Origin of the sequence: Pseudomonas sp. NPDC090755 (assembly GCF_044769005.1) — a bacterium.
GTDB lineage: Bacteria > Pseudomonadota > Gammaproteobacteria > Pseudomonadales > Pseudomonadaceae > Aquipseudomonas.
Genome location: NZ_JBIVXC010000001.1, coordinates 684943 through 799157, shown reverse-complemented (window position 1 = coordinate 799157; position 114215 = coordinate 684943). Strand labels below are relative to the sequence as shown.

The 114215-nt window shown below is 63.9% G+C and carries 101 protein-coding genes (1 of these 101 running past the window's edge); 58 read left to right on the top strand and 43 right to left on the bottom strand.

Annotated features, from left to right (window positions below; translation table 11 throughout):
• Positions 1-698, bottom strand: the 5' portion of a protein-coding gene (locus tag ACIQUS_RS03630; RefSeq protein ID WP_403042959.1) for a PA4780 family RIO1-like protein kinase. The gene continues 196 nt to the left of window position 1, outside the view; the window shows 698 of its 894 coding nt (coding positions 1-698); its start codon is at positions 696-698; its stop codon lies beyond the left edge, outside the window.
• Between the two features lie 247 nt (positions 699-945).
• Positions 946-1734: an AraC family transcriptional regulator gene (locus tag ACIQUS_RS03625; protein WP_403042957.1), complete on the bottom strand. Its 789-nt coding sequence runs from the start codon at positions 1732-1734 to the stop codon at positions 946-948.
• Between the two features lie 87 nt (positions 1735-1821).
• Here ACIQUS_RS03625 and ACIQUS_RS03620 point away from each other — a divergent pair, with 87 nt between their 5' ends.
• Positions 1822-2841 (top strand): bile acid:sodium symporter family protein, encoded by a 1020-nt coding sequence (locus tag ACIQUS_RS03620; protein WP_403042955.1) that lies wholly within the window; start codon positions 1822-1824, stop codon positions 2839-2841.
• On the opposite strand, the gene ACIQUS_RS03615 is transcribed toward ACIQUS_RS03620, so the two are convergent.
• Positions 2828-4105: an acetyl-CoA C-acetyltransferase gene (locus ACIQUS_RS03615; protein WP_403042953.1), complete on the bottom strand. Its 1278-nt coding sequence runs from the start codon at positions 4103-4105 to the stop codon at positions 2828-2830. The genes ACIQUS_RS03620 and ACIQUS_RS03615 overlap by 14 nt on opposite strands.
• Before the next feature lie 118 nt (positions 4106-4223).
• Here ACIQUS_RS03615 and ACIQUS_RS03610 point away from each other — a divergent pair, with 118 nt between their 5' ends.
• The 7 genes from ACIQUS_RS03610 (at position 4224) to ACIQUS_RS03580 (ending at position 10847) form a co-directional block, all read left to right on the top strand.
• Positions 4224-5576 carry a 3-oxoacyl-ACP reductase gene (locus ACIQUS_RS03610; RefSeq protein WP_403042951.1) on the top strand — a complete coding sequence of 451 codons (1353 nt, stop codon included), beginning with the start codon at positions 4224-4226 and terminating at the stop codon, positions 5574-5576.
• A gap of 2 nt (positions 5577-5578) precedes the next feature.
• A complete protein-coding gene (locus ACIQUS_RS03605; RefSeq protein WP_403042949.1) occupies positions 5579-6433 on the top strand; it encodes a MaoC family dehydratase in 855 nt (284 codons plus the stop codon).
• 60 nt (positions 6434-6493) lie between these two features.
• The gene (locus ACIQUS_RS03600) at positions 6494-6799 is read left to right on the top strand and encodes a MazG-like family protein (protein WP_285863606.1); all 306 of its coding nucleotides are present in this window, start codon (positions 6494-6496) and stop codon (positions 6797-6799) included.
• Positions 6796-7545 carry a methyltransferase domain-containing protein gene (locus tag ACIQUS_RS03595; protein ID WP_403042946.1) on the top strand — a complete coding sequence of 250 codons (750 nt, stop codon included), beginning with the start codon at positions 6796-6798 and terminating at the stop codon, positions 7543-7545. The genes ACIQUS_RS03600 and ACIQUS_RS03595 overlap by 4 nt, the downstream gene beginning before the upstream one ends.
• 18 nt (positions 7546-7563) lie before the next feature.
• The gene (locus ACIQUS_RS03590) at positions 7564-8211 is read left to right on the top strand and encodes a DUF4136 domain-containing protein (RefSeq protein WP_403042943.1); all 648 of its coding nucleotides are present in this window, start codon (positions 7564-7566) and stop codon (positions 8209-8211) included.
• Between the two features lie 19 nt (positions 8212-8230).
• The gene (locus tag ACIQUS_RS03585) at positions 8231-8791 is read left to right on the top strand and encodes a DUF4136 domain-containing protein (protein WP_403042941.1); all 561 of its coding nucleotides are present in this window, start codon (positions 8231-8233) and stop codon (positions 8789-8791) included.
• A gap of 103 nt (positions 8792-8894) precedes the next feature.
• Complete coding sequence (locus tag ACIQUS_RS03580) at positions 8895-10847, top strand: pilus assembly protein TadG-related protein (RefSeq protein ID WP_403042939.1); 1953 nt, start codon at positions 8895-8897, stop codon at positions 10845-10847.
• Here ACIQUS_RS03580 and ACIQUS_RS03575 read toward each other — a convergent pair.
• Positions 10832-13522, bottom strand: coding sequence for an ATP-binding protein (locus ACIQUS_RS03575; RefSeq protein WP_403042936.1), 2691 nt, complete (start codon positions 13520-13522; stop codon positions 10832-10834). The genes ACIQUS_RS03580 and ACIQUS_RS03575 overlap by 16 nt on opposite strands.
• Complete coding sequence (locus ACIQUS_RS03570; protein ID WP_403042933.1) at positions 13519-13962, bottom strand: TadE/TadG family type IV pilus assembly protein; 444 nt, start codon at positions 13960-13962, stop codon at positions 13519-13521. Before ACIQUS_RS03570 ends, ACIQUS_RS03575 begins: the two co-directional genes overlap by 4 nt.
• Before the next feature lie 74 nt (positions 13963-14036).
• Here ACIQUS_RS03570 and ACIQUS_RS03565 point away from each other — a divergent pair, with 74 nt between their 5' ends.
• On the top strand, positions 14037-14507 hold the full coding sequence (locus ACIQUS_RS03565; protein WP_403042930.1) for a prepilin peptidase: 471 nt from the start codon (positions 14037-14039) through the stop codon (positions 14505-14507).
• A 135-nt stretch (positions 14508-14642) separates the two neighbouring features.
• Complete coding sequence (locus ACIQUS_RS03560; protein WP_403042928.1) at positions 14643-15422, top strand: response regulator transcription factor; 780 nt, start codon at positions 14643-14645, stop codon at positions 15420-15422.
• A 25-nt stretch (positions 15423-15447) separates the two neighbouring features.
• On the opposite strand, the gene ACIQUS_RS03555 is transcribed toward ACIQUS_RS03560, so the two are convergent.
• The 8 genes from ACIQUS_RS03555 to cpaB are packed head-to-tail and all read right to left on the bottom strand — an operon-like array spanning position 15448 to position 22916.
• Positions 15448-15711 (bottom strand): DUF3613 domain-containing protein, encoded by a 264-nt coding sequence (locus ACIQUS_RS03555; protein WP_403042926.1) that lies wholly within the window; start codon positions 15709-15711, stop codon positions 15448-15450.
• Between the two features lie 7 nt (positions 15712-15718).
• Positions 15719-16447 carry a hypothetical protein gene (locus ACIQUS_RS03550; protein ID WP_403042923.1) on the bottom strand — a complete coding sequence of 243 codons (729 nt, stop codon included), beginning with the start codon at positions 16445-16447 and terminating at the stop codon, positions 15719-15721.
• A 14-nt stretch (positions 16448-16461) separates the two neighbouring features.
• On the bottom strand, positions 16462-17349 hold the full coding sequence (locus ACIQUS_RS03545) for a type II secretion system F family protein (RefSeq protein ID WP_403042921.1): 888 nt from the start codon (positions 17347-17349) through the stop codon (positions 16462-16464).
• 1 nt (position 17350) lies between these two features.
• On the bottom strand, positions 17351-18232 hold the full coding sequence (locus ACIQUS_RS03540; protein WP_403042918.1) for a type II secretion system F family protein: 882 nt from the start codon (positions 18230-18232) through the stop codon (positions 17351-17353).
• Positions 18229-19500, bottom strand: coding sequence for a CpaF family protein (locus tag ACIQUS_RS03535; RefSeq protein WP_403042915.1), 1272 nt, complete (start codon positions 19498-19500; stop codon positions 18229-18231). The genes ACIQUS_RS03540 and ACIQUS_RS03535 overlap by 4 nt, the downstream gene beginning before the upstream one ends.
• Positions 19497-20690: a pilus assembly protein gene (locus tag ACIQUS_RS03530; RefSeq protein WP_403042911.1), complete on the bottom strand. Its 1194-nt coding sequence runs from the start codon at positions 20688-20690 to the stop codon at positions 19497-19499. The genes ACIQUS_RS03535 and ACIQUS_RS03530 overlap by 4 nt, the downstream gene beginning before the upstream one ends.
• Entirely contained in the window at positions 20687-21967 is a 1281-nt protein-coding gene (locus tag ACIQUS_RS03525; RefSeq protein ID WP_403042908.1) for a type II and III secretion system protein family protein, read from the bottom strand. Before ACIQUS_RS03525 ends, ACIQUS_RS03530 begins: the two co-directional genes overlap by 4 nt.
• Positions 21968-21986: 19 nt before the next feature.
• A complete protein-coding gene (gene cpaB / locus ACIQUS_RS03520; protein WP_403042906.1) occupies positions 21987-22916 on the bottom strand; it encodes a Flp pilus assembly protein CpaB in 930 nt (309 codons plus the stop codon).
• 299 nt (positions 22917-23215) lie between these two features.
• On the opposite strand from cpaB, the gene ACIQUS_RS03515 reads away from it, so the two are divergent.
• Both ACIQUS_RS03515 and ACIQUS_RS03510 read left to right on the top strand, forming a co-directional pair.
• On the top strand, positions 23216-23449 hold the full coding sequence (locus ACIQUS_RS03515; RefSeq protein ID WP_403042904.1) for a Flp family type IVb pilin: 234 nt from the start codon (positions 23216-23218) through the stop codon (positions 23447-23449).
• 64 nt (positions 23450-23513) lie between these two features.
• Entirely contained in the window at positions 23514-23921 is a 408-nt protein-coding gene (locus tag ACIQUS_RS03510) for a response regulator (protein WP_403042902.1), read from the top strand.
• Positions 23922-23966: 45 nt separating this feature from the next.
• Here the strand turns inward: ACIQUS_RS03510 and ACIQUS_RS03505 are convergent, their stop codons facing one another.
• Together ACIQUS_RS03505 and pbpC are read right to left on the bottom strand one after the other, a co-directional pair.
• Entirely contained in the window at positions 23967-25634 is a 1668-nt protein-coding gene (locus ACIQUS_RS03505; protein ID WP_403042899.1) for a ShlB/FhaC/HecB family hemolysin secretion/activation protein, read from the bottom strand.
• Between the two features lie 104 nt (positions 25635-25738).
• Positions 25739-28063 (bottom strand): peptidoglycan glycosyltransferase PbpC, encoded by a 2325-nt coding sequence (gene pbpC / locus ACIQUS_RS03500; protein WP_403042896.1) that lies wholly within the window; start codon positions 28061-28063, stop codon positions 25739-25741.
• A gap of 134 nt (positions 28064-28197) precedes the next feature.
• Here pbpC and ACIQUS_RS03495 point away from each other — a divergent pair, with 134 nt between their 5' ends.
• Positions 28198-28491: a hypothetical protein gene (locus tag ACIQUS_RS03495; protein WP_403042894.1), complete on the top strand. Its 294-nt coding sequence runs from the start codon at positions 28198-28200 to the stop codon at positions 28489-28491.
• 54 nt (positions 28492-28545) lie between these two features.
• On the opposite strand, the gene ACIQUS_RS03490 is transcribed toward ACIQUS_RS03495, so the two are convergent.
• A complete protein-coding gene (locus ACIQUS_RS03490) occupies positions 28546-33450 on the bottom strand; it encodes an alpha-2-macroglobulin family protein (protein ID WP_403042891.1) in 4905 nt (1634 codons plus the stop codon).
• 145 nt (positions 33451-33595) lie between these two features.
• Here ACIQUS_RS03490 and ACIQUS_RS03485 point away from each other — a divergent pair, with 145 nt between their 5' ends.
• Positions 33596-34939 carry an MATE family efflux transporter gene (locus ACIQUS_RS03485; protein WP_403042888.1) on the top strand — a complete coding sequence of 448 codons (1344 nt, stop codon included), beginning with the start codon at positions 33596-33598 and terminating at the stop codon, positions 34937-34939.
• A gap of 59 nt (positions 34940-34998) precedes the next feature.
• Here the strand turns inward: ACIQUS_RS03485 and speA are convergent, their stop codons facing one another.
• The 4 genes from speA to ACIQUS_RS03465 all read right to left on the bottom strand — a co-directional run bounded on the left by speA (position 34999) and on the right by ACIQUS_RS03465 (position 39242).
• Positions 34999-36912, bottom strand: a complete 1914-nt coding sequence (speA, locus tag ACIQUS_RS03480; RefSeq protein ID WP_403042886.1) for an arginine decarboxylase — start codon at positions 36910-36912, stop codon at positions 34999-35001.
• Between the two features lie 153 nt (positions 36913-37065).
• Positions 37066-37437 carry a translation initiation factor Sui1 gene (locus ACIQUS_RS03475; protein ID WP_285863581.1) on the bottom strand — a complete coding sequence of 124 codons (372 nt, stop codon included), beginning with the start codon at positions 37435-37437 and terminating at the stop codon, positions 37066-37068.
• Between the two features lie 194 nt (positions 37438-37631).
• On the bottom strand, positions 37632-38168 hold the full coding sequence (locus ACIQUS_RS03470) for an NUDIX hydrolase (protein ID WP_403042884.1): 537 nt from the start codon (positions 38166-38168) through the stop codon (positions 37632-37634).
• Between the two features lie 3 nt (positions 38169-38171).
• Positions 38172-39242, bottom strand: coding sequence for a DUF2333 family protein (locus ACIQUS_RS03465; RefSeq protein ID WP_403042881.1), 1071 nt, complete (start codon positions 39240-39242; stop codon positions 38172-38174).
• Between the two features lie 279 nt (positions 39243-39521).
• Here ACIQUS_RS03465 and ACIQUS_RS03460 point away from each other — a divergent pair, with 279 nt between their 5' ends.
• The 6 genes from ACIQUS_RS03460 (at position 39522) to accC (ending at position 47685) form a co-directional block, all read left to right on the top strand.
• Positions 39522-41135, top strand: a complete 1614-nt coding sequence (locus ACIQUS_RS03460; RefSeq protein ID WP_403042878.1) for a diguanylate cyclase — start codon at positions 39522-39524, stop codon at positions 41133-41135.
• Between the two features lie 110 nt (positions 41136-41245).
• Positions 41246-43207 (top strand): methyl-accepting chemotaxis protein, encoded by a 1962-nt coding sequence (locus tag ACIQUS_RS03455; protein WP_403042875.1) that lies wholly within the window; start codon positions 41246-41248, stop codon positions 43205-43207.
• Between the two features lie 143 nt (positions 43208-43350).
• Positions 43351-45129: a protein-disulfide reductase DsbD gene (locus tag ACIQUS_RS03450; protein WP_403042872.1), complete on the top strand. Its 1779-nt coding sequence runs from the start codon at positions 43351-43353 to the stop codon at positions 45127-45129.
• A 173-nt stretch (positions 45130-45302) separates the two neighbouring features.
• Positions 45303-45755, top strand: coding sequence for a type II 3-dehydroquinate dehydratase (aroQ, locus tag ACIQUS_RS03445; RefSeq protein ID WP_285863575.1), 453 nt, complete (start codon positions 45303-45305; stop codon positions 45753-45755).
• A gap of 98 nt (positions 45756-45853) precedes the next feature.
• Positions 45854-46312 (top strand): acetyl-CoA carboxylase biotin carboxyl carrier protein, encoded by a 459-nt coding sequence (gene accB / locus ACIQUS_RS03440; protein WP_403042869.1) that lies wholly within the window; start codon positions 45854-45856, stop codon positions 46310-46312.
• A 17-nt stretch (positions 46313-46329) separates the two neighbouring features.
• Positions 46330-47685: an acetyl-CoA carboxylase biotin carboxylase subunit gene (accC, locus tag ACIQUS_RS03435; protein ID WP_403042866.1), complete on the top strand. Its 1356-nt coding sequence runs from the start codon at positions 46330-46332 to the stop codon at positions 47683-47685.
• A gap of 108 nt (positions 47686-47793) precedes the next feature.
• On the opposite strand, the gene ACIQUS_RS03430 is transcribed toward accC, so the two are convergent.
• Positions 47794-51702, bottom strand: a complete 3909-nt coding sequence (locus ACIQUS_RS03430) for a hypothetical protein (RefSeq protein ID WP_403042863.1) — start codon at positions 51700-51702, stop codon at positions 47794-47796.
• Positions 51703-51881: 179 nt separating this feature from the next.
• On the opposite strand from ACIQUS_RS03430, the gene prmA reads away from it, so the two are divergent.
• The 8 genes from prmA to ACIQUS_RS03390 all read left to right on the top strand — a co-directional run bounded on the left by prmA (position 51882) and on the right by ACIQUS_RS03390 (position 62219).
• Positions 51882-52760, top strand: coding sequence for a 50S ribosomal protein L11 methyltransferase (prmA, locus tag ACIQUS_RS03425; RefSeq protein WP_403042860.1), 879 nt, complete (start codon positions 51882-51884; stop codon positions 52758-52760).
• A gap of 40 nt (positions 52761-52800) precedes the next feature.
• Positions 52801-54069 (top strand): DUF3426 domain-containing protein, encoded by a 1269-nt coding sequence (locus ACIQUS_RS03420; RefSeq protein WP_403042857.1) that lies wholly within the window; start codon positions 52801-52803, stop codon positions 54067-54069.
• A 156-nt stretch (positions 54070-54225) separates the two neighbouring features.
• On the top strand, positions 54226-55239 hold the full coding sequence (gene dusB, locus ACIQUS_RS03415) for a tRNA dihydrouridine synthase DusB (protein WP_403042854.1): 1014 nt from the start codon (positions 54226-54228) through the stop codon (positions 55237-55239).
• The gene (fis, locus tag ACIQUS_RS03410) at positions 55236-55556 is read left to right on the top strand and encodes a DNA-binding transcriptional regulator Fis (protein ID WP_008368706.1); all 321 of its coding nucleotides are present in this window, start codon (positions 55236-55238) and stop codon (positions 55554-55556) included. The genes dusB and fis overlap by 4 nt, the downstream gene beginning before the upstream one ends.
• Before the next feature lie 79 nt (positions 55557-55635).
• Positions 55636-57243 carry a bifunctional phosphoribosylaminoimidazolecarboxamide formyltransferase/IMP cyclohydrolase gene (gene purH / locus ACIQUS_RS03405; protein ID WP_403042850.1) on the top strand — a complete coding sequence of 536 codons (1608 nt, stop codon included), beginning with the start codon at positions 55636-55638 and terminating at the stop codon, positions 57241-57243.
• A gap of 121 nt (positions 57244-57364) precedes the next feature.
• Complete coding sequence (gene purD, locus ACIQUS_RS03400; RefSeq protein ID WP_403042847.1) at positions 57365-58660, top strand: phosphoribosylamine--glycine ligase; 1296 nt, start codon at positions 57365-57367, stop codon at positions 58658-58660.
• Between the two features lie 135 nt (positions 58661-58795).
• Positions 58796-61567 (top strand): response regulator, encoded by a 2772-nt coding sequence (locus ACIQUS_RS03395; protein ID WP_403042844.1) that lies wholly within the window; start codon positions 58796-58798, stop codon positions 61565-61567.
• A gap of 55 nt (positions 61568-61622) precedes the next feature.
• Positions 61623-62219: a MarC family protein gene (locus tag ACIQUS_RS03390; protein WP_403042841.1), complete on the top strand. Its 597-nt coding sequence runs from the start codon at positions 61623-61625 to the stop codon at positions 62217-62219.
• Here the strand turns inward: ACIQUS_RS03390 and ACIQUS_RS03385 are convergent.
• The 7 genes from ACIQUS_RS03385 to cobG all read right to left on the bottom strand — a co-directional run bounded on the left by ACIQUS_RS03385 (position 62216) and on the right by cobG (position 68763).
• The gene (locus ACIQUS_RS03385; protein WP_403042839.1) at positions 62216-62839 is read right to left on the bottom strand and encodes a hypothetical protein; all 624 of its coding nucleotides are present in this window, start codon (positions 62837-62839) and stop codon (positions 62216-62218) included. The two genes, ACIQUS_RS03390 and ACIQUS_RS03385, sit on opposite strands and share 4 nt — an antisense overlap.
• Positions 62832-63521 (bottom strand): hypothetical protein, encoded by a 690-nt coding sequence (locus ACIQUS_RS03380; protein ID WP_403042837.1) that lies wholly within the window; start codon positions 63519-63521, stop codon positions 62832-62834. The genes ACIQUS_RS03385 and ACIQUS_RS03380 overlap by 8 nt, the downstream gene beginning before the upstream one ends.
• 64 nt (positions 63522-63585) lie before the next feature.
• Positions 63586-64275: a hypothetical protein gene (locus tag ACIQUS_RS03375; protein WP_403042835.1), complete on the bottom strand. Its 690-nt coding sequence runs from the start codon at positions 64273-64275 to the stop codon at positions 63586-63588.
• Between the two features lie 103 nt (positions 64276-64378).
• Positions 64379-66079 (bottom strand): precorrin-3B C(17)-methyltransferase, encoded by a 1701-nt coding sequence (gene cobJ, locus ACIQUS_RS03370; protein ID WP_403042832.1) that lies wholly within the window; start codon positions 66077-66079, stop codon positions 64379-64381.
• Positions 66079-66810, bottom strand: coding sequence for a precorrin-2 C(20)-methyltransferase (locus ACIQUS_RS03365; protein ID WP_403043050.1), 732 nt, complete (start codon positions 66808-66810; stop codon positions 66079-66081). Before ACIQUS_RS03365 ends, cobJ begins: the two co-directional genes overlap by 1 nt.
• Positions 66810-67436 (bottom strand): precorrin-8X methylmutase, encoded by a 627-nt coding sequence (locus ACIQUS_RS03360; RefSeq protein WP_285863560.1) that lies wholly within the window; start codon positions 67434-67436, stop codon positions 66810-66812. The genes ACIQUS_RS03365 and ACIQUS_RS03360 overlap by 1 nt, the downstream gene beginning before the upstream one ends.
• Positions 67429-68763 carry a precorrin-3B synthase gene (gene cobG, locus ACIQUS_RS03355; protein WP_403042828.1) on the bottom strand — a complete coding sequence of 445 codons (1335 nt, stop codon included), beginning with the start codon at positions 68761-68763 and terminating at the stop codon, positions 67429-67431. Before cobG ends, ACIQUS_RS03360 begins: the two co-directional genes overlap by 8 nt.
• A 117-nt stretch (positions 68764-68880) precedes the next feature.
• Here cobG and cbiE point away from each other — a divergent pair, with 117 nt between their 5' ends.
• The 10 genes from cbiE (at position 68881) to ACIQUS_RS03305 (ending at position 78390) form a co-directional block, all read left to right on the top strand.
• Positions 68881-70092, top strand: a complete 1212-nt coding sequence (gene cbiE / locus ACIQUS_RS03350; protein ID WP_403042826.1) for a precorrin-6y C5,15-methyltransferase (decarboxylating) subunit CbiE — start codon at positions 68881-68883, stop codon at positions 70090-70092.
• The gene (locus tag ACIQUS_RS03345) at positions 70085-71182 is read left to right on the top strand and encodes a cobalt-precorrin-5B (C(1))-methyltransferase (protein WP_403042823.1); all 1098 of its coding nucleotides are present in this window, start codon (positions 70085-70087) and stop codon (positions 71180-71182) included. Before cbiE ends, ACIQUS_RS03345 begins: the two co-directional genes overlap by 8 nt.
• Positions 71179-71895 carry a cobalt-precorrin-6A reductase gene (locus ACIQUS_RS03340; protein ID WP_403042821.1) on the top strand — a complete coding sequence of 239 codons (717 nt, stop codon included), beginning with the start codon at positions 71179-71181 and terminating at the stop codon, positions 71893-71895. Before ACIQUS_RS03345 ends, ACIQUS_RS03340 begins: the two co-directional genes overlap by 4 nt.
• 144 nt (positions 71896-72039) lie before the next feature.
• Entirely contained in the window at positions 72040-72477 is a 438-nt protein-coding gene (locus ACIQUS_RS03335; RefSeq protein ID WP_403042818.1) for an NfeD family protein, read from the top strand.
• A gap of 23 nt (positions 72478-72500) precedes the next feature.
• Positions 72501-73358, top strand: a complete 858-nt coding sequence (locus ACIQUS_RS03330; RefSeq protein ID WP_403042816.1) for an SPFH domain-containing protein — start codon at positions 72501-72503, stop codon at positions 73356-73358.
• A 100-nt stretch (positions 73359-73458) separates the two neighbouring features.
• Entirely contained in the window at positions 73459-73851 is a 393-nt protein-coding gene (locus tag ACIQUS_RS03325; protein WP_403042813.1) for a DUF2946 domain-containing protein, read from the top strand.
• A gap of 47 nt (positions 73852-73898) precedes the next feature.
• The gene (locus ACIQUS_RS03320; protein WP_403042810.1) at positions 73899-74369 is read left to right on the top strand and encodes a copper chaperone PCu(A)C; all 471 of its coding nucleotides are present in this window, start codon (positions 73899-73901) and stop codon (positions 74367-74369) included.
• A 19-nt stretch (positions 74370-74388) separates the two neighbouring features.
• Positions 74389-74811, top strand: a complete 423-nt coding sequence (locus ACIQUS_RS03315) for a DUF2946 domain-containing protein (protein WP_403042807.1) — start codon at positions 74389-74391, stop codon at positions 74809-74811.
• Between the two features lie 80 nt (positions 74812-74891).
• Positions 74892-76958 carry a TonB-dependent copper receptor gene (locus ACIQUS_RS03310; RefSeq protein WP_403042805.1) on the top strand — a complete coding sequence of 689 codons (2067 nt, stop codon included), beginning with the start codon at positions 74892-74894 and terminating at the stop codon, positions 76956-76958.
• A gap of 58 nt (positions 76959-77016) precedes the next feature.
• Positions 77017-78390: a PepSY-associated TM helix domain-containing protein gene (locus ACIQUS_RS03305; protein ID WP_403042802.1), complete on the top strand. Its 1374-nt coding sequence runs from the start codon at positions 77017-77019 to the stop codon at positions 78388-78390.
• A 115-nt stretch (positions 78391-78505) separates the two neighbouring features.
• On the opposite strand, the gene ACIQUS_RS03300 is transcribed toward ACIQUS_RS03305, so the two are convergent.
• Both ACIQUS_RS03300 and ACIQUS_RS03295 read right to left on the bottom strand, forming a co-directional pair.
• On the bottom strand, positions 78506-79588 hold the full coding sequence (locus ACIQUS_RS03300; RefSeq protein WP_403042799.1) for a hypothetical protein: 1083 nt from the start codon (positions 79586-79588) through the stop codon (positions 78506-78508).
• A 10-nt stretch (positions 79589-79598) separates the two neighbouring features.
• The gene (locus ACIQUS_RS03295; protein WP_403042797.1) at positions 79599-81053 is read right to left on the bottom strand and encodes a hypothetical protein; all 1455 of its coding nucleotides are present in this window, start codon (positions 81051-81053) and stop codon (positions 79599-79601) included.
• Between the two features lie 307 nt (positions 81054-81360).
• Here ACIQUS_RS03295 and ACIQUS_RS03290 point away from each other — a divergent pair, with 307 nt between their 5' ends.
• The 11 genes from ACIQUS_RS03290 to ACIQUS_RS03240 all read left to right on the top strand — a co-directional run bounded on the left by ACIQUS_RS03290 (position 81361) and on the right by ACIQUS_RS03240 (position 92528).
• Entirely contained in the window at positions 81361-82149 is a 789-nt protein-coding gene (locus tag ACIQUS_RS03290; protein ID WP_403042795.1) for an ABC transporter ATP-binding protein, read from the top strand.
• Positions 82146-83093, top strand: a complete 948-nt coding sequence (locus ACIQUS_RS03285; RefSeq protein ID WP_403042792.1) for an ABC transporter substrate-binding protein — start codon at positions 82146-82148, stop codon at positions 83091-83093. The genes ACIQUS_RS03290 and ACIQUS_RS03285 overlap by 4 nt, the downstream gene beginning before the upstream one ends.
• Positions 83090-84100 (top strand): FecCD family ABC transporter permease, encoded by a 1011-nt coding sequence (locus ACIQUS_RS03280; protein ID WP_403042789.1) that lies wholly within the window; start codon positions 83090-83092, stop codon positions 84098-84100. The genes ACIQUS_RS03285 and ACIQUS_RS03280 overlap by 4 nt, the downstream gene beginning before the upstream one ends.
• A 109-nt stretch (positions 84101-84209) precedes the next feature.
• Entirely contained in the window at positions 84210-85625 is a 1416-nt protein-coding gene (cycA, locus tag ACIQUS_RS03275; protein ID WP_403042787.1) for a D-serine/D-alanine/glycine transporter, read from the top strand.
• Between the two features lie 204 nt (positions 85626-85829).
• Positions 85830-87095: an urea ABC transporter substrate-binding protein gene (gene urtA, locus ACIQUS_RS03270; RefSeq protein WP_403042784.1), complete on the top strand. Its 1266-nt coding sequence runs from the start codon at positions 85830-85832 to the stop codon at positions 87093-87095.
• Positions 87096-87198: 103 nt separating this feature from the next.
• Positions 87199-88698, top strand: a complete 1500-nt coding sequence (urtB, locus tag ACIQUS_RS03265; protein ID WP_403042781.1) for an urea ABC transporter permease subunit UrtB — start codon at positions 87199-87201, stop codon at positions 88696-88698.
• Complete coding sequence (urtC, locus tag ACIQUS_RS03260) at positions 88698-89777, top strand: urea ABC transporter permease subunit UrtC (RefSeq protein ID WP_403042778.1); 1080 nt, start codon at positions 88698-88700, stop codon at positions 89775-89777. The genes urtB and urtC overlap by 1 nt, the downstream gene beginning before the upstream one ends.
• 35 nt (positions 89778-89812) lie before the next feature.
• Positions 89813-90634, top strand: coding sequence for an urea ABC transporter ATP-binding protein UrtD (gene urtD, locus ACIQUS_RS03255; protein WP_403043047.1), 822 nt, complete (start codon positions 89813-89815; stop codon positions 90632-90634).
• Between the two features lie 100 nt (positions 90635-90734).
• Complete coding sequence (gene urtE, locus ACIQUS_RS03250; protein WP_403042776.1) at positions 90735-91433, top strand: urea ABC transporter ATP-binding subunit UrtE; 699 nt, start codon at positions 90735-90737, stop codon at positions 91431-91433.
• Positions 91434-91469: 36 nt separating this feature from the next.
• A complete protein-coding gene (locus ACIQUS_RS03245) occupies positions 91470-92000 on the top strand; it encodes a GNAT family N-acetyltransferase (protein ID WP_403042774.1) in 531 nt (176 codons plus the stop codon).
• A gap of 6 nt (positions 92001-92006) precedes the next feature.
• A complete protein-coding gene (locus tag ACIQUS_RS03240) occupies positions 92007-92528 on the top strand; it encodes a GNAT family N-acetyltransferase (protein WP_403042771.1) in 522 nt (173 codons plus the stop codon).
• A gap of 69 nt (positions 92529-92597) precedes the next feature.
• On the opposite strand, the gene ACIQUS_RS03235 is transcribed toward ACIQUS_RS03240, so the two are convergent.
• Together ACIQUS_RS03235 and cbpA are read right to left on the bottom strand one after the other, a co-directional pair.
• Positions 92598-92903, bottom strand: coding sequence for a chaperone modulator CbpM (locus ACIQUS_RS03235; RefSeq protein ID WP_403042768.1), 306 nt, complete (start codon positions 92901-92903; stop codon positions 92598-92600).
• Positions 92904-92905: 2 nt separating this feature from the next.
• Positions 92906-93853, bottom strand: coding sequence for a curved DNA-binding protein (cbpA, locus tag ACIQUS_RS03230; protein WP_403042764.1), 948 nt, complete (start codon positions 93851-93853; stop codon positions 92906-92908).
• 158 nt (positions 93854-94011) lie between these two features.
• Between cbpA and ACIQUS_RS03225 the strand changes: the two genes are divergently transcribed.
• Complete coding sequence (locus ACIQUS_RS03225) at positions 94012-95277, top strand: Hsp70 family protein (protein WP_403042759.1); 1266 nt, start codon at positions 94012-94014, stop codon at positions 95275-95277.
• A gap of 79 nt (positions 95278-95356) precedes the next feature.
• On the opposite strand, the gene ACIQUS_RS03220 is transcribed toward ACIQUS_RS03225, so the two are convergent.
• From ACIQUS_RS03220 to ACIQUS_RS03210, 3 genes are all read right to left on the bottom strand, one after another.
• Complete coding sequence (locus tag ACIQUS_RS03220) at positions 95357-96364, bottom strand: AI-2E family transporter (RefSeq protein ID WP_403042757.1); 1008 nt, start codon at positions 96362-96364, stop codon at positions 95357-95359.
• 113 nt (positions 96365-96477) lie between these two features.
• Positions 96478-96759 carry a PsiF family protein gene (locus tag ACIQUS_RS03215; RefSeq protein WP_403042755.1) on the bottom strand — a complete coding sequence of 94 codons (282 nt, stop codon included), beginning with the start codon at positions 96757-96759 and terminating at the stop codon, positions 96478-96480.
• A 62-nt stretch (positions 96760-96821) separates the two neighbouring features.
• A complete protein-coding gene (locus ACIQUS_RS03210) occupies positions 96822-97613 on the bottom strand; it encodes an AraC family transcriptional regulator (RefSeq protein ID WP_403042753.1) in 792 nt (263 codons plus the stop codon).
• A gap of 99 nt (positions 97614-97712) precedes the next feature.
• Here ACIQUS_RS03210 and ACIQUS_RS03205 point away from each other — a divergent pair, with 99 nt between their 5' ends.
• Positions 97713-98609: a DMT family transporter gene (locus ACIQUS_RS03205; RefSeq protein ID WP_403042750.1), complete on the top strand. Its 897-nt coding sequence runs from the start codon at positions 97713-97715 to the stop codon at positions 98607-98609.
• Here ACIQUS_RS03205 and ACIQUS_RS03200 read toward each other — a convergent pair.
• Positions 98590-99480, bottom strand: a complete 891-nt coding sequence (locus tag ACIQUS_RS03200; protein ID WP_403042747.1) for an alpha/beta fold hydrolase — start codon at positions 99478-99480, stop codon at positions 98590-98592. The two genes, ACIQUS_RS03205 and ACIQUS_RS03200, sit on opposite strands and share 20 nt — an antisense overlap.
• A 121-nt stretch (positions 99481-99601) precedes the next feature.
• On the opposite strand from ACIQUS_RS03200, the gene osmE reads away from it, so the two are divergent.
• On the top strand, positions 99602-99955 hold the full coding sequence (osmE, locus tag ACIQUS_RS03195; RefSeq protein WP_403042744.1) for an osmotically-inducible lipoprotein OsmE: 354 nt from the start codon (positions 99602-99604) through the stop codon (positions 99953-99955).
• Between the two features lie 99 nt (positions 99956-100054).
• Here the strand turns inward: osmE and ACIQUS_RS03190 are convergent, their stop codons facing one another.
• On the bottom strand, positions 100055-102115 hold the full coding sequence (locus tag ACIQUS_RS03190) for an AsmA family protein (protein ID WP_403042742.1): 2061 nt from the start codon (positions 102113-102115) through the stop codon (positions 100055-100057).
• 44 nt (positions 102116-102159) lie between these two features.
• Here ACIQUS_RS03190 and ACIQUS_RS03185 point away from each other — a divergent pair, with 44 nt between their 5' ends.
• The 4 genes from ACIQUS_RS03185 to ACIQUS_RS03170 all read left to right on the top strand — a co-directional run bounded on the left by ACIQUS_RS03185 (position 102160) and on the right by ACIQUS_RS03170 (position 104980).
• A complete protein-coding gene (locus ACIQUS_RS03185) occupies positions 102160-102327 on the top strand; it encodes a hypothetical protein (RefSeq protein WP_403042739.1) in 168 nt (55 codons plus the stop codon).
• Between the two features lie 126 nt (positions 102328-102453).
• A complete protein-coding gene (locus ACIQUS_RS03180; protein WP_403042736.1) occupies positions 102454-102978 on the top strand; it encodes a phage infection protein in 525 nt (174 codons plus the stop codon).
• 134 nt (positions 102979-103112) lie between these two features.
• Positions 103113-103742: a TetR family transcriptional regulator gene (locus tag ACIQUS_RS03175; RefSeq protein WP_403042733.1), complete on the top strand. Its 630-nt coding sequence runs from the start codon at positions 103113-103115 to the stop codon at positions 103740-103742.
• A gap of 128 nt (positions 103743-103870) precedes the next feature.
• A complete protein-coding gene (locus tag ACIQUS_RS03170; RefSeq protein WP_403042730.1) occupies positions 103871-104980 on the top strand; it encodes an AGE family epimerase/isomerase in 1110 nt (369 codons plus the stop codon).
• Positions 104981-105059: 79 nt separating this feature from the next.
• On the opposite strand, the gene ACIQUS_RS03165 is transcribed toward ACIQUS_RS03170, so the two are convergent.
• The 6 genes from ACIQUS_RS03165 to ACIQUS_RS03140 form a co-directional block, all read right to left on the bottom strand.
• Complete coding sequence (locus ACIQUS_RS03165) at positions 105060-105827, bottom strand: SDR family oxidoreductase (protein ID WP_403042728.1); 768 nt, start codon at positions 105825-105827, stop codon at positions 105060-105062.
• Positions 105828-106500: 673 nt separating this feature from the next.
• On the bottom strand, positions 106501-107217 hold the full coding sequence (locus tag ACIQUS_RS03160; RefSeq protein WP_403042725.1) for an ABC transporter ATP-binding protein: 717 nt from the start codon (positions 107215-107217) through the stop codon (positions 106501-106503).
• Positions 107214-108089 carry an ABC transporter ATP-binding protein gene (locus ACIQUS_RS03155; RefSeq protein WP_403042723.1) on the bottom strand — a complete coding sequence of 292 codons (876 nt, stop codon included), beginning with the start codon at positions 108087-108089 and terminating at the stop codon, positions 107214-107216. The genes ACIQUS_RS03160 and ACIQUS_RS03155 overlap by 4 nt, the downstream gene beginning before the upstream one ends.
• Positions 108086-109369 (bottom strand): high-affinity branched-chain amino acid ABC transporter permease LivM, encoded by a 1284-nt coding sequence (gene livM / locus ACIQUS_RS03150; protein ID WP_403042720.1) that lies wholly within the window; start codon positions 109367-109369, stop codon positions 108086-108088. The genes ACIQUS_RS03155 and livM overlap by 4 nt, the downstream gene beginning before the upstream one ends.
• Before the next feature lie 2 nt (positions 109370-109371).
• Positions 109372-110286 carry an ABC transporter permease subunit gene (locus ACIQUS_RS03145; protein WP_285863375.1) on the bottom strand — a complete coding sequence of 305 codons (915 nt, stop codon included), beginning with the start codon at positions 110284-110286 and terminating at the stop codon, positions 109372-109374.
• Between the two features lie 160 nt (positions 110287-110446).
• Positions 110447-111583 (bottom strand): branched-chain amino acid ABC transporter substrate-binding protein, encoded by a 1137-nt coding sequence (locus ACIQUS_RS03140; RefSeq protein WP_285863374.1) that lies wholly within the window; start codon positions 111581-111583, stop codon positions 110447-110449.
• A gap of 470 nt (positions 111584-112053) precedes the next feature.
• Between ACIQUS_RS03140 and pncB the strand changes: the two genes are divergently transcribed.
• Together pncB and nadE are read left to right on the top strand one after the other, a co-directional pair.
• Positions 112054-113256: a nicotinate phosphoribosyltransferase gene (pncB, locus tag ACIQUS_RS03135; RefSeq protein ID WP_403042715.1), complete on the top strand. Its 1203-nt coding sequence runs from the start codon at positions 112054-112056 to the stop codon at positions 113254-113256.
• A 3-nt stretch (positions 113257-113259) separates the two neighbouring features.
• Positions 113260-114087, top strand: coding sequence for an ammonia-dependent NAD(+) synthetase (nadE, locus tag ACIQUS_RS03130; protein WP_403042712.1), 828 nt, complete (start codon positions 113260-113262; stop codon positions 114085-114087).
• The last annotated feature ends 128 nt before the right edge of the window (positions 114088-114215 follow it).

Sequence of the window (114215 nt, the reverse complement as noted above, 5' to 3'; positions counted from 1 at the left end):
TACAGGGCCCACATTTCCCGGGCATAGCGGGTCTGCTTGAGCTCCGGGGCAAAACGCCCGAAATAGGCGGCCATGTTGCCGACATCGCGCTCGAGCATGCTGAAGGCATGGTTGTTGCCCGCCGCATCCACCGCCTGGGGCAGGTCGATGATCACCGGGCCTTCCGGGCCCAGCAGCACGTTGAACTCCGACAGGTCGCCGTGTACCAGCCCGGCGCAGAGCATCAGCACGATCTGGCGGATCACGAAGGCGTGATACTCGCGTGCCTGTTCGGGTTCCAGGTGCACGTCGTTGAGCCGTGGCGCGGCATCGCCGTACTCGTCGGCCACCAGTTCCATGAGCAGCACGCCGTCGAGAAAGTCGTAGGGTCTGGGCACCCGTACGCCGGCATTGGCCAGGCGGAACAGCGCGGCCACCTCGGCGTTCTGCCAGGCATCCTCGGCTTCCTTGCGCCCGTACCGCGAGCCCTTGGCCATGGCCCGGGCCTGGCGGCTGTTACGCACCTTGCGCCCTTCCTGGTACTCGGCGGCCTGGCGGAAGCTGCGTTTGTTGGCTTCCTTGTAGACCTTGGCGCACCTGAGTTCCCGACCGCAGCGCACCACGTACACGGCGGCCTCCTTGCCACTCATCAAGGGCCGCAGTACCTCGTCGACCAGTCCATCTTCAACCAGTGGTTCAATGCGTTTTGGAGTCTTCATCGGCTTCTGTCGGGGGTCCTGTTCTGCCAGACACGTGATTTTTTTTGGTCACCGGTGCAACACCGGCTGTTCGCTGTAGCAAGACCGCACTGCGTTGTAACGGCAAACCGCCCGACTTGCCATTCTTTTTCTGCACATAAGCGACAGAGTGGTCACTGCGGGCAGTCTTTCCCAATGAATACGGGGCGTTTACCGCACTGAGACTTTATTTCCAGATCCGACGGGCGCTGGCGCCTGCGCAGCGCACCTAAAGGCGCAATTCGCCCGGGGTGAAGCCGAACAGGCCCTTGAAGGCGGCGATGTAGGCCGAGGTGGAATCATAGCCGCAGCCCAGCGCGGCCTCGGTGACACTGCGGCCGGCCTCCAGGGCGGTCAGTGACGACAGCAGGCGCATGCGCTGGCGCCAGCCACGAAAGCTCAGGCCGGTTTCGCGCTGGAACAGGCGCATCAGGGTCTTTTCCGAGGTATTGAGGCGCTGCGCCCACTGGCCGAGGGTCTGGCCCTGCTCCGGGTTGGCGAGCAGTTCGTTGCACAATCCGAGCAAGCGCGGATGCTGGGGCAACGGCAGGGAGAAGCCCACCTGCGGCAAGGCCTGCAACTGGTCGAGCAGAACCTCGACCAGCCGCGCTTCAGCGCTGTCTCCCTCGGGATAGTCCACCGGCAACAGGCAGAACTGCTTGATCAGCTCGCGGGCCAGCGGTGTCACCTCCAGCACCCTGCAGTGCCCCGGCGCCCAGTTGGCTCGTTCGCGGCGCACATACAGGCTGCGCATCTCGGCCTGCATCGAGGTCACCACCTCATGTTCGACCCCGGCGGGAATCCATACCCCCCACTGCGGGGGCGCAAAGTAACTGCCCTCGGCGGTGTACACCCCGAGCACGCCGCTGATGGCGTAGGAAAACTGCACCCAGTCGTGCTGGTGACGCGGCGTCCACGAGCCTGCGCCCAGGCTCTCGGCACGGGCATACAACGGGCGGGGCAAGCGCTCCAGCACAGGAATCGAACGGGGTGAAGGCTGTTGTCCGTTAGTCGGCATCACTTGGCCTTATATCGCAAGACGGCAATCATGGGCGCAGCGTAGCCTGCGGACTCAATGATTACAAAATGATTCGAAGGCCCGCCCATGCAAGTGCTCAAACACCTCAAACGCGTGGTAACCGACTGGTTCCTCTGCGGCATGTTCCTCGCCACCTTCCTGGCCTGGCTGTTTCCCGGCGTTGGCCGCAGTGGCGGGGCAATGCATGCCGAATACGTCATCAACATCGGTGTGTTCCTGGTGTTCTTCCTGCACGGCATCAACCTGTCCAGCGAGCAGATCCGCCACGGTCTGAAGAACGGCCGCCTGCACCTGATGGTCCAGGGCTTCACCTTCGTGGTCTTCCCGCTGCTCTGGTGGCTGGCCAACCGCGTGCTGGGCAGCCAGTTGCCGGCCTTGCTGATGCTGGGTTTCTTCTACCTGTGCGCCCTGCCCTCGACCATCTCCTCGTCCGTGGCCCTGACCGGCAGCGCAGGCGGCAATGTACCGGCGGCGATCCTCAATGCCAGCCTGTCCAGCGTGCTCGGTATCTTCATCACCCCCTGGCTGGTCAGCCTGGTGGTCGGCACCGGCAGCGCAGGCATCGACCTGGGCGCCACCCTGCTCGACCTCTGCGCCCTGCTGTTGCTGCCGCTGGTACTCGGTCAGTTGCTGCGGCCCTGGTTTGGACGCTTCTTTGCCCGGCACAAGCGCTACACCAACATCCTGGACAAGCTGGTGATCCTGTTGCTGGTCTATGCCGCGTTCTGCAACTCGATGGTCTCGGGCATGTGGCAGCAGCAAGGTAGCGCGGTACTGCTCACCGCCCTGCTGGGCTGCGCGCTGTTGCTGGCGTTGATTCTCTGGCTGACCACCCGCAGCGCGCGGCTCCTGGGCTTGAGCCCGGCCGACGAAGTGGCGGCAGTGTTCTGCGCCAGCAAGAAGTCCCTGGCGGCCGGGGCGCCGATGGCCGTGCTGATCTTCGGTGCCCATCCGGGGCTGGGCCTGATCCTGCTACCGATCATGATCTACCATCCGCTGCAATTGATCGTCTGCTCGATCATGGCCGAGCACTACGCCAATCGCCCGGCCGGGGGCGCTCAAGGCGCGGTGGTCAACGCTCGATGATCGCGGTCACGCCCTGACCGCCGGCGGCGCAGATGGAAATCAGGCCGCGGCCCTTGCCCGCCGTGGCCAGCAGCTTGGCCATATTGGCCAGGATGCGCCCACCGGTCGCCGCAAACGGGTGCCCGGCGGCCAGCGAACTGCCCTTGACGTTGAGCTTGCTGCGATCGATCGCGCCCAGGGGCGCATCCAGCCCCAACCGCTGCCGGCAGTAGTCGGGATCTTCCCAGGCCTTGAGGGTGCACAACACCTGGGCGGCGAAGGCTTCGTGAATCTCGTAGTAGTCGAAGTCCTGCAGCCTAAGGCCATTGCGTGCCAGCAAGCGCGGTACGGCATAGGCCGGCGCCATCAGCAGGCCTTCCTTGCCTTTGACGAAATCCACCGCGGCATTTTCGCCATCGACCAGATAAGCCAGCACCGGCAGGTTGTTCGCCCGGGCCCAGTCTTCGCTGCCCAGCAGCACCACCGAGGCGCCATCGGTCAGGGGTGTTGAGTTGCCTGCGGTCAGTGTGCTTTTGTCACTGCGTTCGAACACCGGCTTGAGGCTGGCGAGCTTTTCCAGGGTCAGATCGGCGCGCAGGTTGTTGTCGCGGGTCAAGCCCAGGAACGGTGTCAGCAGATCGTCATGCCAGCCTTCGGCATAGGCTGCCGCCATATGCTGGTGACTGAGCAGGGCCAGTTCATCCTGGGCCTGGCGGGGAATCTGCCAGGTCTGCGCCATCAACTCGCAATGCTGGCCCATGGAAAGGCCGGTGCGCGGCTCGCCATTGCGAGGCAGCTCCGGTTTCAGGTGCCCCGGGCGCAGCTTGAGGAAGGTCTTGAGTTTGTCGACGGTGTTCTTGCCGCGATTGGCTTGCAGCAGGATGCGGCGCAGGCCTTCGTTGACCGCGATGGGTGCATCGGAGGTGGTGTCGACGCCGCCGGCAATGCCGCTGTCGATCTGCCCCAGGGCGATCTTGTTGGCCACCTGCAGGGCTGTCTCCAGCCCCGTGCCGCAGGCCTGCTGCAAGTCATAGGCCGGGGTTTGCGCCGACAATCGTGAACCGAGCACGCACTCGCGGGTCAGGTTCATGTCGCGCGAATGCTTGAGCACCGCCCCGGCTGCCACCTCGCCCAGTTGCAGGCCGTGCAGGCCGAAGCGTTCGATCAGCCCTTCGAGGGCAGCGGTGAGCATCGCCTGGTTGCTGGCCGTGGCGTAGGCGCCGTTGGAGCGGGCGAAGGGAATCCGATTGCCGCCAATGATCGCGACCCGGCGCAGTGAGCGCATGCGTAACGTCCTCTTTTTACAAAACGGTCGGCTACAGCGTAGGTGTTTTTTCAGGGTTCGAACGACCAACGGCCAAAGATGGTCCACACTTTGAAGCTTATTTCAGGGAGAACCGCACATGAGCGACCGCTATATCGACTTCGCCAACTCCGACCTCGGTCGCCGCCTGGTCGGCGCTGTCGGCCTGCCGAGTCCAGCTCGCCTGGAGCGCTGGGAGGCCGGTCGCCTGCGGCCGGTCGAAGGCGCCCTGCTGCTGGGCGGTGGGCCGCTGGCGAACAAGATCGAAGCCTTTGCCAAGCGCCTGACCGATGATCTCTACAGCTTTGCCAGCCCCGACCTGAGCGCGACCGAATGGGTCGCAGGCCTTGGGCCCAAGCTCAAGGCGGTGGTTTTCGATGCCAGCGAACTGGACGACAGCGACAAGCTCAAGCAACTGCGCGAATTCTTCCAGCCATTGCTGCGCAGCCTCGCACCCAGCGCCCATGTGGTGATCCTCGGACGCGCCCCGGAGCAGATCGACGATCCGATGGCGCGCGTCACCCAGCGCGCCCTGGAAGGCTTCAGTCGCTCACTGGCCAAGGAGTTGCGTGCCGGTGGCACCCTGCAACTGCTGTACGTCAGTGATGCCGCCGAAGATCAGCTTGAGGGCGCACTGCGCTTTTTCCTCTCGCCCAAGAGCGCCTTTATCTCCGGCCAGGTCCTGCGCCTGGAGGCCTGCGCCAGCAACGTACAGGACTGGACCCGGCCACTGGCCGGACGCCGCGCCCTGGTTACCGGCGCCGCCCGCGGCATCGGCGCGGCCATCGCCGAAACCCTGGCCCGCGACGGTGCCGAGGTGGTGCTGCTGGATGTCCCCCAGGCCAAGGCCGACCTCGAAGCCCTGGCCGCACGCCTGGGTGCGCACAGCCTGGCCCTGGACATCTGCGCCGCCGACGCCCCGGCGCAGTTGATCGAAGGGCTGCCAGACGGTGTCGACATCGTCGTGCACAACGCCGGCATCACCCGTGACAAGACCCTGGCCAACATGACGCCGGAATACTGGGACTCGGTGCTGGCGGTCAACCTCAAGGCGCCCCAGTTGCTGACCCAGGCCCTGTTCGACAGCGGCACCCTGCACGACAATGCGCGCATCGTGCTGCTGGCCTCGATCAGCGGCATCGCCGGCAACCGCGGCCAGGCCAACTATGCGGCCAGCAAGGCCGGGTTGATCGGCCTGGCCCAGGCCTGGGCGCCGAAGCTGGCCGAGCGCGGCAGCAGTATCAACGCAGTCGCCCCCGGCTTCATCGAGACCCGCATGACCGCCGCCATCCCATTCGCCCTGCGCGAAGCGGGTCGGCGCATGAGCTCCCTGGGCCAGGGCGGCCTGCCCCAGGATGTGGCCGAGGCGGTCGCCTGGCTGGCGCAACCCGGCACCGGCGCGGTCAACGGCCAGGTGCTGCGGGTGTGTGGCCAGGCCGTGATGGGGGCTTGAACATGACGCGTCAGTGGCGAGATCTCGACAACACTGCGGCGCTGTCCGGGCTGTACCTGCGCGCCGCACGCAAACGCAAGATCAGCGGCAACACCCTGCCCGACACCGGGCTGCGCTGCTACCTGGACGTCGAGCCGAAACGGCTCGAGGCCTATCGCAAGCTGTGCCATTTCAGTGACGACGGCCGCCTGCCGCCGACCTTTCCCCATGTCATGGCCTTCGCCCTGCAACTGCAACTGCTGACCGACGCGCAGTTTCCCTTTCCACTGGTGGGGCTGGTGCACCTGCACAACAGCATCCGCGTGATCCGTCCCCTGGGTGGCATCAGTCGCCTGCGCTTCAGCGTGCATGTGGAAAACCTGCAACCTCATGAAAAAGGCGCCACCTGCGATTTGATCACCCAGGCCGAAGACGGCCTGGGGCCGCTCTGGTTCGAGACCAGCCGCATGCTCTGCCGTGGCCTTAAGCTTGAGGGCGAGCCGCCTGCCAGCGTCGAGCCGGATGCGCTGCCCCTGAGCGAACTGACCCGCTGGTACGCCGACAGCGACATCGGACGGCGCTATGCGAAAATCTGCGGCGACTACAACCCGATCCACCTGAGCGCCAGCAGTGCCAAGCTGTTTGGCTTCCCCACCGCCATCGCCCATGGCATGTGGAGCAAGGCCATGGCCCTGGCGGCGTTGCGCGGGCACCTGCCGGCCAGCGGCTACGAGATCGCGGTGGACTTTCTCAAGCCCGTGCGCCTGCCCAGCGAGGTGATCCTCGACGCCAGCCCCACGGCCGCCAGTGGTCAATTGCAGCTGCAGGGCCATGGCGACCTGCAACACATGCGCGGGGCCTGGCGGATGCTGGACTGAAGTGCAGGCTTGCGTTGCGCGGGCGGGCGCCTGAAGCTATGCAGCTTGAGGAGAGCCTTGATGAACCTGCACGAACTGACCCAACGCCTGCACCGGATCCGCGACACCAACGACTGGCGCGGCTTTCACAGCCCGAAGAACCTGGCCATGGCCGCCAGCGTGGAAATGGCCGAGCTGGTGGAAATCTTCCAGTGGTTGAGCGAGGACCAGTCGCGCCAGCTGTCGCCCGAGCAACTGGAGCATGCCGGCCAGGAGGTCGGCGATGTAGTGCTGTACCTGTTGCTGCTGTGCAGCGAACTGGGCCTGGACATGGAACAGGTGGTGCGCAGCAAACTGGCCGACAGCGAAAGGCGCTTCGCCCGATGAACGACCGTCATTTCGATGCCCTGGCGACCCGGTTTGCCGAGAAGATCTACGGCGGCGCCAAAGGCGCCATCCGCCTCGCAGTGCTTCAGGCGGACCTCGCCGAAGCCCTGCCCGACCGGCCCCTGCGCGTGCTGGACATCGGCGCGGGCCTGGGCCACATGTCCCTGTGGCTGGCCCAGCGCGGTCACCAGCTGACCCTGGCCGAACCCGCCGAACCCATGCTCGACGGTGCCCGCGCGCGCTTTGCCGAAGCCGGCCAGCACGCCACCTTCATCCAGGCCCCCTGGCAGGACCTGCTGGGCCAATTGACCGAGCCCTACGACCTGGTGCTGTGCCACGCCGTGCTGGAATGGCTGGCCGAACCGGAAACTATCCTGCCGGTGCTGCACCAGCTGACCCGTAGCGACGGCCTGCTGTCACTGGCGTTCTACAACCGTGACGCTCTGGTCTATCGCAACCTGCTCAAGGGCCATTTCCGCAAACTTCGGCGCAACGACATGGCCGGTGAAAAGCAGAGCCTGACCCCTCAAAAACCACTTGATCCGCGCACGCTCAAGGCGCAACTTGAAAGCCTGTGGCAGGTCGAAACAGAGAGTGGTGTGCGGGTGTTCCACGACTACATGCCCAGCGAATTCCAGAGCAAGGCCGAGTTGCTCGACCTGCTGGAAATGGAGCTGGCTCATCGGCGTCATCCGGCGTTTGCCGGGCTGGGGCGCTACCTGCACTGGATCTGTCGGCCGCGCTGACATCTGCCGGAGGGTGACATGCCGTACCGTTTGACCCTGGGCGCACTGTGCCTGGCCCTGGCCGGCTGCCAGAGCCCCAACCCGTATGTCGCCAGCGCCCGCCCCATGCCACCGCCCCCACCCCAGGCCGCCAGCACCTTCGATGCCAGCGCCTACCCGGCCGCGCCGCGCGATTTCGGGCGTTATCGCAGCTGGGCCTGGCGCGACGGGCAGTTGCCGGCCGGCACCGTCCTGGCCGATCCTGCCCAACTGGCCGAGGCGGTCAGCAGTGCCCTGGACCAGCGTGGCCTGCGCCCGGCACGCAATGGCCAGGGCGATCTGCTGGTGAGCGCCAACCTGCGTATGGAACGCCGCCTGCGCCAGGTGCGGGAAGACTACTACCCCTACAGCGCCTATCCATACGGTGCCTACCCATACGCCGGCTATGGCGGGTACGGCAGCTACGGCCGTTACGGCAATGGCTACGGGGTCTACGGCAGCGTGCCGCTGGTACGCACCTATGAAGTCGAGGTGATGGTGGTCGACCTTGACCTGTATGACGCCAACGATGGCCAGGTGGTCTGGAGCACCAGCGCCGAGACTGCCAGCCAGGGCTCGCGCAGCGAACGCGACGATGCCTTGCGCCAATCCCTGAACAAGGCCCTCGACGGCTATCCTCCCAGTTAAAGGCAATTGGAGATCCATCATGTTGCGCCGTTTCGCTTTACTCTCATCAATGGTGCTGCTTGGCGCTTGCTCGAGCGGCAATGTGTCCCAGGACTTCGATGCCAGCCGCGACTTTGCCGCCTACCGCAGTTGGGTCTGGCAGGAGCCGGCGCTGCAATACCGCCCCGACGATCCACGGATCAAGAGCGACCTGACCGAACAGCGCATCCGCCAGGCCGTAGCCGGCCAGCTCGACCAGCGTGGCCTGCGCCCCGCCCAGGGCAGCAGCCAGGGTGACTTGAAGGTGCAGACCTACCTGATCGTCGAGAACCGCCAGCAACAGATCACCACCAACTACGGCGGCGCCTGGGGCGGCTACTGGGGTAACTACTGGGGGGGGCCGATGTACAACGAGACCCGCAGCGTCGACTACAAGGTCGCCACCATCCAGGTCGACATGTTCGACAGCCACGACGGCAAGCTGGTGTGGCGCGGCAGTGCCGAGCAGATCATGAACAACTACCCGCCAAGCCCCGAGGAGCGCAACAGCGCCATCCAGAACACCGTGGCCAAGGTCCTGGCCAACTACCCGCCGCGCTGAGTCGGCACTGGTCGGTCGCCATGCAGGCGACTGGCCATCATCCTGACTACACTGCAGAGCACAACTGCTGCCCCGCGCGGCCTCGGCCGGCAAAGGAGTGCGTGTGTCCCCTCGTTTTCCCGCACGGCAACGCGGCGCCATCGGCCTGGTCGCGGCCCTGACCCTGGGCATGGGACTGCTGTTCGTGTTGATGGTGGTCGACAGCAGCCGGCTGTTCCTGGAACAGCGCAAACTCCAGCGGATTGCCGACATGGCGGCGCTGGAAGCCGCCGGGCAGCTCGCCGTGTGCAGCGGTACAGGGCCCCAGGCCGCCGCCCTGGCCCGGGCCAGCGCTATGCGCAATGGTTTCGAACTTGCCAATGGACAAGCCCTGGACACTACCTGCGGCAGCCTGCAGACCGGCGCCAACAGCCTGCGCAGCTACAGCGTCGATGCCACGCGCCACGAAGCCATCCGGGTGGTCGCCAGCACGAGCGTGGCGACCAGCGTGGCCGCCGGCGTACTGGCCCTGGCACGCGGCAACCCTGTGCCCGACTTCACGCGTCTGAGCGCCAGCGCCGTGGCCGCCACGCCCAAGCCCCCCCAGGCGATGCTACGCATCCGCAGCACCGCCGCCACCCTGGACTCGCGGCAATCACCGTTTTTCAACACCCTGGTCGACCCGCTCGGTGGCCATGTCCAGCTGGACCTGCTGGGCTGGCAAGGGCTGGCCAATACCCGGATCGACCTGCTCAGCTACCTTGACCAGCTGGCGATCGATATAGGCGTCAGCGCGGGCAATTATCAGCAGTTGCTCAATGCCGGAGCCACCGCGACCCAACTGGTCCAGGCCGCCGTCAAGGTCCTGCAGCGAGGCGGCGCCACAGCCGAAGTGGTGACCAATCTGGGCAAGGTTGCCGCCAACACCGACAATTCCCGCCCGCTCCAGCTGGGCAGCATTCTCAACCTGCAAAGTGGCACCACCCAGGCCGGGCTCGATGCCGGCCTGCAGGTACTGGACCTGGTGCAGAGCGTGATCCTGCTGTCCACCAAGGAGAACGCCGCAATCGTGGAAATGCCGATCAGCCTGTTGGGGCTGGTCAACGGCAAGGTGCGCCTGAAAGTGATCGAGCCCCAGCAGCTATCGGCCATCGGCAATCCGCAAACCGACACCATCCGCGTGCAAACGGCCCAGGTACGGGCGTTGATCTCACTGGATCTGCCGGTGCTGACCACGGTGGCCGGGCTGGTCAATGCCGTGCTCGATCTTGCCTCGCCCCTGACCAATGTCCTCAACAACCTGCTCAGCCTGAACGTGGTGGGCACCCTGCAATCGTTGACCTGTGCCCTGGGCATTCCTTGCAAGGTCACCGACATCCGCCTGCTGCCGGGCACGGTCAGCGTGGATGTCGGCATCAACGTGGCCAGAGCGAGCAGTGAAGTCAGCGACTACAGCTGCACCCCCGAGAAAACCCTGACGGCCCGCACCCAGAGCGCAGCCGTGGATGTCGCCATCGGCCAGTTCAAGCACCCGGAGGATTTCTTCAGCAAGGGCATTGGCGAGGTCACGCCGTTGCCACTGATCGACATCGGCACCAACGTCTGCAGCCGTGTGCTGTTCCTGCCGCCCCTCTGCGGCACCCGGGTGGCGTTCGCCGGTGGCGGCATCGGGGTGAAAGTCAATGCACCGCTGGTGGGCAGCAACTCGACCGACCCGGCCAGTGACCTGCGCTTCGCACCGCCAGGCCACACGCCACCTGACATCGGGCAGCCACCGGCGTACTTGAGCACGTCGGCCAGCAACATCATCGCCAGCCTCAACGGCACCATCGACGGCATCGAGATTCAAGCCTACAAGCCCGTCAGCGGCAACGTCCTCGGCGCCGTGGTGACCCAGGTCGCCGGGTTGCTGAATGACGTTGCAGCTATTCTCAAACCGCTGATCAAGGGCCTGCTCAGCCCGCTGGTCGACCCGCTGGTCAACGTCCTGCTCAAGACCCTGGGCATCGACCTGCTCAACGTCGAGGTCGGTGCCAACCTGACCTGCTCCAGCAGCCGCGCTCAGTTGGTGCAGTAGGTCGGCAGCTCGATGCAGAAGCGCGCGCCCTCGGCGGCGTTTTCGACACTCAGGCAACCGCCCATGGCGTCGATGATGCCGTAGCTCACCGAGAGTCCCAGCCCGGTGCCGACGCCCACCGGCTTGGTGGTGAAGAACGGCTCGAAGATGCGTTCCAGCAAGCGCGGCTCGATCCCGCCGCCATTGTCCTCGACCAGCAGGCGCACCTGGCGCTCGCTGGTTTCCATTCGCAGGGCGATCCAGGGTTGCAGTTGGCGATCCTGCTCCCGGCGTGCCAGCAAGGCATCGCGGGCATTGACCACCAGGTTGATCAGCACCTGCTCAAGCTGGTCCTGGTGGCCACTGACCGTCGGCCCCTGCGCCGGGGGCTCGACTCGCAGTTCGACGCCCTTGCCGCGCAAGCCCTCGGCCAGCAGCGACAGGGCGCCCTCGACCGCCTGCCAGGGGACGAAGGGATGCTGCTCGACCTCCGAGCGCCGGCCAAACACCCGCATATGATCGACCACGCGGGAGGCGCGCAATACCTGGGCGTCGATGCGCTTGAGCTTGTCTTGCAGGTAGTCCACCTGCACCTCCCCGTTCTCCAGGCGCTTGAGCGCGTTGACCACGGCCATGCGCATGACGTTCAGCGGCTGGTTGATCTCATGGGCGAGCCCGGTGGCCATCTCGCCGAGGGTGGCCATCTTCGCGCTTTGCAACAACTGCTGGCGGGTACGCCGGACCTGGGTGTTGTCGCGACCCACCGCCTGGATTTCCAGCAAGCGGCCATCGGCGTCGAACAGGCCGCGATCGGACCACACCCACCAGGCGTGCTCGCGCCCGGGCAGTTCCAGGCAGATTTCCGCAGTGCTCACCGGCTGCTCCGGGGTCAACCCGGCCAGCCGCTCGAGGAAGGCTTCGCGCTGGCTCTCGGACATCCACTGCCCCAGGTCGATGCCCGCCAATTGCACTGCCGTGCACTCCAGGTAATCGGCCAGGGGCTGGTTGCCGAATACCAGGGTCAGGTCGGGGGTGTAACGACAGATCATCGCCGGCGAATCCTCCACCAGCACCCGATAGCGCTCCTCGCTTTTGCGCACCCGTTCGGCGGCCTCGGTGGCCTCGCTGACATCCAGCCAGATCCCCACCACCTCCACCGGCAACCCCAGGTCGTCGCGCAACAGGCGTGCCTCGTCGAGCACCCAGTGATACCCGCCCTGGCGATCCCGCAGCCGGTAGCGACTGCGTACCTGGCCTTCACGCAACAGGGTGCGGGTACGCGCCAGCCACAGGGCCTGGTCCTCGGGGTGGACCCATTGACCAGGCTGCGCGTCACCCGAAGGCTCCCAGCCGAGCATCGGTTGCAGGCTGGCACTGAAGAATTCGGGCTGTAGCGCTCCGTCGAGGTAGCGCTGGATATAGATCACCGCCGGCGAGCTGGCGATCAGGTTTTCCAGGCGAGCCTGGGCCGCCCCCGCCTGCAGCTGCTGGGCCTTGATGTCGCTGATGTCGAGCATGAAGCCTTGCAGCCGGCGCTGCTGCCCGCTGCCGCGCACTTGCCCGCACAGGCGATACCAGCGTGGATTGGCCTCGAAGTGGTTATCGAGCAGACGCACGCTCAGGTGCAAGGCGCAGCCGTCGCGCTGCAACTCACCCAGGGCCAGTTGCGCTGCCTCCCGGTCAGCCGGGTGCACACGACTCAACCACTGGCTGATGGTCAACTGCGCCGGCATGCCCAGGCTCGCGGCTAGCCCCGGGTCCATGCGCAGGCTCTGTTCGCTCAGGCGCCACTGCCACCAGCCGGCGCCCAGTTGCAGTTGCAGGCTGTCCAGGCGATCGTTCTGTTGTTGCAGTTCGAAGGCCGCCAGGCGGCCGATCAGTGGCTCGACGTAAGCGGCCAACACTTGCAGCGCATCCTGGGGGGCAAGTGCTTCAGCGGGGTCGATGACGATCAGCCAGGCTTGTACCACCTGGCCCTGGGCATACGGCAGCAGGTAGGTCGGGCCATGGGCAAACAGCTGCTGCAGCCCTGGATGAGCTGTGCTGCACAGGACCTGGCCGGGAGCCTGCTGGTCCAGCAACGGCCCCAGTGCCGCGTCGTCCGGCCAGGGCAGCGAGTCATTGTCACTGGCGTAGGTTTGCCAGCCTTCCCTGCCCTGCAACAACAACCGCGCAGCGCTGGCTCGCCAGTGACGGACCATCCACTGCAACTGCTCCTGCGCCACCAGTCCCAGGCGTTCGATGCTGCAATCGCGCAAGGCACTTGCCAGGTGGCAGCTCAAGTGGCGCTGGCGTTCGGCGTTCAACGATTGCTGGCGCTGCTGCAACAGGTCGCCAATGTCGAACAACTGCAGCAGCCAACTGCCGGACTGGGGCTGAAGCCAGCCACGCGTGTACAGGGTGCCACCGCCGGCGGCCTTGAAATCCAGGTCCAGGGGTTGGGCCTGCCAATCCATCGGCTCGCCTTCGAGCGCCAGCAGGCTGTAGGGTTGCACATAGTCCTGCAGCCGGGCATCGGCCTGCTCCGGCAACGCCAGCGCCGCGCGCAAGGGACCGGCCAGGCGCAGCACCCGGGCATTGTCGTCGAGCCACAGTTGCAAGCCCACCAACGCAATGCCTGGCGTCGGCTCGACAGGCTGCTCAGGAGGCGCCGAGCGCCCGCGCCAGCGCTCGAACAGGCCTGGTCCGGCACTCACAGCTGCAGACTCGCGCTGGCCTTGAGGCTTGCGGGCAAGCGTGGCACCTCACCGATCACCGGCAGGTCGATCACCGGCAACACCGAGGTCAGCTTGGCTTTGGAGTAGTCGATGTTCACCGTCAGCAGGTTGCCGGGCGTGAGGGTGATGCTGGCGTCGCTGGCGAGCTGGAAGTTCAGGGAGCCGGGCATCCACGCCAGCTGCTCGCCCAGTACTTTCCTGGCCATCTGGTCGATGTCATGGCGGTAGCTGGCGCTGGCCGGGTCCAGGGCCACACAGCGGCGCACCGCCTCGCTGCTGGCCTGGTTGAACGATTGCAGCATGAGCATCGGCAGACCGTAACTGACCACCCCGTAGAACACTGCGAAAAAGATCACGAATACCGCAACGAACTCCAGCGCGGCTGCGCCTTTTTGCCGTTTGACCAAGCTTGCTTTCATGATCGCGTCTACCCTGACAGTGACACCTGACAGACAGCATAGAATCATTCACCACAAAGGGATGCCTTTCGCCAATGCAAAGCATGGTCCTTCTGTTGTGGCTTGCCTTGTGCGCCGAACAAGATATACGTGAACGCCAGATCGCCAACACCCTGACCCTCGGTGCGGCAACCTGTGCGCTGGTCTACCTGTTCATGACCGGGCACACCTGGATCGGTGCCGATGCCAGCGAGGGCGGCTGGGCACTGGCCATCGTCATGCTCCTGACCCTGCCCGGCTACATGCTGGGACGCTTCGGTGCCGGCGACGTGAAACTGCTTGGCGCCCTGGCCCTGGCCACCGACCGCATGTACGTGCTGGGCACCTTCATCGGTGCCGGCATCGCGGTGCTGATCTGGATCTCCTGCCGGCGCCGGTTGTGGACGCTGCTGAGCCAGAAGGTCAGGAACCGCCTCAAGCAGCTCACCGATGAGTCATCGAACAAACAGCCCTTTGCCCCGTTCATACTGGCCGGCTTCCTGCTGGCCGCGGTGTGGATCCACTAATCGGTCAGATACCTGGTGCGCCTGGGTGGCCTTGTACAGAGTCGCGATGTGCGACTACTTTCAAGAGTGTCTGCGGCCTGCGACAAGGGCCACCCAGGCTCCGGGAGAGAGGGGCGCACCAGCAGGGAGTAGCGCGTGAACAAATCCTTCAGCGAGGTAAAGGTGCTGGTGGTCGATGACCAGCCAGTGATCGTCGAAGAAGTCTGTGAATTTCTCCAGGGCAGCGGCTATCGCTGCGTACCGTGCCAGTCCGCCACCCAGGCCATCGAATGCTTTGCGGCGGACCCGGCCATTGGCGTGGTGCTGTGCGACCTGCACATGCCGCAGTGCGATGGCCTGGAGCTGTTCAAGTCGCTGAAAGTGGTCGCCGGCACCCAGCGCATTTTCGAAGCCATCATGCTCACCGGCCGCGCCGACAAGCAGGATGTGATCAAGGCCCTGCGTGCAGGCTTTGCCGATTACTACCAGAAACCCGTCGACCTCAACGAACTGCTCGAAGGCGTGCAACGCCAGGAAGCCGCCGTGCTGGAACAGCAGAAAAGCCAGCAATACCTGGGTAACCTCAACCAGAAGCTCCAGGACCTGGCCGACTCTATCGACGACCTCTACCAGGACCTGGACAAGGCCCGCGGCCTGGGCACCCACCGGCGGGCCACGGACGTCGAGGATGCGGACAACGAGAGCATCCCGTCCCTATTCGACAAGCTGTCGCCGCGCCAGCTGGAGGTGGCGCGCCTGGTCAGCAAGGGCAAGACCAACTACCAGATCGCCTGCGAGCTGGGCATCACCGAAAACACGGTCAAACTCTACGTGTCCCAGGTGCTGCGCCTGACCCACATGCACAACCGCACTCAACTGGCCCTGGCCCTGGCACCGGGCAGCTCGCCCCTGCACCTGCGGCAAACGGCGCACTAGCGGCGCCGTATCTGCCGACCCACCGCTATTTGTCGGACGAGTTGACCTGCTCCCAGCGGTAGAAGTCCGGGATCTCGTACTTGTAGCTGTCCAGCCAGCGCTGCATGCTCTGCTCGCGCTCCTTGGGCGTGGCGGTCTGCGGGATCTTCGACGCCTCCAGGTTGCGCGCCTGCAGTTGCAGCCAGGCTTCGGTAGCCTGTTGCGCCTTCGACGACGGCCCCGCCTCGATGGCCGGGGATGCCAAGGGTAGTGCACTCAAGGCAAGCAGTAACAGGCTGGCTGGCTTCATGTTGACCTCAGGGTTGCCCGAAGGAAGGAGTCGGTTCCTGAACCGCTGCGACCTGGTCGGCACGGCTCGGCGCGGACTTGCCAGGCGTCTTCAGCTGTTCGGCGCGGCGCTTGGCGTCGTTGAACTGGGTCGGGCTCAGGTTCAGGCGCGAAACGAGATCGGCCGCCTGCTCCCATTTGTCCTGGTACAGCATCAGGCTGACCAGATTGACCGCCGCCAGGGTATTGTTCTGTTTGAGCTCGATCGCGGTCAGGAACTCGAAACGCGCCTGCTCGACATTACCGAGGTTCAGGTAGACCACCCCCAGGTCGTTGCGCACTTTCTCGTCAGTCGGCGTCAAGCGAACCGCGCGCAACAGGTGACGCTGGGCCTGGAGATTGTCACCACGGGCGGCAAACAACTGGCCCAGGCCATGCTCGCCTTCGGCGGCCAGGCAGCCACCGAGCAGGCTGCGGTACAAGGGTTCGGCCTCGCTGCGCCCCAGCAGGCGCAATACCTTGGCCTTGCGCAGGCGCACCTGGGCCATGTCGGCCGGCAAGACCTCCAGGTGCGCCAGGGCGGCGTGGGGGCGCCCCTCGCCGAGCATCTCGTCGGCCATGCTCAAGGCCAGCTCCTGGCTGGAATCGGGTTTGGCACAGCTGGCGTTGCCACCGGGCAGCGCCAGCCAGGGCGCTGTGCCATCGCTGGCACAACCGCCCAGCAACACCAGGCTCATGACCACCATGACTGCTTTCATCCGTACCACTCCCTTCATGAGCCCAGGGCCTTGGCCAATGCCGTGAAGCCGGGGCCGGCCAGCACGATCAGCAAGGCGGGAAACAGAAACACCATCATCACCATCGACATCTTCCCCGACATCTTCGACACCCGTTCCTGCATCCGTGTCAGACGCCGGTCATCCAGCAACTGCTTGAGCGCCAGCAATGACTTCATCGCCCCGCCGCCCTGGGTAAGCAGTTGCTGGAGGATCGTGCAGGTGTCGCTGAACTCGTCCACGGCCAGCAACTGCGCAGTCTTCTCAAGCTCCGGCGCCAGGGCAAGGCCCGAGTCGACCCGTTGCAGGATCAGGCGCAACTCTTCGCTGAGCACCGGCAGCAGTTGCCGCGACTCCTGGCTCAGCACCCGCAGGCCCTGCTCCACCGCCAGGCCCGATTCGAAGAGGATGCGCAGCAAGGGGATGAAGGTCGAGACTTCGCGAGCGATCTGTTGCTGACGACGGGCAGCGGCAAGGGCCAGCAAGCGCTTGGGCAGCAGGTAGCCGATACCCAGGGCGCACAGCGGCACCACCAGCCAGGCGTTCTGGCTGTCGGCATAGACGGTTTGCTCCAGCACCAGGCCAAAGCCCAGGGCCAGCAACGGCACCCCGACCTGGCAGGCGGCGAACAACGCCCGCTGGCGACTGCGCCGCCAACCCAGCCGATCGAGCAACTGCCGGGTTTCACTGTCCAGGTTCAGCGAGCGTTGGGCCAGGCGACTGCTGCCCACCTGCTGCACCCAGTTGCCCAGGCGATCATCCCGGCCCAGCTGCCCTTGCAGACGCTGGGCCACCAGGCGCTCCCGACGGCGCTGGCGCAGCAATTGACCGAGCAACAGCACGAAGGCGGCAAAGAACAACACAGCGCTGAGCATCAAGGCCATTTCACAGACTCCGCAACATGCGCCACAGCGCCAGGCAACCGACCACCTGCAATCCGAAGGCGGCCAGCAGGAGGAACTGGCCATTGCCGTCCTGCCACATGGTCAGCAGGTACTTGGGGTTGCTGCTCAGGAAGTAGCCGGCCATGCCTACCGGCAGCAGGCCCAGGACCAGGGCCGTCATGCGTGTTTCACCGGTCATGGCGCGCAACTGGCGGGCGCCCTGTTCGCGCTCGCGAATCAGCTTGATCAGGTTGTCCAGCAATTCGCTGGCGTTGCCGCCGTAGCGCTGGTTGATCCGCAGGCCCAGGGCGAACATCCGCAGCTCGTCCTGGTCGTACAACTCGGCCAGGTCGTGCATGGCATCGTCCAGATCGACGCCCATCTGCACGTTGCGCCGCACCCGCAGCATGGCGCCATGCAAGGGCTCCCGGCAGACGTCGATGGCGCCCAGTACCGCATCGCTCAGGGTGCGACCGGCCTTGAGGCTGCGCATGGCATGGTCGAGCAGCACCGGCAACTGCTCGATCATGCGTTGCAGGCGGCGCTGGTAGCGCCACCCCAGGTACAGGCGAAACAGCAAGGGACCGGCGAGCCAGCATCCCAGCCCGGGCAGCCAGCCGGCCGCAAGCCCGACCACCAGCGCCAACAGGCTCCAGATCACACCACCTGACAGCAGGCGATCATTGCGCCGCTCAAGGCCTGCGCGTTGCAGCAGGCGGTCAAGCCAGTCGCGACGGTTCGGGGATGCGCTCGAGGCATCTTGCACCTGGCCGAGACGCTGCAGGATGCGCTCGTTTCCCGACTTGCGCAGGCCGCTGTAGAACAGCCGCGCCGACACTGCCAACAGTGCCAGGCAGGTCAGCCCCAGCAGCACCGGCATCATGGCCGCGGCTCCGACGAGTCGCGGCGCAGCTTGTCCCCCGCCGGGTTCGGTGACTCGTGGTAAAAGCCGTCGCCCGAACGTCGATCGAGGCGGAACAAGGTGTTGGTGACATACACATCGTCACGCACCCCGACCACTTCCAGCACTTCACTGACACAGCGGCGACCATCAGCCAGGCGGGTCAGTTGGATCACCACATCGAGGGCGGCGCAGATCATCTGCCGCAAGGTCTTCTCGGCGACCTGGCGGCCGGTCAGGCCGACCAGGGTCTCCAGGCGCAGCAGGGCATCCTGGGCGGTGTTGGCGTGCACGGTGCTCATGGAACCGTCGTGCCCGGTGTTCATGGCCGTGAGCACATCGAGCACTTCCACGCCGCGGATCTCGCCGAGCAGGATACGGTCCGGGCGCATGCGCAAGGCGTTGCGGATCAGCTCGCTGGCCTTGATCTCGCCATGGCCCTCGGCATTGGGCGGTCGGGTTTCCAGGCGCACCACGTGGGGGTGGTCCAGGTGCAGTTCGGCAACATCCTCGATGGTCACCAGGCGCTCATGGGGCGCGATCAACTGGCTGAGGATGTTCAGCAAGGTGGTCTTGCCGGTACCGGTGCCGCCACTGACCAAAATGTTGCAGCGCCTGGCCACGGCCAGTTGCAGGAAGTCGAGGATGTCGTGGTCGATGGTGCGGGTGGCCAGCAGGTCGGCGCTCTTGAGCATGTCCTTGCGAAACTTGCGGATCGACAGGCAGGGGCCATCCAGCGCCACCGGCGGGATGATCGCATTTACCCGGCTGCCATCGGGCATACGCGCATCGACCATGGGCGATGACTCGTCCAGGCGCCGCCCCAGGGGCGCGAGGATGCGCTGCATGACCCGCTCCACATGGTGCGCATCGATAAAGCGCAGGTCGGTCTGTTGCAACAACCCGGCCCGTTCGACGAACACCCGGTGCGGCCCGTTGACCAGGATCTCGGTGACGCTGCTGTCGCGCAGCAGGACCTCAAGCGGGCCGAAGCCGGTCAGTTCGTCGACGATTTCTTCGGCCAGGCGCTCCATCTCGTAGCGCGACAAGGCCAGGTGCAGGCGGGCGATATAGTCGCCCACCTGCTCCACCACGAACTGCGCCAGCGCCGGGCGCGACCCCTCCAGCAGGTTGCGCCCGCTGTCCTCGATGGCATCGATGATGTGCCGGTGCAACGCGCGCTTGAGCCCTTGGGGGTCGTTACCCAGGTTGTGTCGCGGGCCGCCGAACAGCTCGTCGGCGCTGTTCATTTGTGCCCCCAGAGACGGTGCAGCCAGGTGCCGCCGTCAGTCTTGTGGTGCTCCGAGCGCCGGGCCAGGGTCTCGCCCAGGGTCTTGAGGTGATGGGTGAGGTTATCCCGCGGGGCCAGTTCGAACAGGGACAGGCCCTGGTTCTTGGCGTTCAGGCGTACCTCCGGGCTGTAGGGCAGCACCACCAGCAACGGCAGGCCGTAACGTTTGCTCAAGGCGTCGGCGTCCGGCGCCACGCCTTTGAGGTACCGATCGACCAGCAGGCTGGCGTGCTCCAGTTTCATGCCCTTCTCCCGCCACTGGGTCAGCACCTCCAGGTTGCGCCGGCAGTCCAGGACATTCTGGTCGGTGTACCAGATCAGCTTGTCGCAATGACTGACAAAGGTGCGCAAGGCTTCGCTGTCGGCCTGCCCGGTGAGGTTCACGACGATGTGCTGGAAGTGCTGGCGCAAGGCGCTGAGCAGCATGTACAGCTCGGCGGCGCTGGTACGCTCGAGCGCTTCGTCAGCGGCAGCATAGGCCAGCAGGCGCAGGCCCGAGCTTTCACGGGTGAAGGCACTGTCGATCAGGGTGTTGTCCAGACGGCGCAGGTGACGCAGGGCATCGCCGAAATGAAAGGACGCCTCCAGGCCCAGCAGCGCCAGGCTGTCGCCACGGGGCAGGCCCAGATCGAGCAGCAAGGTTTGCTGGCCACTGGTCTGTACCACCCGTGCCAGGTGGGTGGTGAGCAAGGCCCCATCGGCCGCGCACTGAGCGCCGTACAACACGGTCAAGCCACCGAGGTTGGGGTTGCTGGTAACCGGCGGCAGGCGCTTGCTCAGGCGCCGTACCAGGCCCGCCACTTCACTGGAGCGCGAACCGTAGGCGACGAAGTCACGAGCACCGGCGCGCATGGCACTGAGCACCAATTGGTTGTCCATGCCGTCGCCCAGGGCGACGATGGCCAGCATCGGCTTGGCCTCCAGCACCCCTTCGATCAGCGCACACTGGTTGACCAGGTGGTCGCGGTCCAGGCCGACGAACACCAGGCTGGCGAAGGTGACGTCGACCAGCGCCAGCAACTCGTCGAGGCTGGCGCCGGTGCCGGCACCGACCACCTGCCCCAAGGGCGCCAGGGCACCCTGCAACCATTGCAGGTCGGCGTCGTTGCGGGTGATGGCAAGAAACGTCTGGCTCAGGTTTTCGCTCATTGAGATAACCCGCTGCGACCTTCGAAGTCGCCGTTTTCCAGGAAGAACAACCGTCCCCAGCTCGGGTCGTAGGTACGCAGCCCCTCACCCGGCAAGGACGGCAGTTGGGCATTGGCCGCCAGGGGCTGGACCAGATGCGGCGTGACGATCATCAACAGCTCGGTTTCATCGCGCTGCAACGCCGACTGACGAAACAGCGCACCGAGGATCGGGATGTTGCCCAGCCCCGGGAACTTGTCCACCGCCGAGCGCGTGGTGCTGCTGATAAGGCCGCTGATCACGAAGCTCTCGCCATCGGCCAGGGAAATGCTGGTGTCGGTGCGGCGCACCGTGAGCCCCGGCACCAGGGTGCCGGCGATGTTCACCGCGTTGGTGTAGTCAAGCTCACTGACTTCCGGGGCCACCTTGAGGGTGATGCGATCACGGCTGACCACGGTCGGCGACAGCGCCAAGCGGATGCCGAACTCCTTGTATTCGATCGACACGCTGTCGCTGCCGCTGCTGGGCACCGGGATGGGAATCTCGCCACCGGCGAGGAAGCTGGCGGTCAGGCCGCTGAGCACCACCAGGCTGGGACGCGCCAGGGTGTAGGCAAAGCCGCTGTTTTCCAGGGCATTGATGGCCGCAAGAAAACGACTGCTGCCGCCGCCCCAGACGATGTTGAACACCCCGTTGTCCAACGGAACGCCAGGCCTGACATCGACATACTGACCCGGCGCGGTGCTGACGCCGGGCACGTGGTCGGGCCTGACCACCGTGCCTGGCACCGTCCCTGGCGAACTGAACAGGGCATTGTTCGAACCTTTGAAGAACAGTCGCGCACCGGCTTCCTTGAACTTGGTGCGGTTGACCTCGACGAAGCGGATATCGGCCTGTACCTGGCTGGGCAGCGTCGGGTCCTGGGAAGGCGGTACGGCGGTCTCGGCCATGTCGGCGGTGGCCACGCCCTTGACGAACAGCATGGCCTGGCGCGGCGTCTTGGCGCAGGCGGTCCAGAGCATCAGGCTGGTGGCGCCGGGGCTGAGCGCCGTAAGCAACACGGCATCGTCACCGCTGGCATCCACATCGGCGATTTTTACATCGCCCACCGCCACCCGGGTGATGGCCACCGGCGCGCGTAATTCCTGCTGCAGCCCCTGGTCGATTTCTATCACGCTGGGCAACTGCGCCAGGGCGGCGCACCCGGCACCGGCCGCCTGCGCAGCGGGCACAACAGTGCCCGTCCACAGCAACACGCACAGCAAAGACTGGTTTACCCGCACGGAACGACTGCTCATTTAAGGGCATCCTGCTTGGTCAGGGAGTAGGCTGGCTGGACTGATTACCACGGATGATCTGCATGCCACGCGGCGCAGCGACACTGGCGACGGGTTTGGCCACAGGTGTCTGGGCCAGTTGGCTGAAGCGATAGAGTTCCCGGTTGGCCCAATCCACCTCCTTTGCACTGCCTTGCGGGTCGGCCCAGTAGCGGGCCAGGCGTTGTTCTTCGGCGCTGCGCACGGCCAGGCGCAGGCTGCCGGCCTGGGCGGCGAGCAACAGGCGGCTGGCCAGGGCCTCGGGGACCGCCAGCACCACGGTACGCGCAGGTGTGCGCTGTTGTTCCTGGCGGGCTTTTTCGTCCAGCGGTGGTTCCGCCGGTTGGCCATCGTTGGCCAGGCCCAATTGCTTGCCGACGCTGAGCAGACGCAGGGCCGGCAGCACGACCTGGGCCGAGGCCTGGGGATTGCTGTTCTCTTCGCGCAGGTAGAGCATCACGTCGACATAGTCGCCCGGGCTCAACTGCCCGGCGGCGCCGATCACATCGTCAATGGCCAGCGCCAGGGCACGCTCGTGGGGTCGAATCATGCGCGCCAGCGGACCGCCGGCCTCGAAGCTGCCCTGGTCAAGCCAGGTGCCGGTGGCCAGGGTTCGCCAGCTACTGCGACCGAGTACCTGCTCGATTGTCTGGAAACTGCCGGCGGGTGCCACCTGCAGGCGCTCCACCAGCAGGTCGTCGGCGGTCAACGGGGTGTAGGGGGCAACATCGCGACGCAGCACCACCACGGGTTGGCGTGTTTCATCGCTGGCCTTGTCGACGACCTGCTGCACGACCGGGGCCTGCGGCGCAGCGACCGGAGCGGCAACAGGTTCGGTGGGCGGACGGCTCAGCACCAGTCCCCAGTAACCGGCCAGCAAGGCGCCGACCAGGAAAAAACCCGCAAGGATGATGGTAATGCGACTGCTCACGCCGGTTCTCCTACTACTACTGCGCTGTACGTCCTTCGCACCCAAAGGTAAACCGACTATTTCGCTATTTGACACTAGCGCAGCGAAGCCAAAATGCCATTACCCGTCAGAATATTTTCCGTCGCAAATCTGGCACCCCGGCAAAACAACGCCTTACTGGCGTCAACCGGGCGTTATAACTTTAGGATTAATGCTTTCTTACATTTGCCGGTTTTGTCGGGCTTGGCGATGCTGTGGTGGCAAAGGGGAATCATCGAATAAGCCCCGCCATCCGCGCCTTGCGCGCCAGGAGACATGCCATGCGTCTTTCCCGAATCCTCAAGAGCTGCAAAGAATTCTTCTACCGCAAGGACGGGGCCTCCGGCATCGAGTACGCCATTGCGGCGGCGATGGTGGCGGCGGTGCTGACGACCTTCATTACGCCGATTTCCAGTGGCGTTACCTCGGTCTTCACCAAAGTCCAGAGCTCCATGGAGAAAGCCGGCGCTACGGGCGGTACCGGTGGCACAGGGGGCACCGGTGGCGGTTCATAAGGTCGCGCGTTTCGGGCTCGCTGGACGCTCCAACCTGACTTTCGCAACGTAACAGGACTACACCATGCCGACCTCTTCCCTACGTCAACAAATTCTCCTGGTGGATGATGAAGAGGACGCCTTGCTGGAACTTGCCGAACTGCTGGAGGGCGAGGGTTTCTGCTGCCACACGGCCACCTCGGTAAAACTCGCCCTGCAACAACTCACCCGCCACCCGGACGTGGCCCTGGTGATCACTGACCTGCGCATGCCGGAGGAAAGCGGTATTTCACTGATCAAGCGCCTGCGCGAGCACACCGCCCGCCAGCACTTGCCGGTGATCGTCACCTCCGGGCATGCCGACATGGATGACTTCAGCGACCTGCTGCGCCTGCAGGTGCTGGACCTGTTCCGCAAGCCGATCTATCACACCCGCCTGCTCGAAACCCTGGACAACCTGTTTCCCAAACCGCGCCTGCACCTGGTGAACTGAGTAGCCGCTGCCGCCAGGCTGTGATCGACGGCCTGTCGGCAGCGGCTACGGCTGGAATCTGAGCGTCAGGGTGAAGCGCGGCTGGCGGTCGAGGCTGTCCAGGGCGATGTCGGACATCGGTCGGGCGGCTTCCAGTGACAGGCTGTAGTGACGGTCATCGCCCAAGCGCACGCCCAATGCCGCCGAGGACAGGCGTGAATCGCGTATTTCCAGCTCGTTGAACCAGCTGCGCGCCGCATCCACCACGCCATAGGGCTGCACCAGCTTCAGCCAGTCGCCAGCGGGTCTGAAGCTGTAATTGAGCTCATAGGCCACGCCCCAGCCCTTGTCGCCAGCGGCCTGGTCACTGGGGTAGCCGCGACCGAAGGCCTGTCCACCGAACACCGCCCGTTCACTGTCCGGCAGGCTGTCATTGCTCCAGGTCAGGGTCGCCGAGGCTACCCCCTGCCAATTGTCAAAGAAGCGGTCGCCCTGCACCCCGGACACCCGCAAGCGCAGGAAATCCAGATCGATGTCGCCATCGGTTCTCGCCCCAAGATAATCCACCCCCTGGTAGGCCCCGACACTGAGTATGCGCAGCTGCCTGGCGTCTGCTGTGCGCCAGTCGCTTTCGAACGCCAGGGCGCGCGAGTCGGTGTGGCTGCTGATGCGCATGGGAACCTCGACGCCCCGGTAATCGGTGTCGTCGCTCACCGCGTAAACGCGCGCGGCTACACTGAGCCATTCGTTGGGCGAAGCCGTCAACACCTGGCCCAGGCCGGCCGAGTAGCGGTCGCTTTCACGGCGCTGGCGCAGGTCGATGCCATTGTTCAGACGGACCTCGGCGTCGGGGTCGCTGCGATAGCGTGATGCCGACAGCGTCAGCTGGCTGCCGTTGTTGTCCAGGTACTGGGCGTAGTCCAGGCGGTAGTAGTGCTCATGATCATCGCCAGGCGGCACCAGCGCGGTAAAGCTGACCTGTTCGGCCAGCGAGGTCTGGGCATTGCTGCTCACCGCCAGCAGTGCTTCAAGGTCGTCGCGGCTGCCGTCCGCCAGGCTCAGGGCGGTGCTGAAGGGCTTGCGCGATGCCTGGACGTCCAGCCGGGCCGCACCCTCGTGGATGCCAGGCGACTGCACTCGAGCCTCGAGCGTGACACCCGGCACCTGGCTCATCAGCGAGGTGTAGCGCTCCAGGGTTTTGCGGGTCAACGGGCGCTCGCCCTTGAGCCGGGTCGTCAGTTGCTCCAGATACGCCGACGCCGGGCCGATCTCCCCCTGCACCTGGAAGTCACGGATATAGCCTTCGACCAACACCACCTGCACGCGGCCATCGGCAAAGTCCTGCGACGGCAGGTAGGCGTAGGAAAGCAGGTAGCCGTCCTGTTGATAACGCCGGGTCAGGCGACGGGTCGCCTCGTCCAGTTCGGCCAGGGTGACGTCGCGGTTGACCAGGTCCTGGTAGTTGTCACGCAGGTCACTCAAGGGGTAGACCGTACCGCCTTCGAAACGCACCTTGCGCAAGTGCACCCGGGTAGTCATCGGCAGGTATTGCGGCGGCGCTGCCGGTGTCGTTACGTACAGCGCGGGCGTGACAGGACGATAGGCATCGATCGGCAGGTTCGCTGCCGGCAGGCTGCGTTCGACGTCATTGCTGTTGAGATAGACCGGCAGGGGTTCGGCGTTCAGCACACTGGCCCAGAAAACCCCCAAGATCGCGACGGCCAATGGACGCATAGGTCGCTCCATGATCCTGAAGAGTACGAGGGAAAAACATCCGTGCCCTCGTCAGACTCAAGCGTAGGTGCTGCCCAGCACCTGTTCAAGGATCGTCAACGCCCTTATTCGCCGATCTGGAACTCGATCCGGGCGGTCTGTCCGCTCTCGTCCAGCGCGCTCAATTCAACGTTGCCTGCCTGTTCAAAACGGGCGCTCAATTGCGCCTGGCCCACCGACTCGCCCAAGGGCACGCCGTTGACGAACCACCAGCGCCGGCCACTGCCACCCAAGGCTGAAACATCAAGGCGCAGTGGCTCGCTGCTGGTGGCCGGACGGCGCAACTGATCGCCCTGGCGTACGCCGACGATGGACAGTGGCGGCGCGCTCGCCGCGACTTGCGGCGGGCACTGTGGGTCTATTTTCGGCAACCGCGCCTCACGCCTTTCCAGGCGCGGCAACCAGGGTTCCAGCGGAGCCGGCCACAAAGCGATCTCGCGGGCCTGGGCGCCGGCACAACCGGCATCGACCCGCAGGCCCCGGGCATTGACCCAGACCGTTTCACGCAAGCCGACACTCAACGGCTGGTCCGCCGCCTGCAAGGTCGGCGGCGTGGTGCCGTCCAGGGTCCAGGCAAAGCGCTGGCGACGGCAGTTGGGATCGTGGCGGGCCATGGGTTGCCCCAGCGGCCAGCAGATCGCGGCCACGCCGACATTGGCCGGCACCGCCGCCACCGGCGCCGCGATACCACGCTGGCTGTCACGGTTGCTCAGCACATCGTGCACCTGCAGCATCAGCGGTGCCGCCGAAGCCAGGCCGAATTGCCCGGGCACCGGCGTGCCGTCGGGCCGACCGATCCAGATGCCTATCAGGTAACGCGGCCCCACACCAATCGACCAGGCATCGCGAAAGCCATAGCTGGTGCCGGTCTTCCAGGCCAGCAGCGGTCGCTGCACCAGCTCGGCCGTGGGGTCACGATCCGGGCGCGCCTGCCCGCTGAGGATACGCCGGATGATCCAGGCACTGCCCGGTGACAACAGGCGCCGGTCCACCAGCGGCGCATCCGGTTGCAGGCGAATCGGCGCACTCAAACCTGCGCGTGACAACGCACCGTAGCCGGCCACCAGGTCTTCCAGGCGACTGCCGGCACCGCCCAGGATCAGCGACAGATTGGGTTCGGCCAGAGGCGGCAGGGTCAGGGGCACGCCGCCACTGCGCATCTGCGCGGCAAAGCGCTTGGGACCATAGGCTTCGAGCAGCTGCACGGCTGGCAGGTTGAGCGACAGGGCCAGGGCCGAGCTGGCCGCCACCGGCCCGCTGAAGCCCATCGAGAAATTCCCCGGCCGATAGTCGCCATAGCGCCGTGGCACATCCTGCAGCAAGGATTCGGAATGGATCAGACCGTCGTCCATGGCCATGCCATAGAGGAAGGGCTTGAGGGTCGAGCCGGGCGAACGCAGGGCAGTGATCATGTCGACATGGCCGAAGCGGCGCTCGTCGTTCAGGTCCACCGAACCCAGGTAGGCGCGCACCGCCATGCTTTGCGCCTCCACCACCAGGATCGCTGCCGAGGTCCGTTCGGGCAGGCGTGCCCGCCAGCCCAGCAAGAGGTCTTCCAGGCGACGTTGCAAGGACGCATCGAGGGTGGTGCGGATCAGCGGCGGGCTGTCTGGCCGATTCAGCCGTCGAGCCAGCAAGGGTGCCAGGGCCGGCTCCTGGCGTGGCGCCAGCAACAGCGGCTCCTCCTGCGCTTCGGCTATCCGCTGTGACGACCACACCTGGTACTCGGCCAGGCGTTGCAACACCTTGTCGCGGGCCTGCTGCGCCCGTGCCGGGTGACGGTCCGGGCGCAGGCGGCTCGGGGCCTGGGGCAACACCGCGAGCAAGGCCGCTTCGGCCGGTGTCAGGTGCTGGGGCGATTTGCCCAGGTAGGCCCAACTGGCCGCGGCCACGCCCTGCAAGGTGCCCCCGAAAGGCGCGCGATTGAGGTAGATCTCCAGGATCTGCGCTTTGGACAGGTGCCATTCCAGCTGCGCGGTGCGCCACAGCTGCTGCAGTTTGCCGGCCAGGGTGCGCGGGTGCGGATCAAGCAACCGGGCCACCTGCATCGACAGGGTACTGCCCCCGGACAACACCCGGCCGCCGCGCAGGTTCTGCCAGGCCGCCCGACCCAGTGCCAGCGGATTGACCCCGGGGTGCTGGTAGAACCAGCGATCCTCATAGGTCAGCAGCGCCTGCAGGTAGAGGGGCGAGACCTGCTCGGCGCTCACCGGATAACGCCAGACACCCTCGGCATCGGCGAAGCGCCACAACGGCGTACCATCCTCGGCCAGCACCACCCGCGCCAGGTCATCGGCGGGCAAGGGCAGCGGCCACAGGCGATCGGCGCTCCACAGCAAGGCGCACAGTAGCAGGATGACGCCTGCCACGGTGCTCAGGCGTCTGGCCATAGGGCCTCGCGGGCGCGCTAAGATGAGCATCGTACCCTCTCGTCAGGCAGAATGGCCGGGGAACCGACCCGGCCGGTACAAGGCCAAAGGCTTGGCAACGGCAGACTCGCCGTTTCGATCATCAGGAAGCAACTATGCATGTAGAAGGTTTTTTCGAGTGGCTCGGCCAGGCACTGGGAGCGCTGATCCGCTTTGTCGTCGATGCGCTGAGCGGGCTGTTCAACCTGCTGACCAACGCTGGCGGCAACTTCATCGATGGCCTGGCACGTACCCTGGGCATGGACACCTCGCTGGTCAGCATCGTTGCCCTGGTCATCGGCCTGATGCTGCTGTACTCGGCCATCCGTGCCTTCATGCGCGCGTCGATCATTGTCGGCATTATCTGGCTGTTGCTGGGTTTGTGGGTACTGAGCTGGATCATTCACTGACACTCACACCTGTAGCCGCAGCCTGACGGCAGCGGCTACAGGGCGGCAGGGCCGTCAGCGTCCCTTGATCACCAATTCTCCCACCGTCTCGCCCACAGCCTGCAGGTTTGGCCGGTACATCGACTCGACCTGCGGCGGCGGCACCCGGTAGGTGCCCGGGGTCACGGCCCGCGCCAGGTACAGCAGGTGGGTGGTGCCGTAACCCTCCAGGTTCAACGCCGCAACGTAACGGTCATCACGGAATTCCTGGTGCACCACGTTGGCGTTCTGCATCGACTCGCGCCACTGCTTGACCGCGCTGCTGGCGTTTTCCAGGCTGGCCGCGCTCTGCGCCAGGTTCTGGTTCTCCAGCTCCAGGCCCGCCGGCAACAGGTCGACCACCAGGGCATCCGGCACCCGCGAGGCGGATGTCAGCGCCAGGTGCACCAGCACCAGGTCACCGCTCTTGAGCGCGTTGAGGTCCAGGGCCTGGCCGTTCATGCCCAGGAATTCGCGGCGGATGCCCATGCCGTTGCTGCTGGCGACCGGCGCCTGGCGCGGATAACCGGACAGGGTCAGTTGCTGGTAGAGGGTATCGCCGCCCTGGTTCTGCACGCTCAACGGCGAGGCCAGTAACGGCCCTTCCAGCTTCAGCCCCGATTGCGCCGCATCCAGCTCACGCACTTCACCGGCGCTGTCCAGGCGTGCCGTCCACTTGCCCTCGGGTTTACTCAACAGGCCACGCCCGGCCAGGAACAGCGCATTGCGCTCCTGGGTCGACAGCCAGCGGTTGGCCGCCAGTTGATCGGACAGCTCGAACAACCGGGTGTCGAGGGCATCGCTGGCCAGGTCGTTCTCTTCGAGCAAGGCCAGGATCAGCGCCTGGTCACGCAGCGGGCTGCCGTAGTCGCCCAGCCATTCATCGCCCTGGCGACTGATTGCCAACCCGGCCTGCAAGGCCTGCTGGGCGCGTGGCTTGTCGCCCATCTTGTCCAGGGCGATGGCCAGTTGCACCAGCGGCAGGCCGGAACGTGCATCGCTGCGGCGTTCGAACAGGCTGCGCAGGGCGCCCAGCGGCGCCTGCTGGGTGCGGGCGAGCACCAGGGCGGCGTAGGCCTGCACGGCGAAGCGGCTGTGCTCGGCGTTGTTGCTGTAGTTGACCTCGACCAGGTTGCGCTCCTGCAGGTAACGCAGCAAACGCTCACTGGCCTTCTTCAGGGCTTCGGCCGGTACCGCGTAGCCTTGTTCGCGTGCGCGCAGGAGGAAGTCGCTGACATAGGCGGTCAGCCAGTATTCCTCTTCACTGTCCGCACTCCACAGGCCGAAGCTGCCGTTGTAACGCTGCATGCCCAGCAGGTGCTCGATGCCCATCTCGATCTTGCGCTTGCGCGCCTCGGCCGATTCACCGCTGATGCCCAAGCGCTTGAGAGTGGCGGCGTCGGCATAGAGCGACGGATACAGGCCACTGGTGGTCTGCTCCAGGCAGCCATAAGGGTAGGCTTCCAGTGCGCGGATCTGCTCGGCCAGATTCAGCGGAGGCCGGCTGGACAACGCCAGCATCGCTTCCAGGCCCGCCGGTTCGAACGCGGCCAGATCCTCGGGCGGCAAGCTCCACGGCTGATCCTTGAGCGCCACCCGGTAATGCTTGAGCATGGCCGGATAGGCCGGGCGGATGCCCAGCGTCCATTCACGGTTGAACGCGCCGACGGTTTCGCCCGGCAATTGCAGACCGGCGACCTCGACCTTGACCTTGCCTTGCCCCAGGCCGCCATCAGCCTGCACCGGTACCTGCAGGGTAACGCGCTTGCCCTGGGTCAGGTCCAGGTGCTGCTCGGCAGGACCCAGCAGGCTCAGCTGGCCCTCGGTGCTCAGGCGCACATCGAGCTTTTGCGTCTGCCCCGAGAGGTTCGACAGATCCAGCGCCAGGGTGGTGCGGTCGCCACCGGCGAGGAAGCGCGGCGCCGACAGCTCGGCAATCAGCGGCGCGGCCACCACCGTCTTGCCCTCGGCCATGCCGTAGCGCTCTTCGGTCCAGGCCTGGGCCATCAGGCGTAGTTCGCCGTTGAAATCGGGGATGTCGACCGTGGCCTCGCCCTCACCGTTCTCGTTCAGGGTCACCGGCGCGCTCTGCCGGGCGACGATGGTGACACTGGTGTCGGGCCGCTTGCCGCCCTTGGCCATGGCCGCGTCACCGCCGAAGGCCAGGCTGGCCAGGCGGCCCTGCCCGGCTTCGATCAGCTGGCCATAGATGTCCAGTTGGTCGGCGCCGTAGGCTTTGCGCCCGAACAGCCCGGTGAAAGGATCCGGGGTCGGGTAGTCGGTGATGTTGAGAATGCCCACATCCACCGCCGCCAACAGTACATGCACCTCTTTGGGTACGCTGCCGTCGGCGTTGCGCGCCTGCACCTTGACGGTCAGCGGTTGCTTGGGACGCATCATCGAAGGTGCGTCCAGGGTTACGGCCAGCTTGCGCCCGGCCCGGTCCAGCGGCAGGTGCAGCACACCGACCGCGCGCTTGGGCGTGGCATTGACCTTGCGCTCCCCAGGACGGATCACCAGGGCGCTGACATACAGGTCGTGCCGCGCCCATTTCGGGTCCAGTTGGACCGAGAAGGTCTTGCCCTCGACCGGTACGTCGATCTCCTGCCACCACAGCGGGCCGTCACTGGACTCGACCATCAGGTAGCCGTTGCCGGCTGCGGGCGGCGTGACCGTGATAGTGGCGGTGGCACCCTCGGTATAGGCGGGTTTGTCCAGGGCCAGCTTGACCTGGTCCGGTCGCACGGCACCGCCGCCGGCGTTGTCCTGGGCGCGATAGCCGGCCCAGAAACGCTCGCTGGAAACCAGCCCGGTCTGCGGATCCTCGACCTCGACCCGGTACGGCCCCCACTCGACCTGGAAGTTGAGCCGGGCAGTGGCGCCGGCCTTGATGCTGACCGTCTCTTCGCTCTGGGTCAGGAACTTCTCGTTGTAGTTGTAGCTCCAGCCATCGCTCTGCGAGTAGTTCCAGTAGTAGTCACGGCGCTCACGGATCAGGCGCACCTTGAGGTTGTCGGCGGCCAGCTTGTTGCCGTCGCGGTCGGCGACCAGCACCTCGAACTCCACGGGGCCGTCGCTGTCGGTCTCTTCGCCATCGAACAGGCCGCGCAGCCCCGGCAAGCGCTCGGCCGGCCAGACCGGCTGCTCCAGGCGCCGGGTGATCGGCCGGCCACCGGACTCCTGCAGGCTGGCCTGCACGGTCAGTTGCAGCGGCGAGCGGGCCTCGGACCATTTGCTCTCGATGTTCAGGGTAGCCTTGCCGTTGGCGTCCAGGCTGACTTCATCCAGTTCCAGGTCCTGGCTCAGCTCCCGCTCGGTGATCGAGCCGAACTGGTAGCCTGGCAACGCCGGTACCGCTTCACGCAGCGGGCGCACATAGACCTGGCCGCTGAGGCGGTTGCCCGAAGCCGGGGCGCCATAGAGGTAGCGGCCGTTGACCTCGATTTCGGCGCTTTGCTCCGGGCTCAAGGGCACATCGCTCCCCTTGAGCTCAAGGGCCAGGCGTTCGGGCAGGAAATCCTCGACGAGAAATTCATAGATCTGCTTCTTGCCGCCGCCCAGGTCGAACAGCAACTGCCAGCGCCCGGTCGGTGCCTCGCCGGCCAGTTGCAGCTGATACTGGTAGAGGCCATTGCCGCCCGGCTCCCAGACGAACTTGCGACTGATCTGTTCATCTGGTCGGCGCACTTCCACCGTCACCGGCTGCGCCGTGGTCGGACGGCCATCCTGGTCGCGCAGCAAGCCATTGAGCAACACGGTTTCGCCCGGGCGATACAGGTCGCGCGGACCGAACACAAAGAATTGCAGAGGGGTGGCCAGCGGGCCGGTGATGTCGAACTCCGCCAGGTCCAGCGCAGCGCTGTTCAGGCGCAGCATGGTGGTATGCACACCCTGGTGGGCCAACAAGGTTTCAGCCTTGGGCGGCATCGGCAACTGGGCATGGCCCTTGCCATCGGTCTTGCCCTGGGCCAGCACGCGGCCTTCGGCATCGAGCAGTTCGAGGCTGACATCGCCCAGGGCCTTGCCGCCTTCCAGTGCCTGGGTGAAGACATCGATGCGGTTGGCATAGCGGTGCGCCGATATGCCGATATCGCTGAGGGTGAACAGGGTCGCCGGTTGCGAGTAATCATAGGTGCCCGATGCACGCATGACCGCCAGGTACACCCCCGGTTCCTGCAGCGGCTTGATCCCGGCAATCGGCAGCAGCACGGTCTCGCGCGTGTTGCGCGCCGGGTTGAGGTCGAAGCGGCCGCTGTAGACCAGATCGGCCATGCCCAACGTTTCCTTGGACTGGTAGTAGTACAGGCTGCTGTTGCGACCCCAGGCGCTGAGGAAAGCCGACAGGGACTCGGGTTTGATGCGGAAGAACTCGACATCGACCTTGTCGACGTTCAGGGCGATCACCGGCAGGCCTTCGGCCAGGCGCGTGGGCAGCAGCGATCCGCGGCTGGCAAAACCGATGGTGGCCTGCATGTCGCGGGTCTCCAGGCGGCTCACCGACTCGGCGGCCAGGCGATTGCCGTTGACGGCCTGCAGCCCCGCATCGATGGTCAGCACCAGCTTGCGCTGTGGCTCCAGGTGGCGCAGACGCAACTCCATGCCGTTGTCGGACAGCTCCCAGGCGCCATCCACCTTGCCCTTGACGGTGTCGACCAGGTGCACCCGCTCGGCAAAGTTCTGCTGCGCATCCAGCGGCACCGAGAAGCTCAGGGACAGGGCACTGGCCCCCTCGACCTGGACTTCCGAGACGTCCACCACCGTCAGCTCGCGCCCGGCATAGCGCTTGGCCAGACTGGCGGCGTCTTCACGGGCGGGCCTGGCCGCCTCCTGGACCTGCGCGGGCGTGGACGCCGGCGCGGTGCCCGGCTTGTCCGGGGCAGACGAGTCGCAGGCACTGAGCAAGGCCAGCGCGCAGGCCAGCAACAATCCTTTGTTGAGCATGGGAGTAACTCTTGGGCAGCGGGTTCTGAGCTATGAACTATATATCAACGGCGCCACCCTCGAGCCGCGCTGCGTGCAAATCAGACTGCGGCGACGGGATTTGCTCCCTGTAACGGCTACAATGTCCGGCTTGCCTGGAGCCGACATGTCCCGATTGCTGACCGACTGGCGCGACCGCCTGACCCACCGCAAGGTCTGGGCCCTGGCCGCGCCGATGATTCTCTCGAATATTTCCGTGCCCCTGGTGGCCCTGGTGGACAGCGCCGTGATCGGCCACCTGCCCCATGCCCATCAACTTGGCGCCGTGGCCGTGGGCGCCAGCCTGTATACCTTCCTGGCCTGGGTGATGGGCTTTCTGCGCATGGGTTCCACCGGCTTTGCCGCCCAGGCCGCCGGGCGCGCCGATGGTGCGGCGCTGCGTCAGGTGCTGGTGCAGGGCCTGTTGCTGGCACTGCTGTTCGCCCTGCTGCTGGGCTTGCTCGCCCTGCCCTTCAGCCACCTGGCCCTGCAATGGATGCAGCCCTCGGCGGCGCTGGAGCAATCCACCCGCGACTTTTTTGAGACCCGCCTGCTCGGACTGCCGGCGGCCCTGGCCAGTTTCGCCCTGGTCGGCTGGTTCCTCGGCACCCAGAACGCCCGGGCGCCGCTGGCGATCCTGCTGACCACCAACCTGCTCAACATCGCCCTCAACCTGTGGTTCGTGCTCGGCCTGGATTGGGGGGTACTGGGTTCGGCGCGCGCCTCGGTGATTGCCGAATGGAGCGCCGCCCTGCTCGGCCTTGCCCTGACCCGCCCGGCCCTGCGCGCCTACCCCGGACACATCGCCTGGGCCCTGCTGCGACGCTGGCAAAGCTGGCGACCGCTGCTGGCGGTGAACCGCGACATCTTCATTCGCAGCCTGGCGCTGCAGGCGGTGTTCTTCCTGATCACCGTGCAGGGTGCGCGCCTGGGTGAGTCGACGGTGGCCGCCAACGCCCTGCTGCTCAATGGCCTGCTGCTGACCGCCTATGCCCTCGACGGCCTGGCCCATGCGGTCGAAGCCTTGTGCGGGCACGCCATCGGTGCGGGGGATCGCCAGGCACTGCGCCGCTCCCTGACCGTGGCCGGTGGCTGGTCGTTGCTGGCCAGCAGCGGCTTTGCCGTGCTGTTCCTGCTTGGCGGACACCTGTTCATCAACCTGCAGACCGATATCGAAAGCGTGCGCGACACGGCCTACCAGTACCTGCCGTACCTGGCGCTGTTGCCCTTGGTGGCGGTGTGGAGCTACCTGCTCGATGGCCTGTTCATCGGCGCGACGCGAGCGCGGGAGATGCGCAACGGCATGCTGGTCAGCGTGGCCCTGGCCTTGCCGGTCGCCTATGCGGCCACGGGCCTGGGCAACCATGGGTTGTGGCTGGGGTTTCTGCTGTTCATGGCGCTGCGGGGGCTGACACTGGCGCTCATGGGCTGGCGCTTGCAGCGGCGGGATGGGTGGTTTTTGCGGGGTTAAGCGCATCGCGGGGCAAGCCCGCTCCTACAGGGTAGGAGCGGGCTTGCCCCGCGATGGGATCAGCTCGACAGGTAAGACGAGCGGGTCAGCCCCAGACGCAGCGCATCGAGGAACTGGGTCTTCTCACGCGCTGTGATCTTGGCGCTGGCGCACTTGTCGCGGTAGTGAGTCATCAACTCCTCCGGCGACAGGTGCACGTAGCGCAGCATGTCCTCGATGGTGTCATGGGTCTCGATACCGGCGTGGTACACCGTGCCGTTCGGGTTCTGGTAGATGTTCACCGAGTCGGTGTCACCGAACAGGTTGTGCATGTCGCCCAGGATCTCCTGGTAGGCGCCAACCAGGAAGATACCCAGCAGGTAGTCCTCACCTTCGTTGATCCCGTGCACCGGCAGGCTGGTCTCGATGCTCTGCTCGTCGACGTACTGGTTGATCTTGCCGTCGGAGTCGCAGGTCAGGTCCTGCAGCACCGCACGGCGCATCGGTTCTTCATCCAGGCGATGCAGCGGCAGGATCGGCAGTACCTGGCCAATGGCCCAGGTGTCCGGCAGGCTCTGGAACACCGAGAAGTTGCAGATGTACTTGTCGGCCAGCTTGTCGTTGAGCTCGTCCAGCACCTGGCGGTGCGAGCGCTGGCGGGCCTTGAGCGAGTTGTGCAGGCGACGGCACAGGGCAAAGTAGCACTGCTCGGCCAGGGCCTTCTCGGCCAGGGAAATCTTGCCGTCGGCGTACTGGGCCGCCACGTCGCTCATGTAGTGGGTGGCGCGCCAGTAGGTTTCGGTGACCATCTCGATATCGGTCGGGCCCAGCAGGTCGGCCAGCCACTGCACGGTCTCGGGCAGGCTTTCCTTGTTCTCGATCACCGGCACTTCGTCGTTGTGCTTCTCGACGTCGGTCACCTGCACCACCAGCATGGCGTGGTGGGCGGTCAGCGAGCGGCCGCTCTCGGAGAAGATGTGCGGATGCGGCAGGCCCTGGGCATCGCAGAACTCCTTGAGCATGCCGACCACGACACCGGCATAGTCGTCCATGTCGTAGTTGATCGAGCTGGCGTTGCGCGAGTGGGTACCGTCGTAGTCGACGCCCAGGCCACCACCGACGTCGATGTGATCGACCGGCAGGTTCAGGGCACGCAGTTCACCGTAGTAACGAATCGCTTCCTTGAAACCGTGCTGGTAGTCGGCCAGGTTGGCGATCTGCGACCCCATGTGGAAGTGCAGCAGGCGGATGCCCTGGTCCAGGCCGGCATCGCGGAAGCGCTGTACCACCGAGATCAGTTGCGCTGCCGACAGGCCGAACTTGGACTTCTCGCCACCGGTGTCGGCCCACTTGCTCGACGCCAGCGACGACAGGCGCACGCGCAGGCCGACCTGCGGCTTGACCTTGAGGTCGGCCGCTTCTTCGATCACCAGCGCCACTTCCGACTCTTTCTCGATGACGATGAAGACGTTGTGGCCCAGCTTCTGGCCCATCAGCGCCAGACGGATGAACTCACGGTCCTTGTAGCCATTGCAGACGATGGTGCCGCCTTTCGGCGCCAGGGCCAGCACGGCCAGCAGCTCGGGCTTGGAACCGGCTTCCAGGCCGATGGACACGTTCTGGGTGGCGATGATGTTTTCCACCACCGCTTCCTGCTGGTTGACCTTGATCGGGTACAGCGCGGTGTACTTGCTCTGGTATTCCAGGCGCGCGATGTTGGCGTCGAAGGCACCGGTCAGCTGGCGCACGCGATCTTGCAGGATGTCCGGAAAGCGCACCAGCAGCGGCAGCGACAGGCCGCTCTTGCGCAGTTCATCAACCTGCTCGTACAAGTCGATCGGCGCGCTGCCCGGGCCGTTGGGTCGAACTTCGACGCGCCCGGCCTCGTTGATTGCGAAGTAACCGGCCCCCCAATGGCGAATGCCATAAACACTGCGGCTGTCCGCAACTGTCCATTGGCTGCCATCGTCTTTGCGTGTGCGTCGTACGGACATTGAAGTCCCCTATATAAAAAGTCGAAAAACACCGGCCCACAGCTGGCGGGCGCAGTGTAAAACCTGGAAATGACGATTTTCCGTGTTCAGGGATAGACCCTTCCTACGGGAACGAGTTTAGAAAGCGAATTGCAAAAAATCGCGATGCAGTCTTCAGCCGCCGGACTTTTTCGCTTTGAAGCCTTGTTTGATCAGCTCTGCCAACAACAGCTCGACATGATCGCCCTGGATTTCGATGACACCGTCTTTCAACGCGCCACCGGTGCCACAACGCCGTTTGAGCGTGCTGGCCAGGTCCTTGAGCTGTTCCAGGGGCAGCGGTACGCCGCTGATCGTCGTCACCGTCTTGCCGCCACGGCCCTTGCTTTCGCGGCGCACGCGAGCAATGCCATCGCCTTCGGGGATGATCGACTGTTTGCAGATGCAGGCATCTATGGGTTTGCTGCAGTCCGGGCAATGCCGACCTGCGTCAGTGGAGAACACCAGGCCACCGAGGGCGGCGAATGATGAGGCTTTCTTGGCCACTTTTGATCCTCGTACGGTGAGGACAAAAACTGGTCGATACCCCTGGCAGGGTCCCGACCGCGAAGCCCCACTCTGGCAGGGGCAGCGCTACTGCCGCACCAGGGTGCGGCAGCCTTAAAAGGCCGCGCAGTGTAACGATAAATTGCTCGAATGCTAAGTACAAAACTGCGCCATTTTACGCAGGATTCGCGACGTCAGCCTTGACGGTCGATATAACGCTGCAGGGCCGCCAGGGAGTCCGGGCAATAAGGCTGCTGCCGGCTGTCGGCCAGGGCCTGCTCGAGGGGCAGGAAACGGGCCTCGCTGACCTCCTCCGGCTGCAGGCGCAAAGGCCCGTCCCAGACGGCAGAAAACACGGCGCACCAGAGCCGGTTGCCGGGTTGGTCGAAGAAAAAGCGCTCGTGGAAGGTCAGTTCGACCCCGGCCACGCCCAGCTCTTCCTCCAGCTCACGGGCCGCCGAATCGGCGAAGCTTTCGTCAGCCTGGACCATGCCACCGGCGGCCACATCCCAATACCCCGGATAAATGGCCTTGCTCTCGGTGCGCCGGTGCACGCACAGCTCACCGGCCGAGTTGAACAGCAAGATGTAGGTGCCGCGCCCGATCAGGCCGCGTTCGCGCAGTTCAGCGCGCGGCAAGGCCCCCAGCGGCTGGTCGTTGTCGTCGACCCAGGCGATCAGCTCGGCATCGGAGGCGGCGCGATGGGCCGCCTCCTGCTTGGAGATGGCCACCGGTCAGCCCTGGGACAGCAGCTGGCGAAGGTCGATGACCGCAGCGTTGGCCCTGGAGATGTAGTTGGCCATGACCAGCGAGTGGTTGGCCCACATGCCGTAGCCGCTGCCGTTGAGCACCATCGGGCTCCACAGCGGCTCCTGGGAAGCCTCCAGCTCACGGATGATCTGGCGCACGCTGACGGTGGCGTTCTTCTTGGCCAAGACATCGGCGAAGTCAACTTCGATGGCGCGCAGCAAGTGCGACAGGGCCCAGGCCTGGCCGCGGGCTTCATAGAAGACGTTGTCGATCTGCAGCCACGGGGTCTCTACCACTTCCTCATCCAGCTGTGGCGCCTGCCCGGCGACCACGGTCTCGGTCTTCAGGGTGCTGTTGAGCTTGACCCGGCCAACGCTGGCCGACAGGCGCTGCGACAGCGAGCCCAGGCGGGTGGCGACGTCGCCCAGCCAGTTGTTGAGGTTGTCGGCACGGGTGTAGAACAGCGCGCCTTGCTGCTCGGAGGACAGGCGGCTCTGGTAGCGGGTCAGGGAGTTGATGCCTTCCTGGAACTCGGACTCGCTCGACGGCAGGATCCAGCTCTTGTTGTCGAAGTTGAAGCGCGGCTCGGCCTTGGCCAGGTCGGCGTCTTCGGCGGACTGCGACTGCGAACGGGCGAAGTCCTTGCGCAGGGCCCGGCTCAGGTCGCGGACCTGGACCAGCACGCCGTACTCCCAGCTGGGCATGTTGTCCATCCACAGGCCTGGCGGGAAGCGGTCGTTGGAAATGTAGCCGCCCGGCTTGGTCAGCAAGGTGCCGGCAACGGTCTTGAGGGTTTCCACGGTGGTGTAGCCAACGACCATCTGCTGGCCGGTCTTCTCGGCAGCCGCCTGGGCGTTCTGCTGGACTGGGAACAGGTCCGGCTCGGCGCTCCAGTACCAGCCCAGGCCAATGCACACCAACAGGTACAGGCCGATCAGCGTGCCCAGCGCACGGCTGAAGAACAACCCACCGAAATAGCTACGGGTGGCGGCGCTGCGAGGTTCTACCCGCTCGCGTGCCTCGGCTTTGCCTGTACGGTTTTTCCAGTCCAGCATGGCGTTGTCCTTTGTGTCACGTCGGTTCAAGGGGTTCGACCGCAACCCCCGGGCTTCGTGCCAGCGCTGTGCGGTTTTCCGTTACGCGCCGCCTGCCGGGGTCGGCAAGTATCGCTGCACTATAAATCAAGCGCGCCGGTTCGTATAAGCGACTGATGAGTCAGAAAATGAATAAAAAACTTGTACAGTAAATTGATACAAGACACTCGATTGCCCGGCAAGTGGTGCTAGCATAGAGCCATCACTCGAACTGCCTCACCCCTTACAAGTAGTCAGGACATGACCGAGCCAGAAGACCCCAATCGTGAGCGCCTCAAGCAGCACTTTGCCCAACGGGTCATCCACCAGGCTCGGCAAATACTCGAAATCTGGCAGCGCCTGCAGCGCAGCGAGTGGTCGACGGGCGACCTGGGCGAACTGAGCGAAGCCACCCTGCGCCTGCAGCGCCACGCCGAGCGCTTCGAACAACCGGAACACAGCCAGTTGGCCGAGGCCATCGGCCAGACCCTGGCGGCCGTCGAAGCCAACAGCGCACAACTGAGCAGCCACCTGATCAGCGAGCTCAACCGCCTGATGCTGCGCCTGTCGCGCACCGGCCTTCGTCAGGGCGACCAGCTCGAACAAGTGCCCCTGCCGCCCCTGCGCAAACCGGTCTATATCATGCTCCAGGACCACGAGCGGGCCGAGCGGCTGGCTCAGCAGCTGGAGTTCTTCGGTCTTGGTGTACAAGCCTTGTACAGCGCCGAAGCCTTTCGCGCCTCGATGATCGAGCGGCTGCCGTCGGCCATCGTCATGGATGTCGACTTCACCGGCCATGGCGTCGGCCTGCAACTGGCCGCCCAGGCCCAGCAGGGCCTTGAGCACCGGGTTCCGCTGCTGTTCTTCAGCCTGGATGAAACCGACACGCCTACGCGACTGGCCGCGGTTCGTGCTGGCGGCCAGGAGTTCCTCACCGGCACCCTGGAAGCCTCCAGCCTGCTGGAAAAAGTCGAACTGCTGACCAGCGTCACCCAGTACGAACCCTTCAAGGTGCTGATCATCGACGACTCCCGGGCACAGGCCATGCACACCGAGCGCCTGCTCAACAGCGCCGGTATCGTCACCCGTACCCTGACCGACCCGATCCGCACCATGGCCGAACTTGCCGACTTCCAGCCCGACCTGATCATCCTCGACATGTACATGCCTGCATGCACAGGTCCCGAGCTTGCCAAGGTGATCCGCCACAACGACCGCTACGTCAGCGTGCCGATCATCTACCTGTCGGCCGAGGACGACCTGGACAAACAGCTCGACGCCATGAGCGAAGGCGGCGACGACTTCCTGACCAAACCGATCCGCTCGCGCCACCTGATCACCACGGTGCGTAACCGGGCTGCCCGCGCGCGCAACCTGAAGGCGCGGATGGTGCGTGACAGCCTGACCGGGCTGTACAACCACACCCATATCCTGCAACTGCTCGAAGACTGCAGCTTCCGCGCCCGACGCGAAGAGCAGCCGCTGAGCTTTGCCATGCTCGACATCGATCACTTCAAGAAGGTCAACGACAGCCATGGCCACCCCATGGGCGACCGGGTGATCAAGAGCCTGGCGCTGTTTCTCAAGCAGCGCCTGCGCAAGACCGACTTCATCGGCCGCTACGGCGGTGAAGAGTTCGCCATCGTCATGCCCAACACCGATTTGCAGGCTGCGCATAAAGTGCTGGATGAAATCCGCCGGCGCTTTGCCGAGATCCACTACCCGGCCCAGCCCCGGGACCTGTCCTGCACCTTCAGCGCCGGGGTGGTGCAGCTGCAGGACGGGCTCGATGCCCTGAGCATGGCCACTGCCGCCGACGAAGCCCTGTACCGGGCCAAAGGCGCCGGGCGCAATCGCGTGCAACGGGTGGGATAATCAAGGCAAAGTGCCACTTTTTTACCGAAGCCGCCGGTTCCGTCATCACCCGGTCATAAAAACGCAATAACTTCAGGCGCTTACCGTTCGGCCGTTGGTAGACACCGTTCATGCGCCTGAAGCTGCTCACCAATTTCAACACCCTGTTGCTGGTCACCGTCTGTATCGCCCTGGGCGCCACCTTGTGGTGGTCGCAACGCGCGCTGGAACGCCCCTACCAGATGATGGAGCAGTACCTGTCCCTGTCCCGGCAGTTCCAGGACCAGGTGGCGCGCAACATCCAGGACTACCTCAGCAGTGGTGACGCCCTGCGCCATGCCACGGCGGCGCAGGCAACGGCCGACCTGCAGGAACAACTCAAGCAACTGCCCGAGGCCCTGGCCGCCAGCCTGCGCCCGAGCCTGGACAATCTGCAGCGCTTTACCGGCAACGAGCTGCTGGCAGCAGGCAAGTTGGCGGGCGATCCGCAGGCCTTGCTGCAACAGGCCGAACGCGAGCTGGGAGCCAGTCTCGACCAGTTGGCCAGCTATGCAAAAGACAGTGGCGGCGACGCTACCGAGCGTTACTCCCCAGTGCTGTTCAAGGCCGCGCTGCACCTCTCGCGCCTGTCGCTGGCCCGCGACAAACTGGTCAGCAGCGGCCGCAGCGAACTGGCCGACGAAGTACAGCGTGAACTGCAACTGATCCTCGCCCAGGCCCAGGCGCTGGATGAACTGCCGTTGCTTGGCGTCACCCGCAGCAGCGAATCCAGTGCCGATGATTTTGCCGCCCTGATGGGCCTTGAATCGCAAGGCGCCAGCACCGCCGAGGACAGCGGCATCAGCCTCAAGCGCGAACTGGGCAGCCTGCTCAACCGCTACCCGGCCGAGCTGCAGCGCACCCGCGAGCAGATCCAGCGGCGCAGCGAACTGGCTGCCAGTACCCACCAGCGCATCGACGCCGTACAACACGCCATCGCCGCCCTCGAGCCTGGCGTGCGCAGCCAGCATGCCACCCTCCAGGGCGAGGTGCGGATAATCCAGGGGCTGATGATCGGCCTGATCCTGCTGATCGCCTTGCTGATCGACACCCTGCAACGGCGCCTGGCGCGGGTGCTGACCAACCTGGCCCCGGCCCTGTCGCGCTGGGCCGAAGGCGACTTCGCCCAGCCCATTGCCCTGGGCAGGAGCAACCGTGAGATGCACGACATCCAGGAATCGCTCAACCGCCTGCGCCATTATCTGGTGGAACTGGTCGGCACCCTGCGTACCCATGCCGAACAGGTGGCCGGCAGCAGCCATGCCCTGGCCGGCATGAGCAGCGCCCTGCATGACGGCGCCGAGCGCCAGGCCGGCGATACTGCGCAGATTCGCGATGCCCTGGGCGAGCTTGAAGCGACCATCCTGCAAGTGGCGGGTGACGCCAGCCAGGCTGCCGACGCCAGCCGCGACGCCGGACGTGCGGTGGAACACGGTCAGGCGGTGATCGGCCAGAGCCTGGCCGGCCTGCGCGCCCTGGTCGATGAAGTACAGGGCAACGCGCAAATGATCGAACAACTGGCCGAAGAGTCCGCCACCATCGGTGGCGTGCTCACGGTAATCCGCTCGATTGCCGAGCAGACCAACCTGCTGGCCCTGAATGCCGCCATCGAAGCGGCCCGCGCCGGCGAGATGGGCCGAGGTTTTGCCGTGGTCGCGGAAGAAGTGCGCTCGCTGGCCCAGCGCACCACCGGTGCCACCGGCGAGATCCAGACCCTGATCGGCCGTCTGCAACAGGCTGCCCGCGAATCGGTGCAAGGCATGCGCGACCAGCTTGAGCACGCTGAGGCCACCGCCAGCCAGGCCCAGTCGGCCGACGGGGCGCTGGATGAGATCGTCACGGCGATCCAGACCATTTCCGCCACGGCGGTGCGCATTGCCGACGTCACGGCCCAGCAGAGTGGCGCTGTCAGTGAAATCCGCGATCACAGCGAGCGGATTCACGATCTGGGCGAGGACAACCTGCAGCGTATCGGTGAAGGGCGTCAGCAGGGCGAACAGTTGCTCAGGCTGGGTGGAGAGCTGAATACGGCGGTGCGGGCGTTTCGGGTCTGATCCGCCACAGGGCCCGGGCGCCCTGACTCCTTGTGGGAGCTGGCATCGCCAGCGATGGGAGCGCCGCACAGTCACTGACACCACCCCAGCACGCATCGGCCCAGTCCGCTATGATGCAGGCACTTCTGTACTGCGAGACCGCCATGCGCCGCCTGTTTTGCCTTCTGTTCCTGCTCCTGGCCTTGCCCGCCGTCGGCGCCGGCCTGCTCGACAACCGCCCCAGCGCCACCCTGGGCGCCACCTCGCTGAACAATAGCGACGACTTCCTGCCCGTGCATGAAGCCTTCAAGCTGAGCCTGGTCCACAGCGATGCAAACACCCTCAAGCTGCGCTTCGTCGCCGCCGATGGCTACTACCTCTACCGCCATCGCTTCCAGTTCCACACCGAACCCACCGATATCGCCCTGGGCAGCGCGCAGATCCCGCCGGGCGAAGCCAAGCATGACGACTTCTTCGGCGACGTCGAGGTCTACCACGGCATCCTCGACATCGAGGTACCGCGACCGGCCGGCGACCCACGTGCCTTCACCCTGCTGGTGGGCTACCAGGGCTGCGCCGACAAGGGCCTGTGCTACCCGCCGGAAACCGAGCGCCTGAGCATCGATGGCACGCAAGCAGCCCCGCCGCCAGGCTCGCCCAAAGCCTGGACCTGGAAGGAACTGCTGCTGTTCTTCCTCGCCGGTGTCGGCCTGACCTTCACGCCGTGCGTGCTGCCGATGCTGCCGATTCTCTCCGGCGTGGTCCTGCGTGGCCAGGTCGGCGGCCTGCGCGGCCTGGCCCTGTCGCTGTCCTACGTGGTGTCGATGGCCGCCTGCTTCGCCCTGCTCGGGGCCCTGATGGGGCTGTTCGGTGCCGGCATGAACCTGCAGGCGCGCCTGCAGTCGGCCTGGGTGCTGGTACCGTTTTCGCTGTTCTTCGTGCTGTTCGCCCTGGCCATGTTCGGCCTGTTCGAATTGAAGTTGCCCCACGCCGTCAGTACCCCGCTGGAACGCCTGGTTGGCCGTACCAAGGGCGGCTCGCTGATCGGCGCGGCGATCCTGGGGATCTTCTCCAGCCTGCTGGTATCGCCCTGTGTGTCGGCGCCACTGGCCGGTGCTCTGCTGTATATCAGCGCCAGCGGCGATGCCGCCGGCGGGGCGCTGAAGCTGTTCGCCCTGGGGCTGGGCATGGGCGCCCCGCTGCTGCTGGTCGCCACCGGTGGCGCGACCTGGCTGCCGAAAAGCGGGCCCTGGCTGGTCACGGTCAAGAATGCCATTGGCGTGTTGCTGCTGGGTCTGGCCATTGGCCTGCTCAGCCGCGTGTTGCCCGGGCAGGTCACACTGCTGCTGGTCGGCCTGCTGAGCGCTGGCGTGGCACTGTTCCTCGGTGCGCTGGAGCTCACCAGCAAGACCAGCCGGCAACGCCTGGCCCAACTGCTCGGCCTGTTGCTGCTGGTCTATGCCCTGGCCTGCTGGTATGGCGCCCTCAGCGGCCAGACCGACCCACTGCGCCCGCTGCCCCAGGCCGCAGTGCTCAATAGTGACACCCGTGCACCGGTCAGCACGCAGAGCGACTGGCAAACCGTGACCACCCCCGCCGCCCTCGACAGCGCCCTGGCTGCAGCCAAGGCCGCCGGACAGCCCGTGGTGCTGGACTGGTATGCCGACTGGTGCATCAGTTGCAAGGTGATCGAGCACGAAGTGCTCAACGCCCCGGCCGTCAAGGAACAGCTCAAGGACTACACACGACTGCGCTTCGACATCACCGAAAGCAACGCGCAACAACGCGCCTTGCTCGATCGCTACCAGCTGTTCGGCCCGCCTGCGCTGCTGTTCTTTGCCACGAACGGCAGCGAAAATACCGCTGCACGGGTGGTCGGCGAGACAAACGCCGGCGAATTTGCCGAACATCTGACGCGCATTCGCGCCGATCTGGGTCTATAACTTCTTCTGGCTGCGAAAAAGCCATCACCGATGACCAAAATTAATAAATTAGTCACATATCTGGCGTGAATCTCGGTCATCGTGCTGGCTATTGCCGGCAACTGGACACTGCCCGCCGGTTTACGGCATAGTCGCCGCGCAACGTTTGTGCCTAACGATAAAAGGAACCACAGATGGCAACGCTACTGGTGCTGCACGGCCCCAACCTGAACCTGCTCGGAACCCGCGAACCGGGCGTCTATGGCGCCGTGACCCTGGCCCAGATCAACCAGGATCTGGAGCAGCGCGCCCGCGCCGCCGGCCATCATTTGCAGTACCTGCAGAGCAATGCCGAGTACGAGTTGATCGATCGTATCCATGCCGCCCGCACCGAAGGCGTCGACTTCATCCTGATCAATCCGGCAGCTTTCACACACACAAGCGTCGCATTACGTGACGCATTGCTGGCGGTGAGCATCCCATTCATCGAAGTGCACCTCTCCAACGTGCACAAGCGTGAACCTTTTCGCCATCACTCCTACTTTTCCGATGTCGCTGTAGGAGTGATTTGCGGCCTGGGCGCCAGCGGTTACCGGCTGGCCCTGGAGTCCGCCCTGGAACACCTGGCTGCCAACGCGAAGCCCTGATGACGAGAACCCGGCCCGTAGGCCGGGGCTCACAAGAAACGTTTGCTAACACGTTTTTATATTTACGCCCCTGACCGAACCTTGGGAGTTGATGATTAATGGATATCCGTAAAGTCAAGAAACTGATCGAACTGCTGGAAGAGTCTGGCATCGACGAGCTGGAGATCAAGGAAGGCGAGGAATCCGTACGGATCAGCCGTCACAGCAAGGCCCCGGCCCAGCAGTACTACGCGCCGGCGCCAATTGCTGCCGCTCCGGTTGCCGCACCTGTCGCCGCTGCCGCGCCAGCTGCTGAAGCTGCACCTGCCGCTGCCAAGCTGAACGGCACCGTCGCTCGCTCGCCAATGGTCGGAACCTTCTACCGCAAGGCCTCGCCAACCTCGCCAGCCTTCGTTGAAGTCGGCCAGACCGTGAAAAAAGGCGACACCCTGTGCATCGTCGAAGCCATGAAGATGATGAACCACATCGAAGCTGAAACCAGCGGTGTGATCGAATCCATCCTGGTAGAAGACGGTCAGCCGGTTGAGTTCGACCAGCCGCTGTTCACCATCGTTTGAACCGCGGAGAGCCAACGATGTCTGCGAAGCTGGAAAAAGTCCTGATTGCCAACCGTGGGGAAATTGCCCTGCGGATCCTGCGTGCCTGCAAAGAGCTGGGCATCAAGACCGTCGCCGTACACTCCACGGCTGACCGCGAACTGATGCACCTGGGCCTGGCCGACGAGTCGGTGTGCATTGGCCCGGCCTCCTCCAAGGACTCCTACCTGCACATTCCGGCGATCATCGCCGCGGCAGAGGTGACCGGTGCTACCGCCATCCACCCAGGCTACGGCTTCCTCGCCGAGAACGCCGACTTCGCCGAACAGGTGGAGAAATCCGGTTTCGCCTTCATCGGCCCGAAAGCCGACACCATTCGCCTGATGGGCGACAAGGTTTCGGCCAAGGACGCGATGATCAAGACAGGCGTACCGACCGTTCCTGGTTCCGACGGCCCGCTGCCGGAAGATGAAGAAACCGCGCTGGCCATCGCCCGCGAGGTAGGCTACCCGGTGATCATCAAGGCCGCCGGTGGCGGTGGTGGTCGCGGCATGCGCGTGGTGCACAAGGAAGAGGACCTGATCGCCTCGGCCAAGCTGACCCGTACCGAAGCCGGTGCCGCGTTCGGCAACCCGATGGTCTACCTGGAGAAGTTCCTGACCAACCCACGTCACGTGGAAGTCCAGGTACTGTCCGATGGCCAGGGCAACGCCGTGCACCTGGGCGACCGCGACTGCTCGCTGCAGCGCCGTCACCAGAAGGTACTGGAAGAGGCACCGGCCCCGGGCATCGATGAAAAAGCCCGCCAGGAAGTCTTCAAGCGCTGCGTCGATGCCTGCATCGAGATTGGCTACCGTGGCGCCGGCACCTTCGAGTTCCTCTACGAGAACGGTCGTTTCTACTTCATCGAAATGAACACCCGTGTTCAGGTGGAGCACCCGGTTTCGGAGATGGTCACCGGTATCGACATCGTCAAGGAGATGCTCAGCATCGCCGCTGGCAACAAGCTGTCGTTCCGCCAGGAAGACGTGGTGATCCGCGGTCACTCCCTGGAGTGCCGGATCAACGCCGAAGACCCAAGGAAGTTCATCCCGAGCCCAGGCACGGTCAAGCACTTCCATGCGCCAGGTGGCAACGGCGTTCGCGTCGATTCGCACCTGTACAGCGGTTACGCGGTTCCACCGAACTACGATTCGCTGATCGGCAAGCTGATCACCTACGGCAAGGACCGTGACGAAGCCATGGCACGCATGCGCAATGCCCTGGACGAGATCGTCGTCGACGGTATCAAGACCAACATCCCGCTGCACCGCGACCTGGTGCGTGATGAAGGTTTCTGCAAAGGTGGCGTCAACATTCACTACCTGGAACACAAACTGGCTAGCCAGGAGTGATCTTGAAGTGAACAAAAAACCCCGGGCAACCGGGGTTTTTTTATTCTTCACGCAATCCCGTCAGGCAGAGACCGGTACGCACGGTACCGCCCGATTGAGACACAGGGCTCAATGAGTAGCATCTACTGACCCAGGCAACGCCTCAGCCTGGAAAATCTCAATATCACCCCGTGCTGTGCCTGGACGGTTACGACTACCCGCCTTGCTCAACCGCATCATGGGGAGCACACCACTAGCCCAGTGCCCTGCTGGCACGCTCGTTGCCCTTGCGCCCGCGTACCAACTGCGCAGCACATTTTCGGTATTGCGAAAGATATTCACAGCGCCTGTCGTCATATTGATCGACATACCGTAGTTGCATTCAAAACACAGCGTCGAATAGTAACGCCAGACCGGCGTCATCCCCAACCCTTGCAACTGCTGAAAGACGGCTGTGCCGCTGCTTCTAGAGAGCGTCGGCCAATCACTGCCAACCAGAACAGACTCGATGGCACTAGCAGGTTGATCGCCTCTAATCCTGTCCAACGTTCTGCTCAATGCATTTCTCACCAGGCCCGGCTGCGTCACGTCGACGTGCAAGAGGGCAGTCGCCCGTGTAACCGGATTGTGCAGCGCGACGCCGACACAACTTTGCAGGTTGATCGTATAGAGAAAGTTCTGACCACCTTCCACCCAATTGGCAACCAGGGCTTCGCCTTGCAGCACGGCGCGAGACAGATGTGGGCTCTGCCCGTCGGGCATTTGCCTGCGCAATTGAGCCAGGTTATCGACTTCTGCCACACCGCCCCTCAAGCCAGTGGAGTCATGGACCCACCGGCCTTTCGCGCTCAGCCGAATGGGGGGCTTGTAACCGGCATGAGGGTTACGCGCATTGACCAATCGCAAGGTATCGGAGCCGTCCTCGACTACCCGGTAATGCTTGCCAAAGCAAAGGATGAAGTGCTGCGCGGGCTGAGCGTTGCTACGATAGGTGCCGTACCACACACCGGGCTCAGTGACTTTTTCCAAGTCTTTCGGTACATCGTCCACCGCCATGCTTGGCTTGAACTTGAACCGAAGCTCCCGGCCACCGGCCAAACGCGCCGATGTCGCCTCGATCATCGTGTCCGCCCCACGCAGTACAGGCTTGAGCCCACGCCCTGCGCCAATCGCGCCAGCGATACGCGAGCCCTGAATGCCAGCAACACCGGCAACGGCGAAGAGCGCACTCCAAGTGACCTCAAGCCAGCCTCTTAACGCCGCATCCGTATTGTTTTCCCTGTGCGCTTGCGCGACCTCCTTTATTGCTTTCAACAGATAGAGACCGTCCAGCACGATCGCCAAAGGTGGAAACGCCATACACAGTGGCATCGATGCATACAAGAGCCCTTTGAACACCTGAGCCCAGACCACCTCTGTGCGCCCTAAGGTAATGTCCTCGATATCCGTGACATCATGCTCGATCATCGCATCGAACTCATCTCGCCAATCGGTGATGCGATGGCTGTCACTCAAGGCATCCAGCGCCCCCTCCCCCTTCGCACGCTGGCTCAACGGGGTGGTGGCCGAGGAGCGCGCCACCTGTTTGACACGCGCCTGAAGATAGTCGTGCAATCGCCCAACCCGCTCTCCCGACACATCCGCGCAACGCGTGAAAGTAATGTCAGCCGGTGCTTGAGGGGTGTAAAGCCAGTCTTCATCTTGCTCGTTTACCCGGCGCCGAATCACATAGACGCCCTGTACAACGTGAGTATTCAAGGTGAATCGAAATACCCCGTTGCGCGCGCTGAAGGTTCCCGGTAAGGCACCTTCTGTCGGCTTCATCGATGCCAGAGTGGCGACTTCACCGGCAAGACCGGTGTACTGCTCATTGCTCAACTCGCCTTTGGCCAATGCGTGGCGCAAATCGCGATTCAGCGTATTGAGCAGCAAATACTTGAAACTATCTCTTCGTGTGGCATAAACCGGGTCCGCAGTAGTCAAAAAGTCCGTGCGGACACGCTTCGCATACTGATCGCCTAAATAGGCGCGCCTGAAATAAACAGCGAGTTCAGCGCTGCGCACCTTGCTCAGGTCCTGCCCGACAGTGGAGCGCACACCTCGCTTGGGATTATCAATACCCGAGTTATCGTCATAGCCAAATATCGCCAAATCAACGACCGAACGACTCTTGGGTGTGGAGTCTCCAAGTTCAGGTAAAAAGTCGATGTAGATGGTTTCGGGATCGACCTCCTCTGATATTCCCTTTTCAATCAGGTAAGGTTTTATGTCGTTCTTGACCGTGCGCTTGGCGAAGTCGAAAAAGCTGTCGCTACGCGGCATGACCTGCCTGAAATGCACCTCCAGCATCTGCGCCTGATAGTTCAGATTACCCAAGATACGTCGCTCTTGCTCCGAGTGCCGGGAGTACCACCGAGGAGAGTCGGCCTGCTCCACTTCAGCAAGGCGAATGGATTGCTGCGCGTCAACCAATGCATCCAGGCACGCGCGATATCCGCTATGCAGACCTCTGGGATCGGTGTCCAGCGACCAAAGGGTGGGTTTGAGCGCGACAGCGGCGAAATGATCGGCCGCGTCTTGCCGATGCTGGAGAGGTAATTGATTGAGCACGTACTCACGACCGTCGACCCGTGCCAACCACCCTCCGATTTCGGCAACCACCGCCCTGAGCGATTGCAGGACGATCCATTCCTGCCCGTCAGGCTTCCCGGGAGCATAAAGCAACGCGCGGTCCACCACGCCCTGCTCATCCTGGGTATAGAACAGCAGCAGGCTCGAATACGTCACAGGGCTTGAGCGCATCAATACCAGACTGCTCACCGAAAACGCCCCAGCCGATGCCGCCTGCTGTCCCCCACTGCCAAACATGGCGATCCGCGCATGATCCTCTTCGGTTATACGCCCCGAAAATCGGGCAACCTGAGCACTGTGCTGCAGTTGGGTATCGAGCAAATCATAATGCGCTTGCTTGAGCGCCTTGGTGTTGAAGCTTTTCGTCAGCTCATCAGAATAATCTGCGCGAGCATCCACATTACGCAGTACTTGACCAATCAACTGTACAGACGGGCGACGATGTCGCCGGTTGGGCGCACTGGTTACAAAAAACTCTTTGTCAGTACTTGAATCCAACGTACCCAGCGCGACCCACTCTGTCAGGCTTTTGGTCGACTCGAGCATGCCAACAGGACTCTGCCATCGCAATTTTACGCGAAGAACATCCGGCACCACGGTGTAGTGAAAGTGTTCTTTGACATAATCCTGAGCACGCCTGGCCGCATAACTGTGAAGCGAGCGCAGCTCACCCAACAATAGGCTGAATGCCTCTTGGGCATCTTCCAGACGTTGCTGGCTTGCCTTGAGTGAAGCCTTACTCGCTGCGTCCAGTCCGCGCAACCATTGCGCAAGCACACCAGGCAGGACTCGATCCAAAAGCTGCTGCTCTTGCTCACTTGCCAGATTACGCAATGACAGACTGTCTTCCCAATCCTCCTGTAGTTGCTCGATCTGCATCCGCAGTTGTTCGGGCGTCTGCACACTCAAGGATGTTGCGCTGAACAGGTTGTCCACTGCAGTGAAATGCAGTTTGACCTTACGCTTGATCAATGCCGAATAAGCCGCACTTTCGTTGTCCGGTGCTGCGGCTGAAACCCAGCGCCGCCTGATGTAGCGTTTGTAAGCGCTGATGATGTGCCCGGAAACAATTTCCGCCGCCTCCATCACATTGCCAAAGGCCTGCCTGACTTCGGTAGTCTGCCATTCCCAAGTAGGCTCAGAAAGCGTGCCATCAATCATGTGCCGCAACAGCAGTTTTATGAGCGATGCCACAAACTCATCGTCGGCATCCGTTTTACCGTTGAAGGCATTCCACTCAAGCAGCAGATTATCCTCCATCAATACCAGTAAGGATTTCTGAGAACGCAAGCCCGATTCAATATGAGTGCGCCATCCAGTGAGTTTCAGCAGCAGCTGTTGAGTTGACGCGTCATCAAGTTCACTGTTGTCACGGTCTTGTCCAGCAGCTGGCGTTGAGCTATCCATTTCTCGCTTCTCCGACAGGGTTTAGAGCAGCAAACGTTAGGACTCGAGGGACTGCTGGCTGCGGTAAATATTTCTAGTGGCTCAACCGACCCCTTATCCCCAACCTCGCTGCAGTCGCGTAGACTGCTCGATGCGCAGCCTCTGGCTGCTCCTCATTGATTGACCCAAAGGTGCCCGCCATGCCCTGGCTGCAAGTACGCCTGGCCATCAGCCCGGAACAAGCTGAAACCTATGAAGATGCCCTGCTCGAAGTCGGCGCTGTCTCCGTCACCTTCATGGATGCCGAAGATCAGCCGATCTTCGAACCAGACCTCAACACCACGCCACTGTGGTCGCACACCCACCTGCTGGCACTGTTCGAAGCCGATACCGACGCCAGCGCGGTGTTCGCCCACCTGCAACTGCTGACCGGCGCCGAACTGCCCGAGCACCAGGCCGAGGTCATCGAAGACCAGGACTGGGAACGTAGCTGGATGGACAACTTCCAGCCGATGCGCTTCGGCCAGCGCCTGTGGATCGTGCCTAGCTGGCACGCCGCCCCCGAGCCTGATGCGGTCAACCTGCTGCTCGACCCGGGCCTTGCCTTCGGCACCGGCACCCACCCCACTACAGCCCTGTGCCTTGAATGGCTGGACGGCCAGGACCTGAGCGGCACGCAAGTACTCGACTTCGGGTGTGGCTCGGGCATCCTGGCCATTGCCGCCCTGCTGCTGGGCGCTCGCGAAACCGTGGGTACCGATATCGACGTGCAGGCCCTGGAAGCCTCCCGCGACAACGCCGGGCGCAACGGTATCGCCGACGAACGCTTCGCCCTGTACCTGCCCGAGCACATGCCGGCGATGCAGGCCGATGTGCTGGTGGCCAACATCCTCGCCGGCCCGCTGGTCTCACTGGCGCCACAACTGTCGACCCTGGTGCGCCCGGGTGGCCTGCTGGCACTCTCCGGGATCCTCGCCGAGCAGGGTGAAGAGGTTGCCGCGGCCTATGCCAAGGACTTCGACCTCGACCCGATCACCGTTCGTGACGGCTGGGTACGCATCAGTGGTCGCCGCCGCTAAGTGCGCCTAGAATAGTCTTCTGCATAACCCGGACCGCCGCATGACCGACAGTTTCGTCACCCAGTGCCCGCATTGCCAGACCAGCTTTCGCGTCAGCCACAATCAGTTGAGCGTGGCCCGCGGCGTCGTGCGTTGCGGTGCCTGCCTGCAGGTATTCAACGCCGCCAAGCAGCTGCTGGAGCAAAGTGCAGCGCAAAAGCCGGCCAGCGAACCTGTGAGCATCGCGCCCCCGAGCCCGGTTGAACCGGTGCCTGCCCCTGCCCATGAATGGACGGCCAGCGAGCTGGATCTCGACCAGCTGGACCTCGACCAGGAGCTGGCGCGCCTGGAGCAACGCGAGATCCAGCCGACCACCGAGTTCAAGGGCAATGCGCCGCGCGAAGAAAGCCTCAGCGCGTACCGCGACGAACCGGACAGCGACGACACACACTGGCCCGACAGCCTGTTCAGCACCCCGGTCAACGAGCGCGAACTGCTGGCCGACGAGCTCGACGAGCCCCAGCCGCCCTTGATCGACCAAGCGCCACTGGACCTTGCGCCAGCACCGGGAGAGCGCACCGAGCCGTCCCTGTCGCTGGACCCGGATGTGCTTGACGATGACCTCGACGAGCCCAGCCATCACCATCAACCGGTGGTGACGGCACTGGACGAGCCGCCTGTCGAGCGGCTCTCGGCCAAAGCGCCCGAAGACGACCTGGATGCACCGGCCCAGGATTTGGACGAGCGTCGCGAACCCGACCTGGGCCCGACGCGCGCCACCCGCAAGGAGCCACTGCTCGACCTGGTCGACGACCCCTTGCAACTTGACTGGAAGAAGCCCAAGGCCCACTGGGGCAAGCGCCTGCTGTGGATCTTCCTGGTGCTGCTGGCCGCCGCGGCGCTGGCCGGCCAATACATCTGGTATCACTTCGACGAACTGGCCCGCCAGGACCAGTATCGTCCCTGGTTCCAGCAGATCTGCCCGCAGGTCGGCTGCCAGGTGCCCTCCCGGGTCGACATTGCCCGGATCAAGAGCAGCAACCTGGTGGTACGTAGCCATCCGGACTTCAACGGCGCCCTGATCGTCGACGCGATCATCTACAATCGCGCCCCCTTCACCCAGCCGTTCCCGTTGCTGGAGCTGCGTTTTGCCGACCTCAACGGCCAGCTGATCGCCAGCCGGCGCTTCAAACCCGCCGAGTACCTCAGTGGCGAGCTGGCCGGCAAGGGTGAAATGCCGAGCCAGGTGCCAATCCACATCGCCCTGGACATCCTCGATCCCGGGCCCAAGGCGGTCAATTACAGCCTGAGCTTCCGCTCGCCGGAATAGCCCCCAAGGCGACTGCCCGACCCTCCAAACCGTCGGGCATAACGCCGCAGTTGTTCAGATTTTATCCAAATCCATCTTTATCCGGTCACCGAGAGCGGGTATCATGCCCACCCTTTTTCGAACTCTAATGATCCGGCCCCACAACAGGGAACACCTATGTCGGCGGTACGCATCGGCCCATACACACTGCAGAACGCCCTGATCCTCGCCCCGATGGCCGGGGTCACGGACCAGCCATTTCGTCAGCTCTGCCGACGAATGGGTGCAGGCCTGGTGGTGTCGGAAATGGTCAGCAGTGACATGAGTCTGTGGAACAGCCGCAAGTCGCGCCTGCGCATGATTCACGAAGGCGATCCCGAGCCACGCTCGGTACAGATCGCCGGCGGTGATGCGCAGATGCTCGCCGCGGCGGCCCGGGCCAATGTCGAGGCAGGCGCCCAGATCATCGACATCAACATGGGCTGCCCGGCAAAAAAAGTCTGCAACAAAGCCGCAGGCTCTGCTTTATTGAAAGATGAAGCCTTGGTCAGCGAAATCCTCCACGCGGTGGTCGCCGCAGTGGACGTGCCGGTCACGCTGAAGATCCGCACGGGTTGGGACAGGGCGAACAAAAACGGCCTGACGGTCGCAAAGATCGCCGAGCAGGCTGGCATTCAGGCACTGGCGGTACATGGACGCACACGTGCCGATCTCTATACCGGCGAAGCCGAGTACGACACCATCGCTGCGATCAAGCAGGCGGTGTCGATCCCGGTTTTTGCCAACGGCGACATTACGTCGCCAGAAAAGGCCCGGGCCGTGTTGAGCGCAACCGGGGCCGACGGTCTGCTGATTGGTCGGGCTGCCCAGGGGCGGCCATGGATCTTTCGCGAGGTCGAGCATTACCTGCGTACCGGCGCGTTGCTGCCGGCACCGCAACTGGACGAAGTGGAACGAATTCTGCTGGAACACCTGGGTGCGTTACACGCCTTTTACGGCGATGTGATGGGCGTGCGTATCGCCCGCAAGCATGTCGGCTGGTACCTGGCAACACTTCCGGGCGCCAGGGAGTTTCGCGCCCGTTTCAATCGTTTGGAAGATACACACGCGCAGTGCGCCGACGTTCGCAGCTTTTTCCGCGAGCGTGAACAGAGCCTTGAGACAGAGGACGGACAAGGGGTGGCCGCATGACGATGATGACCGAGACTTTAGTGAGTGGAACAACGCCCGTGAGCGACAACGTCAACCTGAAACAGCACCTGAATACGCCGAGCGAAGAGGGTCAGACCCTTCGCGGCAGTGTGGAAAAGGCGCTGCACAACTATTTCGCCCATCTGGAGGGCGCGGCCGTCACGGACGTCTACAACCTGGTGCTCTCGGAAGTCGAAGCGCCCTTGCTCGAAAGTGTGATGAACTACGTCAAGGGCAACCAGACCAAGGCCAGCGAGATGCTCGGACTCAACCGCGGCACCTTGCGCAAGAAGCTCAAGCAGTACGACTTGCTGTAACACGAATCCAATCCAGAAAAGGCGGCTCCCATTCGATGAGGTCGCCTTTTTTTGACTTCACCGCGTTATGGAATCTGAAATGACCGACCAGACTACCCGCCTGCCGATCCGCCGCGCCTTGATCAGCGTCTCCGACAAGACCGGGATCCTTGAATTCGCCCGTGAGCTGGAACAGCTCGGCGTCGAGATCCTGTCCACCGGCGGCACCTTCAAGCTGCTTCAGGACAATGGCGTTGCCGCGGTGGAAGTTGCTGACTACACCGGTTTCGCCGAAATGATGGACGGCCGGGTCAAGACCCTGCACCCGAAAATCCACGGCGGTATCCTCGGCCGTCGCGGCACCGACGACGCGATCATGGCCGAGCACGACATCAAGCCGATCGACCTGGTGGCCGTCAACCTGTACCCCTTCGAAGCGACCATCTCCAAGCCAGGCTGCGACCTGCCGACCGCCATCGAGAACATCGACATCGGTGGTCCGACCATGGTCCGCTCAGCGGCCAAGAACCACAAGGACGTCGCCATTGTGGTCAACGCCAGCGACTACGGCCAGGTGCTGGAAAGCCTCAAGGCCGGTGGCCTGACCTATGCCCAGCGTTTCGACCTGATGCTCAAGGCCTTCGAGCACACCGCTGCCTACGACGGCATGATCGCCAATTACATGGGCACCATTAACCAGGCGTCCGAAACCCTGTCGACTTCCGACCGCAGCGAGTTCCCGCGCACCTTCAACAGCCAGTTCATCAAGGCTCAGGAAATGCGCTACGGCGAGAACCCGCACCAGAGCGCGGCGTTCTATGTCGAGGCCAAGCCGTCCGAAGCCGGCATCGCCACCGCTGTACAACTGCAGGGCAAGGAACTGTCGTACAACAACGTGGCCGACACCGACGCCGCGCTGGAATGCGTCAAGAGCTTCGTCAAGCCGGCCTGCGTCATTGTCAAGCACGCCAACCCGTGCGGCGTGGCGGTGAGCCCGGACGCCGAAGGCGGCATTCGCCAGGCCTATGAACTGGCCTACGCCACCGACACCGAGTCGGCCTTCGGCGGCATCATCGCCTTCAACCGCGAGCTGGACGGCGAAACCGCCAAGGCCATCGTCGAGCGTCAGTTCGTCGAAGTGATCATTGCCCCGAGCGTCAGCGAAGAGGCCCGCGCCGTGGTCGCTGCCAAAGCCAACGTGCGCCTGCTGGCCTGTGGCCAATGGTCGGCCGAGCGTGCCGCTGCCTGGGATTACAAGCGCGTCACCGGCGGCCTGCTGGTCCAGAGCCGCGACATCGGCATGATCACCGAAGGCGACCTGAAAGTGGTCACCAAGCGTGCACCGACCGAGCAGGAGATCCACGACCTGATCTTCGCCTGGAAAGTGGCCAAGTTCGTCAAGTCCAACGCCATCGTCTACGCCAAGAACCGTCAGACCATCGGCGTCGGCGCCGGCCAGATGAGCCGCGTGAACTCCGCGCGCATCGCCGCGATCAAGGCTGAGCATGCCGGTCTGCAGGTTCAGGGCGCGGTCATGGCTTCGGATGCGTTCTTCCCGTTCCGTGACGGTATCGATAACGCGGCTAAAGTAGGTATCACCGCAGTGATCCAGCCAGGCGGTTCGATGCGTGATGCCGAGGTGATCGCTGCCGCTGACGAAGCTGGCATCGCCATGGTATTCACCGGCATGCGCCACTTCCGTCACTGATACCGGCCTGTAGGAGCGGGCTTGCCCCGCGATTGCGGTGTGTCGTTCACATCGCATCGCGGGACAAGCCCGCTCCTACAAGGATCTGCCCCATCTGAATTTGCGTCATCGAGGTTTTGACATGAATGTTTTGATTATCGGCAGCGGCGGTCGTGAACACGCCCTGGCCTGGAAAGTCGCCCAGGACCCACGCGTCGAGAAGGTCTTCGTTGCCCCGGGCAACGCCGGCACCGCCATCGAAGCCAAGTGCGAGAACGTCAATATCGACGTCACCGCCCTGGAGCAGTTGGCCGACTTCGCCGAGAAGAACGTCGCCCTGACCATCGTCGGCCCCGAAGGCCCGCTGGTGGCCGGTGTGGTCGACCTGTTCCGCAGCCGTGGCCTGGACTGCTTCGGTCCGACCAAGGGTGCAGCCCAGCTGGAAGGCTCCAAGGCCTTCACCAAGGACTTCCTGGCCCGGCACAAGATCCCGACCGCCGACTACCAGAACTTCACCGAAATCGAGCCGGCCCTGGCCTACCTGCGTGAAAAAGGTGCTCCGATCGTGATCAAGGCCGATGGCCTGGCCGCCGGTAAAGGCGTGATCGTCGCCATGACCCTGGGCGAAGCTGAAGACGCCGTACGCGACATGCTCGCCGGCAACGCCTTCGGGGATGCCGGTTCGCGCGTAGTGATCGAGGAATTCCTCGACGGCGAGGAAGCCAGCTTCATCGTCATGGTCGACGGCCAGAACGTGCTGCCAATGGCCACCAGCCAGGACCACAAGCGCGTCGGCGACGGCGATACCGGCCCGAACACCGGCGGCATGGGTGCCTACTCCCCTGCTCCTGTGGTCACCGCCGATGTGCATCAGCGAGTCATGGACCAGGTGATCTGGCCGACCGTGCGCGGCATGGCCGAGGAAGGCAACGTCTACACCGGTTTCCTGTATGCCGGTCTGATGATCGACAAGGCCGGCAACCCGAAGGTCATCGAGTTCAACTGCCGCTTCGGCGACCCGGAAACCCAGCCGGTCATGCTGCGCCTGGAGTCGAGCCTGGTGCTGCTGATCGAGGCGGCCTTCGCCAAGGCCCTGGACAAGGTCGAAGCACAGTGGGACCCGCGTCCGAGCCTGGGCGTGGTGCTGGCAGCCGGCGGCTACCCTGGCGACTACAGCAAGGGCGCGGCCATCCACGGCCTGGATGCTGCGGCCAAGCTGGAAGGTAAAGTCTTCCATGCCGGTACCGCGCTCAAGGACGGTCAGGTCGTGGCCACCGGTGGTCGCGTGCTCTGCGCCACCGCGCTGGGCGACAGCGTCGAGTCGGCCCAGCAGCAGGCCTATCGCCTGGCCGCCGAGATCAAGTGGGACGGCAGTTTCTACCGCAAGGACATCGGCTACCGTGCCATTGCCCGCGAACGTGGTGAGCATCAGCAGTAAAACAGCGCCTGGTTGCAGCGACGCCCCGTGCGTCCTGCTTCCGGCTCGTCGCCAGGGCCCGTCAAGGGCCTTGCCTTCGACTTGGCGCGCCGCGCATAGTTGTCATCCGGCATTTTGCTAAGAAGGGATCTCGTCGTGCGTTGGCTCAGGATCGCCATTGGCCTCACCGTCAGCCTGCTGACCCTGCTCTGTCTGTTCCCGGCTACGGCCGACCAAGGCAGTGGATGGGCGGTATTGCTCGACGAGCAAGCCAACCTGCAGCTCAGCGACGTACGCTCCGAACGCTACCGCAGTCAATTCAGCCCTATCCAGCTGAACCAGCTCAATGCCGCATCGCCGGACCAGGCGTTATGGCTGCACTACCGTCTCGAACCCGGGCAGCACGAACAACTGCTGCGGGTGTTCGCCCCGGACCTTTCCCGGCTTGATCTGTACGCCCTTGATGGCGATCGACTGGTCAAGCAGATGCACAACGGTCGCCCCTCTGCCGAAACCGAGGCCACGGTGCGCAGCAGCGACCACCTGTTGGCCCTGCCCAACAGCCCGCACAGCCTCGACATCTACCTGCGACTGGTCTCCGAACACCAGTTGCGCCCGGCCATCAGCCTGGAGGCCGCCACCTCGGTCGCCGCCGACCAGCGTCAGTCGCTGTTGTTCGGCCTGCTGTTCGGCTGCCTGCTGATGTTGATGCTGCACAACCTCATCCGTTTTGCCTATTCGCGCTCCACCACCAGCCTGGCGCTGGCGGCCTATCATGGCCTGATGTTGCTCAGCGCGCTGATCCTGCTCAACCTCAGCGGCCCTTGGTGGAGCGTCTGGCACACGGCACAAACGCCTGCCGCCTACCTGGTCGGCTTGCTCGCATCGCTGGCCGGCCTGACCTTCACCCTGCGCTTCTTCAGCCCCTGCAACCAGCCACGACTGAACCGCCTGCTGCAGGTGGAGATGGTCCTGGTCGGGCTGTGCGGCCTGGTGCTGCTGTTCGTCAACACCTTGCCGCTCAACCTGATGACCTATGCGCTGTTCGCCCTCGGCAGCCTGACCATGCTGCTGATCTCCAGCTACCACTGGTTCAGGGGCTATGCGCCGGCGCGGCTGTTCAGCCTGGCCATGCTGGCGTTCAACATCGGCTGCCTGGTGGTGCTGCCGGCCCTGCTCGGGCTGACCCGCACACCGATCCAGTGGCTGTTGTTCATTCTCCTGGGCATGGCCAGTTTCAGTGGCCTGCTGCTCAACCTCTCGGTCAGCGAGCGCCTGCGCCGCATCAGCGAGGAGCGCTTCAGCGCCAGCCGCGAACTGGCGGCAAGCAATGCCGAGATCAACGCCAAGGCTGAGTTCCTGGCCAAGATCAGCCATGAGATCCGCACCCCGATGAACGGTGTGCTGGGCATGACCGAATTGCTGCTCGGCACCCCGTTGTCGGTCAAGCAGCGCGACTACGTGCAGACCATCCACAGCGCCGGCAACGAACTGCTGACCCTGATCAACGAGATTCTCGACATCTCCAAGCTCGAGTCCGGGCAGATCGAACTGGACGACGTGCAGTTCGACCTCAACGCGCTGATCGAAGACTGCCTGAGTATTTTCCGCGCCAAGGCCGAACAGCAGAACATCGAGCTCATCAGCTTCACCCAGCCGCAGGTGCCGCGGGTCATCAGCGGTGACCCGACGCGCCTGCGCCAAGCGCTGCTGAGCCTGCTGGACAACGCCCTGAAGAAAACCGAGCAAGGGGAAATCCTCCTGGTGGTGGCCGTCGACCAGCGCGGTAGCGCGCCACGCCTGCGCATTGCCGTGCAGGACAGTGGCGAAGCCATCGCCCCGGGTGAGCGCGAAGCCCTGCTGCAGGCCGAACTGCACAGCAGGCATTTTCTCTCCAGCAACAAACTGGGCGGGCAACTGGGCCTGGTAATCGCCAAGCAATTGATCAACCTCATGCAGGGTGAGTTCGGCATCAAGACCAGCCACGGCATGGGCAACACCCTGTGGATGACCCTACCGCTCGACCCCCAGCGCCTGGAACAGCCGCTCGCCGATCTCGACGGCCCGTTGCGCGGTGCCCGGGTGCTGGTGGTGGACGACAACGATACTTGCCGCAAGGTCCTGGTACAGCAGTGCAGCGCCTGGGGCATGAACGTCAGCGCCGTGCCGTCGGGCAAGGAGGCTCTGGCCCTGCTGCGCACCAAGGCGCACCTGCGTGACTATTTCGATGCGGTCCTGCTCGACCAGAACATGCCCGGCATGACCGGTATGCAACTGGCGGCCAAGATCAAGGAAGACCCGAGCCTGAACCACGACATTCTGCTGATCATGCTCACGGGTATCAGCAATGCACCGAGCAAGGTCATCGCCCGCAATGCCGGGGTCAAGCGCATCCTTGCCAAACCGGTCGCCGGCTACACCCTCAAGACCACCATGGCCGAAGAACTGGCGCTGCGCAGCAAGGGCCAGCCGGTCATTCCGGCGCCGGTCAGCCTGGCCACGCCGCTGAACCTGCCTGCCGACTTCCGCATTCTGGTGGCTGAAGACAACAGCATCTCGACCAAGGTCATCCGCGGCATGCTGGGCAAACTCAGCCTGGAGCCGGATACCGCCTGCAACGGCGAAGAAGCCCTGCAAGCGATGAAAGCCAAGCACTACGACCTGGTGCTGATGGACTGCGAAATGCCAGTGCTCGATGGATTCTCCGCCACCCAGCAGTTGCGTATCTGGGAAGTCAGCAACCAGCGCAAGCGTACGCCCGTGGTGGCCCTGACCGCACATATCCTGGCCGAGCACAAGGAACGCGCACGCCTGGCCGGCATGGACGGGCACATGGCCAAGCCGGTCGAGCTGTCACAACTGCGTGAACTGATCGAACACTGGGTCGCCCGCCGCGAAGCGGAATCCTCCGAGATACCGACCCTGTAAAGGGCCGCACGCCTGATACACTTGCCTCACTCCCTTTCCGTCGCGAGCCTCGGCCATGCTCCATGAGTTGTTCAGCGTCTACCTGAAAATGCTCGTGCTCTATAGCCCGTTCTTCGTGCTCTCCTGTTTCATCGGCCTGACCCGTGGCTACTCCAGCAAGGAACGCAAGCAACTGGCCTGGCGCGTGGCCATTGCGGCGCTGATCGCCAGTGTGTTGCTGTATCTGTTCGGACGGGCCATCTTCGGCGTCTTCGGCATCACGGTCGATGCCTTCCGTATCGGTGCCGGTAGCGTGCTGTTCATTTCCGCCCTGGGCATGGCCCAGGGCAAGTCGGCGGTGCAAACCGACAATGTCCAGCAGGACGTGACCATCGTCCCGCTGACCATTCCCCTGACCGTCGGGCCGGGCACCATCGGTGCCCTGCTGGTCATGGGCATCGGCCAACCGCACTGGGATGACAAGCTCTTGGCCATCACCAGCATTGCCATGGCCAGCTTCACGGTCGGCCTGGTGCTGTACCTTTCCAACACCATTGAACGCATTCTCGGCGATCAGGGCCTGCAGATCGTCAGTCGCTTGATGGGGTTGTTCGTCTGTGCGCTGGCGGCGCAGATCATCTTCACCGGGATCAAGGGTTACCTGGCGCCCTAGAGCTGCAGCTCGACGATTTCCTTCAGGGCAATGGCCTGCAGGCTGCGTTCGACCTTGTCGCGAAACTGCCGATCGAACAGCTGCGTATTGAAACGCACCAGCTCGGCCCTCACCCGCTGGTGCCTGCGTTCACGAAACAGGAAGCCAGCGCTGACTTGCGCCTGATCCACTTCTTCGTGGTATAGCACCATGTCTACGCTACCGTTTTTGCCCGGCTCACAAGGCAGCAGCTGAAAGACCCCCTGCTGCTGCACTCGCTTCTCAAAGTGCAGCAATCCACTGGCATTGGTATTGAGCCCATGCATGGCCAGTTCCGTGGAAGCGGCATAGCGAACACCCGCCGTGGCCGCGATCGAGCGCAGTGCGTTATCAACGATTTGCGGACACTCGCTAGCTGGCCACTGGACTTCGCCGGGCGACAGCGCATCCCAGCCGTAGAACTTCAGCTTGTTCTTGAAGTACCCATACCAGTCCGCAACCTGCCCCTGCTCATGGACAAAACGTGTTTCCTGTCCGGCCTGCAGCAACGCCAGCTGTACCGACGTGCGCTGCGCGACGCTGATGCCGGGTATGAACGACATGAGACCCGTGCCGACCACGGCGGCCCGATGGTTATCCATGTTCAGCTCCCGATATGGCTCCCAGCTCCAGCAGGTAGCACTGCTCTTGCTGTTTACGCTCGATCAACACCCGCAGCTCTTCACGCCGCGGCTCGAACAGCTCGTTGTCCAGTTTCGCCGACAGCCCGTTGACCGCCACCTCGCCCTGAAATGTCCAGGCGGGTAATGGCCGCTCAATACCAACCTGTGCAAGTGGCTCGGTGGTCTGCAACCCGACACTGCACAGGGTGATCACCGGCCCCGGATGAACCAGCCCGATCTCCAGCGCTATCCGGGTGCCGCTCTCGTGCCCCTCGAACATGTACCGGTGCAGGTTCTGCAGACCGTCGTCATTGCCCACCAGGGTATTCAGACCACGCTCGATCAGGCTAGCGGCAGTCTCATTGCGCGTCTGTAGCCACAGACTCAAGGGCTGAATCGGCGCCAGCATAGAGGCCGCGTCGGTGCCTTGGCGCTCGTGAAACAGCTGGGCGATGATCCAGCCACGCTCGGACAACCCTCGTCGGTAACGGCTGTACCATGGCGAATAATGTGCGAAGCGTGAGCCCTGTGCCTTGTTGGCCACCAGTTGTGCATACAGGAGCGAATCGAGTACCGCCTGGCGCTGCGCAAGCGGTACCTGTGCAGCGACGAGCAACAAGGTGCCACCGCTCATCCACAGCCAATAGTCATCCGTTTTCATGATTCCCCCTCATCCAGAGTTGCTGAATGTTCGGGACGGCCCGCATGCGGTCCGTCCCAAGCGATCAGATGTCGTAATCCAGGACGTTGGCGATGGCACGGTCGCCGAGTTTGTTCTCGATGGTGGCGCGGAGCCGTTCATACAGCGACTTGTTGAACGACAGCACCGCAGCCCCGGTATAGAGCTGCTCAGCGTTGCTTTTCCACTCCAGAACAGCCAGATCCAGGCCATGGGTCGAGGTGTCGCTTTGTACACAGCTCATCGCCAGGACCACTTCACCGCTGGAGGTTTCAATGCAGGAAGCCAGACCGATATTGGTAGTCTTCTTGTCCTTGGCGTTGCGGTCGAACAGCTTCTGGGCCTGCTCAACCTGCACCAGCTTCGACAGGGCATCGTTTGTCAGCTTGTTCAAGGCCGTGCCGATCGCCCCCCCCATCACAGCGGTACCGACGCCCCCCAGGGCCTTGGCAGCGATGGCGCCGACCGTCAGGGTTTGTGACGAGGTGTGTTCACGCTCATAGGTGTGGCGGGCAGTGACCCAGCCACAGTCCTGCATCACCTTGAGGAACTGCCTGAACCAGGCTTCGCCCTGGCCTTCTTCGTCGTAAAGCTTGCTGGCGACCAGCGAAGCGAACTGGTAGGCGTTCTTCACATCCCTGCGGCTTTGCTCGGTCATGCCCGCACCGAACGCCATCAACGATTGCTCAATGACCGCAGCGCTATTGGTACTCAGTATCTCGGTGGTTTCGCTCATCTCGAATAGTCCTTTTCATGAAACCCCGGTCATCAGCGACCGGGGGCTTCACACTATTCGAGGCAGGCGCCTGGATCAGGATCGAAGGCTTTCCCTGCCAGGCTCACTCCGTGGCCGGGTACCAGCGCGGCGTATAGATCCACTGCCCGCCATCGGCCCGCGGGAAGCCGCAGGTCTGCGACGAACCGACCAATACCATGGTGCGCATGTCGACCATCTCCGGCAGCAATTGACCCAGGGTGACGGCCCGCAAGGTCTGCCCCGGTCGACCGATGTCACGCCCGAGTACTACCGGGGTGTTCTCGTTGCGGTGCTGGCGGACGATCTCCAGTGCCCGCCCCAGTTGCCAGGGACGTGAGCGCGAGATCGGGTTGTAGAAAGCCAGCGCCAGGTCGGCCTGGCAGGCCAGGTCCAGGCGTTTCTCGATGATCGACCAGGGCTTGAGGTTGTCCGAGAGCGACAGCACACAGAAGTCGTGACCCAGTGGCGCGCCGGCCTGGGCAGCGGTTGCCAGGGATGCCGAGACCCCAGGCAGCATTTCAAGCTCGACCGCATGCCAGTGCGGATCTGTCGACTCGTGCAGGGCTTCAAGCACCGCCGCCGCCATGGCGAACACGCCCGGATCGCCCGACGACACCACCACCACCGAACGTCCTTGTGCCGCCAGCTCGAAGGCGTGACGGGCGCGTTGCATTTCTTCGCGGTTATCGGTGCAGTGCATGACCTGGTCGGCACGGAACGGGCCGGCCATGCGCACGTAGGTTTCGTAGCCGAGGATGTCATTGGCCCGGGCCAGCTCGGCTTTCACGGCCGGGACCATGAATTCGGCAGCCCCGGGCCCCAGGCCGATCACGGCCAGGCGCCCACGGGCGCGACCGATCAGCGAAGGATCGACAGGTCGATGGGCGAGCGCAATCGCCAGTTCATCGGTAACGGCGTGCACAGACGACAACTGCTGCAACACCTGCGCCGCCAGTGCGCTGGCGTTTTCAGCGCCCGGCGCAAAGCGCACTGGAACGCCCAGCTCGGCTGCGGCGGCATGAAGTGCAGGTTCCGCCATCAGCGCATCGCTGGCCACCAGGCAAGCCAGTGCTGGCTCGGCGAGCCCTGCCGTGCGCAATGCTTCATGCACCGTCGCGGCCAGTTCCGGCGCAACGGCAGTGATCGCGACCACGACGCAGCGCGGGTAGATCACCAGTTCGTTGGCCGAGACATCCCGCGCCTGGCAGCCGACATGAATGGCCAGTTGCGCCTGTTCACTCTGCGGCAGTTGCGCATCGGCCAACCAGGGCGCCTCGCCGTCGATGCGCACCGGCTCACCGGCCAGCAGGTCAGAGACAAAGCGCTTGCCCAGCTCCAGGTCGGCCAGGGCATAGCCACTGGGCGGATTGAGCAGGCAAGTACCGAAGCGCAGCTCACCACTGGTGGTGATCGCGGGCACGACACCCAGCCCGGCAGCGATCTCCCGGGCCATGACGTTCACCCCGCCCAGGCCGCCGAGCAAGGGCACTACCGCACTGCCATCCTCGGCCACCGCCAGTACCGGCGGCTCGACACCCTTTTCCAGCAGCAGGCTGGCCAGGGTGCGAATGACAATGCCGGCCGCGCACAGGGCAATGATCGGCGTGTCCTGTTGATAAAGCTGGCGCAGGGTGGCGCCGAATTCCTGGTAGCTGCAGTCGACACCCTCGACCCGGCCTTCAAGGCCATGGACCAGGGCACCCGGGTAGAGCTGCTGAATCTTGCGGGCAGTGGCCAGGCTGCCTGTTCCGAGAATGACGATGGCCGGAGCTTTGCGCGTCATCAGCCTTGCCACCTTTCACCCGGAACGATGATCAGCGAGAAGTACGGCGAGGACTGTGGATCGACGTCATCGAGGGCTACGATCTTCTGGTTGGCCATGGTTGCCCGCTCCACATACAGCGCGCGCTCGGCCAGACCGAGTTCGGCCAGCACGTCGCGTACCTTGGGGAAGTTGCGTCCCAGCTTCATGATCACCGCCGCATCGGCGTCGGCCAGGCGACGTTTGAGCTCTTCATGGGGCAGCACGCCGGAGAGCACCGACAGGCTCTGGTTGCGGTACACCAGCGGCGCACCCAGCACCGAGGCGCCGCCCAGCATCGAGCACACGCCCGGAATCACCTGGGCTTCGTAGCGCTCGGCAAGGCGATCATGCAGGTACATGTAGGAGCCATAGAAGAACGGATCGCCTTCGCAGATCACCGCCACGTCACGTCCAGCATCCAGGTGCGCGGCGACTTCCAGGCTGGCTTCGTCGTAGAAGTCGCTGATCACCTGTTCATACGACAGCGGTGCCGGCAAGGCTTCGGTGGTCACCGGATACACCAGCGGCAGCAAGGTTTGCGCCTCCTGCAGATGGCCTTCGATGATGCCGAAGGCGTTGCCGCGCTTGCCCTTGGCCACGAAGTAGGCAACCACCGGCGACTCGCGCAACAGGCGCAGCGCCTTGACCGTGATCAGTTCAGGATCGCCAGGGCCGACGCCCAGGCCAAGCAAACGTCCACGAGCCTGCATCATTCGACCTCCGTGGCCAGGGCATTGACCGCAGCGGCGGCCATGGCGCTACCGCCCAGGCGTCCCTGCATGATCACGAACGGCACGCCGCGGCTGTCGGCGGCGAGCATGGCCTTGGATTCGGCGGCGCCGACGAAGCCCACCGGGAAGCCCAGGATCAGTGCCGGCTTCGGTGCGCCGGCATCGATCATTTCCAGCAGGTAGAACAGTGCGGTCGGGGCATTGCCGATGACCACGACACTGCCTTCCAGATAAGGACGCCACAACTCCAATGCCACCGCCGAGCGGGTGTTGCCCAGTTCACGGGCGAGCGCTGGCACCTGCTCGTCGCGCAGGGTACAGATCACCGGGTTGTCCGCCGGCAAGCGGGCGCGGGTGATGCCCTCGGCCACCATCCGCGCATCGCACAGAATCGGTGCGCCCTTGGCCAGGGCCTCGCGCCCGGCCGTACCGGCGCCCGGCGAGAACTGCAGGCCATCGATGGCATCGACCATGCCACAGGCATGGATCACCCGTACCGCGAGTTTTTCCAGGTCGGCAGGAATCCGGTCGAGCCGCGCTTCCTCGCGAATGATCGCGAAGGAATTGCGATAGATCTCCTGACCATCGCGGATGTAATCAATCATCAAGGGGGCTCCGTGAGCGGGCATCGAGCAGTGTGCCGGCTTCTTCCAATGTGAGGTCGCTCGCGCGCAGGGCACCGAAGCCCTTCTGGCGCGCGTCGCGCAGGTACAAGTCATAGCGGCCCGGGGCACGGGCCAGCAGGGTTGCCGGGGCGGCGTGGGCCATGGCGCAGGAACGTATACAGCCGCTCAGGTGCACGCTGGCTGGCGCACCCGGGGTGAGCAGGGCCGCCAGGTGCACGGCGTCACCCTTGGTATCGGCCAGGCCCTTGGCGCAGCCCGCCGAACCGGTGCAGGCCACCAGGCGTACCAGTGGCTCGGCAGCCGAGCACAGCAAGCCGAGTCGGGCCAGGCCGGCAGTGACAGTCGCCACCTGCGACTGGGCAATATTGGGCAGCAGCAGACTTTGCCAGGGTGTCATCCGCAGGCTGCCATCGCCCAGCGTACGGCTCAACTGCGCCACGCCACGCAGCATGGACGGAGTCAGTCGTCCCAGGGGTGGCGCGGCGCCGACGGCACTGAGCCCGGTTTCTCGCTGAGGATAAGGCCCCAGGTGAGTACAGGGCTGAACCGGGCGACGCCATTGCAGGATCAGCGGATCGCGCCGGATCGGCAGGTCCAGGTCATTGACGAAGGCCTCAGGCAAACAGTTTTCAAGCAACTGACGCATGCGTGCCTGCTCGGGCCTGGCCAGGGCAAGAAAGCGATCGAGCACGGCAACCACCAGCGCGTGCCCTTGCGCCAGGGGCACGGCGCCAAGGGGTGAATCCGTTGCCGGGCAACCTGCCAGACCAAACGCCAGCCACGGCTCGTCATCGAGCATCAAGGCACAGAGCCAGAGGTCGTGGGGATGCTCAAGCATGGCCAGCGCTTCACCGGCGTCCAGCTGCACGGCGAACTTGGCCGACAACTGATGAAAACGCGGTGTGGTTTCCAGTGTCTTCAGCACCTGCGCGGCCAGCGGCCGGGCGTCGAACAGCATCTGCGGATCAAGCCCGGCGCTCGGACTGAGCATCAGGTTACGCACATCGTCACCGGCCGCTTCCCGTGGCCCCAGGCCGGCCGCCAGCAACTGCTCGATCAAGGCGCTATGATCGCCCCTGATGCCACGAATCTGCAGATTGCCGCGATTGGTGGCTTCGATGGCGCCGCCAGCGAAACATTCAGTCGCCGTGGCAATCGCATCAGCCTGGTCGGCGGAGAGTGACCCGCCGGCCAGTTTGATCCGGCAGATGCCGCCATCCAGCGCCTGGACGATACGCAACAACCCCGGACAAGCCGAGGGACGAAGCGAAACATGGGGCTGGCGGGCCGAGGAAGGCGCGTTCAAAAGGTCACCCGACAATCGTGAAAAGGCACTTCAGTGTAGAAGGCGCGGTATTATGCCTGCTTTGTCCGAAGGCATGAAAAGCCTGCCGGTCGGATTGGCGGGAATTGAGGAATTTGCATGTCGCCCTGGCTGACAGTAGTAGGTATCGGTGAAGACGGTTTCAGTGGCCTGGGCAAGAATGCCCGGCGTGCACTGCTGGGGGCTTCACGGGTGTTTGGCGGTCAGCGCCAACTGGATCTGCTGCCGCGCTGCATTGGCGCAGAGCGCCTGTTATGGCCCAGCCCCTTTTCCCTGGCGCCACTGCTGGCACTGCGGGGTGAACCGGTCTGCGTCCTGGCCAGCGGCGATCCGATGTTCTTCGGGGTCGGCGCCAGCCTGGCCAGGCAGCTCGACGCCGACGAGATGACCGTGCTGCCAATGCCGTCTTCCTGCTCGCTGGCGGCCGCCCGGCTCGGCTGGCCGCTGCAGGAGGTGACGACGTTGTCGGTGGTGGCCCGTCCGTTGGCCGCCCTCAATGCCCACCTGTACAGCGGCATTCGCCTGCTGGTGCTGAGCAACGATGGCAGCAGCCCGGCGGCCATTGCCGCCCTGCTGCGCGAACGAGGCTTGGGCCCCAGCCGCCTGCAGGTCTTCGAGCACCTGGGGGGCGCAGACGAACGCTGTCTGCGCGGCACGGCTGAAGATTGGCCCCATGGCCAGACGGCGGACCTCAACCTGGTAGCCATCGAATGCCAGGCGGCACTCGATGCACCGCGCCTGTCACCGTTGGCAGGCTTGCCTGACACCGCCTTTCGCCACGATGGGCAACTGACCAAGCGCGATGTCCGCGCCATCACCCTCGCCCGCCTGGCGCCGCAGCCGGGCGAACTGCTCTGGGATGTCGGCGCCGGCAGTGGCTCGATCGGCATCGAGTGGATGCGCGCGCACCCAAGCTGCCGGGCGCTGGCGATCGAATCCGATGAAGGCCGCCAGCAGTTGATCGAACACAACCGGGATGCGCTCGGCGTGCCCGGCCTGCAGTTGATTCGCGGCCGCGCCCCACAAGCGCTGGAGGGCCTGGAGCGTCCGGATGCGATCTTCATCGGCGGTGGCGTCACCCGGGAAGGCGTTCTGCAGCACTGCTGGCAGCAACTGCGCCCGGGTGGCCGCCTGGTGGCCAACGCCGTGACCCTGCAAAGCGAACTGACCCTGGTCAACTGGCGCGAGCAACATGGCGGCGAACTGACCCGCATCCACATCGCCCAGGCCCAGCCCCTGGGCGAATTCGACACTTGGCGCCAGGCCTTGCCGATCACCCTGCTCGAAGCGATCAAGCCCACCGATGCGTGACGAAACCCGGGAACAACCCGCCCCCCTGCGCAGCGGCCTGACCACCGGCAGCTGTGCCACCGCCACCAGCCTTGCGGCCGCGCGCCTGTTGCTGACCGGCGTGTACAGCGATGCCGTGCAGATCACCCTGCCCAAGGGCAAGCAGGTGCAGATGCGCCTGGAGTTCTGCCGCCTGCATGAAGACGGTGCCGAAGCCGGTACCCTCAAGGATGCCGGTGATGACCCGGATGTCACCCACGGCGCCCTGCTCTACAGTCGCGTGCGTTTACAGGCCGAACCCGGTGTGCGCTTCAGGGCCGGCCAGGGCGTGGGCACCGTGACCCGGCCCGGACTGGTGCTGGCCGTGGGCGAGCCTGCGATCAACCCGGTGCCGCGACAGATGATGAGCGAACACCTGCAGCACCTGGCCGATGAATGCACCTATGCGGGTGGCTTCGAAGTCACGGTGAACGTGCAGGACGGCGAACAGTTGGCGCTGAAAACCATGAACCCGCGCCTGGGCATTCTTGGCGGTCTGTCGATTCTCGGCACCAGCGGCATCGTCCGGCCCTTCTCCTGTTCGGCCTACATCGCCTCGATCCACCAGGGCATCGACGTGGCCAGCACCAACGGCTATCAGCACATCGCCGCCTGCACCGGAAACGCCAGCGAAGACACCATGCGCCGGGTCTACAACCTGCCGGAGATCGCCCTGATCGAGATGGGCGACTTCGTCGGCGCGGTGCTCAAGCACCTGCGCAAGGTGCCTGTGGAAAAACTCAGCCTGTGCGGAGGCTTCGGCAAGATCAGCAAGCTCGCCGCCGGGCACATGGACCTGCACAGCCGCCACTCCAGCATCGACCTGCCACAGCTGGCCGAGTGGGCGGCAGCCATCGGTGCCGACAGCGACCTGCAAGCGGCGATCCGCGCGGCCAACACCAGCCAGCAGGCCCTGGCCCTGGCGACTGCGGCGGGCATCGCCCTGGGCGATGCGGTCTGCGCCCACGCCCAGGCCTTCGCTCGCAGCGTGGTCCCGGCGCAGGTGCAGGTGGAAGTGTTTGCCATCGACCGCCAAGGCGGCATTGTCGGCCATGCGGGGGCCTTTGCATGAAGCGCATTCTGTTGCTGGGCGGGGTCACCGAGGCGCTGGCCATTGCCCGCACCCTGGGCCCTGAGCACATCTACAGCCTGGCCGGCATTGGCCGGGTACCGACCGACCTCGACTGTCAGGTTCGCGTCGGCGGTTACGGCGGTGCTGAAGGGCTGGCCGCGTTTATCCGTGCCGAAGGCATCGGCCTGTTGATCGATGCCACCCATCCCTATGCCGCACAGATCAGCCACAACGCTGCCACTGCGGCGCGTATGACGGGCATTGGCTGCTGGGCGTTGAGGCGCCCGGCGTGGGCGCCGCAACCAGGGGACGACTGGCGTGAAGTGGCGGACTGGACGGAGCTGACGCGGGCATTGGCACCCTTCCAGCGGCCTTTGTTCACCCTGGGTCGTGAGCCTTTGCAGCATCTGCAAGAGATACCGGCACAACAGTTCTGGACATTGCGGGCACTGGAGACTGTCCCGGGTAACGAGCATTGCGAGGTGATCGGGGCGCGGGGGCCATTCAACCTGGAGGATGAACGCGCACTGTTCGAGCGCCGGCAGATCGATGTGCTGGTCAGCAAGAACAGTGGCAGCGGGGCAACCGAGCCGAAACTGCAGGTCGCTCGGGAGCGAGGCATTCCCGTGTTGATCCTGAAACGTCCGGCGCTTGCAGCTGTCACGCGCAGCTTCGACAGCACACAGGCATTGCTGCAGGCGCTTGTCCCGTGACGGCGATTCTTCCGTCACATCGCATCGCGGAAAAAGTCGAGTCGTCGTACCGCCGCTCCTACAGGCATTGGGGCCTTATCTGAATAGCCCTGCGCTACACCCCTGATTTACACTGCCCGCTCCTCCTCAGGAAGACTCGCCCATATGGACATGCAATGGTGGATCTGGCTGGTGTTCGGTTTCGGCCTGATTGTGCTCGAACTGCTCCTGCCCACCTTCTTCATCCTCTGGTTCGGCATCGGCGCCGTACTGGTGTCGCTGGTCGCCTATCTGGCACCAAGCCTGCAATTGGACATGCAGATGCTGTTGTGGGTGGCGTTCTCCTCGCTCATCACCGTCCTGTGGTTCAAGGTGTTTCGCAAGAAGCAGCCTGACACCCGCTGGACCGCCGACGATGTGATCGGCCAGGTCGGCCTGCTCACGGCCACGGTCTCGGAATTCCAGAAAGGCCGCGTGCGCTTCCAGAAACCCATCCTCGGCAACGAAGAGTGGGTGTGCATCGCCGATGCCGAGATCCAGTCCGGCGAGCGTGTTCGCCTCACCGCCATCGAAGGCAATACCGCCCGCGTTACCCGGGCCTGACCCGCAAAAGGAATGTTCGCCTCATGACCAGCCTCATTGTCGTCAGCACTATCGCCCTGTTCGTCATCGTCACCCTGTTCAAGGGGGTGCGCATCGTGCCCCAGGGCGAAGAGTGGATTGTCGAGCGCCTGGGTCGCTACCACAGCACCCTCAAGCCAGGCCTGAACATCGTCATCCCCTACGTGGATGTGGTCGCCTACCGCCTGCCCACCAAGGACATCATCCTCGATGTGCAGCAGCAGGAGATCATCACCCGCGACAACGCGGTGATCGTCGCCAATGCCCTGTGTTTCGCCAAGGTCGTCGACCCGCAGAAAGCCGCCTACGGCGTGCAGGACTTTTCCTTCGCCGTGACCAGCCTGACCATGACCGCCCTACGCGCGATAGTCGGCGCCATGGACCTCGACGAAGCACTGTCCAGCCGCGAACAGATCAAGGCGCGCCTGCGTGAGGCCATGTCCGAGCAAACTGAAGACTGGGGCGTGACCGTGCGTTCGGTGGAAATCCAGGACATCAAGCCCTCGGAAAACATGCAGGCGGCCATGGAGCGCCAGGCCGCCGCCGAGCGTGAACGCAAGGCCGACGTGACCCGTGCCGAGGGCGCCAAGCAGGCGGCGATCCTCGAGGCCCAGGCACGCCAGCAGGCGGCCAAGCTCGATGCCGAGGCGCAGATCAATCTCGCCGAGGCTTCGGCACGCTCGATCACCCTGGTCAAGGAAGCGGTGGGCACCGAGATCACCCCGGCCATGTACCTACTGGGCGAACGCTACATCGGCGCGATGGAGTCCCTGGCCAGCAGCGACAACGCCAAGGTCGTGGTACTGCCGGCCGACCTGCAGGAAACCGTGCGCGGCTTGATGGGTCGCAACAAGCCGGTCTAGGACAAGGCCCTCAGGGGTGCGGTAATTCACCGCACCCTCGGCAATTTTGCCTACACTGGGGGTTACAATAGCCACCACCTGATTCCAACCGGAACGCCTCATGTCCTCACATCGGCCCGCCATTGCCTGGATCGCCTGCTTCGCAGTGCTGTTCAATCTGCTGGCCATGCCGTTGGCGTCCGCCGCGCCCAAGGGGCCGGCCGAGCAACTCCTGTGGGGTGCGTTCTGTTCGAGTGTGGGCGCCAAGGCCACACCCGAAATCATGGCCCTGGGCAAGCTCGACCTCGGTCAGCAGGGCGATGACCATTCCGGCATGCAACACTGCTGGTGCTGCTCCGGCGCAGCGCCCTTGCTGGCACTGCCGGGGCATGTACCACGCCTGACCACACCACCCGTACTGCCCGACACGCTGGAGCCGCTGCTCGCTGCATACCAGCCCACGCCACGGCAACTGTGGCCAGCCCTCAACCCCCGCGCCTCTCCTCTGGTCTGACTTCACTGCGCACACTGCTGCAACCCCAAATCGACCGGAGAATCACCATGATCAAGAACGCCCTGCTGCTGGCTGCGCTGTTGCTGCCGGCGACCTTTGCCAACGCCCACGAATACACCAAGGGTGACCTGCATATCGCCCACCCGTGGTCGCAGGAACTGCCGCCCAACGCGCCCAACGTGGCCGCCTACTTCATCGTCCACAACAGCGGCAACACTGCCGACACCTTGCTCGGCGTCGACAGCCCGATCAGCGACGACGCCCAGTTGCACGAGCATGTGCACAAGGACGGCCTGATGAAGATGCAGCAGGTACAGCGTGTCGAGGTGCCCGCCGGCAAGGACCTGGTCTTCGCCCCGGGGGCCTACCACGTGATGCTGATGCAACCCAAGGACCGCAGCCTGCTCAGCGATGGCAAGCGCTTCCCGCTGACCCTGCACTTCCAGAAAGCCGGCGATATCACCGTCGAGGTCGCGGTGCAGAAGCAGGCGCCTGAAGAAGCGGCCCACTCGCACTGATCGCCAAGCGCGGCGCGCCATGAGCATCGCCCGCAGCAGACTCACCCGCCCCACCCGCCCTGACACCCGAAGGGCGCGCGGCAGCTGGCTGAGCCTGTTCGCCATGTTGATGATCTTTATCGGCCCACTGGTTTCCCAGTCGATGCCGATGGATCACCGTGCCATGCCGGCAGGCATGAGCATGAGCATGGAAGGCGCTGCCGACTGCCACGGTGACAGCCACCATCGCAACAGCCCCTCCCTGAACATGGTCTGGGAGAAGTGTGGCTATTGCAGCCTGTTCTTCCACTGCCCGGCGCTGCCCCAGGCCCTGAGCCTGCTCAACACCGATCCCCTTCCCTCCGGCAGCCCGCTGCTGGTCCCGCCTCACCGGGGGCATGCGCGGCATACGGTCTTCCCTGGGGCCAGGCCCCGCGCACCGCCGTCTTTCATCGTCGTCTGAATACACCGTTTGCGCACAAGCGTCCGGCCTCATGCCGCGGACCTTGCGTGCCCTCATGACTGATCGATGTTGGAATCACTATGTCCGGCTGCACTGCTGTTTTTCGCCTGTCCCTGCAAGGGACCCTCGCCGCGCTCTGCGGTACCCTGCTCAGCCCCCTGGCCGTGGCCGCCAGCCCTCAGGGTGACGAACACCCTCACGAGCACAATGAACTGAGCCCGACGGTCATCACCGCCGTGGCCCCCAGTTCGCCCCTGACCATCGTCACCAACCCCAAGGAGCCGCGCCAGCCCGTGCCGGCCAGCGACGGCGCCGACTACCTCAAGACCATTCCCGGCTTCTCGGCAATCCGCGCCGGCGGCACCAATGGCGATCCGGTCCTGCGCGGCATGTTCGGCTCACGGTTGAACATCCTCACCAACGGCGGCGTGATGCTCGGCGCCTGCCCCAATCGCATGGACGCCCCCACCTCCTACATCTCGCCGGAGACATATGACCGCCTGACCGTGATCAAGGGCCCGCAAAGCGTGATCTGGGGCCCGGGGGCTTCGGCCGGGACCATTCTCTTCGACCGCGACCCGGAGAAATTCGGTGAGCTCGGCAGCCGCGTCAATGCCAGCCTGCTGGCCGGTTCCAATGGCCGCTTCGACAAGCTGGTCGACACAGCGGCGGGCAACCAACTGGGCTATGCGCGCTTTGTCGGCAACCAATCGCACGCCGACGACTACGAAGACGGCAACGGCGACACCGTGCCATCGCGCTGGGACAAATGGAACGGTGACGTAGCCCTGGGCTGGACACCGGATGCCGACACCCTGGTCGAGCTCACCGCCGGCAAGGGCGATGGCGAGGCCCGCTACGCCGGACGCGGCATGGACGGTTCGCAGTTCAAACGCGAAAGCCTGGGCCTGCGCTTCGAAAAGTCCAGCATCGGCGAGGTCTGGGACAAGCTCGAAGCCCAGGTCTACTACAACTACGCCGACCACGTGATGGACAACTACAGCCTGCGCACGCCCTCGGGCATGGGCATGATGGGCATGCCGATGGTCAGCAACGTCGACCGCCGTACCCTGGGTGGCCGGGTCAAGGGCACCTGGCGCTGGAGCGAGTTGCAACTGATTGCCGGTGTCGATGCACAGACCAACGAACACCGTCAGCGCGGCGGCATGGGCATCGATGTGCACAAGCAGATGCCCTGGACCAAGGACGCCGACTTCCACAACTACGGGGTGTTCGGTGAACTGACCTGGTACGCCGCCGACCAGGACCGACTGATCACCGGCGCCCGCCTGGACCGCGCCTCGGCCAAGGACTACCGTGCCACCAGCCCCACCAACGGCGATACCCGTGCCGACACCCTGCCCAGCGCCTTCGTCCGCTACGAACACGACCTGGTCGAAATGCCCGCCACCACCTACATCGGCCTGGGGCACGCCCAGCGCTTTCCCGACTACTGGGAGCTGTTCTCGCCCAAGTCCGGCCCGGCAGGCTCGGTCAATGCCTTCGACAGCATCAAGCCGGAGAAGACCACCCAGCTCGACTTTGGCATCCAGTACCAGACCGATGACCTGCAGGCCTGGGCCTCGGGCTACGTCGGGCAGATCCGCGACTACATCCTGTTCGACTACCGCAGCGCAATGATGGGCATGAGCACCTCCCGGGCACAGAACATCGACGCCCGGATCATGGGTGGCGAACTGGGCGCTGCCTACAACCTGACCCCGAACTGGAAAGCCGACGCGACACTGGCCTACGCTTGGGGCAAGAACAGCAGTGATGGCAAAGCGCTTCCACAGATGCCACCTCTGGAAAGCCGCCTGGGCCTGACCTACAGCCGCGACGACTGGAGCGCCGGCGCCCTGTGGCGGGTGGTGGCCGCGCAGAACCGTATTGCCGAGGGCTACGGCAATGTGGTCGGCAAGGACTACGAGAAAAGTTCAGGCTTTGGGGTGTTCTCGCTCAATGGCAGCTACAGGGTCAGTCAGCACCTCAAGCTCAGTGCCGGGGTCGACAACCTGTTCGACAAGGCATACGCCGAACACCTGAACCTGGCGGGCAACGCCGGCTTCGGCTACCCGGCAAGTGATCCACAAGCGATCAACGAGCCGGGGCGCACGCTCTGGACCAAGGTCGACCTGAGTTTCTGATCCACCACCGGGGCGCGATCAGCGATCGCGCCCTACTTTGGCAACATGGGAGCACACCATGAGCAAACCGTCGGTTTCCTTCTACAACCTGGCCTGGCGCTGGCACTTCTATGCAGGGCTGTTCGTCGCCCCGTTCATGATCCTGCTGGCGATCACCGGGATCATCTACCTGTTCAAGCCGCAACTCGATCCTTTGCTCTACCGCGACCTGATGGTGGTCGAGGCCGGGCATCACCCAGAGAGCGCCGACCACCTGCTGCACCAGGTGCGCGCGGCCTACCCCAAGGGACAGGTCAGCCAGTACCTGCCCGCCACCAGCGCGGACCGTAGCGCGCAGTTCGTGGTCCAGGACGGCGGCCGAGAACTGAATGTGTTCATCAACCCCTATGACGGCAGGCTGCTGGGCGAACAGGACGCGAAAGCCAACCTGCAAGCCGTCGCCCGCGCTCTGCATGGCGAGCTGATGATCGGCACCGTCGGTGACCGCCTGGTGGAACTGGCGGCCGGCTGGGGCGTGGTGCTGGTGGTCTCCGGCCTGTACTTGTGGTGGCCACGCGGAGCGCGCTCGGCGGGTGTGCTCTGGCCTCGCCTGAATGCCCGCGGGCGCCTGCTCTGGCGCGACCTGCATGCGGTCACCGGTTTCTGGGGCTCGGCGCTGCTGCTGTTGATGCTGCTCAGCGGCATGACCTGGACCGGCTTCTGGGGCAAGCATTACGCCGATGTCTGGAACAGCTTCCCGGCGACCATGTGGAATGATGTGCCCAAGTCCGACCAGCAGGCCCGCGAACTCAACAGCGCGACCCGCCAGACCGTCCCCTGGGCGGTGGAAAATACGCCGATGCCGCAGTCCGGTGCCCACGCCGAGCATGCCGGCCACGACATGGGTTCAAGCGCCCCGGCCGCGCCGCAGATCAGCCTGCAGCAGGTCCAGGACCTGGCCGGCAGCAACGCGGTCGAGCCTGGCTACAGCATCACACTGCCCACCAGCGCCGACGGCGTGTACACCATCGCCGTGTTCGCCGACGACCCGCGCAACGACGCCACCCTGCATGTCGACCAGTACACCGGCAAGGTCCTGGTGGATGTGCGCTGGCAGGACTACAACGGCGTCGCCCGCGCCACGGAAGTGGGCGTGATGCTGCATGAAGGCAAGATGTTCGGCCCACTGAACCAGATCATTATCCTGCTGGTATGCCTGATGATCCTGTTGGGCTCGGTGAGTGGCCTGGTGATGTGGTGGAAGCGTCGTCCACAGGGGAGCCTGGGAGTGCCGCCGCTGCGTCATGATCTGCCGAAGTGGAAGACGGCGATCGTGATCATGGCTGGCCTGGGGGTGGCATTTCCGCTCGTGGGGGCCTCACTGCTGGCGATTCTGGTCCTGGATTGGGGAGTGCTGTCCCGCCTGGGGCCGAAAGTGGAAATGGGTGTGTAGCCGCTGCCGCAGACTGCGATCGGGCGCGAAGCGACCACAAACTGTCACGACCCGCTGCTTTAAAGCAAACATCTAAAGAGCAGTACGGCGTCAGCACTCAGGACCTGATTCGATGTCAAGTCGACCCAGGTTCCTCCAGGGGGCGAACGGAAGGTGGCGGCTCAGTACACGACCCGCCATCGACACGTTTGATCAGCGTCCACTTCACTGCCTGCGCGTCCTTGTACGGCAGGCGCTGGCCTTGCTGCAGGTCCTCGTACTCGAAGCCCTTTCGGCCAAAAGTCGACCACTTGCCGCTATGGCTGGCCGGTTCACCGGACCAGCCGCTGATGAACTCCCCCTCCCGCGTGATGAACTGCGCTTCGCGCTCAGGCCAGCGGTACAGCTCCTCGGGCTCGCCCCGGGGAAAGAAGCCGCGCTCCGGAACTTCGATGAACTCGCCTTCAACGCGACGAATCAGGGTCCAGCCAGTCTCCGCCCATCGGGATTCCGTCCAGTTGTAGGCGCGTTTTCCGGTGTGTTCGCTGACATAGTCACTGCGACTTACCCCCTGAAGCGCCCGTACACCGCCCTCGAATCGAGTGGGATACAACAATTGCGCCGCCGCGAATTCAATGTCTGGTAGATAGATGCCGATCTGCTTGGCGCCTTCATCCTTTTCAATTCGAACACTGGGGTCCAGCACGTAACGAGGGATGCGCCGGGGTAATTCAGCCACCTCATACTGACCACCTTGCCCAATGTACGTCAAAGAACCTTCACGCCATTCCCCCCCGGTTGTTGCCCCTATCCGCATATCCAGCTTGGTGGCCACGTCTTGCGCTAACGAGATGCGCTTTTTCTCCTCCTCGGTCATCCAGCCATCCCAGAACTCGCTGATGCCACGATTCCAGTTGCTTAATGTGTTACCTACCCCTCCAAAGGCACTCGGATCGTTATGGGTACGCAGGATGTAAGCCTTGATGTAACGTTCTCGGGCAGGCCGTATGTTCGGCAATACCCGTGTTCCCCAGGTCACATCAGCCTGTTGCCATAACGGTTTGTTGCGCTGGTGTGGGTCGAGCTCCTGTTGCAGGCGGGCATAGGCAGCCTCGTGGGCATCGATCAGTTCGATAACCTGATCGCGGGTAGCCGCGATATGCTTGGCGCAACTGAAAGCTTCGAGCAGGTAGCACTCCAGGGGATGTAATACAGCCATGGGGGACTCCTTAATTCGGGTACCAGTTATGGGTGAGCTCGGGCAGCCCCAGAAAGGGCTTGAGCGGGTCCAGGTCGGGATCGCCCGTGCCGTCGTCGTATCCCCAGCCAGTTGCTCTTCGGGGGCTTACAAATTCCGGTTTCAGGTCATCTGGATTCAACAAGATCTGCTCTCGTCCACCTTCCAGCTTGTAGGCATCTGCGGAGTCAAATTTCTGCGTCGCTGCCCGCCCCTCCCAGACCTTGAGGGGCTGGCCCGGCGGCACGGTGTACACCACATATTCGCCATTCTCATTCCAGTGTTTCCAGACGGCGAAGTGACGTCGCCATTCACCTTTGGAAGTCAGTTTCTGGAACTCGGCTTCACGCATCCAGAACGTGCCGTTGTCATAGGAGTTCATACCGGGCTCCACCACTCGATAGAGTCGTTCTCCCCCTGAGACCGACGAAGCTCGCAGAGAATCATCGAAGGTAGTGAACTTACCTTGTAAGGGTGGGCTCCCGGAGGTGACACGAATATCCGGCCAACCGTTGGCAATATTGTCCACGGCGCCGGGTGGCAGGTCTCTAATCGCCGCAAACTTCGCCTTCACAACCTCATCCACCCACTCCGGCCGCCGCTGCTTCATCAGCTCCAACTCAGCATCGGCCCGCTGCCCCAGCACATGAACATTGTTGCCCGGCCGCACGCGGTAGGCGTTGTCGGCCTCCACCCGCAGGCGGTTGGCCAGTGCGTCCAGGTAATCCCGGGTCGGGCCGATCGCCTGCTCCACCCCGGCGCGGGCCTGGGCGGACACCCGCTCCAGAACAGCCGCCAACGCTTGCACCGGTGCTGTGAGCGAGGCCGGGGCCCAGTCGGTGACGAGTTTCATCAAGCCACGGGTAGCGTCCAACAGGGTCTTGAAGCCGTCCAGCAGCAGGTTCACGTTGAGCTGGTCCTTGAGCGCATCGACTTTTTCCGCCAGGTACTGATGGATGTTGTAGATATCCATCTGGGCCAATCGCTTGCGCACCACCGCAATGCCCAGGTAACGGTCCAGCAGACGTACGCCCTGCTCGATCATCGCCGTGTCACGCTCCGTGGGCTTGAGGGCACTGTGAAACCTGCGCCGTGCCGCGTGGAACATCACCTTGAGGCAGCCCTTGAACAACGAGCCGATGATCGGCAGCGCCCCGATCAGGGTCAGCACCATGGCAATCCAGGCACCGGTATCGCTGCTGTCCTGGTCGATCTTGCGGCAGTTGGCGATGAAGTCGCGAATGTCGCAGAGCTGGTCCACCAGCGGCACCATGGAGATCACCGTACCGGTGACGATCTGCGCCGTGGTGGGGTCGTCATGGAAGTCGCCTTGCAGGGTTTCCCACAGCCAGGTGCCGCTGTCTTCGGCGCGCTGCCGGACACCGGAAAGCCAGCCGGACGGCGCTGGCTGGAAGAACGCCAGTGCGTTCTGAAGGTCTTCAGTCATGAGCGTGCATCGTAAGGGGGGCCTGGTAAGGGATCGATTTCCACCTTTGTCAGGGGGCCGTGAAGCCTGTCACGACGGCACGTGCAATCAACATAGGAAATATCCCGAAGCGATGCGGGACGCTTCTGAAACCCTCAGGCAAACCCTACCCCCGTAGCCGCTGCCGCAGGCTGCGATGGAGACCGTCAGGCCTCCCTTGCGCAGTTCGAGGTACTGCGCCAGCGGCTGCGGGGCAAATCCGCTACCATGGGTGCCCGTTTTTGACAGGGTCCTGCCGGCAATGGCCCGGCAGGGCCGCAGGATCTTCATGAGCACCCTGAGTATCAGCGGCCTGCACTGGTCGCCCCTGGGCCACGGCCATTGTCATCATCAGTTCCAGTTGCGCGAGGTCGATCTCAAGGTCGGCGCCGGGGAGTTCGTCGGCCTGATCGGTCCCAACGGCAGCGGCAAGACCAGCCTGCTGCGCTGCGCCTACCGCTTCAACAAACCGGAGCGCGGCCAGGTGCACCTGGATGAGCACGACCTGTGGCGACAGTCGCCACGCTGGTGCGCCCAGCGCATTGCCGTGGTCCTGCAGGAGTTTCCCGATGCCTTCGGCCTGAACGTCGAGGAAGTTGTCGCCATGGGCCGCACCCCGCACAAAGGTCTGTTCGATGGTGACAACGAGCAAGACCGTCGCCTGGTCCGGGAAGCCTTGCAGACCGTGGGCCTTGCAGGTTTCGACGATCACGCCTTCGCCAGCCTGTCAGGTGGCGAAAAGCAGCGTGTCATTCTCGCCCGCGCCCTGGTCCAGCAACCGCAACTGCTGATCCTCGACGAACCGACCAACCACCTCGATCCACGCTACCAGCTGGAGTTGCTGCAACAGGTCCGGCGCCTGGGCATCGGCACCCTGGCGAGCATCCATGACCTGAACCTGGCCGCCGCCTTCTGTGACCGCCTGTATGTGCTGGACCACGGTCGCATTGTTGCCAGCGGCACACCGAGTGAAGTGCTCACGGTCGAACTGCTGCATGACGTCTTCGGCGTGCAGGCGCTGATCGACCGTCACCCCCTGGCCGACCACCCACGCCTTACCTGGATAACCCAGCGATGATTCGAACCACCCTGCTTCTCTTGCTGGGCCTGCTCGCCAACGCCAGCGCATTCGCCCAGGCCAGCCAGTACCCGTTGACCGTGCAAAGCTGCAACCGCCAGGTGACCTTCAACAAGGCCCCCGAGCGTGCCCTGAGCCACGACATCAACATGACCCAGATGATGCTCGCCCTCGGCCTGCGCCAGCGCATGGTCGGCTACAGCGGCGTGAGCGGCTGGAAGGCCGTCACACCCGAACTGCGCAAGGAGCTCGATGGCCTGCCGGAGCTGGCCAGCAAGTACCCGTCGGTGGAAACCCTGCTCGATGCCAACGTCGATTTCTTCTTCGCCGGCTGGGACTACGGCATGCGCATCGGCGGCGACCTGACCCCACAGAGCCTGGCGCCCCTGGGCATCCCGGTGTACGAGCTGACCGAGTCCTGCGCCTTCGTCATGAAGCGCCCGGCCGCCCGCCTTGACGACACCTACAACGACCTGCGCAACCTGGGCCGGATCTTCGATGTGCAGGATCGCGCCGAGCAATTGATCGGGCAGATGCAGCAGCGGGTCGCCACCGTGCAGCAACAGCTGCCCGCGCAGCGTCCCCGGGTGTTCCTCTATGACAGCGGCGAGGATCGGGCCATGACCTCCGGCCGCCTGGGCATACCCCAGGCCCTGATCGAGGCCGCTGGTGGCCGTAACGTGCTGGACGATATCGAGGCCAGCTGGACCCGGGTCAACTGGGAAAGCGTGGTCGAGCGCAACCCCGAACTGATCGTCATCGTCGACTACGGCGAAGTCAGCGCGGCCCAGAAGCAGGCGTTCCTCGAACAGCACCCGGCGCTGCAGTCGGTGCCGGCGATCCGTGACAAGCGTTTCGTGGTCATCCCCTACGTGGCCGCGACACCAAGCCTGGAAAACGTCGAAGCCATCGAAGCCATCGCTGCGGGCCTGCACGGCGCATGAGTCGCTATCGTCTGCTGTTGCTCGGTCTGAGCGGCCTGTTGCTGGTGTCCTGCGTGGTGTCGCTGGGTTTCGGTGCCGCCCCGGTGCCGGTCGAGGTGGTGTGGCGGGTGCTGCTGTTCAAGCTGTTCGGTATCGCCCCCGAGGTGCCCGCCTGGACCACCGGCCAGGAACATATCGTCTGGCTGATCCGTGTACCGCGCATGCTGCTGGCGGCGCTGGTCGGCGGTGGCCTGGCGCTGATCGGCGCGGTGCTCCAGGCCGTCACCCGCAACCCCCTGGCCGACCCGCACCTGTTGGGCGTGACCTCCGGTGCGACCCTCGGCGCGGTGCTGGTGGTGCTGCATATCGGCGAACTGCTCGGGGTGCTGACCTTGCCCCTGGCGGCCTTCATCGGCGCGCTGTGCAGCATGCTGCTGGTGCTGGCCATCGCCAGCCGCCATGGCCGCCTGGACAGCGACCGGCTGCTGCTGTGCGGCGTGGCGGTGGCCTTTGTGATGATGGCGATTGCCAACCTGCTGTTGTTTCTCGGCGATCACCGGGCAAGCTCGGCGGTGATGTTCTGGATGCTCGGCGGCCTGGGCTTGGCCCGCTGGGAGCTGCTGCCGATTCCGGCGATCAGCGTACTGCTGGGGCTGACCCTGCTGCTGGGCATGGCCCGTGCCCTCAATGCGCTGATGGCAGGTGAACAGACCGCCGTGACCCTCGGCCTGAATGCCCGCTCGGTGCGGCTGTTGGCGTTCCTGATCTGCTCGCTGCTGACCGGCGTGCTGGTGGCAATCAGCGGCTCGATCGGCTTCGTCGGCCTGATGGTGCCGCACATCGCCCGGCGCCTGGTCGGTGCTGAGCATACCCGCCTGCTGCCGGTGTGCCTGCTGTCAGGCAGCCTGTTCCTGATCTGGGTCGATGTCGCCGCGCGCACGCTGATTTCACCCGAGGACCTGCCGATCGGCATTGCCACCGCTGCCATCGGCGGCCTGTTCTTCATTGGCCTGATGCGCAAACGCTGACCCTACGCAAGCCACCTTTGGTCTTGAGACGTATTGTCGCGGCTGCGCCGCAAAGCCGCGTGTTAGCCTAGGGCGCACAAGAGAATCGCCCCGTACGGAATGCCTGCCCATGACCGCGAACCTGTCGCCGCAACACCCCACGCCCGATGACCATGAACACCTGCAACGCAACCTGTCCAACCGCCACATCCAGCTGATCGCCATCGGCGGCGCCATCGGTACCGGGCTGTTCATGGGCTCGGGCAAGACCATCAGCCTGGCCGGTCCTTCGATCATCTTCGTTTACATGATCATCGGTTTCATGCTGTTCTTCGTCATGCGCGCCATGGGCGAATTGCTGCTGTCGAACCTGGAGTACAAGTCGTTCATCGATTTCTCCGCCGACCTGCTCGGCCCCTGGGCCGGTTACTTCACCGGCTGGACCTACTGGTTCTGCTGGATCATCACCGGCATTGCCGATGTCATCGCCATCTCCGCCTACTCGCAGTTCTGGTTCCCCGACCTGCCGCAGTGGGCGCCCGCGCTGGCCTGTGTCGGCCTGCTGCTGTCGCTGAACCTGATCACGGTGAAGCTGTTCGGCGAGATCGAGTTCTGGTTCGCGATGATCAAGATCGTCGCCATCCTCGCCCTGGTCGGCACCGGCCTGTACATGGCCCTGAGCGGTTTCGAGTCGCCGGCCGGACGTACCGCGAGCCTGGCCAACCTGTGGAATGACGACGGCATGTTCCCCCATGGCCTGATGGGCTTCTTCGCCGGGTTCCAGATCGCCGTGTTCGCCTTCGTCGGCATCGAGCTGGTGGGCACCACCGCCGCCGAAGCGAAGAACCCGGAGCGCACCCTGCCGCGGGCAATCAATTCGATCCCGGTGCGAATCATCGTGTTCTATGTGCTGGCGCTGATCACCATCATGGTGGTGACCCCCTGGCGCGACGTAGTACCGGGCAAGAGCCCGTTCGTCGAGCTGTTCGTACTGGCCGGCCTGCCGGCGGCGGCAAGCATCATTAACTTCGTGGTACTGACCTCGGCAGCGTCCTCGGCCAACAGCGGTGTGTTCTCCACCAGCCGCATGCTCTTCGGCCTGGCCCAGCAGGGCGATGCGCCACGCCGCTTCGAACACCTGTCCAGCCGCTCGGTGCCGGCCAACGGCCTGTACTTCTCCTGCACCTGCCTGCTGCTGGGTGCGGCGCTGATGTACGTGATCCCCGACCTGATCGAAGCCTTCACCCTGGTGACCACGGTGTCGGCGATCCTGTTCATGTTCGTCTGGACCCTGATCCTGCTGTCGTACCTGAGCTACCGCAAACAGCGCGCCGCCCTGCACCAGGCGTCGAAGTACAAGATGCCGGGTGGACGCTTCATGGCGGTGATGTGCCTGGCATTCTTCGCCTTCATCCTGGTGCTGCTGAGCCTGGAAAGCGACACCCGCCAGGCACTGGTCGTCACACCCTTGTGGTTTGTGCTGCTGGCGGTGACCTACCAGTTCGTGCGCCGCAATCGCCAGCAGGCGACCGCGCAACAAGCCTGACCCTTACCGGCTGCGCACCAGTACTGCGCAGCCGGCTGCACCGCTTCGCCCGTTCGGCGCCGTGGCGGTGCATGCTTTCCCTCCTGCCACGCCATAAAGCCCGTGCCAGAGCCTTTCGCAGGTCCGGCACAGGCCTTGCTAAAGCTCTCTCCCGAAGTCGCCATCTGCCTTAGCGCACATTCGAACTCAACGGAGAGAGCACATATGAAGCGTCGCAGTCTGATCAAGGCCTTCACCCTCAGCGCGTCCATCGCGGCGATGGGCCTGAGCTGGAGCATCCAGGCCGCCGAGACCATCAAGGTCGGCATCCTGCATTCGCTGTCCGGGACCATGGCGATTTCCGAGACCTCGCTCAAGGACATGGCCCTGATGACCATCGAGCAGATCAACGCCAAGGGCGGGGTCAACGGCAAGCTGCTGGAGCCGGTGGTGGTCGACCCGGCGTCGAACTGGCCGCTGTTCGCCGAAAAGGGCCGCCAGTTGCTGAGCCAGGACAAGGTCGCGGTCGTGTTCGGTTGTTGGACCTCGGTGTCGCGCAAGTCGGTGCTGCCGGTGTTCGAGGAGCTCAACGGCCTGCTGTTCTACCCGGTGCAGTATGAAGGCGAAGAAATGTCGCCCAACGTCTTCTACACCGGCGCCGCGCCGAACCAGCAGGCGCTCCCGGCGGTGGAATACCTGATGAGCGAAGAAGGCGGCGCGGCCAAGCGCTACTTCCTGCTCGGCACCGACTACGTCTACCCGCGCACCACCAACAAGATCCTGCGCGCCTTCCTGCACAGCAAGGGCGTGGCCGACAAGGACATCGAAGAGGTGTACACGCCGTTCGGCCACAGCGATTACCAGACCATCGTCGCCAACATCAAGAAATTCTCCGCCGGCGGCAAGACCGCAGTGATCTCCACGGTCAACGGCGACTCCAATGTGCCCTTCTACAAGGAACTGGCCAACCAGGGCCTGAAAGCCACCGACGTGCCGGTGGTGGCCTTCTCCGTGGGCGAGGAAGAACTGCGCGGGATCGATACCAAGCCATTGGTGGGTCACCTGGCGGCGTGGAACTACTTCGAGTCGGTGGATAACCCGGTCAACAGCCAGTTCGTCGCCGACTGGAAGGCCTACGCCAAGGCTAAAAACCTGCCGGGTGCCGATAAGGCGGTGACCAACGATCCGATGGAAGCCACCTACGTCGGTATCCACATGTGGGCCCAGGCGGTGGAAAAGGCCAAGTCCACCGATGTCGACAAGGTTCGCCAAGCCCTGGCCGGGCAGAGCTTCAAGGCGCCGTCGGGCTACACCCTGACCATGGACAAGACCAACCACCACCTGCACAAGCCGGTGATGATCGGCGAGATCCAGGACGACGGGCAGTTCAACGTGGTCTGGGAAACCGAGCAGCCGGTGCGGGCGCAGCCGTGGAGCCCGTTCATCCCGGGCAATGACAAGCGGCCGGACTATGCGGTGAAGGGTAATTGAGTTTATCGCGGGGCAAGCCCGCTCCCACCTGGGTTGTACAACCCCCTGTGGGAGCGGGCTTGCCCCGCGAAGAGCCCCCAAAGCACCCCACAAGGAAACCGCCATGCCCAAGGCCCTCCAGCGCCTCTTACTCGGCCTGTTCCTGCTGCTGCCCCTGGTCGCCCAGGCCAGCGACGCCGACTACTTCATTGCCGCCAAGGCCAACGACCAGGCCCGCCTGCTCCAGGACTGGGCGGCGCAACCCGACCCGGCCCGGCTGACGTTGCTGACCGCCCTGCAACAAGGCCGCATCGCCCCCGGCGACACCCGCAAGCTGCGCCTGAACAACCGTCTGCGCGGCCTGGTGGACAACGCCCTGGCCAGCCACCAACTGCTCCATGACGATGCACGCGTGCGCCTGGTCGCCGCGCAACAACTGCAAAAAAGTGCACAACCGGCCCAGGTCGCCTTCCTCGACCGGCGCTTTGCCAGCGAGTCCGATACGGCGGTCCAGGCCGCCCTCGGCCTGGCCCTGGCCAACCTGCAACTGGTCGACAGCGATCCTGCCGTGCGCCTGGCGGCGGTACGCCTGCTCGGTGAAACCGGCGATCCCATGGCCCGCACCCGCCTCGAGGCCCTGCTCGAACCTGGCGTTGAAAGCGATGCCAAGGTTCGCACCGCCGCCGAGACCAGCCTGGCCCAGGTCAAGCGCAAGCTGCTGTTCGGTGAACTGCTGGGCCAGGCCTTCAGCGGCTTGTCCCTGGGATCGATCCTGCTGCTGGCGGCCCTCGGCCTGGCAATCACTTTCGGCCTGCTCGGGGTGATCAACATGGCCCATGGCGAAATGCTGATGCTCGGTGCCTATGCCACTTACGTGGTGCAGGTCCTGATGCAACGCTATGCGCCAGAAGCCCTCGCGTTCTATCCACTGGTCGCCCTGCCGGTGGCCTTCGCCGTCAGCGCCGGGGTCGGCATGCTGCTGGAACGCACAGTCATCCGCCATTTGTACGGTCGCCCGCTGGAAACCCTGCTGGCCACCTGGGGCATCAGCCTGATCCTGATCCAGGCCATCCGTCTGCTGTTCGGCGCCCAGAACGTCGAAGTGGCCAACCCGGCGTGGCTGTCCGGCGGTGTCCAGGTGCTGCCCAACCTGGTTCTTCCCTACAGCCGCCTGGTGATCATCGGTTTTGCCCTGGCGGTGGTGCTGCTGACCTGGCTGCTGCTCAACCGCACACGCCTGGGCCTGAACGTGCGCGCCGTCACACAGAACCGCAACATGGCCGCCTGCTGCGGCGTGCCCACCGGGCGCGTGGACATGCTCGCCTTCGGCCTCGGCTCGGGCATCGCCGGCCTCGGTGGCGTGGCCCTGAGCCAGATCGGCAACGTCGGCCCGGACCTGGGCCAGAGCTACATCATCGACTCCTTCCTGGTGGTGGTGCTCGGCGGTGTCGGCCAGCTCGCCGGCAGCCTCTGGGCAGCCTTCGGCCTGGGGGTAGCCAACAAGCTGCTGGAGCCGCAGATCGGTGCGGTACTCGGCAAGATCCTTATCCTTGCGCTGATCATTCTGTTCATCCAGAAACGCCCGCAAGGCCTCTTCGCGCTCAAGGGACGGGTAATCGACTGATGAACCAGCCTCTGCTTGTAACCGCCAGCCACAAGGTCGGCCCGCGCTGGACGCTGGCCGTCGGCGCCGCCACCTTGCTGATTCTGCTGGCCCTGCCGCTGTTGTCGCTGTTGCCCGACGGCCACAGCCTCCAGGTCTCGGCCTACACTTTGACCCTGGTCGGCAAGATCCTCTGCTACGCCATCGTCGCCCTGGCCCTGGACCTGGTCTGGGGCTATGCCGGGCTGTTGTCGCTGGGCCATGGCCTGTTCTTCGCCCTGGGTGGCTATGCCATGGGCATGTACCTGATGCGCGAGGCAGCCGGTGACGGCCTGCCGGCGTTCATGACCTTCCTTTCCTGGAGCGAGCTGCCCTGGTACTGGAGCGGCACCCAGCACTTCGCCTGGGCCCTGTGCCTGGTGGTGCTGGCGCCGGGGTTACTGGCGCTGGTGTTCGGCTTCTTCGCCTTCCGCTCGCGGATCAAGGGCGTGTATTTCTCGATCATGACCCAGGCCCTGACCTTCGCCGGCATGCTCCTGTTCTTTCGCAACGAGACCGGTTTTGGCGGCAACAACGGCTTCACCAACTTTCGCAGCATCCTGGGCTTTGACATCACCGCACAGAGCACCCGGGCGGTGCTGTTCCTGCTCACCGTGTGCCTGCTGGTGGCCAGCCTGTACCTGGGCTGGCGCTTGGCCCGAAGTAAATTCGGCCGGGTCCTGACCGCGCTGCGCGATGCCGAGAACCGCCTGATGTTCTGCGGCTACGACCCCCGGGGGTTCAAGCTGTTCGTGTGGGTGCTCAGTGCCGTGCTCTGCGGCCTGGCCGGAGCGCTGTATGTACCCCAGGTAGGCATCATCAACCCCAGCGAAATGTCGCCGACCAACTCCATCGAAGCCGCCGTGTGGGTGGCCCTCGGCGGGCGCGGTACCCTGATCGGTCCGTTGCTCGGCGCAGGACTGGTCAACGGCATGAAGAGCTGGTTCACCGTGGCCTTCCCCGAGTACTGGCTGTTCTGCCTGGGGGCGCTGTTCATCCTGGTGACCTTGTACCTGCCCAGGGGCGTGGTCGGACTGCTGAAGAAAAGGGGCGAACAATGAGAGCCATACCACTGCCACCGGCGCATCCGGAATTCATGCTCGAACCCATCCTTGATAGCGGCAGCGGCCGCGATGCCATCGGCCTTGGCCAGGTACGCGGCGAGGGCCTGGATGTGCGTCATGGCACGGTGCTGACCCTGGAGGACATCCACGTCAGCTTCGACGGATTCAAGGCCCTGAACGCCTTGAACCTGTACATCGGTGTCGGCGAACTGCGCTGCATCATCGGCCCCAATGGCGCCGGCAAGACCACCCTGATGGACGTGATCACCGGCAAGACCCGCCCTACCGGCGGCAAGGCCTGGTTCGGCGACACCCTGGACCTGACCCGCATGAGCGAGGTGCAGATCGCCCAGGCCGGTATCGGTCGCAAGTTCCAGAAGCCCACGGTGTTCGAGGCCCTGAGCGTGTACGAGAACCTGGAGCTGGCGCAGAAGGCCGACAAGTCGGTGCTGGCCAGCCTGGTCGCGCGCTTGAGTGGCGAGCAGAAGGACCGCATCGATGAGGTCCTGCAGACCATTCGCCTAACCGCGTCGACCCAACGCCCGGCCGGCTTGCTGTCCCACGGCCAGAAGCAGTTCCTGGAGATCGGCATGCTGCTGATGCAGGACCCGCAATTGCTGCTGCTCGACGAACCGGTGGCCGGCATGACCGATGCCGAGACCGAATTCACCGCCGAACTGTTCAAGGGCCTGGCCGGCAAGCATTCGCTGATGGTGGTCGAGCACGACATGGGCTTTGTCGGCAGCATTGCCGACCACGTCACCGTGCTGCACCAGGGCAGTGTGCTGGCCGAGGGCTCGCTGGCGCAGGTGCAGGCCGATGACCGGGTGATCGAGGTTTATCTAGGGCGGTGACCTCATCGCCGGCTCCCACAAACCACCTGTCTGCACCAGCCCTGTGGGAGCTGGCGAAGCCAGCGATGAGGCCGGCACACACAACCAACGGACTGAAGACATGCTGAAAATCGATTCCCTGCACCAGTACTACGGCGGCAGCCACATCCTGCGCGGCTTGTCCTTCGAGGCCAGAATCGGCGAGGTGACCTGCCTGCTGGGCCGCAACGGCGTCGGCAAGACCACCCTGCTGCGCTGCCTGATGGGTCTTTTGCCCACCCGCGAAGGCAGCGTGCATTGGGAAGGCCAGCCGATCACCGCCCTCAAGCCGCACCAGCGGGTCCAGGCCGGCATCGCCTACGTGCCCCAGGGCCGGGAAATCTTCCCGCGCCTGAGCGTCGAGCAGAACCTGCTGATGGGCCTGTCACGCTTCCCGGCCAGCCAGGCAAACAGCGTCCCGCCGTTTATCTACGAGCTGTTCCCGGTACTGCTGCATATGAAACACCGACGCGGCGGCGACCTCTCCGGCGGCCAGCAGCAGCAACTGGCGATCGGTCGCGCCCTGGCCAGCCAGCCACGCTTGCTGATTCTCGATGAGCCGACCGAAGGCATCCAGCCATCGGTGATCAAGGAAATCGGCGCGGTGATCGGCAAACTGGCCGCCCGTGGCGACATGGCTATCCTGCTGGTCGAGCAGTTCTACGACTTTGCCGCGGAGCTTGCCGACCAGTACCTGGTGATGTCCCGCGGGGAAATCGTCCAGGCCGGCCGCGGCGAAAACATGGAGGCCGAGGGTGTGCGCGGCCTGGTAACCATTTAACCTGAAGACCACTTCGTAGCTGATCGAGAAGTAGCCATGACTTACCTGATTCGTGATGCCGTAACCGCCGATCTACCGGGCATCTGCGACATCTACAACGATGCGGTGCTCAACACCACGGCGATCTGGAATGAACAACCCGTTGATCTGGCCAATCGCCAGGCCTGGTTCGACGCCCGCCAGGCCCAGCGCTACCCGATCCTGGTGGCCGTGGACGCCGTCGCAGGTGACGTGCTCGGCTATGCTTCATTCGGCGACTGGCGCCCTTTCGAGGGTTTTCGCCATACCGTCGAACACTCGGTGTACATCCGCAGCGACCAGCGCGGCAACGGCCTGGGCCCTGCCTTGATGAGCGCCCTGATCGAACGCGCCCGCGCCTGCGATAAACATGTGATGGTCGCCGCCATCGAAAGTGGCAACGCCGCCTCGATCCGCCTGCACGAGCGTCTGGGCTTCACCCTCAACGGGCAGATGCCCCAGGTGGGCGTGAAATTCGGACGCTGGCTGGACCTGACCTTCATGCAGTTGATCCTCAATCCCGGCATGCCCCCACGATCCACGGAGTGAAGCCCGATGAATGCAGCGCAACTCAACCGCGTGACCCATGAAAGCTTTGCCCACTACCGCGACGGCCTGGTGACGTTGCTGCTCGATACCGTGCGCCACGGCGCCTCGGTCGGCTTTCTGGCGGATATCGACGCTCAGCAGGCCAACAGCTACTTCGACGAGGTGAAGCAGCGCCTGGCCCGTGGCGAGTTGCTGCTCTGGGTGGTAGGCAAGGACAAGGAGGTGTTGGGCAGTGTGCAGTTGGACCTGTGCCAGAAGCCCAATGGCCTGAACCGCGCCGAAGTGCAGAAGCTGCTGGTGCACAGTGAAGCCCGGCGGCGTGGGCTGGGCCAGCAGTTGATGAAGGTGCTGGAGAGCGCAGCACAGCAGAAGCAGCGCGGCCTGTTGTACCTGGATACCGAAGCCGGCTCGGCGGCCGAGGATTTCTACCGGTCACTGGGGTACAGCAAGGCGGGTGAATTACCACAGTATGCCTGTGGGCCGGACGGGACCTACCGGGCAACGGCCCTGTACTACAAGCTGTTGTAGGTTTCAGGGCCGCATCGCGGGGCAAGCCCGCTCCTACACTGTAGGAGCGGGCTTGCCCCGCGATGCTCTTCAACCCTGCAAAAACCTGCCCAGACGCTGCTTGAGCATCAGGTTCTCGCTGCGCAACTGCTGCACTTCATCCAGCAATTCCAGCGCCAGCGCCACCCCTTCCCACTCCAGTTCCAGATCGCGCTGCAGCTTGGCCGCGCGCTTGGCCAGCACCGGAGCCTGGTCGTCAAACAGCCACTCTTCCGGCGTTCGCCCGGAAGGTTCGACAATGCCGTGTTCGACGATTTCGATCACGTAGGCGGCCGGCAGATCGGCTTCCCGACAGAGGGTCTGCATGTCCAGTTGAACGACCAGGGTACTGCTCATGATCAGTTACTCCATTGTGTCCTCGGATTGAACGCCGCGTGCTGCGCCAGCTTGTTCCACAACTCCTTGGTGGCGTCGTCGTTGTGACTCGGCATGACCACCTTCAACTGCGCATAGAGGTCACCGCGCTGACCCTGCTTGTTGGCCAGGCCCATGCCCTTGACCCGCAGGCGCTGGCCACTCTGGCTGTCGGCACGGATGGTCAGGTTGATCTTGCCGGTGAGGGTCGGCACCGCCACCTTGGTACCCAGGGCAGCCTCCCAGGGCGCCAGCGGCACGGTAATGATCAGGTCATGACCTTCGACATCGAACAGCGGGTGCGGTGCCATGCGAATGGTCAGGAACAGGTCGCCGTTGGCGCCGCCGCCGATGCCCGGCGCACCCTGGCCCTTGAGGCGGATCTTCTCGCCATCGCTGACCCCGGCCGGGATCTTCACGTTCAGGGTTTTGGTGGTAAACCCGGTGCGCTGGCCGTGGGCGTTGTGCTGCGGTACCTGGAAGCTGATCTGCTTCGATTCGCTGGACAAGGTTTCTTCGAGGAAAATCGCCAGTTCCATTTCCACGTCCTGCCCTCGCCGACCGCTGCTGCGCTGCTGGCTGCGGCCAAATGGATTGCCGTTGCCACCGCGCGAGCCAAAGATCGAGCTGAAAAAGTCGGAGAAGTCGCCGCCCTCGAAGCCGCCTGAGCTGCGACTTTCCCAACCGGGCGGGCCCTGGAAGGGGCGACCGTGCTGGCCGTACTTGCGCAGTTCGTCGTATTCGGCGCGTTTTTCCGGGCTGCCCAGGGCCTCGTAGGCCTCGTTGGCCTCCTTGAATTTCTCCTCGGCGTCACGCTCTTTGCTGACGTCGGGGTGATACTTGCGCGCCAGCTTGCGATAGGCGGTCTTGATCGCCTTCTCGTCCGCCGTGGGCTCGACGCCAAGTATCTTGTAGTAGTCTTTGAAGTCCATCTAAGGAATCACCATCAATTGTTCGATGCTGCAGAAGATTGGGGTCAAGCATAGCCTTTCAAGGCGCCCTTGGGTTTGCTGCAAAGCAGATAATCGGTCTTGATTCTGCTGACGACTGGCATAAACTGCGCGGCCGTTTTTCCCCGGAAGTACATCCCATGAGTGACGCATCCCCGGCCCGTGCCTGCGGCATCGACTTCGGCACCTCCAACTCCACCGTCGGCTGGCATCGCCCGGGCGTGGAGTCGTTGATCGCCCTGGAAGACGGCAAGATCACCCTGCCGTCGGTGGTGTTCTTCAATATCGAGGAGCGCCGCCCGGTGTATGGCCGCCTTGCCCTGCACGAGTACCTGGAAGGTTACGAAGGCCGGCTGATGCGCTCGCTCAAGAGTCTGCTGGGCTCCAAGCTGATCAAGCACGACACCAGCGTGCTGGGCACCGCCCTGCCGTTCAAGGACCTGCTGGGCATGTTCATCGGCGAGCTGAAAAAGCGCGCCGAAGCCAACGCCGGTCGCGCCTTCGATGAAGTGGTGCTGGGCCGCCCGGTGCATTTCGTCGACGACGACCAGGCCGCCGACCAGGAAGCCGAAGACACCCTCGCAGAGGTGGCGAAGAAGATCGGCTTCAAGGACGTATCGTTCCAGTACGAACCGATTGCCGCAGCCTTCGACTACGAGTCGAACATCCAGGGCGAGGAACTGGTGCTGATCGTCGACATCGGCGGTGGTACCTCCGACTTCTCGCTGGTGCGCCTGGCACCGGAGCGGCACATGCTCGATGACCGCCACAGCGACATCCTCGCCACCGGCGGCGTGCACATCGGCGGTACCGATTTCGACAAACAGCTGAGCCTGCAGGGCGTGATGCCGCTGTTCGGCTATGGCAGCCGGATGAAAAGCGGCGCCTTCATGCCCACCAGCCACCACATGAACCTGGCCACCTGGCACACCATCAACTCGGTGTACTCGCAAAAATCCCAGCTGGCCCTGGGCAGCATGCGCTACGACATCGAAGACACCGATGGCATCGACCGCCTGTTCAAGCTGATCGAGCAGCGCGCCGGCCACTGGCTGGCGATGGAAGTGGAAGAAACCAAGATCGAACTGACCCACAACGACCGTCGCCTGGTCGACCTCAAGCGGGTCGAGTCGGGACTGAGCGTGGAGCTGACCCGGGCTTTGTTCGAAGAGTCGATCGACAACCTGCTCGAACGCGTGCGCGGCAGCGTCAGCGAGTTGCTGGCCAAGGCAGGCGTGGGAGTGGGGCAGGTCGACACGGTGTTCTTCACCGGCGGTTCGAGCGGCATTCCGGCATTGCGCCAGAGCGTGGCAGCGATGCTGCCCAATGCCCGGCATGTCGAGGGCAACATCTTTGGCAGCATTGGCAGCGGCCTGGCGATCGAGGCGCGCAAGCGTTACGGTTGATTCCCCTAATCGCTGGCTTTGCCAGCTCCCACAAGAGGTCCATCGATCCCTGTGGGAGCTGGCGAAGCCTGCGATAGCTTCACACCAATTCCGCCTGCCGAAGTTCGCTCTTCAAATAAGCGTAATAGATCGGCCCCGCCACCACCCCCGGCAAGCCGAACGCCGACTCGCACACCAGCATTGCCAGCAGCAGCTCCCAGGACTTGGCGCTGATCTGCCCGCCGACAATCCGCGCGTTGAGGAAGTACTCGACCTTGTGGATGACAATCAGATAACCCAACGCCGCCATGGCCACCCAGATCGACAGCGACAGGCCGACGATGGTGATCAGGGTGTTGGACATCAGGTTGCCGATCACCGGCAGCAGGCCAAGCAGGAAGGTCAGCACGATCAGGGTCTTGGTCAGCGGCAGGTGCACGCCGAAAAGCGGCAGCACCACGGCCAGGAAGATCCCGGTGAAGAAGGTGTTGAGCAGCGAGATCTTGATCTGCGCGAACACGATGTTGCGAAACGCCTGCACCAGCAGCGCCAGGCGGTTGAACAGCGCTGCCGCCAAAGGCTTGCGCCGGGAGATGTCGGGAATGCGCTGCAGGGCGACGATGGCGCCGAGGATCATGCCGATCAGCAGGGTGACGAACATGTGCGCCGCGCCCTTGCCCACCAGTTGCAACTCACCCAGGTGGGTCTTGAGCCATTCACCGATGGCCACCTTGAACTCGGCGGCGCTGGCCGGCAGGTAGGCATCGACGAACGGTGGCAACTGTCCGCGCGCCTGGTCCACCAGCAGCATGAACTTGTCCAGCGAGGCGCCGGGGTTCTCGGCCTCATGCAGCAGGAAGCTGATGGCACCGGCGAACAGCAAGGTCAGGGTGCTGACCACCAGGGTGCCGAGCAAGGCGACCGCCAGCCAGCGCGCACGCTCCCCGGCAATCAGGTGCTGCAGCTTGGGCGTGAGCATGTTGACCAGTTCGAACACCAGCAGGCCGGCCAACAGGCTAGGTAAGAGCTTGAGCGGCAATGCCAGCAGCAGGCCGGCGAACACGATGATCCAACTGGCCATTTTGATCTGGCGCGGAGTAAAGGTCATACAACCTCAAGGGTCGACTGCGGGAAAAAACGCAGTCTGCCAGCCTTCGCCGAGCAGGCATAGAGGCACGGCCGCTGTGCTGGCAGCGGCGGACCCGGGTCAGGTGCGGAGCGTCATTTTTTCTTCAGGCAGTCGCTCATGAACGCCTTGCGCTCATCGCCCTTGAGGGCCTTGGTGGTGGCGTCGGCATTGCAGGTGGTCATCTTTTCCTGCTGGGTGGGTGGCTTGGCCTTCAGACAGTTGCTCATGAACGCCTTGCGCTCGTCACCCTTGAGGGCCTTGGCGGTGGCGTCGGCGTTGCAGGTGGTCATCTTTTCCTGCTGCGCGGTGGCGGCAAAGCCTTGCGAACACATCAACAGGCCCAACAGCAGTAACGGCACACGCACCATTTTCATGGCGTTCTCTCCTAGTCGCCGCGCCCTGTGCGCAGCCTCGCCGTGAGTGTAGACAAGAATTCCTACGCCCCTTGGGCACGGGCCTGACGCCGGTAGTGCTCCGGGGTGCAGTGGGCGTGGCGCTGGAACATGGCGATAAAGGCCGAGGGGCTGCTGTAACCCAGGTCGAAGGCTATCTGCTGAATCGGCAGGTTCTGCTCCAACGCTTCGATGGCCTTGAGAAAACGCAGGCGCAGCTTCCACTCGCCGAAACTCATGCCCAGCTCGCGCAGAAACTGCCGGGCCAGGGTGCGCTCGCTGACATGCACGGTGGCCGCCCAGTCGGCCAGCGGCCGGTTGTCACCCGGTTCGGCATGCAGGGCCTGGAGCACCCCGTGCAGGCCGGCACTGCGGGCATAGGGCAGAAAGCAGGTCTGGGTCGGCGCCTGGCGTAGTTGATCCACCAGCACCTGCGCCAGGCGGCGATCCGCCTCGTCCTCGGGGATCTTCACGTCTCGCCGGGCAAAGTCGCCGAGGATGGCCTTGAGGATCTCGCTGATTACCAGGGTGCAGGGCTGGGCCGGCAACGCCTGGCACAGCTCGCGGTCCAGGTAGACCGAGCGATAGACGATGGCCTGGGGGTTGTAGCAGCTGTGCTCGGTGTCCGGCGGCACCCACACCGCGTAGTGCGGTGGCGAGACGAAGCGCTGGCCGTCGATGTCCAGGTGCATGATGCCGTGGGCGGCATAGTTGAGCTGACCCCAGGTGTGGCGGTGCGCCGGGCTGTGGCTGTCGGCACCGAACTCGTCGTAGCGCAGGTACACCGGCGACGGCAAGGCGTCGAACTGCGGAATCGTGATGACTTTATCGGACATGCTGTCTGGATCGATGGGTCGATTGTCTGGATACAAGTATAAGCAACGGAACAGACAAGCGGATAATCCTCACCTGTTTTCCCCAAGAGCTACTGCTTCATGAATTATGCGTTCCCCCTGCTGGCCATCCTGATCTGGGCCGGCAATACGGTAGTCACCAAGATGTCGGCCGGTGCGATCTTTCCCGCCGAGATCGGCTTCTACCGCTGGTTGCTGGCCGGGCTGTTGTTCACCCCCTTCCTGCTGCGGTCGATGCTGCGCCACTGGCCAGAGATCCGCCCGAACCTGGGCAGAATCTTCATTCTCGGTGTGCTGGGCATGGCGGTGTACCAGAGCCTGGCGTACTTCGCCGCGGGCATCACCAGCGCCACCAACATGGGCATCATTCTCTCGCTGATGCCCTTGATGTCGCTGGCCATGGCCATCGTCAGCCTGGGCCAGCGCCTGAGCTACGGCGCCCTGGTCGGCGCGCTGGTGTCCCTGGCCGGTGTGTTGCTGGTGGTCTCGGCCGGAGACCTGCGCGTGTTGCTGCAGCACGGGCTCAATGCTGGCGATGGGTTGATGCTGGTCGCCACCCTGGCCTACGCGCTGTACAGCACCCTGCTGAAAAAGTGGCAGTTGCGCCTGCCCCCCCTGCTCCTGCTGTACCTGCAGGTACTGGTGGCGATCATCGTGCTGTTGCCGCTGTTCCTGCTCTCGGACAAAACCGGCCTTGGCCGTGGCAACATTGGCCTGGTGCTGTACGCCTGTGTACTGGCCTCGATGGTCGCGCCGCTGGTGTGGATGCAGGCAGTCCATCGCCTGGGCCCCAGCCGCACCACGTTGTTCTTCAACCTGCTGCCCGCCGTCACCGCCGTGATTGCCGCCCTGGTGCTCGATGAGCAACTGGCGCTGTATCACCTGGTCGGCGGCCTGCTGACCCTGGCCGGGGTGATCCTGGCCGAACGCTGGAAAACCCCGGTGCGCCGCGCCAGCGTTACAGTCCCGCAGCCTTGAGCCGGGCCGCGTGTTCGGTGAACAGCCGCAGCGGATCGGCGCCCTTGCCCACCGCGCCCAATGAGTGATTGACGATGTCCAGGTGATCCAGCGGGTAGTCATCGCCGATCACCTGGCCCAGGTGCGAGCTGTAGCGCCCGACCATGCCATCGCACTGCCCGGCCTCGCGCACGAAACTGCGGGCGTACAGGCGACAGAGCAGGTTGCTGCCATCCAGCCGGTTCAGGCCGCGATCGGTCAGCCCCGGCTGCAAGGTGCCGGACCAGGAGTAATAGCGCACGCCATTGACCTCCCCCGGCCCCTCGCCACCCCAGGTGGTGGGCAGGCCCTGTGGATAAGCCTGGTTGAACAGGGCAACGCCGGCACTGGTCAGCGAATGGTGCGAAGCATGCACATCGATGGGCAGTTTCGGTCCGCGCCAGCCGGTTTCCAGCCAGCCCATCAGCACACCCAGGCCATGCAGCAAAGCCTTGAGCAAGCGACCGCGCGTGGAGTCGGCGCAATACTTGCGTTCTACGTAGTCGGCCAGCTCCGAGCCGTGGTTAGGGCCGGCGATGGAAGTCACCGAAGCCACCCACTCCGGGCGTTTGGCCGCCGCATAACGTGCGGTCAGGGCGCCCTGGCTGTGGCCCAGCAGGTTGACCTTGTCGGCGCCGCTAAGCCTGCGAATATCCTCGATGATCCGCAGCAACTGTTCGCCGCGCACCTCGCAGGAGTTGAGTGGCGAGACCTGGATGGCGTAGACCTGCGCCCCGCCCCGGCGCAGTGCCGGGACGATGCCGAACCAGTAGGGATAGAGCAGCAGGCGGACGAAGCCGAGCATGCCCGGTACCAGCACCAGTGGATAACGTGTGGCGAGCCCCTCGGGCATGGCTGCATTCCCCGTTCCGTGGACAATCGTCCCCACACTACAGGCACATTGCCGGCAATCGCAATCGAACTCCAGGGGAGGCCGAGGTTCCAATTCATTAGAACCTCAATGGAGCTGGACCATGTTCAGAAAGACCCTCGCAATCCTCCTGGCCACCACCGCCCTGAGCGCCTGCGGCAGCCGCCCGGAGAATCCGGTGGATTACGTCACCTACCGCAACGAGCCGCTGGTCAAGCAGGTGAAGAACGGCATGACCATGCAGCGGGTGATCGCCATCGGCGGCAGTCCGTCCTCGGTGATCGACCTGCCCCATGGCGGCACCTGCAACAATTACATCCTCAACCGCGACGGCCATCAGCAGGCCTATTACGTGCGCTTCGACGCCACCGGGCACGTCGATGACAAGGGTTTCAAAACCTGCGCGCAACGCCAGAAAGATGATGATGCCGTGGATGAGGTCATGCCCACGGCATGACGCCGGGCGACCCCATCGCAGGCTGAGCCAGCGCCCACAGGGCACCCGGCTGGCGGTGGCTTTTGTGGGAGCCGGCATCGCCGGCGATAGCCTCCCCCGTCAGCCAGCCTTCACTGATTTGGGTGCCTTGCCTGCCTTCATCTGCTCCAGCAACGGCGCGCACTGGTTCGGCACGTCGCCGCCCGGCGCCACCAACGCCAACAACCCGGCCGCCGGGCCGATCACCACGCCCAGGGCCACCATCCCCGCCCCGCGCAACGCCAGCGGTACCGGTTGAACGCCGGCGTTCGGCTTGGCAAAGGGACCGCGCACATACAGCGGCGAGCGCAGCGAGATCAGGCGCACGCCCTTGGACTCGGGGTTGATCTTCAGGTCCAGCTGTTCGCTGGCGAAGTTGGCCGTACCGTTGATGTAGACGATCGCATTCTCGGTGTCGAAGACGAACAGGCGGGTCGTGGCCAGGCCGTCCTTGATGCCGAAGTCGGCCGCAGCGCAGTTGATCTTCACGTCCTTGTCACCGAACAGCTGGCCCACCACATAGTTGCCCACGTTCAGGCCAGCGATCTCCATCAGGCCACGACTGATGGCGCCGTCATTGATCAGCATCTTCAGCTCGCCATTGGCAGTTCCCAGCAGCTTGGCCACCGAATTGCCCCGACCACTGAGGTCGGCGTCGCCATTGAGCTCGCCAAAACTGGTCCTCATCGGCTCGAAGGTCGGGAACAGTTGCTTGAGCTTGAAGCCACGGGCGTTGAGCCTGGCCCGCCCCTGCAAGGGCGCGGTACGTCCGTCCAGACGCACCTGGGCATCCAGCTTGCCGCCCGCCACGCCAAAGCGCAGCGGCTCCAGGCGCAGTACGCCATCGTCGAGGATGACGTGGCTGGACAGGTCGGTGAACGGCAGGTCCTGGCTGTGCACGATGCGCTTGCCGCTGAAGGTCACGTCGGCGTCCATGGTGCGCCAGCGTTCGGTGCGAAACTCCTCGACCGGCAGCACCTTGCCCGTCGGTTGCTTGCTGGCGCCGCCCCGGGCTTTCTGCTGGGCATTGGAGTCGGCGCCGATCAGCGGCGCCAGGTCCTTGAACAGTAACTGGTTGGAGACCAGGTTGCCGCTGAGCTTGGGCCGTGGCTGGCTCGAAACGAAGGTCAGGTCGCCATGGATATCACTGTCGCCGATCTTGCCGTTGAAGCCTTCGTAGCGGAACTGCGCACCACCCGGCTCATGCAGTTTGGCTTGCAGGCGGCCATCGGTGGCATAGGCAGGGGAATCCGGCAGGGTCACGCCGATCAGGGGATAGAGATTGCCAAGGCTGGTGCCCGACAGCCGCAAGCGCAGGTCCAGGGCGCCGAGGTTGCGTGGATCGGTCAGGGTGCCGGCCACGGCGATGCGGGTATCGGCGATCTGCAGGTCGGCCTGCAACGGGAAGGGCCGGGCCGCATCCTGAAGTGCCAGCAAGCCGCCAATCTTGCCCGTGCCGGAGAGTGCCTGGCCCTTGTAGCGGCCTTTGACCTTCAGGCCAAAGGCATAGTCCTGGGCGACACCGGCTTTCTGCGCCGTGGCCTTGCCGACGATGTCGCTGAACGGGATCGGCTTGCCCAGTGGATCGATCAGCACGTCGAGGTTGGTTTTCAGGGTTTGGTCATCGAAGCTGACCTGGCCCTTGTCGAAGCCGATGGCACCGATGTCCAGCACCCAGGGTGAAGGCTCGGCCTGCTCGCCCTTGGGGGCGAAATCGAAGGTCCAGTTGGCCCGGCCGTCGGTCAGGCGCTTGAGATGGGCGGAGGGCTGGTTCAGGTCGATGCGCGGGATAACGATCTGCTGGAACAGCAACGGCAAGGGCGCCAGGCGGAACTCGACGCGCTTGAGGCTGGCCATCTGCGGCTCCTTGAGCCAGTCCGGGTTGCCCAGGGTCAGGTCCTGCGCGATGAAGTGCGGCCAGGGCAGCCAGGCACGCCAGCCACCTTCCTCCGGCTCGCGCTGCCAGCGTACTTCCAGGTTGCCGTTGATGGCGAAAGGCCGATGCAGGGCCTCGGACACCTTGGCATTGAGGGTCGGCTTGATGCGGTTCCAGTCGAATGCCGCGATCACGACCACCAGTAACGTCAGTACCAGCAGCAGGCTGGCGAGGGTCCAGGTGAGGAGTCTGGCGGGACGCGTCATTGCATGAATCTCCTGACGACCACAGGGCGGGTGTGGGCGTATTGATGGCACTTAATCTTCGGACTGATGAAACGCCCAGGGGTTTAACCGGTATTGATAATACCGGGACTTTTTCCGGCGTTTTTACCCGGATTCCCATCGACCAGGCCTGCGACGGTCATTCGCAAGGCGGCCTGGAAGGCCTCGCCATCGCGCTGAAACAACCGGTCTAGAGCCTCCACTACAAAGCATCATTTCCATCAATTGTCACCATTAGCCGTATGAACTTCTATCTGGCGCCCCCGAGCGTAGCATTGGCTCCGTACCCACTTTCCAGCCCCTCCAAGGAGCACCGAACGATGAAACGCCAACTACTGCTGAGCCTGTCCCTGTCCATCCTGGCCGCCAATGCCTTCGCCATTCCTGCCAGCGAACAAAACCTGACCGCCGAATCCCGTTCCAGCTCAACGGTGATCTCGCAACCGCTGAACACCCTGGCCGAAGGTGGTTCTGACCGTCTGCTGGAACGCAACCGCGTCGCCGAAGGTGGCTCCGATCGTCTGCTGGAACGCAACCGCGTCGCCGAAGGTGGCTCCGACCGCCTGCTGGAACGCAACCGCGTCGCCGAAGGTGGCTCCGACCGTCTGCTGGAGCGCAACCGCGTCGCCGAAGGTGGCTCCGACCGTCTGCTGGAGCGCAACCGCGTCGCCGAAGGTGGCTCCGACCGTCTGCTGGAACGCAACCGCGTCGCCGAGGGTGGCTCTGACCGTCTGCTGGAACGCAACCGCGTCGCCGAGGGTGGCTCTGACCGTCTGAAAGCTCGCTTCCAGGTCGCAGAAGGTGGTTCTGACCGTCTGATCGAGAAGAACCAACGTGCGAGCTGAAGCCTATGCCAGACAACAAGAGATACCAGCGCTGTAACAGCTCCCCTCCCAGCCCGGTCCACTGACCGGGCTTTGTTTTTCCGGCCATAGGCTATTAGAGTGCAGGGCTGTTTCACTGCCTGCCGATACCCGCCATGCTGCCGCGCGCCGAACAAAAGCAACAAACCCGCCAAGCCCTGCTGGATGCCGCCCGCCACCTGATGGAAAGCGGTCGAGGCTTCGGCAGCATCAGCCTGCGTGAAGTGGCCCGCAGTGCCGGTATCGTGCCTACTGGTTTCTACCGTCACTTCTCCGATATGGACCAGCTCGGCCTGGCCCTGGTGAACGAAGTGGGCGAAACCTTCCGCCAGACCATCCGCCTGGTGCGGCAAAATGAATTCGAACTGGGCGGCATTACCGACGCCTCGGTGCGTATCTTTCTCAATGTGGTGGCGGCCAACCGTCCGCAGTTCCTGTTCCTGGCGCGTGAGCAGTACGGTGGATCGCAGCCGGTGCGCCAGGCGATTGCCACCCTGCGCCAAGGCATCAGCTCGGACCTGGCCACCGACCTTGCACTGATGCCGCGCTGGCAGCATCTCGATGGCGCCGCGCTGGAGGTCATTGCCGATCTGGTGGTCAAGACCGTGTTCGCGACCCTGCCGGAACTGATCGACGAACCCGGCGATGGCGCCGCGCATGTGCTGAGCGCGCAGGACAAGATCACCCAGCAGTTGCGCTTCATTTTTGTCGGGGCCAAGCACTGGCAAGGACTCGGCACTCTGTAGGAGCGGGCTTGTCCCGCGATGCGAGGTGACGGAGGGAGCGCAATCGCGGGACAAGCCCGCTCCTACAAGCTCGGCGCCGATTCCTGCTAACATGCGCGCAAACGCACTGATCGCGACGACTTCTTTCCATGCCTGACCTTCGTACCGCCCAGCCCGAACTGCCCGCCTTGCTCGCCGAGGTCCAGGCGCACTTTGACCAGCGCATTGTGCCGCTGTGGCTGGGTCCTGGCTGGAATGCCGACATGGCCCTGCCCTTCGAGGCGCTGGACGAAGAAGCCCGGCCCTTGCCGGTGCAGCGCTACCGGGCCATGGCCTGTGCTCGTCAGTTGTACCTGTTCAGCAGCCGCATCGAGCAACCGGGCGCCCGCGAACGTGCGGCAGCGCTGTTCCGCTCGTTGCAACGCCACTTCCACGATGCCGAGCACGGCGGCTGGTTCTACAGCATCGATGCCCAGGGCAAGCCGCTGGACCGGCGCAAGGACCTCTACACCCACGCCTTCATCATCTTTGCCTGCGCCCACTACTGGGGCCAGGTGCGCGAACAGTTGGTCGAGTCGACCCTCAACGCTGCGCTGAATGTGATCAGTGAACGATTCGCCCGGGAGGATGGCCTCTATGAAGCCAGCCTTGGCGAAGACTGGGCGGACCTTGGCAGCGGCCCGTTGCAGAACCCGCTGATGCACCTGGCCGAAGCCTTCCTCGGCACCCTGGCGGTACGTGACGACGCCCAGGTGCAAGCCGCCCTGGTGGCACTGGCCGATGCCATGCAAGCGCACTTTGTCGATGAACAGCATGGCGTGGTGCTGGAGAAGCCACGGGGTGCTGTGGATAACTGGTTCGAGCCCGGCCATCAGTTCGAATGGTTCTTCCTGCTTGAAACCTCGGACCTGCTGCGTGGCAGCACGCTGCACGCTTCGCTTGAGCGGGCTTTCGGCTACGCCGAACTGAAGGGCGTGAGGGGCACGGCCGTGTTGGCCATGCTTGACGCCGATGGCGCGATCAAGGACGCCACCCAGCGCATCTGGGCACAGGCCGAGTACCTGCGCGCCCTGGCGCTGCGTACAGACAATGCCGAGAAGGTCTTTGTCCAGCTACGCGCCCTGCAACAGCACTTCCTGCATGCCGATGGCTGGCACGAATGCCGGGATGCCAGTGGCGCGGTCAGCCGTAGCGACATGCCATCGACCACGCCTTATCACCTGGCGACTTGCCTGGAAGGATTGCGTCAGCAGATCTGACGCCATCGCCGGCTCTGCCGGCTCCCACAGTGCAATTGCACAATCCCTGTGGGAGCCGGCAGAGCCGGCGATGAGGCCCTCAAGCCTTGCCCGAACGGTCGATCGAGAAGCCCGCCCAGGCCTGGCTCACCGGCATCAGCTCCAGGCTGTTGATATTGATGTGCGCCGGCTGGTTGAGGATCCAGAAGATGGTCTCGGCGATATCCTGCGGCTGGATCGGCTCGGCGCCGGCATAGGTGGCGTCGTAGCGTGCCTGGTCACCGCCGAAGCGCACCAGGGAGAACTCGCTCTCGCACAGCCCCGGCTCGATGTTGCTGACCCGCACGCCAGTGCCTTGCAGGTCGCAGCGCAGGCTCAGGGAGAACTGGCCGACAAAGGCCTTGGTGCCGCCATACACATGGCTGCCCGGATACGGGTAATTGCCCGCTACCGAGCCGACGTTGAGGATGGTCGCGCCACGCCCGTGGGCGATCAGTCGGGGCAGCAGCAGGCGGGTGCTGTACATCAGGCCCTTGATGTTGGTGTCGACCATGGTTTCCCAGTCGTCCAGGTCGCACTTGGGCGCAGGGTCGGCACCCAGGGCAAGGCCTGCGTTGTTGATCAGTCCGCGCAGCTTGGCAAAGGATGGCGGCAGGTTGGCAATCGCCGCCTCCATGGCCTTGCGATCACGTACGTCCAGCACCAGGCCATGGACTTCGGTCTGTTTCGACAGTTCTTCGCACAGCGCGTCCAGGCGCTCCCGACGGCGACCGGTCAACACCAGCGACCAGCCGGCTTCGGCGAATCGACGGGCACAGGCTTCACCGAAGCCAGAAGTCGCGCCGGTGATGAATACGGTGGAGGTCATGGGTTACTCCTTGCAGATTCGTGATCACGGGGGAGCAGCATGCCCGCCGGCAACGCCGCCAGCAAGCGTCCAGATACTGTACAAAAAACAACCAACAGCGCCAACACCTTGATTCATATAGGCTGGAGCAATCTTTCCTGACCTTATCCACAGGCTCTTGCACAAAGAATGGGGGCAATTTTCCACGCTGCAGAGCCGGCCTGACTCGCACGTCAGAAAGTATTTTCCTTGACCGCATGCCTGCCATTTGACCTCAAACGCCCCGGGCATGCCGGCAGATCATTTCCAATGATGGCGCAACGCCCTTGTGGACGCTGGCTGCAGCGTTCTTTCCCATGCTTGCCCACAGAGTTATCCACAGGCTTTTCGACGAAAATCCGAGGGATTTCACTGCCGATAAAAAACTTGACATTCGCCTGTCAAAAACCTGTGGAAAGCTGTGATCAAAAAACAACCAATAACCCGCAGGCCACGTAAATCAAGGCATCCAGCAAGCTGCCACCAAGTTACCCACAGCCGCTTCCACACCAATGGTGGACAACTCAAAAACGTGGAGAAACAGCCAGTTGCAGCGACTTTGTGTCGCAGCGCAAAGGGAGTGCGCGTAAGGTTTTCCACAAAGCTGTGGACAAAAAAAACGCCCCGTCAGGCGGGGCGTTTTCAACCGCTACGGTCAGTGACCGCCCAGGTAAGCGTTACGCACATCCTCGTTGGCCAGCAGCTCCTGACCGCTGCCGGTCATCCGGATCTGCCCGTTGACCATCACATAGGCGCGGTCCGAGAGCTTGAGCGCATGGTTGGCGTTCTGCTCGACCAGGAAGATGGTCATGCCGGTCTTCGCAAGCTCGCGCAGGGTGGCGAAGATCTGCTTGACCACGATCGGCGCCAGCCCCAGCGACGGCTCGTCGAGCAACAACAGCTTGGGTCGGCTCATCAGCGCCCGGGCGATAGCGAGCATCTGCTGCTCGCCGCCGGACATGGTCATGGCCCGCTGGTTGCGCCGCTCCTTGAGCCGTGGGAAGAGTTCGAACATACGCTGCATGTCTTCGCTGGCGTATTTGTCGCCGATGGGGATGGTGCCCATCATCAGGTTCTCTTCCACCGACATGTCCGGGAACACCCGGCGCCCTTCCGGCGACTGGGCGATGCCGTTGGAGGCGATGTAGTGCGAGGACTTGTGGGTAATGTCGGTGCCGCGATAGACGATCTGCCCACCCGCCGCCCGCGGCTGGCCGAAGATCGACATCAGCAGGGTCGATTTGCCGGCGCCGTTGGAGCCGATCAGGCTGACCGTCTCGCCTTCGTTGATGTGCATCGAGACTTTTTTCAGGGCCTGGATCGGCCCGTAGAAGACGTCCAGGTCCTTGAGTTCGAGAATGGGTGCAGTCATACCAGCTCCTCTTCGTCGGCACCCAGGTAGGCCGCGATCACCGTCGGGTTGTTGCGAATGTCCTGTGGCGCGCCTTCGGCGATCACATTGCCGTGGTCAAGCACGACGATGTGGTCGGAGATGCTCATGACCATGCCCATGTCGTGTTCGATCAGCACCACGGTGATGTCGTGCTCGTCACGCAGCACCCGGATCATCTTGCTCAGGGCTTCGGTTTCCTGCGGGTTGAGGCCGGCCGCCGGTTCGTCCAGGCAGATGATCTGCGGCCGCGTGCACATGGCCCGGGCGATTTCCAGGCGGCGCTGCTGGCCGTAGGACAGCTCGCCGGCCAGGCGGTTGGCGCAATCGACCAGGTCGACCACCTCCAGCCAGTAGAAGGCATGGTCCAGGGCATCGCTTTCCGCCTTGCGGTAGGCCTTGGTGTTGAGCACACCCGCCAGCAGGTTGCGGTTGACCCACATGTGCTGGGCCACCAGCAGGTTCTCCACCACCGACATCTCCCGGAACAGACGAATGTTCTGGAAGGTCCGCGCCAGGCCCGCGCGGTTGACCAGGTGGGTACCACCGAACATCTTGTAATGCATGCGGTTGATGAAGCGCTTGGGCGAAACGAAATCGCCCAACTGGAAGCGCTCGCCGAGCAGCTGGATGACATTGGTGCGGGTGCCGCGCATGTTCAGTTCGATCTTGCCGCCACTGGCCTTGTAGAAGCCGGTGAGGCAGTTGAAGACCGTGGTCTTGCCGGCGCCGTTGGGGCCGATCAGGGCGAAGATGGAGTTGCGCTTGACCTTGAGGCTGACATCGCTGAGCGCCTTGATCCCGCCGAACTGCATCATCAGGTTGTCGACCGAGAGAATCACGTCATTGCTCATGGCGCTACTCCTTTACGAGGGACTACACCGGTACGGCTGATGCGGATCAGCCCACGCGGTCGCCAGATCATCATCAACACCATGAGCACGCCGAACAGCAGTACCCGGTACTCGGAGAAGCTGCGCAGCAGCTCCGGGGCCACGGTCAGGACGAACGCGGCGATCACCACGCCCACGGTCGAGCCCATGCCGCCGAGCACCACGATGGCGAGGATCAGCGCCGACTCGAAGAAGGTGAACGAGGACGGGTTGACGAAGCCCTGGTAGCTGGCGAAGAACACCCCGGCAAGGCCTGCGGTCGAGGCGCCGATGGTGAACGCCGAGAGCTTGACCAGCACGTGGTTCAGGCCCATGGAGCGGCAGGCGATTTCGTCTTCGCGCAGTGCTTCCCAGGCCCGGCCGACCGGCATGCGGGTCAGGCGGTGCTTGATGTAGAGCACCGCCAGCACGACGATGAACAGCACGATGTAGATGAACAGGAATTTCAGGTTGGGGTTGTAGTCGATGCCGAAGAACTCGTGGAACGGCACGCCGCCGTCCTTGGCCCGACGCCCGAACTCCAGGCCCATGAAGGTCGGCGATGGCACCGGCATACCGTTCGGCCCGCCGGTGAACGACAACCAGTTGTTGAGTACCAGGCGGATGATTTCACCGAAGCCCAGGGTCACGATGGCCAGGTAGTCGCCGTGCATCCTCAACACCGGGAAGCCCAGTATGCACCCGGCCAGTGCTGCGGCGAGGGCCGCCAATGGCAACACGGTCCAGAAACCCAGGCCCAGGTACTGATAGCCCAGGGCCAGGCCGTAGGCACCGATGGCGTAGAACGCCACATAACCCAGGTCGAGCAGGCCCGCCAGGCCCACCACGATGTTCAGGCCCAGGCCCAACAGCACGTAGATCAGGCCGAGGATGACCACGGTCAGCAGGTACTTGTTGGCAAAGAACGGGAAGACGATGGCAATCACGATCAGCGCCGGAATGATCCAGCGCAGCCGCGACTTGTAGTCCGGTGCCAGTACATGCACCCCGGAGCCGCCGCCCTCGAAGCCTTGCAGGATCGACTGGCCCTTGGCGGTCTGCAGGAACAGGCTGAGCACAAAACGCCCGGCCATGACGCCGGCCACCAGCCAGGCCACGCGGGTCGGTTCCATGTTGAAGCTGTAGCCGTCGAGCACCACGCCGACGATGGGCCCGAAGACGATCAGGGAAATCAGCCCGGCGAGAATCGCATCGATCAGGCTGCGCTTGATATCGAATGATGTGTGTTTGGCAGCAGACATACTTACACCTTCGCCACGAGTGGGCGACCCAGCAGGCCTTGGGGACGGAAGATCAGGATCATCACCAGCAGGGAGAAACTGAACACGTCTTTGTAGTCGGAGTTGATCAACCCGGAGAACAGCGACTCGGAGATACCGAGGATGATCCCGCCGAGCATGGCGCCCGGCAGCGAGCCGATGCCTCCCAGTACCGCCGCGGTAAAGGCCTTGATGCCGATGATAAAGCCGGCATAGAAGTCGAAGGTGCCGTAGTTCATGGTGATCAGCACACCCGCCAGGGCGGCCATCACAGCGCCGATGACGAATACGTAGGAGATCACCCGGTCAGTGTTGATGCCGAGGATCGAGGCCATCTTGCGATCCTGCTGGGTGGCGCGGCACATGCGTCCCAGCTTGGTGAACTTGATGATGTAGGTCAGCGCCGCCATGCCGACGAAGGCAGCGACCAGGATGAAGATCTTGGTGTAGGTCAGCTGGACGAAACCGGTGCCCACTTCCAGGCGCCAGGCGCCTTCGAGCAGGGTCGGTACGCCTTGCTGGCGTGCACCCTGGCTGATCTGCGCATAGTTCTGCAGGATCAGCGAAATACCGATGGCACTGATCAGCGGTGCCAGCCGGGTAGAGTTACGCAGGGGTTTGTAGGCGATGCGTTCAATGGTCCAGCCATAGACGCCTGTGACCACGATGGTGAAGATCAGCGTCCCGAGCATCAGCAGCGGGAAGGATTCGATACCGAAGTACGCCAGCAATGCCAGACTGATCGCCGCCAGGTAAGCGGAGATCATATACACCTCGCCGTGCGCGAAGTTGATCATGCCGATAATGCCATAGACCATTGTGTAGCCGATGGCGATCAGGCCGTAGACAGACCCCAGGGTCAGCCCGTTGACCAGTTGCTGCAGAAAAATACCATCCATAACGCAATCTCACGTATTTGAGATTGCACAAGCGCCGACCACGGTGAGCCCCGGATGAAGCGGCCCTCGCAGCGCGAGGTTGTGCAGATCTACGAGAAAAGACAGGTACGGCGTTGAACCGGGTAGCGACCCGGGCACAGGCCCGGGTCGGATACCGTTGTTATTTTTGTTTTTCCAGTTGGTGGTACTTGCCGTTTGCATCCCATTGGTAGACCACGTAGTCGGAAACGGTCAGGTCGCCCTTGCCGTCCCACTTCTTCTCGCCCATCACGGTTTGCACCGGATTGGCCTTGAGCCACTTGGCCGCGTCCTCGCCCTTGTTCGACTTGGCGCCGTTGAAAGCGGCCGCCAGGGCCTGGACCGAAGCGTAGGCGTACAGGGTGTAGCCTTCAGGCTCGGTGCCGTTCTTGCGGAACTCTTCGACCACGGCCTTGCTGTCTGGCAGCAGGCGCGGGTCGGCGCCGAAGGTCATGTACACGCCGTTGGTGTACTGCGCGCCACCGGCAGTGGCCACCAGTTCGTCGGTGACGATGCCGTCGTCGGACATGAAGGCGACATCCTTGAGGCCCTGTTCACGCAACTGGCGAACCAGAGGACCGGCCTCCGGGTGCAGGCCACCGAAGTAGACCACGTCGGCACCGGCTGCACGGATCTTGGTCACCACGGCGCTGAAGTCCTTCTCGCCACGGGTCAGGCCTTCGTACAGCACCGGCTTGACACCGCGTTTTTCCAGCTGTGCCTTGGTGGCATCCGCCAGGCCCTGGCCGTAGGTGTCCTTGTCGTGCAGGACCACGACTTTCTTGCCCTTGAGCACGTCGACAATGTAATTGCCGGCGACGATGCCCTGCTGGTCGTCACGCCCGCACATGCGGAACATGGCGCTCAGACCGCGCTCGGTAACCTGCGGGTTGGTCGAGCCCGGGGTGATGGCGATGATGCCGGCTTCGTCATACACCTCGGAAGCCGGAATGGTATTGGACGAGCAGAAGTGCCCGACCACACCGGCCACCTTGTCCTGGTCGACCAGGCGGTTGGCCACGGCCACGGCCTGCTTCGGCTCGCAGGCGTCATCGCCCTTGACCAGGACGATCTTCTCGCCGTTGACCCCGCCCGCGGCGTTGATCTTGTCGGCCGCCGCCTGTGCACCTTTCATGTACTGCTCGCCAAACGCTGCGTTGGCACCGGTCATCGGGCCTGCTACGCCGAACTTGATGTCGGCCTGAACATACGAAGAAACGCCCAGCGCCGCTGCTACGGCGAGGGACAGAAAGCCTTTCCTGTAAAACGTCTGCGACATGAGGTGGTGCTCCTTGGAGTTCTTTTTTTGATTGGCACTACAACTTTCAGCAATTGCTCTGAGCAAGGGCCGTGCCATTGGTTTTTTATTCTGGAAAAACTCGCGAAGAAGTTACCGGGACTCGCGCCGCGTCCTTTTTTTATTGGCCGTGCAACCGTCTGTTACAAGGAAAGCGCCACCCACTTCATGAAATCCGGGCAACCCTAAAGTGCCATCATTGCAACCCCTGCAAGTGTTTACGTGCAACCAGCCTGTAACAGGATGCGTAACCGAACTGCACATCCATGGTGCGCGACTGCTACAGCGGGCACCATTACAGGTTGGGCACTGACCCGGGAAAGTGCTGTTACCCATAGCCTGCTACCGATGTACCCGGCCCCTGCCCGCCCGCCGGCGGAAAAAGGCTGGCACAATGGCAAGGTCTGTGCGTCGACCCGGCTATGGGAGGCGCACGCCCCCATGGAGTCCCTATGAGCGAAAGCGCTTTCGCCGATCGCATCGTGCAGAACCTGCTCGACACCGATTTCTACAAGCTGACCATGATGCAGGCCGTGCTGCACAACTACCCCAACGTCGACGTCGAGTGGGAGTTCCGCTGCCGTAATGGTGAAGACCTGCGCCCTTATCTGGGGCAGATCCGCGAACAGATCGAACGACTCTGCGAACTGAGCCTGGGTAATGGCCAATTGGGCTTTCTGGAACAGATCAGCTTCCTGAAACCGGACTTCCTGCGTTTCCTGGGATTGTTTCGCTTCAACCTGCGCTACCTGCAACTGGGCATCGAGCATGACCAGCTGTACCTGCGCCTGCGCGGTCCCTGGCTGCACGTGATCCTCTTCGAGGTACCCCTGCTGGCGATCATCAGCGAAGTGCGCAATCGCCATCGCTATCCCCAGACCAGGCTCGTCGAAGCCCGTGACCAGCTGCACCGCAAGTTCGACTGGCTGCAGGCCCATGCCAGCAGTGATGAGCTGGCCGAACTGCAGGTGGCGGATTTCGGCACCCGTCGGCGCTTCTCCTACAAGGTCCAGGAGGAAGTGGTACGGGTGCTCAAAGAGGATTTCCCCGCACGTTTCGTCGGCACCAGCAACGTGCACCTGGCACGGAAACTGGATATCAAGCCGCTGGGCACCATGGCCCACGAATGGATCATGGCTCACCAGCAACTGGGCCCGCGCCTGATCGACAGCCAGATCGCCGCACTCGACTGCTGGGTACGTGAATACCGGGGCCTGCTCGGTATCGCCCTGACCGATTGCATCACCATGGACGCTTTCCTCGGCGACTTCGATCTTTACTTCGCCAAGCTGTTCGATGGCCTGCGCCACGACTCGGGCGACCCGGTGCCGTGGGCTGAAAAGGCCATTGCCCACTACCGCAAGCTGGGGATCGACCCGATGACCAAGACCCTGGTGTTCTCCGATGGCCTGAACCTGACCCGATCGCTGGAGATCTTCCGCGCCCTGCGCGGCCGCATCAATGTCAGCTTCGGCATCGGCACCAACCTGACCTGTGACATTCCCGGGGTGGCGCCGATGAGCATCGTGCTTAAAATGACCGACTGCAACGGCCAGCCTGTCGCCAAGATTTCCGACGAGGCCGCCAAGACCCAATGCCGCGACGAAAACTTCGTCGCCTACCTGCGCCACGTGTTCAAAGTGCCCAAGGAGTAATTCATGCAAGCTGTCCAGCGAGAGATCGCGCAAGCGCTCAAGGTCCAGCCGCCGTTTGCCGACCACGCCGCACTCGAAGCCGAAGTGGCCCGGCGCGTGGCCTTCATCAAGACCTGCCTGAACAATGCGCGGCTCAAGACCCTGGTGCTCGGTATCAGCGGCGGTGTCGACTCGCTGACCGCCGCCCTGCTGGCGCAGCGGGCGATCAATGAGCTGCGCAGCGAAACCGGCGACGCACAATACTGCTTCATTGCCGTACGCCTGCCCTACCAGGTGCAGCAGGACGAACATGACGCCCAGGCCTGCCTGGAAGTGATCAAGGCCGACGAACTCCACACCGTGGACATCGCCCCGGCGGTGCGCGCCCTGGCCGCCGAGGTCAAGGCGCTGGAGAACGGCTCGCCCGCCATGGTCGACTTCGTGGTCGGCAACACCAAGGCGCGCATGCGCATGGTCGCCCAGTACACCATCGCCGGCGCTCGCCAGGGCCTGGTGATCGGCACCGACCATGCCGCCGAGGCGGTGATGGGTTTCTTTACCAAGTTTGGTGATGGTTCCTGTGACCTGGCACCGCTCAGCGGGCTGGTGAAGAATCAGGTGCGGGCCATCGCCCGCAGCTTTGGCGCGCCGGAATCACTGGTGGAAAAGGTACCGACCGCGGACCTGGAAGACCTGGCGCCGGGCAAGCCGGACGAGGCGTCCCACGGGGTGACCTACAAGGAAATCGATGCCTTCCTGCACGGTGAGCCGGTGAGCCAGGAAGCGTTCGACATTATCAGCGCCACCTTCCGCAAGACCCAACACAAGCGCGAGATGCCGTTCGCGCCGTAAAACATCGCCGGGGGGGGGGGGGGGCCCCCCGGGGGGGGGGGGGGGGGGGGCGGCCGGGGGGGGGGGGGGGGGGGCGCCCCCGCGCGCTGGTTTTGTTGTGTAATGGGGTTGTGTTAATGGGTTTGGTG

Bases quoted from the DNA above. Each gene is read 5' to 3' on its own strand.
- ACIQUS_RS03625 (WP_403042957.1), bottom strand. From the start codon at position 1,734: ATGCCGACTAACGGACAACAGCCTTCACCCCGTTCGATTCCTGTGCTG.
- ACIQUS_RS03620 (WP_403042955.1), top strand. From the start codon at position 1,822: ATGCAAGTGCTCAAACACCTCAAACGCGTGGTAACCGACTGGTTCCTC.
- ACIQUS_RS03615 (WP_403042953.1), bottom strand. From the start codon at position 4,105: ATGCGCTCACTGCGCCGGGTCGCGATCATTGGCGGCAATCGGATTCCC.
- ACIQUS_RS03610 (WP_403042951.1), top strand. From the start codon at position 4,224: ATGAGCGACCGCTATATCGACTTCGCCAACTCCGACCTCGGTCGCCGC.
- ACIQUS_RS03605 (WP_403042949.1), top strand. From the start codon at position 5,579: ATGACGCGTCAGTGGCGAGATCTCGACAACACTGCGGCGCTGTCCGGG.
- ACIQUS_RS03600 (WP_285863606.1), top strand. From the start codon at position 6,494: ATGAACCTGCACGAACTGACCCAACGCCTGCACCGGATCCGCGACACC.
- ACIQUS_RS03595 (WP_403042946.1), top strand. From the start codon at position 6,796: ATGAACGACCGTCATTTCGATGCCCTGGCGACCCGGTTTGCCGAGAAG.
- ACIQUS_RS03590 (WP_403042943.1), top strand. From the start codon at position 7,564: ATGCCGTACCGTTTGACCCTGGGCGCACTGTGCCTGGCCCTGGCCGGC.
- ACIQUS_RS03585 (WP_403042941.1), top strand. From the start codon at position 8,231: ATGTTGCGCCGTTTCGCTTTACTCTCATCAATGGTGCTGCTTGGCGCT.
- ACIQUS_RS03570 (WP_403042933.1), bottom strand. From the start codon at position 13,962: ATGAAAGCAAGCTTGGTCAAACGGCAAAAAGGCGCAGCCGCGCTGGAG.
- ACIQUS_RS03565 (WP_403042930.1), top strand. From the start codon at position 14,037: ATGCAAAGCATGGTCCTTCTGTTGTGGCTTGCCTTGTGCGCCGAACAA.
- ACIQUS_RS03555 (WP_403042926.1), bottom strand. From the start codon at position 15,711: ATGAAGCCAGCCAGCCTGTTACTGCTTGCCTTGAGTGCACTACCCTTG.
- ACIQUS_RS03550 (WP_403042923.1), bottom strand. From the start codon at position 16,447: ATGAAAGCAGTCATGGTGGTCATGAGCCTGGTGTTGCTGGGCGGTTGT.
- ACIQUS_RS03545 (WP_403042921.1), bottom strand. From the start codon at position 17,349: ATGGCCTTGATGCTCAGCGCTGTGTTGTTCTTTGCCGCCTTCGTGCTG.
- ACIQUS_RS03540 (WP_403042918.1), bottom strand. From the start codon at position 18,232: ATGATGCCGGTGCTGCTGGGGCTGACCTGCCTGGCACTGTTGGCAGTG.
- ACIQUS_RS03535 (WP_403042915.1), bottom strand. From the start codon at position 19,500: ATGAACAGCGCCGACGAGCTGTTCGGCGGCCCGCGACACAACCTGGGT.
- ACIQUS_RS03530 (WP_403042911.1), bottom strand. From the start codon at position 20,690: ATGAGCGAAAACCTGAGCCAGACGTTTCTTGCCATCACCCGCAACGAC.
- ACIQUS_RS03525 (WP_403042908.1), bottom strand. From the start codon at position 21,967: ATGAGCAGTCGTTCCGTGCGGGTAAACCAGTCTTTGCTGTGCGTGTTG.
- ACIQUS_RS03515 (WP_403042904.1), top strand. From the start codon at position 23,216: ATGCGTCTTTCCCGAATCCTCAAGAGCTGCAAAGAATTCTTCTACCGC.
- ACIQUS_RS03510 (WP_403042902.1), top strand. From the start codon at position 23,514: ATGCCGACCTCTTCCCTACGTCAACAAATTCTCCTGGTGGATGATGAA.
- ACIQUS_RS03505 (WP_403042899.1), bottom strand. From the start codon at position 25,634: ATGCGTCCATTGGCCGTCGCGATCTTGGGGGTTTTCTGGGCCAGTGTG.
- pbpC (WP_403042896.1), bottom strand. From the start codon at position 28,063: ATGGCCAGACGCCTGAGCACCGTGGCAGGCGTCATCCTGCTACTGTGC.
- ACIQUS_RS03495 (WP_403042894.1), top strand. From the start codon at position 28,198: ATGCATGTAGAAGGTTTTTTCGAGTGGCTCGGCCAGGCACTGGGAGCG.
- ACIQUS_RS03490 (WP_403042891.1), bottom strand. From the start codon at position 33,450: ATGCTCAACAAAGGATTGTTGCTGGCCTGCGCGCTGGCCTTGCTCAGT.
- ACIQUS_RS03485 (WP_403042888.1), top strand. From the start codon at position 33,596: ATGTCCCGATTGCTGACCGACTGGCGCGACCGCCTGACCCACCGCAAG.
- speA (WP_403042886.1), bottom strand. From the start codon at position 36,912: ATGTCCGTACGACGCACACGCAAAGACGATGGCAGCCAATGGACAGTT.
- ACIQUS_RS03465 (WP_403042881.1), bottom strand. From the start codon at position 39,242: ATGCTGGACTGGAAAAACCGTACAGGCAAAGCCGAGGCACGCGAGCGG.
- ACIQUS_RS03460 (WP_403042878.1), top strand. From the start codon at position 39,522: ATGACCGAGCCAGAAGACCCCAATCGTGAGCGCCTCAAGCAGCACTTT.
- ACIQUS_RS03455 (WP_403042875.1), top strand. From the start codon at position 41,246: ATGCGCCTGAAGCTGCTCACCAATTTCAACACCCTGTTGCTGGTCACC.
- ACIQUS_RS03450 (WP_403042872.1), top strand. From the start codon at position 43,351: ATGCGCCGCCTGTTTTGCCTTCTGTTCCTGCTCCTGGCCTTGCCCGCC.
- aroQ (WP_285863575.1), top strand. From the start codon at position 45,303: ATGGCAACGCTACTGGTGCTGCACGGCCCCAACCTGAACCTGCTCGGA.
- accB (WP_403042869.1), top strand. From the start codon at position 45,854: ATGGATATCCGTAAAGTCAAGAAACTGATCGAACTGCTGGAAGAGTCT.
- accC (WP_403042866.1), top strand. From the start codon at position 46,330: ATGTCTGCGAAGCTGGAAAAAGTCCTGATTGCCAACCGTGGGGAAATT.
- ACIQUS_RS03430 (WP_403042863.1), bottom strand. From the start codon at position 51,702: ATGGATAGCTCAACGCCAGCTGCTGGACAAGACCGTGACAACAGTGAA.
- prmA (WP_403042860.1), top strand. From the start codon at position 51,882: ATGCCCTGGCTGCAAGTACGCCTGGCCATCAGCCCGGAACAAGCTGAA.
- ACIQUS_RS03420 (WP_403042857.1), top strand. From the start codon at position 52,801: ATGACCGACAGTTTCGTCACCCAGTGCCCGCATTGCCAGACCAGCTTT.
- dusB (WP_403042854.1), top strand. From the start codon at position 54,226: ATGTCGGCGGTACGCATCGGCCCATACACACTGCAGAACGCCCTGATC.
- fis (WP_008368706.1), top strand. From the start codon at position 55,236: ATGACGATGATGACCGAGACTTTAGTGAGTGGAACAACGCCCGTGAGC.
- purH (WP_403042850.1), top strand. From the start codon at position 55,636: ATGACCGACCAGACTACCCGCCTGCCGATCCGCCGCGCCTTGATCAGC.
- purD (WP_403042847.1), top strand. From the start codon at position 57,365: ATGAATGTTTTGATTATCGGCAGCGGCGGTCGTGAACACGCCCTGGCC.
- ACIQUS_RS03390 (WP_403042841.1), top strand. From the start codon at position 61,623: ATGCTCCATGAGTTGTTCAGCGTCTACCTGAAAATGCTCGTGCTCTAT.
- ACIQUS_RS03385 (WP_403042839.1), bottom strand. From the start codon at position 62,839: ATGGATAACCATCGGGCCGCCGTGGTCGGCACGGGTCTCATGTCGTTC.
- ACIQUS_RS03380 (WP_403042837.1), bottom strand. From the start codon at position 63,521: ATGAAAACGGATGACTATTGGCTGTGGATGAGCGGTGGCACCTTGTTG.
- ACIQUS_RS03375 (WP_403042835.1), bottom strand. From the start codon at position 64,275: ATGAGCGAAACCACCGAGATACTGAGTACCAATAGCGCTGCGGTCATT.
- cobJ (WP_403042832.1), bottom strand. From the start codon at position 66,079: ATGACGCGCAAAGCTCCGGCCATCGTCATTCTCGGAACAGGCAGCCTG.
- ACIQUS_RS03365 (WP_403043050.1), bottom strand. From the start codon at position 66,810: ATGCAGGCTCGTGGACGTTTGCTTGGCCTGGGCGTCGGCCCTGGCGAT.
- ACIQUS_RS03360 (WP_285863560.1), bottom strand. From the start codon at position 67,436: ATGATTGATTACATCCGCGATGGTCAGGAGATCTATCGCAATTCCTTC.
- cbiE (WP_403042826.1), top strand. From the start codon at position 68,881: ATGTCGCCCTGGCTGACAGTAGTAGGTATCGGTGAAGACGGTTTCAGT.
- ACIQUS_RS03345 (WP_403042823.1), top strand. From the start codon at position 70,085: ATGCGTGACGAAACCCGGGAACAACCCGCCCCCCTGCGCAGCGGCCTG.
- ACIQUS_RS03340 (WP_403042821.1), top strand. From the start codon at position 71,179: ATGAAGCGCATTCTGTTGCTGGGCGGGGTCACCGAGGCGCTGGCCATT.
- ACIQUS_RS03335 (WP_403042818.1), top strand. From the start codon at position 72,040: ATGGACATGCAATGGTGGATCTGGCTGGTGTTCGGTTTCGGCCTGATT.
- ACIQUS_RS03330 (WP_403042816.1), top strand. From the start codon at position 72,501: ATGACCAGCCTCATTGTCGTCAGCACTATCGCCCTGTTCGTCATCGTC.
- ACIQUS_RS03325 (WP_403042813.1), top strand. From the start codon at position 73,459: ATGTCCTCACATCGGCCCGCCATTGCCTGGATCGCCTGCTTCGCAGTG.
- ACIQUS_RS03320 (WP_403042810.1), top strand. From the start codon at position 73,899: ATGATCAAGAACGCCCTGCTGCTGGCTGCGCTGTTGCTGCCGGCGACC.
- ACIQUS_RS03315 (WP_403042807.1), top strand. From the start codon at position 74,389: ATGAGCATCGCCCGCAGCAGACTCACCCGCCCCACCCGCCCTGACACC.
- ACIQUS_RS03310 (WP_403042805.1), top strand. From the start codon at position 74,892: ATGTCCGGCTGCACTGCTGTTTTTCGCCTGTCCCTGCAAGGGACCCTC.
- ACIQUS_RS03305 (WP_403042802.1), top strand. From the start codon at position 77,017: ATGAGCAAACCGTCGGTTTCCTTCTACAACCTGGCCTGGCGCTGGCAC.
- ACIQUS_RS03300 (WP_403042799.1), bottom strand. From the start codon at position 79,588: ATGGCTGTATTACATCCCCTGGAGTGCTACCTGCTCGAAGCTTTCAGT.
- ACIQUS_RS03295 (WP_403042797.1), bottom strand. From the start codon at position 81,053: ATGACTGAAGACCTTCAGAACGCACTGGCGTTCTTCCAGCCAGCGCCG.
- ACIQUS_RS03290 (WP_403042795.1), top strand. From the start codon at position 81,361: ATGAGCACCCTGAGTATCAGCGGCCTGCACTGGTCGCCCCTGGGCCAC.
- ACIQUS_RS03285 (WP_403042792.1), top strand. From the start codon at position 82,146: ATGATTCGAACCACCCTGCTTCTCTTGCTGGGCCTGCTCGCCAACGCC.
- ACIQUS_RS03280 (WP_403042789.1), top strand. From the start codon at position 83,090: ATGAGTCGCTATCGTCTGCTGTTGCTCGGTCTGAGCGGCCTGTTGCTG.
- cycA (WP_403042787.1), top strand. From the start codon at position 84,210: ATGACCGCGAACCTGTCGCCGCAACACCCCACGCCCGATGACCATGAA.
- urtA (WP_403042784.1), top strand. From the start codon at position 85,830: ATGAAGCGTCGCAGTCTGATCAAGGCCTTCACCCTCAGCGCGTCCATC.
- urtB (WP_403042781.1), top strand. From the start codon at position 87,199: ATGCCCAAGGCCCTCCAGCGCCTCTTACTCGGCCTGTTCCTGCTGCTG.
- urtC (WP_403042778.1), top strand. From the start codon at position 88,698: ATGAACCAGCCTCTGCTTGTAACCGCCAGCCACAAGGTCGGCCCGCGC.
- urtD (WP_403043047.1), top strand. From the start codon at position 89,813: ATGCTCGAACCCATCCTTGATAGCGGCAGCGGCCGCGATGCCATCGGC.
- urtE (WP_403042776.1), top strand. From the start codon at position 90,735: ATGCTGAAAATCGATTCCCTGCACCAGTACTACGGCGGCAGCCACATC.
- ACIQUS_RS03245 (WP_403042774.1), top strand. From the start codon at position 91,470: ATGACTTACCTGATTCGTGATGCCGTAACCGCCGATCTACCGGGCATC.
- ACIQUS_RS03240 (WP_403042771.1), top strand. From the start codon at position 92,007: ATGAATGCAGCGCAACTCAACCGCGTGACCCATGAAAGCTTTGCCCAC.
- ACIQUS_RS03235 (WP_403042768.1), bottom strand. From the start codon at position 92,903: ATGAGCAGTACCCTGGTCGTTCAACTGGACATGCAGACCCTCTGTCGG.
- cbpA (WP_403042764.1), bottom strand. From the start codon at position 93,853: ATGGACTTCAAAGACTACTACAAGATACTTGGCGTCGAGCCCACGGCG.
- ACIQUS_RS03225 (WP_403042759.1), top strand. From the start codon at position 94,012: ATGAGTGACGCATCCCCGGCCCGTGCCTGCGGCATCGACTTCGGCACC.
- ACIQUS_RS03220 (WP_403042757.1), bottom strand. From the start codon at position 96,364: ATGACCTTTACTCCGCGCCAGATCAAAATGGCCAGTTGGATCATCGTG.
- ACIQUS_RS03215 (WP_403042755.1), bottom strand. From the start codon at position 96,759: ATGAAAATGGTGCGTGTGCCGTTACTGCTGTTGGGCCTGTTGATGTGT.
- ACIQUS_RS03210 (WP_403042753.1), bottom strand. From the start codon at position 97,613: ATGTCCGATAAAGTCATCACGATTCCGCAGTTCGACGCCTTGCCGTCG.
- ACIQUS_RS03205 (WP_403042750.1), top strand. From the start codon at position 97,713: ATGAATTATGCGTTCCCCCTGCTGGCCATCCTGATCTGGGCCGGCAAT.
- ACIQUS_RS03200 (WP_403042747.1), bottom strand. From the start codon at position 99,480: ATGCCCGAGGGGCTCGCCACACGTTATCCACTGGTGCTGGTACCGGGC.
- osmE (WP_403042744.1), top strand. From the start codon at position 99,602: ATGTTCAGAAAGACCCTCGCAATCCTCCTGGCCACCACCGCCCTGAGC.
- ACIQUS_RS03190 (WP_403042742.1), bottom strand. From the start codon at position 102,115: ATGACGCGTCCCGCCAGACTCCTCACCTGGACCCTCGCCAGCCTGCTG.
- ACIQUS_RS03185 (WP_403042739.1), top strand. From the start codon at position 102,160: ATGGCACTTAATCTTCGGACTGATGAAACGCCCAGGGGTTTAACCGGT.
- ACIQUS_RS03180 (WP_403042736.1), top strand. From the start codon at position 102,454: ATGAAACGCCAACTACTGCTGAGCCTGTCCCTGTCCATCCTGGCCGCC.
- ACIQUS_RS03175 (WP_403042733.1), top strand. From the start codon at position 103,113: ATGCTGCCGCGCGCCGAACAAAAGCAACAAACCCGCCAAGCCCTGCTG.
- ACIQUS_RS03170 (WP_403042730.1), top strand. From the start codon at position 103,871: ATGCCTGACCTTCGTACCGCCCAGCCCGAACTGCCCGCCTTGCTCGCC.
- ACIQUS_RS03165 (WP_403042728.1), bottom strand. From the start codon at position 105,827: ATGACCTCCACCGTATTCATCACCGGCGCGACTTCTGGCTTCGGTGAA.
- ACIQUS_RS03160 (WP_403042725.1), bottom strand. From the start codon at position 107,217: ATGACTGCACCCATTCTCGAACTCAAGGACCTGGACGTCTTCTACGGG.
- ACIQUS_RS03155 (WP_403042723.1), bottom strand. From the start codon at position 108,089: ATGAGCAATGACGTGATTCTCTCGGTCGACAACCTGATGATGCAGTTC.
- livM (WP_403042720.1), bottom strand. From the start codon at position 109,369: ATGTCTGCTGCCAAACACACATCATTCGATATCAAGCGCAGCCTGATC.
- ACIQUS_RS03145 (WP_285863375.1), bottom strand. From the start codon at position 110,286: ATGGATGGTATTTTTCTGCAGCAACTGGTCAACGGGCTGACCCTGGGG.
- ACIQUS_RS03140 (WP_285863374.1), bottom strand. From the start codon at position 111,583: ATGTCGCAGACGTTTTACAGGAAAGGCTTTCTGTCCCTCGCCGTAGCA.
- pncB (WP_403042715.1), top strand. From the start codon at position 112,054: ATGAGCGAAAGCGCTTTCGCCGATCGCATCGTGCAGAACCTGCTCGAC.
- nadE (WP_403042712.1), top strand. From the start codon at position 113,260: ATGCAAGCTGTCCAGCGAGAGATCGCGCAAGCGCTCAAGGTCCAGCCG.